Origin of the sequence: Streptomyces sp. NBC_01476 (assembly GCF_036227265.1) — a bacterium.
Lineage (GTDB): Bacteria > Actinomycetota > Actinomycetes > Streptomycetales > Streptomycetaceae > Actinacidiphila.
In genome coordinates this window covers 1,742,898-1,858,240 of record NZ_CP109446.1, presented here as the reverse complement: position 1 = coordinate 1,858,240, position 115,343 = coordinate 1,742,898, and the positions used below count along the sequence as shown (strand labels likewise).

Here is a 115,343-nt window from a genome sequence, read left to right as displayed (position 1 = left end):
CGGCGCGGCCGGCCTGATCTCCTCCGGCCTGACCCGGCAGTTCTCCGAACTGAGCGCCCGCCACCGGTCGTTCGCCTCGACGATGGGCTTCCTCGCCGCCATCGCCTACCCGTTCGTGCAGAACAACGAGCACTACGCCAACCTCGGCGTCAACATCCTGATCTTCGGCACCGTCGCCCTCGGCCTCAACATCGTCGTCGGCCTCACCGGCCTGCTCGACCTCGGTTACGTCGCCTTCCTCGGCGTCGGCGCCTACGCGGCCGCCCTCGTCTCCGGCTCCCAGTTCTCCGTCTGGTCCGGCGTCCAGTTCCCCTTCTGGGCCGCCGCCCTCACCGGCATGGCCGCCGCCCTGGTCTTCGGCGTCCTCATCGGCGCCCCCACCCTGCGGCTGCGCGGCGACTACCTCGCCATCGTCACCCTGGGCTTCGGAGAGATCTTCCGGATCGCCGTGAACAACCTCGACGGCGTCTCCGGACCCAAACTCACCGGCGGCCCGAACGGCATCTCCCAGATCCCGGACCTCTCCATCTTCGGCTACAACCTCGGCGCCCCCCACGAGTTCGGCTCCATCACCCTCGGCAGGTTCGCCAACTACTACCTGCTGATGCTGCTCATCACCGCGATCGTGGTCCTGGTCTTCACCCGCGCCGCCGACTCCCGCATCGGCCGCTCCTGGGTCGCCATCCGCGAGGACGAGACCGCCGCCACCGCGATGGGCATCAACGGCTTCCGGGTCAAGCTGATCGCCTTCGCCCTCGGCGCCTCGCTCGCCGGCCTCGCCGGCACGGTCAGCGCACACGTCACCTACAGCGTCGTGCCCAACCCGTACCAGTTCGCCGGCTCCGCACCGCCCAACTCGGCGTTCCTGCTCGCCGCCGTCGTCCTCGGCGGCATGGGCACCGTCAGCGGCCCGATCCTCGGCGCGGCCCTGCTCTACCTCATCCCGGAGAAGCTCGGCTTCGTCCAGCGCTACGAACTCTTCGCCTTCGGCGTCGCCCTCATCCTCATCATGCGGTTCCGCCCCGAAGGCATCATCCCCAACCGGCGCAGGCAACTGGAATTCCACGAGGACGAAGCACTCATCCCCGCCCAGCGGCCACTCGGCGCCGACACCGTCCCGGCCGGCAAGGCAGGGGCGTGAAAGACACCATGACCACCACCAGCACCCAGACGCCCACCCCCGGCCAGGCCCCCTACGACGGCCCGCTGCTCCAGGCCAGCGGCGTGATCATGCGCTTCGGCGGCCTCACCGCCGTCCGCGACGTCAGCCTCACCGTCAACAGCGGCGAGATCGTCGGCCTGATCGGCCCCAACGGCGCCGGCAAGACCACCTTCTTCAACTGCCTCACCGGGCTGTACGTCCCCACCGAGGGCACCGTCACCTACCGCGGCACCGTGCTCCCGCCCAAACCCCACCTGGTCACCAAGGCCGGCATCGCCCGGACCTTCCAGAACATCCGGCTCTTCGCCAACATGACCGTGCTGGAGAACGTCCTCGTCGGCCGGCACACCCGCACCCGCGAAGGTCTGCTGTCCGCCCTCATCCGCGGCCCCGGCTACCACCGGGCGGAAGCCAACTCCCGCAAACGCGCCATGGAACTCCTGGAGTTCACCGGCCTCGCCGACAAGGCCGACCACCTCGCCCGCAACCTCCCCTACGGCGAACAGCGCAAGCTGGAGATCGCCCGGGCACTGGCCAGCGAACCCGGACTCCTGCTCCTCGACGAACCCACCGCCGGCATGAACCCCCAGGAGACCCGGGCCACCGAAGACCTCGTCTTCGCCGTCCGCGACCAGGGCATCGCGGTCCTCGTCATCGAGCACGACATGCGGTTCATCTTCAACCTCTGCGACCGCGTCGCCGTACTCCTCCAGGGCGAGATGCTCGTCGAAGGCACCTCGGACGTCGTACAGCGCGACGAACGGGTCATCGCGGCCTACCTCGGCGAACCCGTCGAAGGGACCGGCACGAGCCCGGCGCCGCCCGCGGCGGAGACACCGGCGCCGGCCCCGACCCCCGCAGGCACTGACGCAGGCACTGACGCCGGCACCGACGTTGGCACTGACGCAGACGCGGGCACTGACTCCGGCACCGGCACCGACGCCGGCGACGACCAGCAGCAGGAGAACGACCGATGACCGCACTGCTCGAAGTCGAGAACCTCCGCGTCGCCTACGGCAAGATCGAAGCCGTCAAAGGCATCAGCTTCTCCGTCGAGGCCGGCCAGGTCGTCACCCTCATCGGCACCAACGGCGCCGGCAAGACCACCACCCTGCGCACCCTCAGCGGCCTGCTCAAGCCCATCGGCGGCACCATCGTCTTCGACGGCAAAGCCCTCACCCGGCTCCCCGCCCACAAGATCGTCGCTCTCGGACTCGCCCACTCACCCGAAGGCCGGCACATCTTCCCCCGGCTCACCATCGAACAGAACCTCCAGCTCGGCGCCTACCTCCGCAAGGACACCGCCGGCATCACCAAGGACATCGAGCGCGCCTACGAGCTCTTCCCCATCCTCGGTGAACGCCGCCGCCAGGCCGCCGGCACCCTCTCCGGCGGTGAGCAGCAGATGCTCGCCATGGGCCGCGCCCTGATGTCCCAGCCCAAACTGCTCATGCTCGACGAACCCTCCATGGGCCTCTCGCCGATCATGATGCAGAAGATCATGTCCACCATCGTGGAACTCAAGGCCCAGGGCACCACCATCCTGCTCGTCGAACAGAACGCCCAAGCCGCGCTCTCCCTCGCCGACCAGGCCCATGTGATGGAGATCGGCACCATCCGGCTCTCCGGCACCGGCCAGGAACTCCTCCACGACGAAGGCGTCCGCAAGACGTACCTCGGCGAGGACTAGCCGCCACCCACAGGTGGGGCCCGGAAGCAGTCGCTTCCGGGCCCCACCTGTGTCCTGCCCCTCCGAAGGCTACTTCTCGGCGACCTCGTCGATCACGGCCTGCGCCACCGCCTGCATCGACATCCGCCGGTCCATCGAGGTCTTCTGGATCCACCGGAACGCGGCCGGCTCGGTCAGCCCGTACTTCGTCTGCAGCACGCTCTTCGCCCGGTCCACCAGCTTGCGCGTCTCCAGCCGCAGCGACAGGTCCGCGATCTCCGCCTCCAGCGCGCGCAGCTCCTGGAACCGGCTGACCGCCATCTCGATCGCCGGCACCAGATCACTCTTGGTGAACGGCTTCACCAGATACGCCATCGCACCCGCGTCCCTGGCCCGCTCCACCAGCTCCCGCTGCGAGAACGCGGTCAGCATCAGCACCGGCGCCAACTTCTCCCCGGCGATCCGCTCGGCGGCCGAAATACCGTCGAGCACCGGCATCTTCACATCCAGGATCACCAGATCCGGGCGGTGCTCCCCGGCGAGTTTCACCGCGGTCTCGCCGTCCCCGGCCTCCCCGACGACCGAGTACCCCTCTTCCTCCAGCATCTCCTTGAGATCCAGCCGGATCAGCGCTTCGTCCTCCGCGATGACGACCCGGGTCGTCAGCGGGGGCACATGCGACTTCTCCTCTTCCGGCTTGGACTCCGCCGCCGCCTGCGGCGGCTGCTCGTCCTGGGGGACATCGGACTCATCGGGGGCGCTCACGGTGCTCCTCGGTTCATGACGGGACCTGCCCGCAAGCCTACCCAGCTGCGGTGTGCGGCGACCACACGGTACGCTGTCAGCGGCGACCTGGCCGGGTTGGCGGAACGGCATACGCGGATGTCTCAAACACATCTGTCCGAGAGGGCATGCGGGTTCGAATCCCGCACCCGGCACTTGTCATCCCCGTCACCCTGTCACTGGACAGAGTGAATACGCGTGCGATTCCTCGTCGCGTTGCCGCCCTCCGGGCGAAGCTGGCCGTATGCACGATCCCCTGCTCCGTCGCCAGGCCGTCACGCTCTGCCGCTCCGGCGTACCGAACGCCGAGGTCGGGCGCCGTCTCGGAATACCCTCCGGCACCATCGGCTACTGGCTCCATCAGGACCGCGCGGCGCGTGACGAGTGCCCCGGCCGGGAGCGGCCGTGCCACCGCTGCGACGGCGCCCCGCTGGACACCGCCGCTTACGGCTACCTGCTCGGCCTCTACCTCGGGGACGGCCACATCGTTCAGTACTCCAGGCACCGTGTGCCGAACCTCATGATCACCTGCGCCGACAGCTGGCCGGGGCTGATGGACAGCGCCGAGGCCGCCCTGCGCGCCGTCTTCCCCCACAACAAGACCTGCCGCGTCAGCAGGACCGGCTGCCACAACGTGAAGGTCTACTCCCGCCACCTGTGGTGCATGTTCCCCCAGCACGGCCCGGGCAAGAAGCACGAGCGGCGGATCGTCCTGGAGCCGTGGCAGCAGAAGATCGTGGACGCGCACCCGTGGGAGTTCATCCGCGGGCTGGTGCACTCCGACGGCTGCCGCGTCACCAACTGGACCGAGCGCACGGTGGGCGGCGTCCGGAAGCGCTACGAGTACCCGCGCTACTTCTTCACCAACACCTCCGCCGACATCCGGCAGCTCTACTGCGACACCCTCGACATGGTCGGCGTGCGGTGGCGGGTGACCAGGCGCGGTGACCGGCCGTACAACATCTCGGTCGCCCGCGCGGCCTCCGTCGCGTTGATGGACCGCCACGTCGGGCCCAAGTTCTGAGCCGCGGCGCGCCGGAGGCGGGGGGGTCGGGGGTCAGGCCGGGGTCGGGTTGCTCGCGCCCGTCGTGGTCGGGCGGAGCATGCAGGTCAGCCGGGCGGTACAGATCCGCTTGTCCGCCTCGTCGGTGATGACGATCTCGTACGTGGCGGAGGAGCGGCCGCGGTGCACGGGGGTCGCCGTACCGGTGACCGTGCCGGAGCGCAGGCTGCGGTGGTGCGTCGCGTTGAGGTCGACGCCGACCGCGATCTTCGCCGGGCCGCCGTGCAGCATCGCGCCGACGGACCCGAGGGTCTCGGCGAGGACCGCGGAGGCCCCGCCGTGCAGCAGTCCGTAGGGCTGGGTGTTGCCCTCGACGGGCATGATGCCGACCACCTTGTCCGGTGCCGCTTCGAGGATCTGGATGCCCATGCGGTCGCCGAGGTGTCCGCCGGAGAAGAGGGCGGGCAGGTCCAGGCCGAGGTCGGCGTACTGCTGCAGGATCTCCTGCGGGAACGTGGTGGTGGTCTGCTCGGCCATGCGAGGAAGGCTCCGTTTCTGCGGTGGGTGGTGCGCTGCGGGTCAGGCCCGTGTGGGGTCCGGCCGCTCCAGTCGTATCACCACGGACTTGGCGGCCGGGGTGTTGCTGGTGTCAGCGGTGTGATCGAGCGGGATGAGCACATTGGTCTCGGGGTAGTACGCGGCGGCGCACCCGCGGGGGGTGGGGTAGTGGACGACGCGGAAGCCGTCGGCGCGGCGCTCGGTGCCGTCGGTCCATTCGCTGACGAGATCGGCGTAGTCGCCGTCGGCGAGGCCGGCCGCGGTGGCGTCGTCGGGGTGGACCAGGACGACGCGGCGGCCGCCCTTGATACCGCGGTAGCGGTCGTCGAGGCCGTAGATGGTGGTGTTGTACTGGTCGTGCGAGCGCAGGGTCTGCAGCAGCAGCCGGCCTTCGGGCACCTTGGGGTATTCGACCGGCGCCGCGGTGAAGTTGGCCTTGCCGGTGGCGGTGGGGAAGGTGCGGGAGTCGCGTGGCGCGTGCGGGAGGGTGAAGCCGCCGGGGCGGCGGACCCGGGTGTTGAAGTCGGCGAAGCCGGGGACGACGCGGGCGATGCGGTCGCGGATGAGGTCGTAGTCCCGTTCGAACTGCGCCCAGGGGACGACGCTGCGGTCGCCGAAGACGGCGCGGGCCAGCCGGGAGACGATGGCGGGTTCGGAGAGCAGGTGCGGGGAGGCGGGGGTGAGGCCGCCGTGGGAGGCGTGCACCATGCCCATGGAGTCCTCGACGGTGACGAACTGGTCGCCGGCGGCCTGGTGGTCCTTCTCGGTACGGCCGAGGGTCGGCAGGATCAGCGCGCGGGCGCCGGTGACGGCGTGCGAGCGGTTGAGCTTGGTGGACACATGGACGGTGAGGCGGGCTTTGCGCATGGCCGCTTCGGTGACGTCGGTGTCGGGGGAGGCGGCGACGAAGTTGCCGCCCATGGCGAAGAAGACCTTCGCGTCGCCGTCGCGGAGCGCGCGGATGGCGCGGACCACGTCGAAGCCGTGGGCGCGTGGGGGTGCGAAGCCGAACTCCTTCTGGAGGGCGTCGAGGAAGGCGGCCGGGGGGCGTTCGAAGATGCCCATGGTGCGGTCGCCCTGGACGTTGGAGTGGCCGCGGACCGGGCAGACTCCGGCGCCGGGGCGGCCGACATTGCCGCCGAGCAGCAGGAAGTTGACGACTTCGCGGATGGTGGGGACGGCGTGCTTGTGCTGGGTGAGGCCCATCGCCCAGCAGACGACGGTGCTTCCGGCCGCCAGCACGAGGGTGAAGAGCTGGTCGATCTCGGTACGGGTGAGGCCGGTGGCGCGTTCGACGTCGGCCCAGTCGGTGGCCAGGGCGGCGGCCTTGTAGGTGGCGAAACCGTGGGTGTGGGCTGCGATGAAGTCCTCGTCGAGGGCGCCGGCTTCGATGAGGAGCCGGCCGAGGGCCCGGAAGAGGGCCTGGTCGCCGCCGAGCCTGATCGGCAGGTGGAGGTCGTTGAGGGTGGTGCCGGGGCCGGCCAGTCCTGCGGGGGTCTGGGGGTTGCGGAAGCGTTCCAGGCCGGCTTCGGGCAGCGGGTTGACGGTGACGATCTTCGCGCCGTTGTGCTTGGCCTTCTCCAGGGCGGAGAGCATCCGGGGGTGGTTGGTGCCGGGGTTCTGGCCGGCCACGATGATCAGGTCGGCCTGGTGGAGGTCGTCGAGCAGCACGCTGCCCTTGCCGACGCCGAGGGTTTCGGTGAGGGCAGAGCCGGACGACTCGTGGCACATGTTGGAGCAGTCGGGCAGGTTGTTGGTGCCGAACTCGCGGGCGAAGAGCTGGAAGAGGAAGGCGGCCTCGTTGCTGGTGCGGCCTGAGGTGTAGAAGACGGCCTGGTCGGGGGAGGCCAGCGCGGTGAGTTCGTCGGCGATGAGGGCGAAGGCGCGTTCCCAGGGGATGGCCTGGTAGTGGGTGGCGCCTTCGGCGAGGTACGCGGGCTGGGTGATCCGGCCCTGCTGGCCGAGCCAGTAGCCGCTGCGGCGGGCGAGGTCGGCGACGGGGTGGGCGGCGAAGAAGTCGGGGCCGACCCGGCGGAGGGTGGCTTCCTCGGCGACGGCTTTCGCGCCGTTCTCGCAGAACTCGAAGGTGTGCCGGTGATCGCCCTCGGGCCAGGCGCAGCCGGGACAGTCGAACCCGTTCTTCTGGTTGACCTTGAGCAGCGTGAGGGTGGCCCGCCGAGCCCCCATCTGGGCGCCCGCGATCCTCGCGGTGTGCGCGATCGCGGGAAGCCCCGCGGCAGCGTGCTTCGGCGCACCGACCTGAGGTGCGTCCTGTACGGGGTCGCCGACCGGCGGCTTCTTCGCCATACCACCGATCCTGCCACGTTGCTTTTTTTGCCGCCTTCTCGCCTCCGGGCGCTGCCTTTTTTGCCGCCTTCTCGCCTCCGGGCGCTTAGACCCGGTGTGGGGGCACCCCCGGACGGAGTCTGGGGGAAGTCGACCGTGCTCGCTCGCTCGTTCCTCGCTCCCTGCGCGCGGTTCTCCCTTTCGACACCGGCGCGCCCTTCGGCTCGCCGGCTACCGGCGTAACCCGGGGCGTCATGCGGAGGAAGCCGAGCACCCCAGGGGCGCGAGGAACTGCGCGACAAGCCACGACGGCGCATCGCCAAGTCACCGGCCGGAGGGGGCACCCCCTTAGGGGCGCTGGGGGTCCCCCCGGACGAAGTCTGGGGGCGGAACTGCGCGACAAGCCACGACGGCGCATCGCCAAGTCACCGGCCGGAAGGGGCACCCCCTCAGCGCGCGACAAGCCACGACGTAGCGGCACCGGGCCACCGGCGGGACGGGCCCCCGGTTGACGGCCCGGTACGGGCTGTCGTACCCCCGTGGGAGGATCGAACCGTGGCAGAGAAAGCATCCCCGAAGACCTCGACCGACCGCCCCCGTCTGCTCCTGCTCGACGGGCACTCGCTGGCGTACCGGGCGTTCTACGCGTTGCCCGTGGAGAACTTCAACACCGCCACGGGCCAGCCGACGAACGCGATCTACGGCTTCACGTCCATGCTGGCGAACACCCTGCGTGACGAGCAGCCCACGCATCTGGCGGTCGCCTTCGACGTCTCCCGGAAGACCTGGCGGTTCGACGAGTATCCGGAGTACAAAGCGACCCGGTCCAAGACGCCGGACGAGTTCCGCAGCCAGGTCGAGCTGATCGGGGAGCTGCTGGACGCGATGAGCGTGCGCCGCTTCGCGGTGGACGGCTTCGAGGCGGACGACATCATCGCCACGCTCGCCACCCAGGCGGAGGCGCTGGGGTACGAGGTGCTGATCGTCACCGGTGACCGGGATGCGTTCCAGCTGGTCAGCGACCATGTGACGGTGCTCTATCCGACCAAGGGCGTCTCGGAGCTGACCCGCTTCACCCCCGAGAAGGTGGTGGAGAAGTACGGACTGACCCCGCAGCAGTATCCGGACTTCGCCGCGCTGCGCGGCGACCCGTCGGACAACCTGCCGGGCATCCCGGGCGTGGGGGAGAAGACCGCCGCCAAGTGGATCATCCAGTTCGGCTCGTTCCAGGAGCTCTGCGAGCGGGCGGAGGAGGTGAAGGGCAAGGCGGGCGAGAATCTGCGGGCCCATCTCGACGCCGTGAAGCTGAACCGGCGGCTGACCGAGATGGTCCGGGATGTGGAGCTGCCGGCCACCGCGGAGCAGCTGGCCCGGGAGCCGTACGACCGCACCGCGCTGGGCGGGGTGCTGGACGTGCTGGAGTTCCGCAACCCCAACTTCCGGGAGCGGCTGTTCGCCGCGGACCCGGGCGCGCAGGCGGAGGAGGCCGCGATCGCCGAGGGTGTGGCGGTGGACGGCACCATGCTGGCGGCCGGTGACCTGCCGGACTGGCTGGCGGCGCACGCCGGCGAGCCGCTGGGGCTGGCCAGTGTGGACACCTGGGAGCTGGGCAGCGGCACGGTGACCGCGGTGGCGCTGGCGGCGGCCGAGGACGCGGCGTGGTTCGATCCGGCGCAGTTGGACGAGGCCGACGAGAAGGCGTTCGCGGCGTGGCTGGCCGATCCGGCGGCCCCCAAGGTGCTGCACAACGCGAAGAATGTGGCGCGGGTCTTCCTGGAGCACGGCTGGCGGATCGACGGCATTTCGATGTGCACGGCGCTGGCCGCGTATCTGATCAAGCCGGGCCGGCGGTCGTTCGCGCTGGATGTGCTGTCGGTGGAGTATCTGGGCCGTGAGCTGGCGCCGGCCGACACGGGCAGCGGGCAGCTGGCCTTCGGCGAGGAGGACGAGGGCGACACCGCGGCTGCCGACGCGCTGATGGTGCAGGCGCGCACGGTGCTTGACCTGGGTGTGGTCTTCGGTGAGCGGCTGCCTGAGGTGGGCGCGATGGAGCTGCTTCATGAGGTGGAGCTGCCCACCTCCGCGCTGCTGGCGCGGATGGAGCGGGCCGGTATCGCCGCCGACCGGGCCCATCTGGAGGGTCTGGAGCAGCAGTTCGCCGCCGCGGTGCAGCACGCGGTGCAGGAGGCGCACGCCTCGGTGGGGCACGAGTTCAATCTGGGCTCGCCCAAGCAGTTGCAGGAGGTGCTCTTCGGTGAGCTGGGCCTGCCCAAGACGAAGAAGACCAAGACCGGTTACACCACGGACGCCGACGCGCTGGCCTGGCTGGCCGCGCAGACCGACCACGAGCTGCCGGTGATCATGCTGCGCCACCGGGAGCAGGCCAAGCTGCGGGTCACCGTCGAGGGCCTGGTGAAGTCCATCGCGCCGGACGGGCGGATCCACACCACCTTCAGCCAGATCGTGGCCGCGACCGGCCGCCTGTCGTCCACGGACCCCAACTTGCAGAATGTGCCGGTCCGTACCGACGAGGGCCGGGCGATCCGCCGCGGCTTCGTCGTCGGCCCGGGGTACGAATCGCTGCTGACGGCGGACTACAGCCAGATCGAACTGCGGGTGATGGCGCACCTGTCGCAGGACGAGGGCCTGATCGCGGCGTTCACCTCGGGGGAGGACCTGCACACCACGGTCGGCTCGCACGTCTTCTCGGTGGAGCGGGACAGGGTCGACGCCGAGATGCGCCGCAAGATCAAGGCGATGTCGTACGGGCTGGCGTACGGCCTGTCGGCGTTCGGTCTCTCCCAGCAGCTGGGCATCGAGGCGGCCGAGGCGCGGGCGCTGATGGAGACGTACTTCGAGCGTTTCGGCGGGGTGCGGGACTATCTGCACCGGGCGGTGGAGGAGGCCCGCGTCACCGGTTACACCGAGACGCTGCTGGGCCGGCGCCGCTATCTGCCGGATCTCACCAGTGACAACCGGCAGCGGCGTGAGATGGCCGAGCGGATGGCGCTGAACGCCCCGATCCAGGGTTCCGCGGCGGACATCGTGAAGATCGCGATGCTGCGGGTGGACGATGCCCTGACGAAGGAGGGGCTGTCCTCGCGGATGCTGCTGCAGGTGCACGACGAAATCGTGCTCGAAGTCGCCCCGGGGGAGCGGGAGAAGGTCGAGGAGCTGGTGCGGCGCGAGATGTCGGGGGCGTATCCGCTGCGGGCGCCGCTGGATGTGTCGGTCGGCGCGGGCGAGGACTGGGAGTCGGCGGCGCACTGACGTTTCCGGCCAGGCGGAGGCGCCGGGTTGCCGCCGGGTGCCTCCGCTCCGCGGTACCTGTGTGAACGACCCGCGTCCGCCCGGTGAAGGCTCCGGCAACGGGTCCGCAAGCGTGGTGGATTGCGGTGATACGCACCCTGTGTATCTCCGTGAGGCTGTGGTCGGGTGGCTGAAGTTGCCGTAGGGTCAATCGGGTTGTGGCGCCTGGACGGGCGTCCATCTCGTACGTGGGAGGGACCGCGATATGTCGGCGCGGCGGTACGGCCGGAAGCTCCGCAGGACAGCGGCAGGGACGGCGGTGGCAGCGGCGGCGATGGCCGCCCTCAGCGCCTCGCAGGGACCCGGCTTCCTTCCGGTGGGGCAGGCGCACGCGGCCACTCAGGATCAGCGGCAGCTCTCCGAAGTGCCGCCGGACGGACCGGAGATCGACGGTGGCTCGCCGTACTTCACCGCGATGCCGCCGCTGAACACCCCCACCGGCCCGGTCACCCCCACCCCGCCCCCCGGCGCCCCGGGTGGCGACAGCCTGGTGACGGTCGGCAGCGGGGGCCTGCCGGCCACCGTGCTCGACGCCTACCAGCGCGCCGAGGCGGCGCTCGCCGAGAGCGACCCCGGCTGTCATCTGCCCTGGCAACTCCTGGCGGCGATAGGCCAGGTGGAGTCCGGGCAGGCCCGCGGCGGCGCGGTCGACGCGAACGGCACCACCTTTACCCCGATACTCGGCCCGGTCCTCGACGGCAATGGCTTCGCGGACATCACCGACACCGACGGCGGTGTCTACGACGGTGACGCCCAGCACGACCGGGCGGTCGGCCCGATGCAGTTCATCCCCTCCACCTGGGCGCACTGGGGCGTGGACGGGAACGGCGACGGCACCGCCAACCCCAACAACGTCTACGACGCGGCGCTGGCGGCCGGTCATTACCTGTGCGCCGACGGCCGGGACCTGGCCGTACCGGCCGACATGGACCGGGCGATCCTCGGCTACAACCACTCGCAGGCGTATCTGAACCTGGTGCGCGCCTGGTACGACCACTTCGTGGCGGGCGGCGCCGTCTCGGTGCCGGACCGCTCGGGCACGCCCGGCCCGTGGAGCCCCGCCCCGTCGGCGACGCCGACGCCGTCCACCAGCCCGACGCCCTCGCCGTCCGGGTCGCCGACGCCGACGAAGACCGGCAGCGGCACCACCTCTCCGTCGCCGAGCACGTCGCCCAGCGCGTCGCCGACCGGGAAGCCCACCGGCGGGCCGACCACCAGCCCCACCACGGGCGGTCCGACCGGCGAGCCGACCACCGGGACACCGACCCCCAGCGACTCGCCGACCGACACCCCGACGACGCCCGGCTGCCCCACGGACACCGCGACGCCCACGCCGAGCGACAGCACTTCGCCGACCGCCACGCCGTCGCCCACCGCGACGCCGACCGGCACCCCGACGCCGGACCCGTGCGCCACGGACACCCCGACCGAGACCCCGACGCCGTCGCCGTCCGGCGCGGCCACCGGCGCCGCCCTGACGGCGGCCCCGTAGCGCAAGGGCCGCGGTTCAGCGCCGGCGCGTGGTGGTGTGCCGCGTCGGCGCGGCCGTCGAAGGGTCCTCGGGCCAGGGGTGCTTGGGGTAGCGGCCGCGCAACTCGGCCCGCACCGCCCGGTAACCCTCGCGCCAGAAGGAGGCCAGGTCCGCGGTGACCGCCGCGGGCCGCCCGGCCGGTGACAGCAGGTGCACCAGCACCGGCACACCCGCCACCTTCGGGGTCTCCCGCAGTCCGAAGAGTTCCTGCAGCTTCACCGCCAGCACCGGCTGCTCCCCGCTGTAGTCGAGCCGGATCCGCGAACCGCTGGGCACCTCCAGCCGTTCCGGGGCGAGTTCGGCGAACCGTCCCGCCTCGCCGGTCGCCCACGGCAGCAGCCGGGTCAGTGCCCCGCCCGCGTGGATCCGCTCCAGGTCCGCCCGGCGGCGGGCCGTGCCGAGCTCCGGGCCCAGCCACTCCTCCGCCCTGGCCAGCAGCGCGGCCTCCGACACGTCGGGCCACGGTTCGCCGAGCACCCGGTGCAGGAACGCGATGCGCTGCCGTACGTCCTGGGCGTCGCGGGACCAGTGCAGCAGCCCGGTGCCCTCGGTGTTCAGCCCCTCCACGAGTGCGGCCCGGACAGCCGCCCGGCCGGGTGTGCGCAGCGGCGCCACGGCCAGTTCCACCGCGCCGAGCCGTTCGACCCGCCGGGCCACCACGTCGCCGTCCCGCCAGCGCACCTCTTCGTACGCCGCGAGCAGGCCGCCCGCGGCGTTGCGGGCGGTCTCCTCGTCCACCACGGCGGCCACCCGTACCCGGGCCGCGGCCCGGCCCACCCCGCGGTCCGCGACGGCCACCGCGATCCACGGCGCCTCGCCGACGCCCCCGGAGACCTCGGCCGCGGTGCCGCCCACCATCAGATACACGCCGGGACCGCGCCGCCTGGCCACCCGCTCGGGAAAGGCGTAGGCGACGACGAGGCCGGCCGCCGCGTCGTCGGTGAGCCGGCCGCCGCCGGCCCGGCCCGCGGGTTCCTCCGCGCGCACCGCGGCTTCCAGCCGCCGGACCTCGGCGCGCCAGCGCCCCGCGTACGGGTCGGCGCCGCGGCGCGCCCGCTGCCAGGCGGCCGTGAGGTCCGGGCCGTACGACGACGGCAGTTCCTCGGAGAGCAGGGCGGTGATCTCCGCGGCCCGGGCGGCGCCGGTCAGGGGCGCCGCGTCGAGCAGCGCGCGGGCCAGCCGCGGGTGCAGGCCGAGGTGGGTCAGGCGCCGGCCGCGCGGGGTGGCGCGGCCGGCCGGGTCGGTGGCGCCGAGGTCGTACAGGGTCGCCCGGGCGGCGGCCAGTGCGCCCGGTGCGGGGGCGTCGAGCAGCGCCAGGGTGGTGGCGTCGGGGTCGCCCCAGCAGGCGGTCTGCAGGGCGAAGGCGGTCAGGTCGGCGAGGGCGATCTCGGGCGCGGGCCTGGCGGGCAGCCGCGCGTGCTCCGCCTGGGTCCAGCAGCGGTACACCGTGCCGGGCGCCTCGCGGCCCGCCCGGCCGGCCCGCTGCTCGGCGGCGGCCCGTGAGGCACGGACCGTGGTGAGCGCGCCGAGCCCGCGCGCGTGGTCCATCCGGGGTTCGCGGGCGAGCCCGCTGTCCACCACGACCCGCACACCGGGCACGGTCAGGCTGGACTCGGCGACCGAGGTGGCCAGCAGTACCCGGCGCCGCTCGCCGGGCGCGAGGGCGGCGTCCTGGACGGCCGCGGGGGCCCGGCCGTGGAGCTGCAGGACCTCCACTCCGAGATCGCCGGGGAGATCGCCGAGCATCCCGGCGACCCGGGCGATCTCGCCGGTGCCCGGCAGGAAGCAGAGCACGTCGCCGGCCCGCTCCCGCAGCGCCCGCCGTACGGTGGCCGCCACGTGTTCCAGCAGCGCGGGGTCGACCCGCATGCCGTGCGGCGGGCGGACCGGCCGGGGCGGCGGCGCCCACTCGGTCCCGACCGGGTGCAGGACGCCCTCGGCGGCCACCACGGGCGCGTCCCCGAGCAGCGCCGCCCAGGCCGCGGTGTCGGTGGTGGCGGAGGCGGCGACCAGCCGCAACTCCGGCCGCAGCAGGGCCCGTACGTCCAGCAGGAACGCCATCGCGGTGTCGGCGTCCAGATGCCGTTCGTGGCACTCGTCGAGCATCACGGTGCCCACGCCGGGCAGCTCCTGGTCGCGCTGCAGGCGCTGCAGCAGCACCCCGGTGGTGACCACCTCGACGACGGTGCGGGCCGAGATCCGGCGTTCGCCTCGTACCGTGAAGCCGACGCTCTCGCCCACCGGCTCGCCGAGCAGCCACGCCATCCGCCGGGCGGCGGCCCGCGCCGCCATCCGGCGCGGCTCGGCCACCAGCACCCTGCCGCCGGTCGCGGCCGCGATCAGCAGCGGCACCAGGGTGGTCTTGCCGGTGCCGGGCGGTGCGGACAGCACCGCGCAGCCGGGGCCGTCGAGCGCGGCCAGCAGGGCGGGCACCGCGGCGGCGACCGGCAGCTCCCGGCCCTCGGCGCGGATCGCCGCCGCACCGAACCCGGCCGGTGTCACGCCCGTACCGCCGTGTCCTGGCCGGCCGCCGGCCGGGCCCTCATCCGGCGACGCAGACGAAGATCGCGGTGCCCGGCAGCAGTCCGCCGCGCAGCGGGGACCAGCCGCCCCACTCCTGGTCGTTCCACTCCGGCCACTCGGGTTCGACCAGGTCGACCAGGCGCAGCCCGGCCGCGGTGATCTCGCGGACCTGGTCGCCCAGGGTGCGGTGGTGCTCGACGTAGACGGCCAGGCCGCGGTCGTCCTGCTCGACGTAGGGCGTGCGGTCGAAGTAGGAGGAGACGACGCTCAGGCCCTCGGGGCCGGGTTCGTCGGGGAAGGCCCAGCGCACCGGGTGGGTGACTGAGAAGACCCACCGCCCGCCCGGCCGCAGCACCCGGCGCACCTCGCGCTGCACCCGGCCGGTGTCGGCGATGAAGGGGAGCGCGCCGTACGCGGAGCAGGCCAGGTCGAAGGAGCCGTCGGCGAAGGGCAGGGTGCCCGCGTCGGCCTGCACCAGCCGTACCGGGCCGCCGGCCGCGGGGTCGTCCTGGTCGATCCGGCGGGCGTGCTGCAGCTGCCGGTGGGACAGGTCAAGGGCCACCGGGCGGGCGCCCTGGGCGGCCAGCCAGCGGGAGCACTGGGCGGCGCCGGCGCCGATCTCCAGCACGTCCAGGTCCTTGAGGCCGGCCGCCGGGCCGAGCAGCCGGGCGTCGGTCTCGTCCAGGCCCTCGGGGCCCCAGACGAAGCGGGCGTCGCCCAGGAACTCGCCGTGCTCCAGCTGGTAGTCGTCGGCGTTGCGGTCCCACCAGTGGCGGTTCGCCCGGCTGCTCTCGGCCCCACCGGCAATCCGACGGGTAGCTTCCGGTTCGTGCGGGTCAGGTCCTTGGATCATCGCGGCTGTCGTCGTACTCTCTGATAAGACCTGTGGGTGGGCGAGTTGTGCCGATTCGGTCCATTACGCGCGCGGTGCGCTCTTCGTGCATTGACCGTGCCCGGCTGCCCCCGTATGCTACAAGTTGCGCTGCGAGCCTGCGCGCCTCAGACGGAGCAGGCCGCGCTCGGATCTGTTGCATACCTCTCGGCCCCCAACGGCTGTCCGGAATTCGGCAGGAGCGAAAAGGGTTCCCGGCGTAGCAGTACCTACGACTTACTGTCCGTACCGGAGTCCTTTCCCTAATGACGAGCAGCACCGAGGCCCCTCGTACCACCCCGCAGGTGGCGGTCAACGACATCGGCAACGAGGAAGCCTTCCTCGCCGCGATCGACGAGACGATCAAGTACTTCAACGACGGCGACATCGTCGACGGCGTCATCGTGAAGGTCGACCGGGACGAGGTCCTGCTCGACATCGGTTACAAGACCGAAGGTGTCATCCCCTCCCGCGAGCTCTCCATCAAGCACGACGTCGACCCCAACGAGGTCGTCGCCGTGGGCGATGAGATCGAGGCCCTCGTTCTCCAGAAGGAGGACAAGGAAGGCCGCCTGATCCTCTCGAAGAAGCGTGCGCAGTACGAGCGCGCGTGGGGCACGATCGAGAAGATCAAGGAAGAGGACGGCATCGTCACCGGTACCGTCATCGAGGTCGTCAAGGGTGGTCTCATCCTCGACATCGGCCTGCGCGGCTTCCTCCCCGCCTCCCTCGTGGAGATGCGCCGCGTACGCGACCTCCAGCCCTATGTGGGCAAGGAGCTCGAGGCGAAGATCATCGAGCTGGACAAGAACCGCAACAACGTGGTCCTGTCCCGCCGTGCCTGGCTGGAGCAGACCCAGAGCGAGGTCCGTCAGACCTTCCTCACCACCCTGCAGAAGGGCCAGGTGCGCTCCGGCGTCGTCTCCTCCATCGTCAACTTCGGTGCGTTCGTGGACCTCGGTGGGGTCGACGGCCTGGTGCACGTCTCCGAGCTGTCCTGGAAGCACATCGACCACCCCTCCGAGGTCGTCGAGGTCGGCCAGGAGGTCACGGTCGAGGTCCTGGACGTCGACATGGACCGCGAGCGCGTCTCCCTGTCGCTGAAGGCGACCCAGGAAGACCCGTGGCAGCAGTTCGCCCGGACCCACCAGATCGGGCAGGTCGTCCCCGGCAAGGTCACCAAGCTGGTTCCGTTCGGCGCGTTCGTCCGGGTGGACGAGGGCATCGAGGGCCTGGTCCACATCTCCGAGCTGGCCGAGCGCCACGTGGAGATCCCGGAGCAGGTCGTCCAGGTCAACGACGAGATCTTCGTCAAGGTCATCGACATCGACCTGGAGCGCCGCCGCATCTCGCTGAGCCTCAAGCAGGCCAACGAGTCCTTCGGCGCCGACCCGGCCTCGGTCGAGTTCGACCCGACCCTGTACGGCATGGCCGCGTCCTACGACGACCAGGGCAACTACATCTACCCCGAGGGCTTCGACCCCGAGACCAACGACTGGCTCGAGGGTTACGAGAAGCAGCGCGAGGAGTGGGAGGGCCAGTACGCCACGGCCCAGGCCCGCTTCGAGCAGCACCAGGCGCAGGTCATCAAGTCCCGCGAGGCCGACGAGCAGGCGGCCGCCGAGGCCGGCACCGCCGCTCCCGCGCCGGCCTCCGGTGGCGGCTCGTACTCCTCGGAGTCCGATGACACCTCCGGCGCCCTCGCCTCCGACGAGGCCCTCGCCGCGCTCCGCGAGAAGCTCGCGGGCGGCCAGTCCTGATCCAGGACACCCACCGGTAGACCGCGGGCCCGCGTCCCTCCTCGGAGGGGCGCGGGCCCGCGGCGGTGTCCGCCCCCGGTGTCCGCCCCCCGCGGCCGTCCCGGTGTCCGCGCCGGTGTGCGTGTCGGTGTGCGCGCCGGCGCCCGCCGCGGTGTTTGCCCCGGCCCCGAACGGCCGAGCCTTCATCCGCGAGGCGTCATCCGGCGGGGAATGGCGAGCCCGGTCCGTTCGTTGGACGTGACAGATAGCGAGGAGGACTCACCGTGCTGGATCCGCAAGGACTGTACGAGTACGTGCCGGGCGGGGCCGAAGCCGTCGACGAGGCGGTGGGCGACACCGGACCGGTGCTTTTGTACTACTTCGAGGGATACATGGACGCCGGCGAGACCGGCGAACAGATCACCCGGCACCTGCTGGACCGCCTCGACAATCAGCTCATCGCCAGCTTCGACGCGGACCGTCTGGTCGACTACCGCGCGCGCCGGCCGCTGATGACCTTCGAGCGCGACCACTGGTCCGCGTACGAGCCGCCGGAGATCGACCTCTATCTGGTCCGCGACGGCACCGGCACACCCTTCCTGCTGCTGGCCGGCTCCGAGCCCGACGTGGAATGGGAGCGGTTCAGCACCGCCGTCCTGCAGGTCGTCGAGCGCCTGGGAGTGCGGCTGTCCATCAACTTCCACGGCATCCCGATGGGCGTCCCGCACACCCGTCCGGTGGGGCTGACTCCGCACGGTAACCGGGTGGACCTCATGCCCGGCCACCGCGCCTGGTTCGACGAGGCCCAGGTGCCCGGCAGCGCCGCCTCCCTGATCGAGCTGCGCCTGGCCGAAGCCGGCCGCGATGTGCTCGGCGTGGCCGCCCATGTGCCGCACTACCTGGCCCGTTCGCCCTACCCGGACGCGGCGCTCGCCGTGCTGGAGACGATCACCGCGGCCACCGGCCTGGTGCTGCCCGAAGTCGCCCACGCGCTGCGCAACGAGGCCCACACCGTACGGGTCGAGATCGACCGCCAGGTGGCCGAGGGAGACGCCGAACTCGTCTCCGTGGTGCGCGGGCTGGAGAGCCAGTACGACGCCGTCGCCGGTTCGCAGAGCCGGGAGAACCTCATCGCCGAGCCCGTCGACCTGCCCTCGGCCGACGACCTCGCCGCGGAGTTCGAACGGTTCCTCGCCGACCGGGAGGACGACGGGCGCTGACCGCCGCGGGCGCCCGGCCCCGGGCGCCTGCCCGCGGCCCCGGCGTACGCCGGTGTCAGCGTCCGGCGGCGGCTCCCGGCATCCGTCAGTGGCCGGCGGCGCGCTCGGTGAGCCGCTGCCACAGCGCCCGCACCTGGGGCTCCAGCGCGTCCAGCGGGCCGTCGTTGTCGATGACGACGTCGGCGACCGCAAGCCGCTCCTCGCGGGTCGCCTGTGCGGCCATCCTGGCCCGGGCCTCGTCCTCGGTCATCCCGCGCAGGCGGGTCAGCCGGTCCAGCTGGGTCTGCGGCCGGGCGTCCACCACGACCACGAGGTCGTACAGCGGCGCCAGCCCGTTCTCGGTCAGCAGCGGGACATCGTTCACCACGATCGCGTCAGGGCCCGCCTCCTGCTGGAGCGTGGCCGAACGGCGGCCCACCAGCGGATGGACGATCGCGTTGAGCGCCCGGCGGCGGTCCTCGTCACCGAAGACGATCGCCCCGAGAGCGGGCCGGTCGAGGGTCCCGTCGGCGTGCAGCACCTGCGGCCCGAACGCGGCGACGACGGCCGCCAGCCCCTCCGTCCCCGGCTCGACCACCTCCCGGGCGATCCGGTCCGCGTCGATCAGCACCGCCCCGTAGGAGGCGAGCAGCTTCGCCACCTCGCTCTTGCCGGCCCCGATACCGCCGGTCAGACCCACGTTCAGCATGGGTGACAGCCTAGGCCCGCTCCGGCACCGCCCGCCTGTCCCGCGGCGCCCGGCACGGTCCTGTGGCCGGGGGAATGAGGTTGCGGCCGGGCACGTTGGGTATGTCTGACCGGACGATCTGTCGTCACCCGTGCCCCGATGTCAGGGAGGCGGCCATGGCCCAGCGAACCCCCGAGACGCACGTCATCGACTACCGCGCCGCGGAGCAGCTGCTCGCCGCGCGTGACCCGCGCGGCGCGGTGAAACTGCTCGACCCGGTGATCGCCGCCCACCCGGAGAACACCGCGGCCCGGCTGCTGCGCGCCCGCGCCTTCTTCGCCGCGGCCCAACTGCGCCCGGCGGAGCTGGAGTTCCAGATCGTCCTGGAGCGCGAGCCGGACAACGCCTTCGCGCACTTCGCGCTCGCCCGCACCCTGGAGCGCTCCAACCGCCCCACCGAGGCCCAGCGCCACTTCCGCCTCGCCGCGGCGCTCGACCCCCGCCCCGACTACCTGGCCGCCGCCCGCTTCGACCCGAGCTGACGACCCCACCACCCCGGCCCCCGCCCCGCGGCGAGCACCGCCCCGGCAAGCACCCCGGCCGCCGCCGTGAAGACCAGCACGTTGATCCAGAGCGGCACCAGCTCCACCGTCGTGCCGTCCGCCCAGCGGCAGGCGCGGGAGAGCGGCAGCCACCCCTCGACCAGCCGCAGGTCGCCTGCCGGGCCGGCGCCGGCCGCCCTGACACAGCCCGCCTGGGCGCGGTCGGGGTCCAGACCCACCAGGAACCCGCCCGCGTAGGCAGGCAGCCCCACGCTCGCGCTGACCGCCATCACCTCCACGCCCCGGTCGGGACCGTAGGCGTCCCGGGAGAAGAACGGCCGCCGGGCGACCAGCAGATGGCACACCTTGACGACGAGCAGGCCGGCGCAGAAGGGGAGCAGGACGAGCGCCGCGGTGAAAGCGGCGCCCGCGGAGTCGGTGGTCAACACATGGCTTCCTGGCCGGGCCGCCGGAGCGGCGGCGGGGGAACGGCGCGGGCACGGGCGGGCGGTGGAGGGATGCGGAGGGCGGCGGAGGGCGGCGAGGGATCGTCAAGGCTGTGTCAAGGCAAGGGCATTGCCCCCGCCTGGTCCGCGGGCCGAGACTACGGTCACACCCTCGTCGGTGAATGGGGAGCGGGACATGGACATCGTCGTGGCACTGGTGATCATCATCGCGGTGCTCGGGCTGATCGTACTGCCGAGCAGTCTGCGGATCATCAAGCAGTACGAGCGCGGGGTGATCTACCGCGCCGGCCGCGTCAACCGGCTCGCCAAGGAACCCGGCCCCCGGCTGCTGATCCCCTTCGTCGACCGGATGACCAAGGTCAACATGCAGGTCATCACCATGCCGGTGCCCGCCCAGGACGGGATCACCCGGGACAACGTGTCGGTCCGGGTGGACGCGGTGCTGTACTTCCGGGTGGTGGACCCGATCCGCGCCACGGTCGACGTGCAGAACTACCAGTTCGCGATGTTGCAGGTGGCGCAGACCTCACTGCGGTCGATCATCGGCAAGAGCGACCTGGACGACCTGCTCTCCGGACGCGAGCGGCTGCACGAGGGCCTTGAGCTGATGCTGTCCACCCCGGCCACCGGCTGGGGCGTGCACATCGACCGGGTCGAGATCAAGGACGTGACGCTGCCGGAGTCGATGAAACGGTCGATGGCCCGGCAGGCCGAGGCGGACCGGGAGCGGCGGGCCCGCATCATCACCGCCGACGGTGAGCTCCAGGCGTCCCAGAAGCTCTCCGAAGCCGCCCGGACGATGGACGCGAACCCCTCGGCGCTCCAGCTGCGGCTGCTCCAGACCGTGGTCGAGGTGGCCGCCGAGAAGAACTCCACCCTGGTCATGCCCTTCCCGGTGGAGATGCTCCGCTTCTTCGACCGCGCCGCGGGCGGCCCCGCCCCGGACCCGCAGGCCGGCGCCGCGGGGGAGCGGAAGCCGGACCCCGTCGAGCCCTCCCTGGACCCGGCCGTGAACCCGCCCGTGGACCCTGCCGTGGGACCCGCAGGCGGCCCCGCCGCCGTCGCGTCCGCCGACGGCCCCGCGGAGCTTCCCGCGTCCGCCGCACCGCTCCCGATCCCGGATCCGCGCACCCCGGAGGAGTAGCGGCCGCCCGGCCCCGCCGCGGCCGGGGCCGATTGTCAGTGGCGGGTCGTACCGTTGATGTCATGCGGCCCGTATCAGACATCGAACGCAGTGTGGCGCCCTTCGAGGTTGTCAGTCCCTACCAGCCAAGCGGCGACCAGCCGACCGCGATCAACGAACTCGAAAGGCGCATCCGCGCAGGTGAGCAAGGTGTCGTGCTCCTCGGCGCGACCGGTACGGGCAAGTCCGCTACGACCGCCTGGATGATCGAGAAGCTCCAGCGGCCGACCCTGGTGATGGCACCGAACAAGACCCTGGCCGCGCAGCTCGCCAACGAGTTCCGCGAGCTGCTGCCGAACAACGCCGTCGAGTACTTCGTCTCGTACTACGACTACTACCAGCCGGAGGCGTACGTCCCGCAGACGGACACCTACATTGAGAAGGACTCCTCCATCAACGAGGAGGTCGAGCGGCTGCGGCACTCCGCGACGAACTCGCTGCTGACCCGGCGCGACACCGTCGTGGTCGCCTCCGTCTCCTGCATCTACGGCCTGGGCACCCCGCAGGAGTACATCGACCGCATGGTCCGGCTCAATGTCGGGGACGTCATCGACCGCGACCAGCTGCTGCGCAAGTTCGTCGACATCCAGTACACGCGCAATGACGTGGCGTTCAGCCGCGGCAGCTTCCGGGTCCGCGGCGACACCATCGAGATCTTCCCGGTCTACGAGGAGCTCGCGGTCCGGATCGAGATGTTCGGCGACGAGATCGAGGCGCTCTACACCCTCCACCCGCTGACCGGCGAGGTGATCACCGAGGACCGCCAGATCTACGTCTTCCCCGCCACCCACTACGTCGCGGGGCCCGAGCGGATGGAGCGGGCCATCGCCGGCATCGAGCAGGAGCTGGCCGAGCAGCTGCCCCGGCTGGAGCAGGCGGGCAAGCTGCTGGAGGCCCAGCGGCTGCGGATGCGCACCACGTACGACATCGAGATGATGCGGCAGATCGGCACCTGCTCGGGCATCGAGAACTACTCCCGGCACATCGACGGCCGCTCGCAGGGCAGCGCCCCCGACACCCTGATCGACTACTTCCCCGAGGACTTCCTGCTGGTCATCGACGAGTCGCACGTCACCGTGCCGCAGATCGGCGCGATGTACGAGGGCGACGCGTCCCGGAAGCGGACCCTGGTCGACCACGGCTTCCGGCTGCCGTCCGCGCTGGACAACCGGCCGCTGAAGTGGGAGGAGTTCCTGGGCCGGGTGGGCCAGACCGTCTACCTGTCCGCGACCCCGGGCCCGTACGAGCTCTCCCGCGGCAAGGGCGTGGTCGAGCAGATCATCCGGCCGACCGGCCTGGTCGACCCGCAGGTGATCGTCAAGCCGACCGAGGGCCAGATCGACGACCTGGTGCACGAGATCCGGCTGCGCACCGAGAGGGACGAGCGGGTCCTGGTCACCACCCTCACCAAGAAGATGTCCGAGGACCTCACCGACTACCTGCTGGAGCTCGGTGTCCAGGTCCGCTATCTGCACAGCGACATCGACACCCTGCGCCGGGTCGAGCTGCTGCACGAACTGCGGGCCGGCGAGTACGACGTGCTGGTCGGCATCAACCTGCTGCGGGAGGGCCTGGACCTGCCCGAGGTGTCGCTGGTGGCCATCCTCGACGCCGACAAGGAGGGCTTCCTGCGCTCCGGCACCTCGCTGATCCAGACCATCGGCCGCGCCGCGCGCAACGTCTCCGGTGAGGTGCACATGTACGCCGACCGGATCACCCCGGCGATGGAGAAGGCCATCGACGAGACCAACCGGCGCCGCGAGAAGCAGATCGCGTACAACACCGAGCGCGGCCTGGACCCGCAGCCGCTGCGGAAGAAGATCGCCGGCATCCTCGACTCCTTCGCCCGCGAGGACGCCGACACCGAGGAGCTGCTGGGCTCCGGCCGGCAGCGCTCGCGCGGCAAGGCCCCCGTGCCGGGGCTATCGGCCAAGGCCAAGGGCAAGCGCTCCGGTGCCCCGCTGCCCGCCGAGGAACTCGCCGACCTCATCGCGCAGCTCACCGAGCAGATGCACGCCGCCGCCGCCGAGCTGCAGTTCGAGGTGGCCGCCCGGCTCCGCGACGAACTCGGCGAGCTGAAGAAGGAACTCCGCCAGATGCGTGAGGCGGGCATGGTGTAGCGGGACCCGTGAGACCGGACCGCGCGCGGGCGCGGTCCGGTGCCCGGTCATCAGCCATGAAACGGCGGAAATCTCCTTCCGCCGAACCGGGATACCCCTGGGCGGCGTCTTGTTAGTGTCGGGGCACGAACGCCACACGATGTGACGGGTGAGAGGGGACAGCGCGTGACGGTCAATATGACCAAGGGTCAGAAGATCAGCCTGAGCAAGGCCGACGGGGGATCGCTGACCGCGGTCAGGATGGGACTGGGCTGGCAGGCCGCGCCGCGCCGCGGGCTCTTCGGCAGCCGCACCCGGGAGATCGACCTCGACGCCTCCGCGGTGCTCTTCGCCGACAAGCAGCCGGTCGACGTGGTCTTCTTCCGCCACCTGACGAGCGACGACGGCTCCGTCCGCCACACCGGGGACAACGTGGTCGGCGGCGCCGGGCAGGGCGGCGACGACGAGTCGATCCTGGTGGACCTGTCGCGGGTCCCGGTCCACGTCGACCAGATCGTCTTCACGGTGAACTCCTTCACCGGACAGACCTTCGCCGAGGTGCAGAACGCGTTCTGCCGGCTGGTGGACGAGACCAACGGCCAGGAGCTGGCCCGCTACACACTCACCGGCGGCGGTGCCTACACCGCGCAGATCATGGCCAAGGTGCAGCGGGGTCAGGGCGGCTGGACGATGACGGCGATCGGCACGCCCGCCAACGGACGCACCTTCCAGGACCTCATCCCGGCCATACTGCCCGCGCTGTAAGGGCACGGGCGGTCAGGGCGCGGGTGACACCACGACCGACCGGCACAAGAGAACACGTAGACGGGAACGGGGGCGGCCGAGATGAGCGCCGAACTGGTCCGCGGGCAGAACCACCGGCTGCCCGGCAACCGGCTGGAGATCCGGGTGTCGGCGGGCACCCCGGTGGTGGCCGCGGTCACCCTCGGGGACGAGCAGGGCCGGGTCGTCGGCGAGCAGGGGTGGCTCGCCCACCCCGGCACGCCCCACCTTCCCGGCATCGAGGTCCCCCGGCAGGCCGCCGCCGACCACCGGCTGGCGCTGGATCTCGGGGCCATGCCGGAGCCGGTGCGGAGGGTGCATGTCCTGCTGGCGCTGCCCACCGGGCGCCCCGGCGGACCGCAGGACTTCGGCGCCGCCCCCGCCCCGCACCTCGCCGTCACCACCCTGGACGGCATCCCCGCGGCCGGCTTCACCATCACCGGGCTCGGCACGGAGACGGCGCTGCTGGCGCTGGAGCTGTACCGCAGGCAGGGCGCCTGGAAGGTCCGCGCGGTCGGCCAGGGGTACGCCGGCGGCCTGCCCGCGCTCCTGCTCGACCAGGGCGTGCCGGAGGCGGTCACGGTGGCCGGGGAGATCCACGCGGCGGTGGAGCGGGAGCAGTCCCGTTCGGTGGCGCTCCCCAGCCAGACGGGTCAGACGGGTCAGGCGGGTCAGGGGGCCCAGGCGAGCCAGACCGGTCACGCGGGTCAGAGCGGCCAGGCAGCGCCGTCGGGCCGGCCGGTCCCACCGACAGCCGGCGCCGGTGGCGGCATCCCCGCCCCGCCCGGCGGGGATGCCGCCACCACCGCCGGCATCGACTACCGCCACCCCCGCCGCCGTACCGCCGCCGCGGTCCCGCCGCGCCCGGGCGGCGCCGCTCAGCCCGCCCCGGCGCAGCCGGTACCGCCGCAGGCACCGCCCATACCCGCCTTCCCCGGCCAGGTCCCCCCGGCGCCGGAGTACGAGCCGCCGGCCCCGCCCGACCGCGGCGCCCCGCCCGTCCCGGTGGCCGGCGACGCCTCCGGCTGGACGATGGAGGAGCGGCTGCACAACCAGATCTGGGGCATGTTCGAGGACCTGGCCCGTTCCGTCGCCGCGTACCGCAGCGCCGCCGACTTCGCCCAGTCCCGCTACGAGCAGGAGCTCGACCGGCTGCTCGCCGACCCCCGCACCCGCGGCGGCCCCGCCGCCGACGCCGCCCGGGACGAAGCCCAGCTCAAGCAGGTGGCGCTGGTCGACCAGGCGAGAGCGGTGCTGGACCGGGACCTCGCCCAGCTGACCGCCGAGGCCGAGGTGGTCGAGCCGGCACTGCCGGCGCCCTTCGCCGGCTGGGAGAACCCGGTCTGGCACGCCTACCGGGTGCCTTCCGAGCCGCCGATGGCGGTCCGTCTCGGCGGCCTCACGCTGCCGGAGGCGCCCGAGCTGTGCATCCCGCTGCTGGCCCGGCTGCCGCTGGAGCGCGGCCTGTGGATCGACAGCTTCGAGGACCGCCGGCTGGCGGTGGAGACCGCGGTCGCCATCGCCGCCCGGCTGCTCGCCTCGTACCCGGCCGGCGGCTTCGTCGTGCACACCCTGGACCCGGCCGGCTCGGGAGCGGCCCCGCTGGCCCCGCTCTCCTCCGGCGGCGCCCTGGTCCGGCCGCCTGCCGCCGCCGGGGCCGCCGGGGTGAGCGAGGTGCTGACCCGGCTGACCGAGCGGGTGGACCTGCTGCAGATGGCGTTGCGCGGGGGCGCGCCCGACGCGCTGCCGCCCGGCTTCGACACCGCCGAGCAGCTGCTGATCGTCAACGAGTTCCCGTACGGCTTCGACGACCGGGCCGTCACCCAGCTGCGGTACCTCGCCGACGAGGGGCCTCCGGTCGGGGTGCATCTGCTGCTGGTCGCCGACCGGGAGGACGCCGAGCAGTACGGGCCGGTGCTCGACCCGCTGTGGCGTGCGCTGCTGCGGCTGACCCCGCTGCCCAGCGACCATCTCGCCGATCCCTGGGTCGGGCACGCGTGGAGTTACGAACCGGCGCTGGTGCCGCCCGGCAGTCAGGTGCTGACCCAGGTGCTGCACCAATTGTCCTTTACCGTAAAGGAGTTCTGACCAGCGGTTTTGGGACTGGCTTTACTCTTCCTTGGTGATTCGTGTACCTTTTGAGGACCGACCCATCACCGGAGGATCAGTGGACGTTTCCCTTACCCTCTGGGCGCTCACGATCGCAGGACTGTGTGCCCTGATCGCCGCCGATTTCCTGATCGGCCGCACCCCGCACGACGTGTCCATGCGCGAGGCCGGAATATGGACCGTGGTCTGGGTGGCACTCGCCGGTCTCTTCGGCCTCGGCCTGCTGTTCTTCAGCGGCGGCCAGCCGGCCGGTGAGTTCTTCGCCGGATACATCACCGAGAAATCGCTCAGCGTCGACAACCTCTTCGTCTTCGTGCTGATCATGGCGAAGTTCGCGGTGCCCACGAAGTACCAGCAGCGGGTGCTGCTGGTCGGTGTGCTGATCGCACTGGTGCTGCGTGCTGTCTTCATCGCGGCCGGTGCCACCATCATCGCCAGCTTCTCCTGGGTCTTCTTCATCTTCGGCGCGTTCTTGATCTGGACCGCGTGGAAGCTGATCAAGGAAGCCCGCGCCGAGTCCGACGAGGAGGAGGAGTTCGAGGAGAACCGGCTGCTCAAGGCGGTCGAGAAGCGGATCCCGTCGACCGACCGCTACCACGGCACGCGGCTGTTCATCACCGAGAACGGCAAGCGGCTGATGACCCCGATGCTCGTGGTGATGCTCGCGATCGGCACCACCGATGTGCTCTTCGCGCTGGACTCGATCCCGGCGATCTTCGGTCTCACCCAGGACCCGTACATCGTCTTCACCGCCAACGCCTTCGCCCTGATGGGCCTGCGGCAGCTGTACTTCCTGATCGGCGGGCTGCTCAAGAAGCTGGTGCACCTGTCCTACGGGCTGTCGGTGATCCTCGGCTTCATCGGCGTCAAGCTGGTGCTGCACGCGCTGCACGAGACCGGGGTGCACGTGCCGGAGATCTCCATTCCGGTCTCCCTCGGGGTGATTGTCGCGGTGCTCGCGGTGACCACCGTGACCAGCCTGCGGGCGTCCCGCAAGCAGGCCGCAGAAGAGGCCGAGCCGGAGAAGCCGCGCGTCAACGTGTGACACCGGCGGCGACCCTGCGCGCCGAACCGTCCTTGTCGAGGGCTACCGTGGCCCCGATAAGGACGGTTCCGGTTCACGTGGAAAGGCGCCGATGTGGCGGGCACTGTGGCTCTCCCCGAGCTGACCGGCTCCCGGTTCTTCGCCTCCTGGCAGGTCGACGGATTCGCGCTCGCCGCCGTGCTGCTCCTCGGGGCGGCCTACGCCTACGGGGTGCGCCGCCGGCTGCGCGCGGGGGAGCGGTGGCCGCTGTGGCGGGTGCTGGCCTTCTACGTCCTCGGCCTCGGCACCCTGGTGATCGCCACGATGTCCGCGCTTGCGGTCTACGACCAGGTGCTCTTCTGGCCGGCCGCCGTGCAGAACATCCTGCTCGACCTGTTCGCGCCGCTCGGCCTGGCGCTCGGCGACCCGCTGGCGCTCGCCTCGCCGGCCGGCCGGCTGCGCCGCGCCTTCGCCTCCACACCGGCCCGCGTGCTCACCTATCCGCTGGTCAGCTCGGTGCTGGTGCTGATCTCCGAGCTGACCATCTACTTCACCCCGTACTTCTCCCACGCGCTGGGCAACCCCGGGATCCGGCAGCTGATGCACCTTCAACTGCTGCTCACCGGCTGCCTGTTCGTCCTGCCGATGCTCAGCCGCCAGGAATTGCTGCCCCGCTGGTGCAGCCACCCGGTACGAGCCGCGCTGGTCTTCTTCGACGGCCTCTTCGACTCCGTGCCCGGCATCGTGGTGATGACCAGCGGCACCCTGGTGGCCGGGCACTGGTACACCACCCACCCGCGTACCTGGGGTCCGTCCGTCCAGCACGACCAGATGCTCGGCGGCGGCCTCATGATCACCCTCGCCGAACTGGTCTCGCTCCCGTTCGTGCTGGCCGTCTTCTTCGAGTGGTGGCGGGCCGAACGCGAGAAGACCGCGGCGCTGGACGCCCGTCTCGACCGCGAGGCGGCGGCTCAGGCGCCGCCCGCCCCCGCCGGCGTGGCCGCGCCCGCCTCTTCGGCGTCTTCGGCCCCGTCATCCACATCCGCCGCCGCGACGGCCGCCGCCGCTGCCGTTCCCGAGATGACCCGCCCCTGGTGGGAGACCGACCAGGGCGAGGTCGGCATGCGCATGCGCGGGGAGAGCTGACCGGTCACCGATAGCGCTCCGCCAGCGCGCGGGTGGTGGCGGCCAGGCGGGCGCGCAGCTCGGGCGGGCCGAGGACCTCGACGGAGGTGCCCAGGGCGAGGATGTCGGACTCGGCCTGCTCCAGTGACTCGACCGGGAGCGTCAGGCGCAGCAGGCCGTCGGTGTCCGGGACCGCGGTGGCGGCAAGCGCCCGCCCGGCCGGGCCGCCCAGCCTGGCGGCGGCCTGCGGGGTGAGGCGCACCTCGGCCTCGAAGCGGCCCAGCTGGGCGAGGAAGTCGGCCTGCCGGCGGTGCCAGTGCGCCGCCAGGTCGAAGCCGGCGGGCGGCTCGAACGTCTCGTCGCGGACGGTGAGTGCGAGGATCCGGTCCACCCGGTACGTCCGCAGCCCGGTCTCACCGGCGGCGACGGTGTACCACCGGCCCGCCTTGAGCACCAGGCCGTACGGCTCCAGCCGGCGCTCCACGTCGGTGGGTTCCTTCCAGCGGCGGTAGCGGACGTCGAGCACCCTGTTGTGCCAGACCGCGTCCGCGACCTGCCCGAGGTAGGGCACCTCCTCGTCCACGGCGAACCAGCCGGGGGCGTCCAGGTGGAAGCGGGAGCGGATCCGGTCCGCCTGTTCGCGCAGCTCGGGCGGCAGCGCGGCCCGCACCTTCAGCTGGGCGGCGGCCAGCGCGCGGCCCAGGCCCAGCTCCGCGGCAGGGCCTGGCACCCCGGACAGGAACAGCGCCTCGGCCTCGTCGGGGGTCAGTCCGGTCAGCCGGGTGCGGTAGCCGGCGAGCAGCTGGTAGCCGCCGCGGTGGCCGGCGTCACCGTAGAGGGGCACACCGGAGACGTGCAGCGCCTCCACGTCCCGGTAGACCGTCCGCTCGGAGACTTCGAGCTCCGCCGCGAGCTGGGCGGCGGTCATCCGGCCCCGGGTCTGGAGCAGCAGCAGGATCGAGAGCAGCCGACTGGACTTCACTGACACAGGCTGTCAGTGGATGCGGCGTAGGGTCCAGCCATGCACCTCTCGTACGACGCCCGGCCCGGCGCGGGCGGCCGGCTACCAGCCGCGCTCGCGCCACTGCGCGAGGTGCGGGCGCTCGTCGCCGAGGGTGGTGTCGTTGCCGTGGCCGGGGTAGACCCAGCTCTCGTCCGGCAGGACGTCGAAGAGCTTCGCGGTGACATCGCCGAGGAGCGAGGCGAAGGCGGCGGGGTCGTCGTGGGTGTTGCCGACGCCGCCGGGGAAGAGGCAGTCGCCGGTGAAGACGTGCGGGTGGCCGTGCGGGTCGTCGTAGATCAGCGCGATGCTGCCCGGGGTGTGGCCGACCAGGTGGCGGGCGGTGAGCCGGACCTCGCCGAAGGAGATGGTGTCGCCGTCGTCCACCGGGTCGGTGGTGGGCACGGGGATGCCGGGGGCGTCGTCGCGGCCGGCGTAGGTGCGGGCACCGGTGGCGTCCACCACCGCGCGCAGGGCCTGCCAGTGGTCGCCGTGCTGGTGGGTGGTGACGACGGCGCCGATGCCGTCCGGGCCGATGACCTCCAGCAGGGTCTCCGGCTCGTTCGCCGCGTCGATCAGCAGCTGCTCTCCGGTGGCCCGGCAGCGCAGTACATACGCGTTGTTGCTCATCGGACCGACCGCCACCTTGCTGATGATCAGGTCCTTCAGTTCGTGCACGTCGGGCGCGCCGCCCACCGTGACCTGTCCCGTGTACACCATGGCGTCAGCGTAGCGGCGCAGCACACTATCGGGTGAACGTGGCGGCGTGCGTCCGTAAATCGAAAGCACGTGCTATACGCTCGATGTGTTGCCGAGCAGCCCCGACCGCTTGTCCCACAGGCGAAGCTGTCCGGGAGGCAAAGCTGTCCGACAGGGCAAGTGGAAGAAATGCCGGGCGCACCCCGTTGAGGCTCAGTGGGGGGTGCCGAAGTCTTGATCCCCCTCTATGAAAGGTGCGCACTGGCGTGGCCGATCGACTCACCATCCGCGGCGCTCGCGAGCACAATCTGCGGAATGTCTCGCTTGACCTGCCGCGGGACTCGCTCATCGTGTTCACCGGCCTGTCCGGTTCCGGCAAGTCCTCGCTTGCCTTCGACACGATCTTCGCCGAGGGTCAGCGTCGCTACGTAGAGTCGCTCTCCTCCTACGCGCGGCAGTTCCTCGGCCAGATGGACAAGCCCGACGTCGACTTCATCGAGGGCCTGTCACCGGCCGTCTCGATCGACCAGAAGTCCACCTCGCGCAACCCGCGCTCGACGGTCGGCACCATCACCGAGGTCTACGACTATCTGCGGCTGCTCTTCGCCCGGATCGGGAAGCCGCACTGCCCCGAGTGCGGGCGCCCCATCGCCCGGCAGTCGCCGCAGGCGATCGTGGACAAGGTGCTGGAGCTGGAGGAGGGCAGCCGCTTCCAGGTGCTCTCGCCGCTGGTGCGCGAGCGCAAGGGAGAGTTCGTCGACCTCTTCGGCGACCTGCAGACCAAGGGGTACAGCCGGGCCCGGGTGGACGGCGTCACCGTCCAGCTCACCGACCCGCCCAAGCTCAAGAAGCAGGAGAAGCACACCATCGAGGTGGTCATCGACCGCCTCACCGTGAAGAGCTCCGCCAAGCGCCGCCTCACCGACTCGGTGGAGACCGCGCTCGGCCTGTCCGGCGGCATGGTGATCCTGGACTTCGTCGACCTGCCCGAGGACGACCCGCAGCGCGAGCGGATGTTCTCCGAGCACCTGTACTGCCCGTACGACGACCTGTCCTTCGAGGAACTGGAGCCGCGCTCCTTCTCCTTCAACTCGCCCTTCGGCGCCTGCCCGGACTGCACCGGCATCGGCTCCCGGATGGAGGTCGACCCGGAGCTGATCGTCCCGGACGACCAGAAGTCGCTGGACGAGGGGGCCATCGCGCCCTGGACCGGCGGCATGACCAAGAGCTACTTCGACCGGCTGGTCAAGGGCCTCGCCCAGGAGCTGGGTTTCCGCACCGACATCCCGTTCGCCGGGCTGCCCGCACGGGCCCGCAAGGCACTGCTCCACGGCCACAAGTCCGAGGTCCGCATCGCCTACAAGACCCGGTACGGCCGGGAGCGGGCGTACAACGCCCAGTTCGAGGGCGCCATCCCGTTCGTCAAGCGCCGCCACCAGGACTCCGAGAGCGACTCCAGCCGGGAGCGCTTCGAGGGGTACATGCGGGAGGTGCCCTGCCCGACCTGCAAGGGCGCCCGGCTGAAGCCGCTGGTGCTCGCCGTCACCGTGCAGGACCGGTCGATCGCCGACATCTCGGCGATGTCGATCACCGACTGCGCCGAGTTCCTGGGCGCGATGAAGCTCAACGCCCGGGACAAGAAGATCGCCGAGCGGGTCCTCAAGGAGGTCAACGAGCGGCTGAGGTTCCTGGTCGACGTCGGCCTGGACTACCTCTCGCTGAACCGCGCCGCGGGCACCCTGTCCGGCGGTGAGGCCCAGCGGATCCGGCTCGCCACCCAGATCGGCTCCGGCCTGGTCGGTGTGCTCTACGTCCTGGACGAGCCGTCCATCGGCCTCCACCAGCGGGACAACCACCGGCTGATCGAGACCCTGGTCCGGCTCCGCGACCTCGGCAACACCCTGATCGTGGTCGAGCACGACGAGGACACCATCAAGACCGCCGACTGGGTGGTCGACATCGGCCCCGGTGCCGGTGAGCACGGCGGCAAGGTGGTGCACTCCGGCTCGCTCAAGGAGCTGCTGGAGAACGACGAGTCGCTCACCGGGCAGTATCTGTCCGGCAAGCGGTCCATCCCCACCCCCGAGGCGCGGCGGCCGCTGGACCGCAGCCGGCAGCTGACCGTGCACGGCGCCCGCGAGCACAACCTGCAGGACATCGACGTGTCCTTCCCGCTGGGGGTGCTCACCGCGGTCACCGGCGTCTCCGGTTCCGGCAAGTCCACGCTGGTCAACGACATCCTCTACACCCACCTGGCCCGGGAGCTGAACGGCGCCAGGAGCGTGCCCGGCCGGCACACCCGGGTGGACGGCGACGACCTGGTGGACAAGGTGGTGCACGTCGACCAGTCGCCGATCGGCCGCACCCCGCGCTCCAACCCGGCCACGTACACCGGCGTCTTCGACAACGTCCGCAAGCTCTTCGCCGAGACCATGGAGGCGAAGGTCCGCGGCTATCTGCCGGGGCGCTTCTCCTTCAACGTCAAGGGCGGCCGCTGCGAGAACTGCGCGGGCGACGGCACCATCAAGATCGAGATGAACTTCCTGCCGGACGTCTACGTCCCGTGCGAGGTGTGCCACGGCGCCCGGTACAACCGGGAGACCCTGGAGGTGCACTACAAGGGCAAGTCCATCGCCGAGGTGCTGGACATGCCGATCGAGGAGGCGCTGGACTTCTTCGAGGCGGTGCCCAACATCTCGCGGCACCTGCGCACGCTCAACGAGGTCGGTCTGGGGTACGTCCGGCTCGGCCAGTCCGCGCCGACCCTCTCCGGCGGCGAGGCGCAGCGCGTCAAGCTCGCCTCCGAGCTGCAGAAGCGCTCCACCGGCCGGACCGTCTACGTCCTGGACGAGCCCACCACCGGACTGCACTTCGAGGACATCAGCAAGCTGATCAAGGTGCTCTCCGGACTGGTCGACAAGGGCAACACGGTGATCGTCATCGAGCACAACCTGGACGTCATCAAGACCGCGGACTGGGTGATCGACATGGGCCCCGAGGGTGGCAACGGCGGCGGTCTGCTGGTCGCCGAGGGCACTCCGGAGCAGATCGCCGGCGTCCCGGCCAGCCACACCGGGAAGTTCCTGCGGGACATCCTCAGCCCGGAGGCGGTCAGCGACGCCACCGTGCCGGCGCCCCGGAAACGGGCGGCGGCCAAGCGGGCCGCACCGGCCCGCAAGCGCGCGGCCAGTAAGGCGTAGCGGGCCTGTCGCCTGTGGGCCGCCCATCCCCGGGTGGGCGGCCTCTCAGGGGACGGACAGGGGCGGCGATTAAGGTCAAAGGCGCCACAGGACGGCCAGCCGCGCCGGCCCCACGTACCGCACCACTGGAGCACACCATGTCCGCCGAACCGCCCGCCGAGACCGCCGCACCGCCGCCCCTGGGGCGCCGTACCGTCCTGCGGGGCGCCGCCGGGGCGGGCGCCGCCGGCGCCGCGGGGCTGGGGCTGGCCGCGTGCGGCAAGACCAGCTCCGACCTGCCGACCAAGCCGGTGGACCTCGGCGCCTCCAGCGACGTTCCGGTGGGCGGAGCCAAGCTCTACCGGGACGACAAGGTCGTGGTCGCCCAGCCGCAGCAGGGCACCTTCAAGGCGTTCAGCGCGGTCTGCACCCACCAGGGCTGCGTGGTCGACTCGGTCGACGGCACGACCATTTCCTGCCCCTGCCACGGCAGCCAGTTCAACGCACTGACCGGCGCCGTCCTGCAGGGCCCGGCGACCCGCGCGCTGCCCGCGGTCACCGTCAAGGAGACCGGCGGCAGACTCACCGCGGGCTGACCCCCGCGGGCGGACGCAACCCCGGTGGGCAGCGCCGAGTTGTCACCGTCCGCAAGTAGGGTGGAGAGCATGGCAGACCCCAGCAGCTACCGACCGAAGCCGGGCCAGATCCCCGACTCTCCCGGGGTCTACAAATTCCGGGACGAGCACCGCCGGGTGATCTATGTCGGCAAGGCGAAGAGCCTGCGGCAGCGGCTGTCCTCGTACTTCCAGGACATCACCAACCTGCACCAGCGCACCGCCACCATGGTCACCACCGCGGCCTCGGTGGAGTGGACGGTCGTCTCCACCGAGGTCGAGGCGCTGCAGCTCGAATACTCCTGGATCAAGGAGTTCGACCCCCGGTTCAACGTCAAGTACCGCGACGACAAGAGCTACCCGTCGCTCGCCGTCACCATGAACGAGGACTTCCCCCGGGTCCAGGTCATGCGCGGCCCCAAGCGCAAGGGCGTGCGCTACTTCGGCCCGTACGCGCACGCCTGGGCGATCCGCGAGACCGTCGACCTGCTGCTGCGGGTCTTCCCGGTCCGCACCTGCTCCCCCGGGGTCTTCAAGCGCTCCGCCCAGATCGGCCGCCCCTGCCTGCTCGGCTACATCGGCAAGTGCTCGGCGCCGTGCGTCGGCCGGATCAGCCCCGAGGACCACCGCGAACTCGCCGAGGAGTTCTGCGACTTCATGGCCGGCCACACCGGCACCTACCTGCGGCGCCTCGAACAGCGGATGAAGGACGCGGCCGGCGCCATGGAGTACGAGCAGGCGGCCCGGCTGCGCGACGACATCGAGGCGCTGCGCCGCGCCATGGAGAAGAACGCGGTGGTGCTCGCCGACGCCACCGACGCCGACCTGATCGCGGTCGCCGAGGACGAGCTCGAAGCGGCCGTGCAGATCTTCCACGTCCGCGGCGGCCGGGTGCGCGGCCAGCGGGGCTGGGTCACCGACAAGGTCGAGGCCGTCGACACCGCCGGCCTCGTCGAGCACGCCCTGCAGCAGCTCTACGGGGACGAGACCGGAGACGCCGAGCAGTCCGGCGGCAGCGGCGGCGTGCCCAAGGAGGTGCTGGTCCCGGCGCTGCCGGAGCCGGCCGGACCGGTCACCGAGTGGCTGTGCGAGCGGCGCGGCTCCCACGTCAGCCTGCGGGTGCCGCAGCGTGGCGACAAGAAGGACCTGATGGCCACCGTGCAGCGCAACGCCCAGCAGGCGCTGGCGCTGCACAAGACCAAGCGCGCCTCCGACCTCACCACCCGCTCCCGCGCGCTGGAGGAGATCGCCGCCGCTCTCGACCTGGACGACGCTCCGCTGCGCATCGAGTGCTACGACATCAGCCACCTCCAAGGTGACGACGTGGTGGCGTCGATGGTGGTCTTCGAGGACGGCCTGTCCCGCAAGAGCGAGTACCGCCGCTTCCAGATCAAGTCGTTCGCCGGGCAGGACGACGTCCGCTCCATGCACGAGGTGATCTCCCGCCGCTTCCGTCGCTACCTCCAGGAGAAGCAGCGCACCGGGGAGTGGGCGGAAGACCAGGAGGACCAGCAGGTCGGCGGTGAGGTCGAGGCGCACAGCGGCCCGATCGACCCCGACACCGGCCGCCCCCGCAAGTTCGCCTACCCGCCGCAGCTCGTGGTGGTCGACGGCGGTCAGCCGCAGGTCGCCGCGGCCCGCCGGGCGCTGGACGAACTCGGCATAGACGACGTGGCGGTCTGCGGCCTTGCCAAGCGGCTGGAAGAGGTGTGGCTGCCGGGTGAGAACGACCCGGTCATCCTGCCCCGTACGAGTGAAGGTCTCTATCTGCTGCAGCGGGTACGGGACGAGGCACACCGGTTCGCGATCAACTACCAGCGGTCCAAGCGCTCCAGGACGATGAAGGCCGGCGCGCTGGACACCGTGCCGGGTCTCGGCGAGACCCGCAGGCAGGCCCTGCTCAAGCACTTCGGTTCGCTGAAGCGGCTGCGCTCGGCGACCGTCGAGGAGATCTGCGAGGTACCGGGGATCGGCCGCCGCACGGCGGAGACGGTCGCCGCCGCCCTGGCGTCCGCGGCCCCGGCCGCCCCCGCGGTGAACACCGCGACCGGAGAGATCATCGAAGAAGGCGACGCGACCCCGGCCCCGCCGGAACCGGTCCCGTCAGACCATCGGGGGAAGAGCGAATGAGCGAGTTGGAAGAGCATCAGCAAGGCGAACAGGACCGTACCGACGTGACCGGTGACGAAGCGGACGAGGCCGTGGAGGCCATCCCCGAACTGGTGATCATCTCCGGCATGTCCGGAGCCGGCCGCAGCACCGCGGCCAAGTGCCTCGAAGACCTCGGCTGGTTCGTCGTCGACAACCTGCCGCCGGCGCTGATCCCGACCATGGTCGACCTCGGCGCCCGCTCGCAGGGGAACGTGGCGCGGATCGCGGTGGTGGTCGACGTCCGTGGCCGCCAGTTCTTCGACAACCTCCGCGAGTCGCTGGCCGACCTGGCGGGCCGCGGCGTCAAGCGCCGGGTGATCTTCCTGGAGGCGTCCGACGACGCGCTGGTGCGCCGCTTCGAGTCCGTACGCCGCCCGCACCCGCTGCAGGGCTCCGGCCGGATCGTGGACGGCATCGCCGCCGAACGCGACCTGCTGCGCGAACTGCGCGGCGACGCCGACCTGGTGATCGACACCTCCAGCCTCAACGTGCACGAGCTGCGGGCCAAGCTGGACGCCCAGTTCGCCGGTGAGGAGGAGCCGGAACTGCGGGCCACCGTGATGTCGTTCGGATACAAGTACGGACTTCCGGTCGACGCCGACCTGGTGGTGGACTGCCGCTTCCTGCCCAACCCGCACTGGGTGCCAGAACTGCGGCCCTTCACCGGGCTCAACGAGGAGGTGGCGCAGTACGTGTTCGGCCAGCCCGGCGCCAAGGAGTTCCTCGACCGGTACACCGAACTGCTGCACATCATCGCGGCCGGCTACCGGCGTGAGGGCAAGCGGTACGTGACCATCGCGGTCGGCTGTACCGGCGGCAAGCACCGCAGCGTGGCGATGTCGGAGCGGCTCGCGGCGCGACTGGCGGCGGACGGAGTGGAGACGGTGACCGTGCACAGGGACATGGGGCGCGAGTGATCATGACGGGCCGGCGGCGGCGCCGGGACTCGGGCCGCCGCGCCGGGGTCCCGCCGAAGGTGGTCGCCCTCGGCGGCGGCCATGGGCTGTCCGCCTCGCTCGCGGCGCTGCGCCGGATCACCGGCGATCTGACCGCGGTGGTCACGGTCGCCGACGACGGCGGCTCCAGCGGACGGCTGCGGACCGAGATGGGCGTGCTGCCGCCCGGCGACCTGCGCAAGGCGCTCGCGGCGCTCTGCGGCGACGACGAGTGGGGCCAGACCTGGTCCAAGGTGCTCCAGCACCGCTTCGTCAGCGGCGGCGACCTGCACGGCCACGCGGTCGGCAATCTGCTGATCGTCGCCCTGTGGGAGCAGCTCAACGACGAGGTGGCCGCGCTGGAGTGGGTGGGCCGGCTGCTCGGCGCGCACGGCCGGGTGCTGCCGATGTCCGCCGTCCCGCTCGACCTGCACGCCATCGTCCGCGGGCACGACCCGGCGCTCCCCGACGCGATCTCCACGGTCCGCGGCCAGGCCACCGTGGCGCTGACCCCCGGCGAGGTGCAGGAGGTGATGGTCGTACCCAACGACCCGCCGGCCGTGCCGGAGGCCGTACAGGCGGTGCTTGACGCCGACTGGGTGATCCTCGGACCCGGTTCCTGGTTCTCCTCGGTCATCCCGCACCTGCTGGTACCGGAGTTGGCCGATGCGCTGATGAACACCAGGGCCCGGCGGGTGCTCACCCTCAACCTCGCGCCGCAGCCCGGAGAGACCGAAGGATTTTCTCCGCAGCGTCACTTGGAGGTTTTGGGGCGACACGCCCCTAAACTCACCATCGACGTGGTTCTCGCCGACGAGGCCGCCGTACCCGATCGCGACAGCCTCTCCGAGGCGGCCGAGCGGTTGGGAGGTACGGTCGAGCTTGCCCCGGTCGCCGCCCCCGACGGGCCGCGGCACGACCCGGAGTTGTTGGCCGCCGCGTATGACCGGATTTTTCGTATGCGTGGAAGGATCGGCCCATGGCGATGACGGCAGCGGTGAAGGACGAGATCTCCCGGCTTCCCGTCACCCGGACCTGCTGCCGCAAGGCAGAGGTCTCGTCGATCCTGCGGTTCGCGGGCGGCCTGCACCTGGTGAGCGGGCGGATCGTGATCGAGGCGGAGCTGGACACCGGGATCGCGGCCAGGAGGCTCCGCAAGGACATCCTGGAGATCTTCGGGCACTCCTCGGACCTGGTGGTGATGGCGCCCGGCGGGCTGCGGCGCGGCAGCCGTTACGTCGTACGGGTGGTGGCCGGCGGTGATCAGCTGGCCCGGCAGACCGGCCTGGTCGACGGCCGCGGCCGGCCGATCCGCGGGCTGCCGCCCCAGGTGGTCTCCGGCGCCACCTGTGACGCCGAGGCGGCGTGGCGGGGTGCCTTCCTGGCCCACGGCTCGCTCACCGAACCCGGCCGCTCCTCCTCCCTGGAGGTGACCTGCCCGGGTCCTGAGGCCGCCCTGGCGCTGGTCGGCGCGGCCCGCAGGCTGCAGATCCCGGCCAAGGCCCGTGAGGTCCGCAATGTGGACCGGGTGGTGGTACGCGACGGTGACGCGATCGGCGCGCTGCTCACCCGGTTGGGCGCGCACGATTCGGTGCTGGCCTGGGAGGAGCGCCGGATGCGGCGCGAGGTGCGGGCCACCGCCAACCGGCTGGCCAATTTCGACGACGCCAACCTGCGGCGGTCGGCTCGTGCGGCGGTGGCGGCCGGTGCGCGGGTGCAGCGTGCGCTGGAGATCCTGGGCGAGGAGGTCCCGGAGCACCTGGCCGCGGCGGGGCGGCTCCGGATGGACCACAAGCAGGCGTCCCTGGAGGAGCTGGGGTCCCTCGCGGAGCCGCCGCTCACCAAGGACGCGGTGGCCGGGCGCATCCGGCGGCTGCTGGCGATGGCCGACAAGCGGGCGTCGGATCTCGGCATGCCGGGCACGGAGGCGAACCTCACGGACGAAATGGTCAGCTGACCCCCCCCTGCGGGGCGCCTTTCCCGGACGACGGTGCCCTACCCGGCGGGTGCCCTTACGGGAGGCGGTTGCTTTTAGGGGCGCGGGGAACTGCGCGACCGGCCACGACGGGGCCGCACTCCGTCACCGGCCCAAAGGGGCTGTTGCTGTCGTTCCCGGACCACCGGCCGGTGGCCGGTTGCTCGCGCAGTTCCCCGCGCCCCTTCGGGGCACAGGCACTCCGGTGCACCCCGCGCCCCTGGTGGATGCCGTCCGCCCGCGAGGGCACCCCGCGCCCCTGGGGGAGCCGTCCGCCCGCGAGGGCACCCGCGGCGAAAGGCGCCCGCCTGGTAGGGCCCCCTCCCGGGAAGGGACCCGTCCGGCGGGGCGCGCGACGGGTAGGGCGCCGCAGGCGGGGGAGGGGAGGTAGTTGGGGGTGGCGGCCCGCAGGGGATGGCTGGGCGGTGTCACCGGGAACACCCCGGCGAGGTAGGGTCATCAGTGGTCGGGGACATCCCATATTTCGCAGCCGGAGAGGGACTCCGGCGACTGAGCGAGGAGATCGGTTCGTGACGATCCGGGTAGGCATCAACGGCTTTGGCCGCATCGGGCGTAACTTCTTCCGCGCCGCCCTGGAGCAGGGCGCGGACATCGAGATCGTGGCTGTCAACGACCTGGGTGACACCGCGACCACGGCGCACCTGCTGAAGTACGACACCATCCTGGGCCGCCTCAAGGCCGAGGTGACCAGCACCGCCGACACCATCACCGTGAACGGCCACACCATCAAGGTGCTCGCCGAGCGCGACCCCGCCGCCATCGCATGGGGCGAGCTGGGCGTCGACGTGGTGATCGAGTCGACCGGCATCTTCACCAAGGCCGCCGACGCGGGCAAGCACATCGCGGGCGGTGCCAAGAAGGTCATCATCTCGGCGCCCGCCACCAACGAGGACATCACCATCGTGATGGGCGTCAACCAGGACGCGTACGACCCCGCCAACCACCACATCATCTCCAACGCGTCGTGCACCACGAACTGTGTGGCGCCGATGGCGAAGGTGCTGCTGGAGAACTTCGGCATCGTCAAGGGCCTGATGACGACGGTGCACGCGTACACCAACGACCAGCGCATCCTGGACTTCCCGCACAAGGACCTGCGCCGCGCCCGCGCCGCCGCGGAGAACATCATCCCGACCACCACGGGCGCCGCCAAGGCCACCGCGCTGGTCATCCCGGAGCTCAAGGGCAAGCTGGACGGCATCGCGATGCGCGTCCCGGTCCCCACCGGCTCGGTCACCGACCTGGTCGTCGACCTGGAGCGCGAGGTCACCAAGGACGAGGTCAACGCCGCGTTCCTGAAGGCGTCGCAGGGCCAGCTCAAGGGCCTGCTGGAGTACACCGAGGACCCGATCGTCTCCTCGGACATCGTCAACTGGCCGGCGTCGTGCACCTTCGACTCCTCGCTGACGATGGTCCAGGGCAAGACCGCCAAGGTCATCGGCTGGTACGACAACGAGTGGGGCTACTCCAACCGTCTGGTGGACCTCACGGTCTTCGTCGGCGGCCAGCTCTGAGCGCGTAACCACCACATCAGCCACCGCACAGCGATGTGAGCGGCAGGGTCCGGACGGGCGCGGCGACGCGCCCGCCGGGCCCTGTTCGCGTGGCCGCCTTCCCGACTCGTACCCACAGGAGACCCCACAGATGAAGACGATCGACGACCTGATCGCCGAGGGGCAGGTCGCGGGCAAGCGTGTGTTCGTCCGCGCCGACCTCAATGTGCCGCTCGCCGGCGAGACCATCACCGACGACGGCCGTATCCGCGCCGCCGTCCCGACCATCACCCGTCTGGCCGAAGCCGGCGCCAAGGTGATCGTCGCCTCGCACCTGGGCCGCCCCAAGGGCGAGCCCGACCCGAAGTTCTCCCTCGCCCCGGTGGCCGCCCGGCTCGGCGAGCTGCTCGGCAAGGACGTCGCTTTCGCCGCCGACACGGTGGGCGACAGCGCCCGCGCCACGGTCGGCGCACTCGCCGACGGCCAGGTCGCCCTGCTGGAGAACCTGCGCTTCAACGCCGGTGAGACCGCCAAGGACGACGCCGAGCGCGGCGCCTTCGCCGACCGGCTGGCGGCGCTCGCCGACACCTACGTCGGGGACGGCTTCGGCGCGGTGCACCGCAAGCACGCCTCGGTCTACGACCTCCCGGCCCGGCTGCCGCACGCGGCCGGCGGCCTGATCGCCACCGAGGTCGGCGTGCTCAAGAAGCTCACCGAGGACGTGGCGCGGCCGTACGCGGTGGTGCTCGGCGGCTCGAAGGTCTCCGACAAGCTGGGCGTCATCGACCACCTGCTGGAGAAGGCCGACCGCATCCTGGTCGGCGGCGGCATGGTCTTCACCTTCCTCAAGGCCCAGGGCTACGAGGTCGGCAAGAGCCTGCTGCAGGAGGACCAGATCCCGGTCGTCACCGAGTACCTGGAGCGGGCCAAGGCCAAGGGCGTGGAGTTCGTGCTGCCGGTGGACGTCATCGGCGCCACCGAGTTCCCCGACCTGAAGACCAAGGCGCCGGCCTCTCCGGTCACCGCCGCCGTGGACGCGATCCCCGCGGACGTGCTGGGCCTGGACATCGGCCCGGAGTCCCGCAAGCAGTTCGCCGCCAAGCTCGCCGACGCGGCCACCATCTTCTGGAACGGCCCGATGGGTGTCTTCGAGCACCCCGACTTCGCCGACGGCACCCGCGCGGTCGCCCAGGCGCTGGTCGACTCGGACGCCTTCAGCGTGGTCGGCGGCGGCGACTCGGCCGCGGCGGTCCGCATCCTCGGCTTCGACGAGAACGCTTTCGGCCATATTTCCACCGGAGGCGGTGCCAGCCTGGAGTACCTGGAGGGCAAGACGCTGCCCGGCCTGGCCGCACTGGAGGACTGATCTCACATGACTGAGCAGCAGACCGAGAAGGTCGCCCGCACCCCGCTGATGGCGGGCAACTGGAAGATGAACCTCAACCACCTTGAGGCCATCGCGCACGTCCAGAAGCTCGCCTTCGCCCTGTCCGACAAGGACTACGACGCGGTCGAGGTCGCCGTCCTGCCGCCCTACACCGACCTGCGCTCGGTGCAGACCCTGGTGGACGGCGACAAGCTGAAGATCAAGTACGGTGCCCAGGACCTGTCCCAGCACGACGCGGGCGCCTACACCGGCGAGATCTCCGGCGCCATGCTGGCCAAGCTGAAGTGCACCTTCGTCGCCGTCGGGCACTCCGAGCGCCGCCAGTACCACGGCGAGGACGAGCCGGTCGTCAACGCCAAGATCAAGGCGGCCTACCGGCACGGCCTCACCCCGATCCTGTGTGTCGGCGAGGGCCTGGACGTCCGCAGGGCCGGCCGGCAGGTCGAGCACACCCTGGCCCAGCTCGACGGCGCCCTGAAGGACATTCCCGCAGATCAGGCGGCCACCATCGTGATCGCCTACGAGCCGGTCTGGGCGATCGGCACCGGCGAGGTGGCCACCCCGGGGGACGCCCAGGAGGTCTGCGGGGCGATCCGCGGCCGGCTGGCCGAGCTGTACGGCCAGGAGCTCGCCGACGGCGTACGGATCCAGTACGGCGGCTCGGTCAAGGCCGGCAATGTGGCCGCGATCATGGCCCAGCCGGACGTGGACGGCGCCCTGGTGGGCGGTGCGGCGCTGGACGCCGAGGAGTTCGTCAAGATCGTCCGCTTCCGGGACCAGTGAACTCCGCGGGACTGTGAAGTACCCTGGCGGGGCCAAACCGTGGAGGTACGCGGTTTGGCCCCGTGCCGTAATCATGTAGTGCCGTCATGTAGTCGAGAGAGTTGGTCCAGCCGTGGTCATCGGGTTCTCCATCGCCCTCATCATCTTCAGCCTGCTGCTTCTGCTGCTCGTGCTGATGCACAAGGGGAAGGGCGGCGGCCTGTCGGACATGTTCGGCGGCGGCATGCAGTCCTCGGTCGGCGGTTCCTCGGTGGCCGAGCGCAACCTCGACCGCATCACCGTGGTGATCGCCCTGCTCTGGTTCGCCTGTGTGGTCGTTCTCGGTCTGGTGATGAAGTTCCAGAAGTGAGCGGGCCGCGTGGGCCGTTCGCCGTCACCGGCGGATGAACGAAGCACGCAGGGCGTTCGATTCCGGCCCATCCAGGGATAACTGACGCTCCGTCGCGGACGCGACTTATCATGGAACCGCATCTTGGGATACCGTGCCCTTTCCCGCCAGGCGCGGGTGAATCGGTCTTTCGCATGCAGGGCGACCTCGCAGCACCATCACGCAGGGAGTTACGACCGTGGCAAGTGGCAACGCGATCCGTGGCAGTCGGGTCGGAGCGGGGCCGATGGGAGAGGCCGAGCGCGGCGAGTCCGCGCCCCGGCTGCGCATCTCCTTCTGGTGCTCCAACGGGCACGAGACCCAGCCGAGCTTCGCCAGCGACGCGCAGATCCCGGACACCTGGGACTGCCCCCGCTGCGGCTTCCCGGCCGGGCAGGACGAGGAGAACCCGCCGGCCCCCCCGCGTACCGAGCCGTACAAGACGCACCTCGCCTATGTGCGGGAACGGCGCTCGGCGGCCGACGGCGAGGCGATTCTCGCGGAGGCGCTGGCCAAGCTCCGCGGCGAGATCTGACCGGTCCGAGCGGCTTCCGCTCTCCGGGGTGCTGCCGGGGCTCCGCCGGGGCCTTCGGGTGCTTGCCGGGGTGCGGTCCGGGTCAGCCCCGGCGCCGCGGGCGAACGGCGTGGCCGTCGCCGATGTGGGACGTCAGCGCGATCGAGGCCGTCGCCCGTTCGTAGGTCAGCTGGGCGACACGGGCGTACAGGCAGTCCACGATCAGCAGCACCGAGTGGCGGGTGCCGAAGTTGCCCCGCCGGAAGCTGGTCTCACCGGAGAAGGACGTCAGGGTGATGTCCGCGGCCTGGGCGATCGGTGAGCGCGGGTCGCCGGTGAGGGCGACGGTGGTGGCGCCGCGCTCGGCGGCCAGCCGCAGCGGCTCCAGCACTTCCCGGGTGGTGCCCGAGTGGGAGACCACCACCACCGCGTCGGAGGGCGTCAGCAGGGCCGCGGAGGTCTCCGCGGCGTGCACCTCGGTCCAGGCGTGGGCGGCGCAGCCGATGCCGTAGAGCCGGGCCTGCGTCTCATGGGCGACGATTCCGGAGCCGCCCACTCCGTACACATCGATCCTGCGGGCCCTGGCGAGGGCCTGGGCGGCCCGTTCGAGTGCCGGCCGGTCCAGCTGGTCGGCGGTGTGCCGCAAGGCCCGCAGATCGGCTTCCGCGACCACCCCGATGACATGCTCCAGGTCGTCCTCCGGGCCGATCTGCGGGCCCAGCGCGGCGCTCGGCGGGCCGCCGGCCTCGGCGCGGCCCTGCTCCTGGGCGAGCTCGATCAGCAGCTGCTGGTACGAGTCCAGGCCGAGCGCCCGGCAGAAGCGGGTGACGGTGGCCTGGGAGGTGCCGGTACGGCGGCCCAGCTCGGCGGCCGAGCCGTGGGTGGCGGCGGCCGGGTCGGCCAGCACCAGTTCGCCGACCTTGCGCAGCGAGCCGGACATCCGGGGGAGTTCGGCGCGGATCAGAGCGGTGATCATGACGACTCGTCTCCTCTGGGGCCGGGCGGTGCGGGGCGGCGGGGTTGTGCCGGGGTGAATCTATCAACCACGATGCGTGTCGATGAATGAAATCTACAGCCGGCCTCTTGTGGTCGGGGTCGACGCGGGCGGCACCCGCAGCCGGGCGTGCCTGGCGGTGGCGGGTCCTGGCGGGCCGGTGCTGGGGCGGGGGACCGGTGGGCCGGGCAACGCGCTCAGTGTGGCGCGGCCGGATCTCACCCGGCACCTGACCGAGGCGATTGCCGGGGCGGTGCCGGTGGCGGCGCGCGGGCGGGTGGTGGCCGCGTACGGCGGCTTCGCCGGGGCCGCGGACGGGGTCGGGCCGGAGCGGGGGCGTGAGCTGGCGCTGTCCTGCCTGGTGGACGCGCTGGCCGCGAACGGGATCACCGGGGTGCCGGCGGATGTCGGCGGCGACACGGAGGTGGCGCTCGCGGCGGGTCCTGGCGCTCCCGCGGACGGGCTGGTCCTCATCGCCGGCACCGGGGCGATCGCCGCGCGGATCAGCGGGCGGCGGCGTTCGGCTGTCACCGACGGGCACGGGTGGCTGCTCGGGGACGAGGGCAGCGGGTTCTGGCTGGGCAGCCACGCGGTGCGGGCGGCGCTGGAGGCGCTGGACGCCCGTGGGCCGTGGACGTCGCTGGTGGGGAGGGTCACCGCGCACTACTTCCCGTCGGCGGCGGGTGGCCTGCCGCGGCAGGACTGGTCGCCGCTCGCCCGGCACGGGCTGGCCGAGGCGATCGTGGTGGCCGCGTACGGGCAGCCGCCGCCGCAGCTGGCCCTGCTCAGCCCGGCCGCGGTGGCGGCGGCGGAGGAGGGGGACGCGGTGGCGCGGGCGCTGCTGGACCGGGCGGCGGAGCTGCTTTCCGCGACGGTGCGGTCGCTTGGGCCGCGGGTGGGGGAGCCGTTGGTGATGACCGGGGGGTTGCTTGGGCCCGAGGGGCCGTTGCGGGGGCGTGTTACCGCGCTGCTGGGTGACCTGGGGCTTTCGGTCCACCCCGTTCCCGACGGGGCCGCGGGCGCGGCGGCGCTGGCGCTGGCCTAGCGGGGCGCGTGCCCGCGGGGCACGTTCTGCCCCTGCGGCGCCCTTCCCGGGTGCGGTCCGGTGGGGGCTGGTCGCGCAGTTCCCCGCGCCCCTTCAGGGCACGTTCTGCGTCGTGCGGTGTCGTTGCCGGGTGCGGCCCGGTGGTGGGCTGGTCGCGCAGTTCCCCGCGCCCCTTTGGGGCTCGTTCCGTTGCTCGCGCCCGCGCGGCGGCAGCCGCTTATTGGACACGGTCCCGCGCCCCTTTGGGGTGCGTCCTGGTAGCCGCCTGTTGGACACAGTCCCGCGCCCCTTTGGGGTGCGTTCTGCGTCGGGTGGGGGGTGGGGGTGGGTTGACGGGGGTTCGTGGTTGGCTGTTTCATCGATGGGGAGAAGGTCTGGCTCGGTCAACCGAAGATCCACTTCCGTAAAAGGGGCCCCGCATGGGTGAGGGACAGGTCAACGCGGCGACGTTCGCGGATGAGGGACGGTCGGCCGTGGAGCGGGCCATCGCGGCCAACAAGGACGGCGTGGCCGCCGCCGGCCGCCTGGTGGCGGAGTGCGTCGCCGCCGACGGAGTGATCCACGGCTTCGGTACCGGCCACTCGCAGGCCACGGTGCTGGAACTCGTCGGCCGGGCCGGCGGCCTGATCCCCACCAACCGGATCGGCCTCACCGACCTGGTGCTGCGCGGCGGCGCCGACCGGGCGATCCTCGACGACCCGCTGCTGGAACGCTCCCCCGGCCTGGCCCGCAAGCTCTACGAGCTCGCCGGCCCGCACCCGCAGGACCTCTTCGTGATCGTCTCCAACTCCGGCGTCAACAACTCCATCGTGGACATGGCCCTGCACGTCAAGGAGGCCGGCCACAAACTGATCGCACTCACCTCGCTCATCCACACCCGCGCCGTCCCCGCGCTTCACCCCAGCGGGCAGCACCTCGCCGACATCGCCGACGCCGTACTCGACAACTGCGCCCCGGCCGGCGACGCCCTGCTCCCGCTGCCCGACGGCGGCGCCCTGTGCGGGGTCTCCACCATCACCTCCGCGCTGCTGGTGCAGATGGTCGTCGCCGAGGCGGTCGGCCTGCTCACCGCCGAGGGGAAGACCGCCCCGGTCTACATCTCCGCGAACCTGCCCGGCGGCCACGAGCGCAACGCCGTACTCGAAGCGCACTACGCGGGCCGCCTGCACCGCAACGGTTTCTGACCCGCGGCCACCTTCCCGGCCGGCCCCCGCCGGGCCCGCGCACACGGACGCGTACCCGGGCGGGGGCCCACCGGATCTCGTTCCGCCGCCGCATCAATTAGTTTGGTCCTGCAGCGAGGACGAGGAGAAGTGGACTGATGTCCGAAACCAATGCGCAGGCCGCCACCAGGCCCGACCAGCGCCCCGAATGGCACGCGCTCGCCAAGCACCGCGACGATCTGGCGGACGCTCACTTGCGTGACCTGTTCGACAGCGACCCGGACCGGGGCAGCCGTTACACCCTTCAGGTCGGCGACCTCCACCTGGACTACTCCAAGCACCTGGTCACCGATGAGACACTGCGGCTGCTGCACGAGCTGGCCGCCGCGACCGGCGTCTTCGAGCTCCGGGACGCGATGTTCAACGGTGAGCGGATCAACGTCACCGAGAACCGCGCGGTGCTGCACACCGCGCTGCGCGCCCCGCAGTCCGCGACGATCGAGGTCGACGGGCAGAACGTGGTGCCGGCCGTGCACTCGGTGCTCTACAAGATGACCGTCTTCACCGACCGCATCCGCTCCGGCGAGTGGACCGGCCACACCGGCAAGCGGATCAAGAACATCGTCAACATCGGCATCGGCGGCTCCGACCTGGGCCCCGCGATGGCCTACGAGGCGCTGCGCGCCTACGCCGACCGCGGCCTGACGGTCCGCTTCGTCTCCAACGTGGACGGCGCCGACCTGCACGAGGCGGTCCGCGACCTGGACGCGGCCGAGACGCTGTTCATCATCGCCTCCAAGACGTTCACCACCATCGAGACCATCACCAACGCCACCGCGGCCCGCAACTGGCTGCTGACCGAGCTGCGCGCCGACGACTCGGCGGTGGCCAAGCACTTCGTGGCACTCTCCACCAACGCGGAGAAGGTCGCCGAGTTCGGCATCGACACCCAGAACATGTTCGAGTTCTGGGACTGGGTCGGCGGCCGTTACTCCTACGACTCCGCGATCGGCCTGTCGCTGATGGTGGCGATCGGCGCGGAGGCGTTCCGCGAGATGCTGGCCGGATTCCACCTGGTGGACGAGCACTTCAGGACCGCTCCGCCGGAGCGGAACGTGCCGCTGCTGCTCGGGCTGCTCGGCGTCTGGTACGGAAACTTCCACGACGCCCAGTCGCACGCGGTGCTGCCGTACAGCCACTACCTGAGCAGGTTCACCGCGTATCTGCAGCAGCTGGACATGGAGTCCAACGGCAAGTCGGTCGACCGCCAGGGGAACCCGGTCAACTGGCAGACCGGACCGGTGGTGTGGGGCACGCCCGGCACCAACGGGCAACACGCGTACTACCAGTTGCTGCACCAGGGGACCAAGCTCATCCCGGCGGACTTCATCGGCTTCGCCCGTCCGATCGCCGAACTCGGCCCGCTCACCGGGCAGCACGACCTGCTGATGGCCAACTTCTTCGCCCAGACCCAGGCGCTGGCCTTCGGCAAGACCCCGGACGAGGTCCGGGCGGAGGGCGTCCCCGAGGAGCTGGTCCCGCACAAGACCTTCCGCGGCAACCACCCCACCACGACGATCCTCGCCACCGAACTGACCCCGTCCGTCCTGGGCCAGCTCATCGCGCTCTACGAGCACAAGGTCTTCGTCCAGGGCGCGATCTGGAACATCGACAGCTTCGACCAGTGGGGCGTCGAACTCGGCAAGGTCCTCGCCAAGCGCGTCGAGCCCGCCCTCACCGAGGGCGCCGACGTCCCGGGCCTCGACCCGTCGACCACCGCCCTCGTCGCCAAGTACCGCGAGCTGCGCGGACGGTGACGGAGAAGAACGCGAAGGGGGGCCGGGGGATCACATCCCCCGGCCCCCTTCGCGTTCGCGGTGCGCTACGAGGACGCCGCCGGATAGAGCTGGGCGGGCAGCTTGGCCGCTGCCGCCCGGTCCAGCAGCCACAGGGTGCGGGAGCGTCCGTAGGCGCCGGAGGCCGGCGCCTGGACCTCGCCGGGCGCGGACAGGGCCAGGGCGACCGCCCCCGCCTTGTCCTCGCCGGCCGCCAGCAGCCACACCTCGCGGGCCGCCCGGATGGCCGGGAAGGTCAGCGAGATCCGGGTCGGCGGCGGCTTGGGAGAGCCGTGGACACCCACCACCGTACGGACCGACTCATGGGTCGCCGGGTGCTCCGGGAAGAGCGAGGCCACATGGGTGTCGGGTCCGACACCCAGCATCAGGACGTCGAACGACGGCACCTGCGCGTGGTCCTCCGGCCCGGCCGCGGCGGCGAGTTCGGCCGCGTATGCCGCTGCCGCCGCCTCCACGTCGGAGCCGAAGGGACCGTCCGAGGGAGCCATCGCATGCACCCGGGCCGGATCGAGCGGCACCGCGTCCAGCAGCGCCTCCCGGGCCTGGGTGACATTGCGCTCCGGGTCGCCCTCGGGCAGGAACCGCTCGTCACCCCACCACAGATCCAGATGCGCCCAGTCGATCGCGTCCCGGGCCGGTGAGCCGGCGAGCGCGGCCAGCAGGCCGTTGCCGTTGCGCCCCCCGGTGAGCACCACCGAGGCGCTGCCGCGGGCGGCCTGGGCGTCCACGATCTTCGTGATCAGCCGGGCCGCCGCGGCGCACGCCATCAGTTCCTTGTCCCGGTGCACGACCACCTGTGGCGTACTCACTTGGTGGACGCCGCCTTCTTCGCGGCCGGCGGGGTGGCCTTCTTCGCCGCGGTCGCGGACGACTCCCCGCCCTTGCCGTTGCTGGTCACCAGGTGCTTGACCCCGAAGGCGATGGTGTTGCGGTATATCTCGTCGGGGTCGAGCCGGCGCAGCTCCTCCGAGATCAGCTCGGAGGTCTCCCGCCGCTTGAGCGCCACATGCCGGTCCGGCTGGCCGGGCACCGCCAGCTCGGCGAGCCGCCCGTCCGCCCGGTCCAGGCAGATGTCGCCGTCCGCGGTGAAGAGCCGTACCGCGGTGAGCCCGGGTCCGTCGGTGACCTTCCGCTCCACCGGCACGCCCAGCCGGTCCGCCAGCCACAGGGCCAGCAGCTCGGAGCTGGGGTTGTACGCCTCACCCTCGACCGCGGCCGCGGTGATCCTGGAGTGCTTCTGGTCCAGGGCCGCCGCCAGCATCGAGCGCCAGCCGGTGATCCGGGTCCAGGCCAGGTCGGTGTCGCCCGGCGCGTAGGTGGCGGCGCGCTGCGAGAGCGCGCCCACCGGGTCCTCCTCGGAGGCCGCGTCGGTGATCCGGCGCTGCCCGAGCCGGCCCAGCGGGTCGAGCGCGGGGTTCTCCGGGCTGCCCTCCGGCCACCAGACCACCACCGGGGCGTCCGGCAGCAGCAGCGGCAGCACCACCGACTCGGCGTGCGCGGCCAGCTCGCCGTGCATCCGCAGCACCACCGTCTCGCCGGTGCCCGCCTCCGCGCCGACCAGCACCTCGGCGTCGAGCCGGGCCGAGGCCCGGTCCCGCGGGGACCGGCCGGGCCGCTTGATGACGACGATGATCCGGGAGGGGTGCTCACGGGACGCGTCACCCGCCGCCTTGAGGGCGTCGTACGCGCTGCCCTCGTCGGTGACGATGACCAGGGTCAGCACCATGCCGACCGCCGGTGTCCCGCTGGCCCGGCGGGCCTGGATGAGCGCGGAGTTGATACGTGAGGACGTGGTGTCCGTCAGATCGATCTTCATGGGCGGCGCCAGCTCCTGCCGTCTCGTGCGAGCATCTCGTCCGCCTCGGTGGGTCCCCAGGTGCCGGACGCGTACTGCGCGGGCCGGCCGTGCTTCTCCCAGTACTTCTCGATCGGGTCGAGAATCGTCCAGGACAGTTCGACTTCCTGGTGGCGCGGGAAAAGGTTGGCGTCGCCGAGCAGCACGTCCAGGATGAGCCGCTCGTACGCCTCCGGGCTGGATTCGGTGAAGGACTCGCCGTAGGCGAAGTCCATCGTGACGTCCCGGACCTCGGTGGAGGTGCCGGGCACCTTCGAGCCGAACCGCACCGTCACGCCCTCGTCCGGCTGCACCCGGATGACCAGCGCGTTCTCGCCCAGCTCCTCGGTGGCACCGGACTCGAACGGCAGATACGGGGCCCGCTTGAAGACCACCGCGATCTCCGTCACCCGGCGGCCGAGCCGCTTGCCGGTGCGCAGGTAGAACGGCACCCCGGCCCAGCGCCGGTTGTTGATCTCCAGCTTCACGGCCGCGTAGGTGTCGGTCTTGGACTTGGGGTCGATGCCCTCCTCCTCCAGGTACCCGAGCACCTCCTCGCCGCCCTGCCAGGCGTGCGCGTACTGACCGCGCACGGTGAACTTGCCCAGGTCCTCGGGGAGCACCACGGCGCCCAGCACCTTCAGCTTCTCCGCGGTCAGCGCCTTGGGGTGGAAGGACCCCGGCTCCTCCATCGCGGTCAGCGCCAGCAGCTGCAGCAGGTGGTTCTGGATCACGTCGCGGGCGGCGCCGATGCCGTCGTAGTACCCGGCACGGCCGCCGATGCCGATGTCCTCGGCCATGGTGATCTGCACATGGTCGACGTAGGACCGGTTCCAGATCGGCTCGTACATCGTGTTGGCGAACCGCAGCGCCAGGATGTTCTGGACGGTCTCCTTGCCCAGGTAGTGGTCGATCCGGAAGACCTCGTTGGGCGGGAAGACCTCGTGCACGATCCGGTTGAGCTGCTGGGCGCTCTCCAGGTCGTGGCCGAACGGCTTCTCGATGACGGCACGCCGCCAGGAGTCGCCGGTGGGCTTGGACAGGCCGTGCTTCTGCAGCTGCTGGGCCACGTTCGGGAAGAACTTCGGCGGCACCGACAGGTAGAAGGCGAAGTTGCCGCCGGTCCCGCGGGCCTTGTCCAGCTCCTCGATGGTCGCCTTCAGCGTCTCGAAGGCGGCGTCGTCGTCGAAGTCGCCCTGCACGAAGCGGACGCCCTCGGCGAGCTGCTGCCACACCTCCTCACGGAAAGGGGTGCGGGCGTGCTCCTTCACCGAGTCGTGGACCTCCTGGGCGAAGTCCTCGTTCTCCCAGCTGCGGCGGGCGAAACCGACCAGGGCGAAGCCCGGGGGCAGCAGCCCCCGGTTGGCCAGGTCGTACACCGCGGGCATCAGCTTCTTGCGGGACAGGTCGCCGGTGACCCCGAAGATCACCAGGCCCGACGGGCCCGCGATCCGCGGCAGCCGCCGGTCCAGCGGGTCCCGCAGCGGGTTGCGCTGCCCGGGCTTGGCCGGCGTGTCACCGGTACTCGCGCCGGCGTCGTCGATCTCGGTCGTCACCTCAGGCCTCCGAAGGGGCAAGCCGCTCGAGCTCGGCCTTGGTGGACTCGAGCAGCTCGTTCCATGCCTGCTCGAACTTCTGCACGCCCTCGTCCTCCAGCACCTGCACCACGTCGTCGTACGAGATGCCGAGCGCGGCCAGCGCGTCCAGCTCGGCGCGTGCCTGCTCGTAGGTGCCGCGGATGGTGTCGCCGGTGATCTCGCCGTGGTCGGCGGTGGCCTCCAAGGTGGCCTCCGGCATGGTGTTCACGGTGTTCGGGGCGACCAGCTCGGTCACATAGAGGGTGTCCGGGTAGGCCGGGTCCTTCACGCCGGTCGACGCCCACAGCGGGCGCTGCTTGTTGGCACCGGCCCGCTCCAGGGCCGCCCAGCGGTCGGAGGAGAAGACCGCTTCGTACGCCTGGTACGCCAGCCGGGCGTTGGCGAGCGCCGCCTTGCCCTTGAGCGCCTTGGCCTCGTCGGTGCCGATCTTCTCCAGCCGCTTGTCGATCTCGGTGTCCACCCGGGAGACGAAGAACGACGCCACCGAGTGGATCTCCGACAGGTCCAGGCCGGCCTTCTTGGCCGTCTCCAGACCCGTCAGGTAGGCGTCCATCACCTTGCGGTACCGCTCCAGCGAGAAGATCAGCGTGACATTGACGCTGATGCCGCGGCCGGTCACATCGGCGATGGCCGGCAGGCCCGCCTCGGTCGCCGGGATCTTGATCAGGGTGTTGGGGCGGTCCACCAGCCAGGCGAGCTGCTTGGCCTCGGCGATGGTCGCCCGGGTGTCCTTCGCCAGCCGCGGGTCGACCTCGATCGAGACCCGGCCGTCCTGGCCGCCGGTCGCGTCGAAGACCGGCCGGAAGATGTCGGCAGCATCCCGTACGTCGGCGGTGGTGATCATCCGGACCGCCTCGTCGGGGGTGAGCCGGCGGGCGGCCAGGTCACCGACCTGGACGTCGTAGCCGTCGCCCTGCGAGATGGCCTTCTGGAAGATCGACGGATTGGTCGTCGCGCCCACCACGTGCTGCTGGTCGATGAGTTCGGCCAGATTGCCGGACGTGATGCGCGTGCGCGACATGTCGTCCAGCCAGATCGCGACGCCTTCGTCGGAGAGGCGCTTGAGTGCGTCTGTCATGGGATCTGCATCTCCTACTAGTCGTGTACTTGCGTCAGCGATCTACGGCGTCGAGAGATTCCCGCGCCGCTGCGGCCACCGCTTCAGGGGTGAACCCGAACTCGCGGAAGAGCACCTTGGCGTCCGCGGAGGCGCCGAAGTGCTCCAGGCTGACGATGCGCCCGGCGTCACCCACGAAGCGGTACCAGCTCAGCGCGATGCCGGCCTCCACCGCGACCCTGGCCTTCACCGAAGGCGGCAGAACGCTGTCCTTGTAGGCCTGGTCCTGCTCGTCGAACCACTCCACGCAGGGCATCGAGACCACCCGGGTCGGCACCCCCGCGGCCTGCAGCTGGTCCCGTGCGGCGACCGCGAGCTGCACCTCGGAACCGGTGCCGATCAAGATCACCTGCGCCGGGCCGCCCTCGGCCTCGAAGAGCACGTAACCGCCACGGGCGGCGTCCTCGTTGCGCTCGTACGTCGGCACGCCCTGCCGGGTCAGCGCCAGACCGTGCGGGTGGCCCTTGCCGTACTCCTTCGTCCACCGGCGCATGACCTCGCGCCACGCGATGGAGGTCTCGTTGGCGTCGGCCGGGCGGACCACGTTCAGTCCGGGGATGGCCCGCAGCGACGTCAGGTGCTCCACCGGCTGGTGGGTCGGACCGTCCTCGCCCAGGCCGATCGAGTCGTGCGTCCAGACGTACGTCACCGGCAGGTGCATCAGCGCCGAGAGCCGCACGGAGTTGCGCATGTAGTCGGAGAAGACCAGGAACGTACCGCCGTAGACCCGGGTGTTCCCGTGCAGGGTGATGCCGTTCATCTCGGCAGCCATCGAGTGCTCACGGATGCCGAAGTGCACGGTGCGGCCGTAGCGGTGCGCGCTGGGCAGCGGGTTGTCGTCCGGCAGGAACGAGGAGTTCTTGTCGATGGTGGTGTTGTTGGAGCCGGCCAAGTCGGCGGAACCGCCCCACAGTTCGGGGACGATCGCGCCCAGCGCCTCCAGGACCTTGCCGGAAGCGGCCCGGGTGGCGAGGGACTTGCCCACCTCGAAGACCGGCAGGTGGTCCTCCCAGCCCTTGGGCAGCTCGCTCGCGGCGACCCGGTCGTACGTCGCGGCGTGCTCCGGGTTGGCCTCGCGCCAGGCGCTGAAGGACTTCTCCCAGTCGGCCCGCGCCGCGCTGCCGCGCTCGCCCACCGCGCGGGTGTGCGCGATCACCTCGTCGGCGACGTCGAAGTGCTTGTCGGGGTCGAAGCCGAGCACCCGCTTGGTGGCGGCGACCTCTTCCTCGCCCAGCGCCGAGCCGTGCGCCGCACCGGTGTTCTGCGCGTGCGGGGCGGGCCAGGCGATGATGGAGCGGGCCGCGATGAACGACGGCCGGCCGGTCTCGGCCTGCGCCGCCTTCATGGCCGCGTACAGCGCCTGCGGGTCCAGGTCGCCGTTCTCCTTGGGCTGCACCCGCTGCACGTGCCAGCCGTACGCCTCGTACCGCTTGACGGTGTCCTCGGAGACCGCGGTCTCGGTGTCGCCCTCGATCGAAATGTGGTTGTCGTCCCAGAGCAGGACGAGGTTGCCGAGTTTCTGGTGCCCGGCCATCGAGGACGCCTCTGCGGAGATGCCCTCCTCCAGGCAGCCGTCGCCGGCGATCGCCCAGATGGTGTGGTCGAAGGGGGACTCGCCGGTGGGCGCGTCCGGGTCGAAGAGGCCACGCTCGTAACGGGCGGCCATCGCCATGCCGACCGCGTTGGCGACACCCTGGCCCAGCGGGCCGGTGGTGGTCTCCACGCCGGGGGTGAGGCCGTACTCCGGGTGGCCGGGGGTCCGCGAACCCCAGGTGCGGAACGCCTCCAGGTCCTCCAGCTCCAGGCCGTAGCCGGCCAGGTAGAGCTGTGTGTAGAGGGTCAGACTGGAGTGGCCCGCGGAAAGGACGAAGCGGTCCCGGCCGACCCAGTCCGGGTCGGACGGGTCATGGCGCATGATCTTCTGGAACAGCAGATAGGCGGCGGGAGCCAGGCTCATGGCCGTGCCCGGATGGCCGTTGCCGACCTTCTGCACGGAATCCATGGCCAGGACTCGGGCCGTGTCAACTGCCCGCTGGTCCAGTTCGGTCCACTCAAGGTCTGTGGTGGTCGGCTGCTTGCTCACCCTGGGTCAGGGCTCCTCTCCACATGTTGATAAGCGCGGGTAACTGGTACGTACCCGGCGCTGCCGAGCCTACCGCCGCGGGGTTGCACCCTTTCGATCCTGCCCCGGTGCTGCGCTCTTCGCCTCCCGAACGCCGTGAACGGCGGGTTAACCCGGTCATGCCGCGAGCCGTGGACACGCGGCACCCCCGGAGAAAGCTGGGTATTCCCTGCGTCTAGAGTGGCGTGGTACGTGCAAGCCTTCCCTGGCCCCGCTGTTCCGTGCCGCTGTGTGCTGCTCGGCGGGCGGCCGGAGCTTGCTGGTCTCAGCTCTCTTTTGGGGTGTTCGTGACGGCCGTCGAATCCCGACCCGCAGGGGTCCTCGGGACGGGCCCGGGTCATCGGCCGCTGCGGGCCCGTGTCATGGGGTTCGTGGCGCTGACCAAGCCGCGCATCATCGAGCTGCTGCTCATCACGACGGTCCCGGTGATGTTCCTGGCGGCGGGCGGCGTGCCCGATCTGTGGCTGGTGCTCACGACCGTGGTCGGCGGTTACCTGTCGGCGGGCGGCGCCAACGCGCTCAACATGTACATCGACCGCGACATCGACGCGCTGATGCACCGCACCGAGCAGCGGCCGCTGGTCACCGGGCTGGTCTCACCGCGCGAGGGGCTGGTCTTCGGCATCGCCCTTTCGGTGGTCTCCACCGTGTGGTTCTGGACGCTGGTCAACCCGCTGTCGGCGGTGCTGTCGCTGACCGCCATCCTCTACTACGTCTTCGTCTACACGCTCGGGCTCAAGCGCCGTACCGCGCAGAACATCGTGTGGGGCGGCGTCGCGGGCTGTCTGCAGGTCTTCATCGGCTGGTCGGCGGTCCGCGACGAGCTGGGCTGGGCGCCCTTCGTGCTCTTCCTGGTCCTCTTCTTCTGGACGCCGCCGCACTACTGGCCGCTGTCGATGAAGGTGAAGGACGACTACGAGCGGGTCGGCGTACCGATGCTGCCGGTGGTGGCGGGCAACCAGGTGGTGGCCCGGCAGATCGTGATCTACAGCTGGGTGATGGTGCTCACCTCGCTGGCGCTGTGGTGGCCGCTGGGGGAGACCTCCTGGTTCTACCCGCTGGTGGCCGCGGGGCTCGGGGCCTTCTGGCTGAAGGAGGCGCACGGGCTGCACTCCCGTGCCAAGGCCGGTGTGGTGGGCGCCGCGCTCAAGGAGATGCGCCTCTTCCACTGGTCGATCACCTACGCCACGCTGCTCTTCGTCGCCGTGGCGATCGACCCCTTCCTCCATTAGCCTTCGCGTTTCGTTTGCGGTTGCGTCCGGATCTTGAGCGGGAACGCGAAAGTGCCTTCTGAGCTGGGATGATGAGGCTTGTCTAGGGCTTCTGTCACCACAGCAGGAAGGCACTTTCTGCGTGCACACTACCGGGTCACGTCCCAAGCTGGTCGTGTCGGCCGACGGTCACGGGGTGGTCAGCCACGCGGGTTCCCGGCTTTTGGCCGACCTCGCTGATGCCACCGGCCTGACAGCGGCCTTCACCGACACACTGCGCCGGCTTCGTCCGCGTGGCACCGGGCACGATCCGGGCAGGATCGCGGTCGATGTGGCGGTGATGCTCGCCGACGGCGGCGAGGCCATCAGCGACCTGGCCCTACTGCGTGACCAGGCCCCCGTGTTCGGCCCGGTCGCCTCCACCGCGACTGCCTGGCGTCTGCTGGCCGGCCTTGATCCGGCCGCACTCGCCGGACTGCGCCGGTCCAGGGCCGCGGCCCGGGACCTCGCCTGGCTGCAGGCCGCCGAGACCCGAGAAGGCATACCGTCGGCCCGTGCCGGCGGCCGGGACCTGCCCGGCCTGGTCCTGGACATCGACGCCACCCTGGTGACCTGCCACTCCGACAAGGAGGAGGCGGCGCCCACCTACAAACGCGGGTTCGGCTACCACCCTCTGCTGTGCTTCCTGGACAACACCGGCGAGGCCCTGGCCGGCGTGCTGCGGCCGGGCAACGCGGGCGCGAACACCGCAACCGACCACATCACCGTCCTGGACGGGGCACTGGCCCAGATCCCCGACGCCCACCGCCACGGCACCCCGATCCTGGTCCGCACCGACAGCGCCGGCGGCGCGAAAACCTTCCTCGCCCACCTGCGTTCCCTGCGGGACCGGGGCATCCGCACGTCGTTCTCCGTCGGATACGCAGTCACCGAACCGGTCCGCCGGGCGGTCCGTGCCCTGCCCGACCGGTTCTGGCATCCGGCTCTGGAGCAGGACGGCACCTTGCGGGCCGGCGCCGAGGTCGCCGAGCTGACCGGCATGCTCGACCTGGCCGGACACCCCGACGGCACCCGGATCATCGTCCGACGCGAACGCCCCCACCCGGGCGCGCAGTTGTCGCTGTTCGACCTCGACGAGGGCATGCGCCACCAGGCGTTCATCACCGACACTCCCGTCGGTGAAGGCTCGCTGCAGTTCCTGGAGGTCCGCCACCGCGGGCATGCCCGCGTCGAGGACCGCATCCGATGCGGCAAGACCACCGGCTTCGGCCGCTTCCCCTCCCGCCACTTCGCCATCAACCAAGCGTGGCTGGAGCTGGCACTGACCGCCATCGACCTGCTCGCATGGACCCAGACCCTCCTGCTGGACGGCGAACTGGCCACCGCCGAGCCGAAGAAACTCCGCTACCGCCTGCTGCACGCAGCCGCCCGCCTCACCCGTGGCGGGCGACGCCTCCACCTGCGGATCGCCGCCACCTGGCCCTGGCGCCACGAGCTGACCACAGCATTCACCCGTCTCGCGGCCCTACCCAGACCAGCCACCTGAGCCAACGACCAGTCGCTGTCCGCCCACGACCCGAGGACCCCTGGAGCACCCGACCCGAGCGTCGGGCCAAAGCCATACCCACCCCACACAAACCGCGACGACCACCGAAAAGAGACGTCAGCCCAGCTCAGCCAAGCCCAACCGAAACAGCGAGGTTAGTCCTTCATTAGTCCTCCGCTGGTCCTCAGCTGGTCGCCTCCACCGGTCGCCCTCACCGTTCTACCGGCGGGTAGCATCTTCCGCATGGCTGAGAGCAGTGCGGAAGACAATCCCAAGGCGCAGGCCCGTGCCGAGCGCCGGGCGGCGCGGCTGGCGAAGCAGATCGGCGCGTTCGCGGGCGCCCATGGCGGGGCCGAGGCGAACCTGGCGTACATCGGCGAGCGCGGCACCCGGATCGTACTGGTGGCCGCCGACGGCGCGTGGGGAGACCTCGTGGCCCCCACGCACGCCATCGCCGTGGCGGCGGCAGAGCGCTCCGGCGTCACGGTGCGCGAGGCCCTCGACGGGGAGCTCGCGGCGACCATGCGCACCGGGCCGTACGAGTGGCGGCGGATGGCCGGCATCCAGATCGGCGGACACGCCAACACCTGACGGCCGTCCGCGCCGTTAGGACCATGGCAAGGTCTTGACGACGAAGAGCGCGGCGGCAAGGGGCGGCGGATGACGCAGGCACACCACCTGGTGGACGCGTACTGCCACGGGGTGCTCCCGGGCGACCTCGGTCTGGGTGCCTTCGAGGCGCACCTGCCGGGCTCCGCGGCCCCGCGCACCACGCTCTTCGACAGCCCCACCGGCTTCGCGGTACGCCGCTGGTGCCCCCCGCTGCTCGGCCTGGAGCCGCACTGCCCGCCGGCCCGCTATCTGGCCCGCCGCCGGGAGCTGGGCGCGTACGAGGCGGCCCGGCTGCTGCTGCGCGGCACCGGCATCACCGACTACCTGGTGGACACCGGCGAACCCGGCGACCTGACCCCGCCCAAGGAACTGGGCGCGGCCGGCGCGGCTGCCGCGTACGAGATCGTCCGGCTGGAGCCGCTGGCCCAGCAGGTCGCCGACACCTCCGGCACCGTCGACTCCTTCCTGGCCAATCTCGCCGAGGCGATCCACGCCGCCGCCTTCAGCGTGGCCGGCTTCTCCTGCGGTGACGGGGCGGGCGCCGGCAGCGGCCGGCACGCCCGGCCGGCGCCGGACTCGTTCGCGGCGCTGCCCCTCCCGCTGCCCGGCGGCTACGGCGTCGGCCCCAGCGGGGACGGCGGCAGCTTCGGCGGCGGCGTCGGCATCACCGAGTACGTCGGCAGCGGCTACGGCTCCCGCCCGCCCGGTGCGGCCGAGGTGCGGTACGCCGCCGGGCAGTGGCTCGGCGACCGGCCGGTGGGCGGGCGGCCGACCAGTCCGGTACTGCTGCGGCACCTGCTCTGGCACGCGGTGGCCACCGGCCTGCCGCTGGTGCTGCGGCATCACGCCGCCGGCCCCGGGCCGCTGGCCGGCGAGGACTTCCTGCGGGCCACCGCCGGATTCGGTACGGATGTGGTGCTGCTGCCCGGGCTGCCGCACGAAGCCGCCGCCGCCGATCTGGCGGCGGCGCTCCCGCACGTCTACGTGGGCCTGGGCACCGACCCGGCCGCGGTGCTCGCCCGCGCCCCCTTCGGCAAGGTGCTCTACGCCAGCGGCTCGGTGGGGCTGCCGGAGCTGTACGTCACCGGCACCCGCGGCTTCCGGGCCGCGCTGGACCGGCTGGTCGCCGAGCAGGTCGGCGCGGGGGAGTGGTCAGCGGCGGACGGACAGCGGGTCGCCGCTCTCGTCGGCGAGGGGAACGCGCGCCGTGTCTTCCGGCTCGCGCCGGTCCCCGAGGCCCGGCTCCCGCAGCCCCGTTCCGGCCGCACCGGCGGAGGGCACTGAGGCGCCGGGCTCGGCGAAGGGACGCTCCCGGAAGGAGAGCAGCACCCGCAGCACCGCGATCCACACCAGGCAGGCGCCGAACATGTGCAGGTCGACCAGCGCGGCCGGCAGATGGGTGAAGTACTGCACATAGCCGATGACGCCCTGGCCCATCAGCACCAGGAAGAGGTCCCGGGTGCGGTGCTGCGGTCCGGCCGGCGCGTCCACCGCGCGCAGCACGAACCACAGGGCGACGGTCAGCCCGACCACCACCCAGGCGAAGTCGGCGTGCAGTTGCGCGATCGTCCGCCAGTCCACCGCGATCCGCTGCACCGTGAACCGGCCGCTGGAGTCGCCCGGATGGGGTCCTGCGCCGGTGACCAGGGTGCCCACCACGATGAGCACCGCCGAGACCGCCGCCAGCAGTTGGCCCAGCTGCCGTACCGGCTTGCCCACCAGCGGCCGGGGCGAGGCGTCGCCCTCACCCACCCGGTGCCAGGTCAGCACCGCGACCGTGACCAGCGCCGCGGACAGCAGGAAGTGGAAGGAGACGACATAGGGGTTGAGCTTGGTGAGGACGGTGATGCCGCCCCACACCGCGTTCGCCACCACGACCCAGAACTGCGCCCACGCCAGCCGCGACAGGGCGGTGCGGCGCGGCTGCGTCGCGCGCAGCGCCACGATGGCCCAGCCGACGGCCGCGCACAGCACATAGGTCAGCATCCGGTTGCTGATCTCGATGGTGTGGTGGATGCCCATCTCACGGGTGCCGAGCAGGCTGTCGCCGCTGCAGGTGGGCCAGGTGGGGCAGCCGAGGCCGGAGGCGGTGAGCCGGACCGCGCCGCCGGTCACCACGATGAGCACCGACATGATCAGCGCGGACAAGGTGGCCCGACGCACCGTCACCTCGGCGGGGGTCCACCGGGCGGCGATGAAGGCGAGCGGGTTCCGCACGAGCTCGGTCGGCGTCTGGGGCAGCTTCGGCACGGAGCCATCGTAAGCGCCGCCTTGTGCACGGTTTCACGAGGGGGTGCGGCCGGGGCAATCCGGGCGTCCGCCGCAGGCGGTGGCCCCCGGGGTCACTCCCAGCGGAAGAAGCGTGCCGCCGCGGCGAGCGCCACCACCGCCCAGACGGCGAGGATGCCCAGGTCGCCCCAGGGCATGCCGGCCCCGTGCTGGAGTACGTCCCGCAGCCCGTCGGACAGCGCCGAGATCGGCAGCAGCTTCAGCACCGACTGGACGCCGCCGGAGAACTTGTCCATCGGCACGATCACGCCGCCGGCCACCAGCAGCAGCAGGAAGACCAGGTTGGCGGCGGCGAGCGTCGCCTCGGCCCGCAGGGTGCCGGCCATCAGCAGGCCGAGCCCGGAGAACGCGGCCGTGCCGAGGAGGAGGAGCAGCAGGACGGCGAAGGGGTTGCCGTGCGGGGACCAGCCCAGGGCGAGGGCGATCACCGTCAGCAGCACGATCTGCAGGACCTCGGTGACCAGCACCGAGCAGGTCTTCGCGGTCATCAGTCCCCAGCGCGGCAGCGGCGAGGCGCCAAGCCGCTTCAGCACGCCGTAGCGCCGCTCGAAGCCGGTGGCGATGGCCTGACCGGTGAACGCGGTGGAGAGCACGGCGAGCGCCAGGATGCCCGGGGTGAGGAAGTCCACCGACTTGCCCGCGCCGGTGTCCACGATGTCCACCGCGCTGAAGAGCACCAGCAGCAGCGCCGGGATCACCACGGTGAGCAGCAGCTGTTCACCGTTGCGGAGCAGCAGTCTGGTCTCCAGCGCCGCCTGCGCCCGGATCATCCGCCCGAGCGGCGCGGCTCCCGGCCGTGGGGCGAACGAGCCGTCGGCGTACCCGATCTCGGTGGTCATACCCGCAGCTCCCTGCCGGTCAGTTCCAAGAAGACGTCCTCCAGGGTGCGGCGCTCCACCGCGAGGTGGTCCGGCATGACGCCGTGCTGGGCGCACCAGGAGGTGACGGTGGCCAGCAGCTGGGGGTCGACCTTGCCCTCGATGCGGTAGCTGCCGGGGGACGGTTCGACCGCGATCGTGTCGGCGGGCAGTGCCTTGAGCAGGGAGGGCAGGTCGAGGCCGGGGCGGCCGGAGAAGCGCAGGGTGTTCTCGGCGCCGCCGCGGCACAGCGCCTCGGGGGTGCCGGCCGCTATCGCGCGACCGCTGTCGATGATCACCACCTGGTCGGAGAGCTGCTCCGCCTCGTCCATGAAGTGGGTGGTGAGCACGACTGTGACGCCGTCCGAGCGCAGCTCCCGTACCAGGTCCCAGGTGGCGTGCCGGGCCTGCGGGTCGAGGCCCGCGGTGGGCTCGTCCAGGAAGACCAGCTCGGGGCGGCCGACCACCGCCATGGCGAGCGCGAGCCGCTGCTGCTGACCGCCGGAGAGCCGGCGGTAGGTGGTCCGTCCGCAGGATTCCAGGCCGAGCCGTTCGATCAGCACGTCCGGGTCGACCGGATCGGCGTAGAGCGTGGCGGCGTGCCGCAGCATTTCGACGGCGCGCGCTCCCGGGTACACGCCCCCCGACTGGAGCATCACCCCGATCCGCGGCCGCAGCTTCGCGCTCTGCGCCACCGGATCGAGGCCCAGCACCCGCACCGCGCCGCCGTCGGGCCGCCGGTACCCCTCGCAGATCTCCACCGTGGTGGTCTTGCCCGCGCCGTTGGGGCCGAGCACCGCGGTGACGCCGCCACGGGCGACGGTGAGGTCGAGGCCGGCCACCGCGGTCCTGGATCCGTACCGCTTGACCAGACCGGTCACCTCGACCGCGGGCTCGTTTCGCATGGCGTCGAGTCTAGGGAGCGGGCCGGGCCCCGGTGGCGGCAGGGCGGAATACGCGCGCGGCCGCCGTGGCCGCGCGGTCCGCGCGCCCCGGCCGTGGGCCCGGCGCACATCCCAGCTGCTTAGGTGACCCTAAGTGATGCAGACCACCGTGCCCGCGATCGTGGCCGCTTGCCGGTCCCAGAGGAATTACGCAACAATGGGCTTGTGAAATACGTGGACGGGGCTGCCCAGGGGGCGGCGGAAGAGCAGACGACCGGGGAGCGGCGCACCCGCAACCGGGTCGCCCGCTCCATCCTGGACCACGGACCGTCCACCGCCGCCGATCTCGCCGAGCGCCTCGGACTGACCCAGGCGGCGGTACGCCGTCACCTTGACGCGCTCGTCGCCGACAATGTGGTGGAACCCCGCGATCAGCGGGTGTACGGCAACCGCGGCCGCGGCCGCCCCGCCAAGGTCTTCGCGCTCACCGACTGCGGCCGGGACGCGTTCGACCAGGGGTACGACCAGCTGGCCGCCGACGCACTGCGGTGGATCGCCCAGGCGGCGGGCGGCGGTGAGGACGGGCAGGCCGCGGTCTCCGCGTTCGCCCGCGCCCGCGTCGCCGCGCAGGCCGAGCGGTACCGCGCACTGGTCGAGGCGGCGCCCCCCGCCGAGCGGGCCAAGGCACTCGCCTTGGCCCTGTCGGCGGACGGGTACGCTGCTACGGCTCGCAGTGCTCCCGGCCCTGCCGGAGAGCAGCTCTGCCAGCACCACTGCCCGGTGGCCCACACCGCCGAGCAGTTCCCGCAGCTGTGCGAGGCGGAGGCCGAGGTCTTCTCCACGCTGCTCGGGACCCACGTCCAGCGGCTGGCCACCATCGCCCACGGCGACGGGGTGTGCACCACCTTCATCCCGCAGGCGCACCAGACCGCACCTGATCCACCCCCAGCGGAACCCGCGGCACAGGCCGCGGTACGAACCCCTGCACCAGACCGAGCATCAGCCAGCACGTCCGGGAGGAACCCCGCATGACTGCTCCCACGGAGACCACTCACCCGGAGCTCGAAGGCATCGGCACATACGAGTACGGCTGGGCCGACTCCGACGTCGCCGGCGCCGCCGCCAAGCGCGGCCTCTCCGAGGACGTCGTCCGCGACATCTCCGGCAAGAAATCCGAGCCGGAGTGGATGCTGAAGCTGCGGCTGAAGGGCCTGAAGCTCTTCGGTAAGAAGCCCATGCCGACCTGGGGCTCCGACCTCTCGGGCATCGACTTCGACAACATCAAGTACTTCGTGCGGTCCACCGAGAAGCAGGCCGAGTCCTGGGAGGACCTGCCCGAGGACATCCGCAACACCTACGACAGGCTGGGCATCCCGGAGGCCGAGAAGCAGCGCCTGGTCGCCGGTGTCGCCGCGCAGTACGAGTCCGAGGTCGTCTACCACCAGATCCGCGAGGACCTGGAGGAGCAGGGCGTCATCTTCCAGGACACCGACACCGCGCTGCGCGAGCACCCGGAGCTCTTCCAGGAGTACTTCGGCACCGTCATCCCGGCCGGCGACAACAAGTTCGCCTCGCTGAACACCGCGGTGTGGTCCGGCGGCTCCTTCATCTACGTGCCGAAGGGCGTGCACGTGGAGATCCCGCTCCAGGCCTACTTCCGGATCAACACCGAGAACATGGGCCAGTTCGAACGGACGCTGATCATCGTCGACGAGGACGCCTACGTCCACTACGTCGAGGGCTGCACCGCGCCGATCTACAAGTCGGACTCCCTGCACTCCGCGGTGGTCGAGATCATCGTGAAGAAGGGCGGCCGCTGCCGCTACACGACCATCCAGAACTGGTCGAACAACGTCTACAACCTGGTCACCAAGCGTGCCGTGGCCTACGAGGGCGCGACCATGGAGTGGGTCGACGGCAACATCGGCTCCAAGGTCACCATGAAGTACCCGGCGGTCTACCTGATGGGCGAGCACGCCAAGGGCGAGACGCTCTCCATCGCCTTCGCCGGCGAGGGCCAGCACCAGGACGCCGGCGCCAAGATGGTGCACATGGCGCCGAACACGTCGTCGAACATCGTCTCCAAGTCGGTGGCGCGCGGCGGCGGCCGTACCTCCTACCGCGGTCTGATCGAGATCGGCGAGGGGTCCACCGGCGCGAAGTCCAATGTGCTCTGCGACGCGCTGCTGGTGGACACCATCTCCCGCTCCGACACGTACCCGTACGTGGACGTCCGTGAGGACGACGTGTCGATGGGTCACGAGGCCACCGTCTCCAAGGTCTCCGACGACCAGCTCTTCTACCTGATGAGCCGCGGCATGACCGAGTTCGAGGCGATGGCGATGATCGTGCGCGGATTCGTCGAGCCGATCGCCAAGGAACTGCCGATGGAGTACGCGCTGGAACTCAACCGGCTGATCGAGCTCCAGATGGAGGGCTCGGTGGGCTGACCGCCCGCAGCCCGCCCGCCCGACGGCCCACACGTCCCGACCAGAAAGCAGTAAGCAGAAGCGATGGCTGAGAACACCCCTGCGGGCAGCACCACCGACGGTGCGATCACGGTGGGGCAGCCGGTGGCCCAGCCCACCGACGCCCGGGTCAGTGCGGCCGCGTCCTTCGACGTGGCCGACTTCCCGGTGCCGAACGGGCGCGAGGAGGAGTGGCGCTTCACTCCGCTGGAGCGGCTGCGCGGCCTGCACGACGGCACCGCGGAGGCCACCGGCGCGCTGCGCGTCGAGGTGACCGCGCCGGAGGCCGTCACCGTGGAGACGGTGGACCGCACCGACCCCCGGCTCGGCAAGGCGGGCAAGCCCGTCGACCGGGTGGCCGCCCAGGCGTACTCCTCCTTCGAGAAGGCCTCGGTCATCTCGATCCCCAAGGAGACCGTGCTCACCGAGCCGGTCCGGATCTCCGTGCACGGCGAGGGCGGCACCTCCTACGGTCACCAGGTGATCGAGGTCGGCGCCTTCGCCGAGGCGGTCGTGGTCCTGGACCACACCGGTGACGCGGTGGTCGCCGCCAATGTCGAGTACCAGATCGGCGACGGCGCCAAGCTCACCGTGGTCTCCGTGCAGGACTGGGACGACACCGCGGTGCACGCCGCCCAGCACACCGCCCTGGTCGGCCGCGACGCCAGCTTCAAGTCGGTGGTCGTCACCTTCGGCGGCGACCTGGTCCGGCTGCACCCCCGGGTGGTCTACGGCGCGCCCGGCGGTGAGGCCGAGCTGTTCGGCCTGTACTTCACCGACAAGGGCCAGCACCAGGAGCACCGGCTCTTCATCGACCACGACACCCCGCACTGCCGCTCCAACGTCGCCTACAAGGGCGCGCTGCAGGGGCAGGACGCGCACGCGGTGTGGATCGGCGACGTGCTCATCCGGGCCACCGCCGAGGGCACCGACACCTACGAGCTCAACCGGAACCTGGTGCTCACCGACGGCGCCCGCGTCGACTCGGTGCCGAACCTGGAGATCGAGACCGGTGAGATCGTCGGCGCCGGCCACGCCTCGGCGACCGGGCGCTTCGAGGACGAGCAGCTGTTCTACCTGATGTCCCGCGGGATCCCCGCCGACGAGGCCCGCCGCCTGGTGGTCCGCGGCTTCTTCGGCGAACTCGTCCAGCAGATCGGGCTGCCCGACCTGGAGGAGCGCCTGATGGCGAAGATCGACGCCGAGCTGAAGGCGTCGGTCTGATGAGCCTTCCCGAACAGGCCGAAGCCTCCTACGTCCGCGCCTGCGCGCTGAGCGATCTGGACGAGGACACGCCCCGTAGGGTCGAACTCGGCGGTGTGCCCGTCTCGGTCGTCCGCACCTGCGGCGAGGTGTTCGCGATCAACGACATCTGCTCGCACGCCAATGTCTCGCTCTCCGAGGGCGAGGTCGAGGACTGCCAGATCGAGTGCTGGCTGCACGGCTCCAGCTTCGACCTGCGGACCGGCAAGCCGTCCGGGCTGCCCGCGACGCGGCCGGTCCCCGTATACCCCGTAAAGATCGTTGGGGACGACGTGCTCGTCTCCGTCACCCAGGAGTCCTGAGTCACCCATGGCAACGCTTGAAATCCACGACCTGCACGTCACCGTCGAAGCCGACAACTCCACCAAGGAGATCCTGAAAGGCGTCGACCTGACCGTGAAGCAGGGGGAGACCCACGCCATCATGGGCCCCAACGGCTCCGGCAAGTCCACCCTCGCGTACTCGCTGGCCGGCCACCCGAAGTACACCGTCACCGGCGGCACCGTCACCCTCGACGGTGAGGACGTGCTGGCGATGACGGTGGACGAGCGCGCCCGCGCGGGCGTCTTCCTCGCCATGCAGTACCCCGTCGAGATCCCCGGGGTGTCGGTCTCCAACTTCCTGCGCACCTCCGCCACCGCGATCCGCGGCGAGGCCCCGAAGCTGCGCACCTGGGTGAAGGAGGTCCGGGAGACGATGGAACACCTCCACATGGACCCCGCCTTCGCCGAGCGCAATGTCAACGAGGGCTTCTCCGGCGGTGAGAAGAAGCGCCACGAGATCCTTCAGCTCGAACTGCTCAAGCCGAAGGTCGCCATCCTGGACGAGACCGACTCCGGCCTCGATGTGGACGCGCTGCGCATCGTCTCCGAGGGCGTCAACCGGGTCCGTGAGAGCGGCGAGGTCGGCACCCTGCTGATCACCCACTACACGCGCATCCTGCGCTACATCAAGCCTGACTTCGTGCATGTCTTCTCGGCCGGCCGGATCGTGGAGTCCGGCGGCGCCGAGCTCGCCGACAAGCTGGAGGAAGAGGGCTACGAGTCCTATGTGAAGGGCGGCGCTTCCGCGTGACAGACCCCACCTCGGCCCGCCGGGTCCTGCCCGGCCTCCTCGACACCGAGGCGATCCGCAAGGACTTCCCCATCCTGGACCGCCTGGTCCACGACGACCGGAAGCTCGTCTACCTGGACAACGCGGCCACCTCGCAGAAGCCGCAAGCGGTGCTCGACGCGGTCAACGCGTACTACATGAACTCCAACGCCAATGTGCACCGCGGGGTGCACGTGCTGGCAGAAGAGGCCACCGCGCTGTACGAGGGGGCCCGTGACAAGGTCGCCGCCTTCATCAACGCGCCCAGCCGCGACGAGGTGATCTTCACCAAGAACGCCTCCGAGTCGCTGAACCTGGTGGCGAACATGCTCGGCTGGGCCGACGAGCCGTACCGGGTGGACCGCGACACCGAGATCGTCATCACCGAGATGGAGCACCACTCCAACATCGTGCCGTGGCAGCTGCTCTCGCAGCGCACCGGCGCCAAGCTGAAGTGGTTCGGGCTCACCGACGACGGCCGGCTGGACCTGTCCGACATCGAGCAGGTCATCACCGAGAAGACGAAGATCGTCTCCTTCGTGCTGGTCTCCAACATCCTCGGCACCGTCAACCCGGTCGAGGCGATCGTCCGCCGCGCCCAGGACGTCGGCGCGCTGGTGCTGATCGACGCCTCGCAGGCCGTACCGCACATGCCGATAGACGTGCAGGCGCTCGGCGCGGACTTCGTCGCCTTCACCGGCCACAAGATGCTCGGCCCGACCGGCATCGGCGCGCTGTGGGGCCGCCAGGAGCTGCTGGAGGATCTGCCGCCGTTCCTCGGCGGCGGCGAGATGATCGAGACCGTCTCGATGCACTCCTCCACCTACGCGCCCGCCCCGCACAAGTTCGAGGCCGGCACCCCGCCGATCGCCCAGGCCATCGGCCTCGGGGTGGCGGTGGACTATCTGACCGCGCTCGGCATGGACAAGGTCGCCGCCCACGAGCACGCGATCACCGACTACGCCATCGGCCGGCTGCTGGAGGTCCCGGACCTGCGGATCATCGGCCCGGCCACCGGCGAGGACCGCGGCGCGGCGATCTCCTTCACCCTCGGTGACATTCACCCGCACGATGTGGGGCAGGTGCTGGACGAGCAGGGGATCGCGGTCCGGGTCGGCCACCACTGCGCGCGGCCGGTCTGCCTGCGGTACGGAATTCCTGCGACCACGCGGGCGTCGTTCTATCTGTACTCCTCTCCGGCCGAGGTCGACGCCCTGGTCGACGGGTTGGAGCAGGTATGGAATTTCTTCGGCTGATGGTGGTGCTGCTGTGAAGCTGGACTCGATGTACCAGGACGTGATCCTGGACCATTACAAGCATCCGCACGGGCGCGGTCTGCGGGACGGCCAAGCAGAGGTGCACCACGTCAATCCCACCTGCGGTGACGAGATCACCCTGCGGGTACGGATGGACGGCGCCGTGATCAGCGACGTGTCGTACGAGGGTCAGGGCTGTTCGATCAGCCAGGCCAGCGCGTCGGTGCTCAATGAACTGCTCGTCGGCAAGGAGGTGGCCGAGGCGCAGCGGATCCAGGAGACCTTCCTGGAGCTGATGCAGTCCCGCGGCCGTATCGAGCCGGACGACGCCATGGAGGAGACCCTGGAGGACGCCGTGGCGTTCGCCGGCGTCTCCAAGTACCCGGCGCGCGTCAAGTGCGCGCTGCTGAGCTGGATGGCCTGGAAGGACGCGACCGCCCAGGCGCTGTCCGGCACGGCCGGCAACGCTGGTAAGGAGACCGCATGACCGACAACACCGAGGTCGCCGTCAAGCCGGCCTCCGAAGAGGAACTCCGCGAGGCGCTCTACGACGTGGTCGACCCCGAACTGGGCATCGACGTCGTCAACCTGGGCCTCATCTACGGCATCCACATCGACGACACCAACATCGCCACGCTCGACATGACCCTCACCTCGGCGGCCTGTCCGCTCACCGATGTGATCGAGGAGCAGGCGAGGACCGCGACCGAGGGCATCGTCAACGACCTCAAGATCAACTGGGTCTGGATGCCGCCGTGGGGCCCCGACAAGATCACCGACGACGGCCGTGAGCAGCTGCGGGCGCTGGGCTTCAACGTCTGAGCCGCACGTGCGCACGTCCGTCCACACACCAGGCCGCGGAGCGGGCGGCCACCGCGAGTGAAGCGGTGGCCGCCCGCCGCTGTTTGTACGTCCGTCCGGGTGACTCGCCGGGGACCGGCCGGTCCGTCCGGGTGACCCGCCGGGACCGGCCACCCGGCCGTCCCCCGTCCCTCCCGGCCGGTCTTGATCCGTTGACGCTGGACGGCCGGGGTGGCGAGAGTGGTCCGCGACACCGGTCGGACGGCGGAAGGCGGCCAGCCATGGCCAGCGGTACGGAGCACCCGGGCGGCGCGCGGGCGGACCTGCAGGGGTACGTGACGGAGTTGGCCGGACCGCTGGTGCGGTACGCGAGCCCGGCCGGTGCGCGGATCCGGCTCGGCGTCAACACCGCCCACCACGACGACACCGCCGCCGACCTGGAGGGGTACGCCCGCCCGCTGTGGGGGCTGGCCCCGCTGGCGGCCGGCGGCGGTCACTTCGCGCACTGGGACCTGTGGGCCCGCGGGTTCGCGGCCGGCACAGACCCGGGGCACCCCGAGTTCTGGGGCACCCCGGACGGCATCGACCAGCGGACCGTCGAGACCGCCGCCCTCGGCTTCGCGCTGGCTCTCGTCCCCGAACGGCTCTGGGACCCGCTCACCGGCAAGGAACGCGACCGGGCCGCCGACTGGCTGGCGCGCTTCATCGACGCCCGCACCCCCGAGAACAACTGGAACTTCTTCCCCGTGATGATCAGCCTCGGCCTGGACCGGATCGGTTACGCCCACGACCGCGAGGCCCGCCACGCGCGTCTCGACCGGCTGGAGACGTATCTGCTCGGCGACGGCTGGTACGGCGACGGCGCCACCGAGCAGCGCGACTACTACATCCCCTGGGCGATGCACTTCTACGGCCTCATCTACGCGGCGCTGGCCGGCGCGCAGGACCCGGCCCGCGCGGAACGCTTCCGGCAGCGCGCCGCCGCGTTCGCGACCGGCTTCCGGCACTGGTTCGCCGACGACGGCTCCGCGGTGCCCTTCGGCCGCAGCCTCACCTACCGCTTCGCCCAGGGCGCCTTCTGGGGCGCGCTGCCGTACGCGGGCGTGGACGCGGTGCCGTACGGCGAGGTCAAGGGGCTGCTGCTGCGGCACCTCCGGTGGTGGCGGGCGCGCACCGCGCAGACCTCGCCGGACGGGCTGCTGACCATCGGATACGGCTATCCGCAGCCGGCGGTGGCCGAGCAGTACAACGGGCCGGCGTCGCCCTACTGGGCGCTCAAGGCGTTCCTGCCGCTGGCGCTGCCGGCGGAGCACGCCTTCTGGACCGCGCAGGAGGAGGGGCCGGCCGTGCGGTCGCCCGCCGTGCTGGAGCAGCCCGCGGCCGGTGCGGTGGTGATGCGCTCCGGCGGGGACGTGACGCTGCTCAGCGGGCGGCAGCGGAACATGTGGGCGCGGGGCGGGGCGGCCAAGTACGCGAAGTTCGCGTACTCCACCCGCTTCGGGTTCAGCCTTCCGGCGGGTGACGCGGGGCTCGCGCAGGGTGCGTACGACTCGATGCTGGCGGTCAGTGAGGACGGGACGCACTACCGGGTCCGTGAGGAGCCCGCCGACCCCGAGGTGCTGACCGGGGACGGCACGGTGCGCAGCGTCTGGCGCCCCTTCCCCGACGTCGAGATCATCACGTGGCTCACGGCGGCGCCTCCGTGGCACCTGCGCACCCACCACATCCGCACGGGCCGCGCCCTGCACGCCGCGGAGGCCGCGTTCGCCGTCCCCCGCGAGGGGGCCCGCCGTGCGGCGGAACCGGGCGCCGCGCACGCGGTCTCCGCCGCGGGCGACCTCTCCGGTCTCCGCGACCTCTCCGGCCTCCGCGAGTCCGATGTCATCGACCTCCTCCCCGGCACGAACGTCCTCTCCCCCCGCACCTGCCTCCCCCTCCTCTCAACAGACCTCCCCCCGGGCTCCCACTGGCTCCGCTGCGCAGTCCTCGGCGCGGCCCCCTCCCAGGCCCCCGCCTGGACCGAGGATCCCCCACCGTGGAGCTACTGAGGCCCCTGGCCGCCGACCCTCCACCACGACCCGCACACAGCCGGCAGTGACACCGGGCTTGGGTAGCGGTGGGTTTGGGTGGTGGTGGTTTCTGGTGGCAGTGGATTCCGGTGAGAGCCGATTCCGGCGGCGCCGGGTTCCGGCACCGGGTTTCGGTGGCAGCGGGCTTGGGCAGCGGCGAGCTTCTGGTGGCAGCCGATCGCGGTGGCAGGGACGCTTCCGTGGAGCGGCGGGGGCTGATGCCTCGCAGTCATCCGCAGTCATCCGCAGTCCTCCGCAGTCGGCGCACCGCGGTGGCCGCAACCGCTGTTCGGCGCAGCCGACGCCGAGGACTCGGCGGGGCTGGCCCCGCGGGGCCAGTTGGCGCGGGCCGGGGGCCCGGCGCCAGCCGGACGCCCCCGGCGGGGGCGGCCGGCGCGGGCCGGGGGCCGGCGGGGGCCGGGGGCCGGCGGGGGCCGGGGGCCGGCGGGGGCCGGGGGCCGGCGGGGGCCGGGGGCCGGCGGGGGCCGGGGGCCGGCGGGGGCCGGGGGGGGTGCGGCGGGTGAGCCGGTGACGCGCCCCCGCGGGGCAAACGCTAGCGTCGGGGTATGACTCAGACCCGCCCCGGCGCCATCGCCTCCGGCCTGGCAACCGTCGCAGACGACGGCACCGTACTCGACACCTGGTACCCCGCCCCGGAGCTCACCGACGAGCCCGGTCCCGCAGGGACCGAGCGGCTGTCCGCCGAGGAGGCCGCCAAGGCCCTCGGCGACGCCGCCCCGAAGGCCCTGGGTCCCGACCCGCGCCGCGGCGTCGAGATCATCGCGGTCCACACCGTCATCGGCTCGACCGACGACAAGCCGCTCGACGCGCACGACGCGTACCTGCGGCTGCACCTGCTCAGCCACCGCCTGGTCCGTCCCAACGAGCTGAACCTCGACGGCATCTTCGGCCTGCTGGCCAATGTCGCCTGGACCTCGCTGGGCCCCGTGCCGGTCCCCCGGCTGGAAGCGACCCGGCTGGCGGCCCGTGCGGAGGGCCTGCACCTCGGGGTGTACGGCATCGACAAGTTCCCCCGGATGACCGACTACGTCTCGCCGGCCGGCGTCCGTATCGCCGACGCCGGCCGGGTCCGCCTCGGCGCCCACCTCTCGGCCGGCACCACCGTGATGCACGAGGGCTTCTGCAACTTCAACGCCGGCACCCTGGGCACCTCCATGGTCGAGGGCCGCATCTCGCAGGGCGTGGTCATCGGTGACGGCTCCGACATCGGCGGCGGCGCCTCCATCATGGGCACCCTCTCCGGCGGCGGCACCCAGCGCGTCTCGGTCGGCGAACGCTGCCTGCTGGGCGCCGAGTCCGGCCTGGGCATCGCGCTGGGCGACGACTGCGTCGTCGAGGCGGGCCTCTACGTGACCGCCGGCACCCGCGTCACCCTCCCGGACGGCCAGATCGTCAAGGCCGTCGAACTCTCCGGCGCCGACAACCTCCTCTTCCGGCGGAACTCCACCACCGGCAAGGTCGAGGTGCTGCAGCGCACCGGTTCCTGGGGCGGCCTCAACTCCGTGCTGCACAGCCACAACTGACGCGGCCCCGGACACCGCCCCGTCCGACGCGGGGTGGACACCGCGCCCGGCCCCCTGCCACCGCCCGGTACGGCGGGGCGGGCCGGGCGCAGCCGCGTCCTCAGCGCCGAGCGGCCCCGCCGCGCAGCGACGCCAGTGCGGTGGGCCGGGGCGGGCCGGGGCGGGCCGCCCGCCGCGGGGCGATGCCGCGCTCGTTTCCGGTCCGCCGCTCCCGCGGAATGCCATCCTGGTCACAGGAACCGCGCCGCCGGGGGGAGAGCCGATCCATGACCGTGTTCGCCGCACTGCGCTCCGCCGAGTACGGATACGGATATCTGGACGAGGGCGGCCACGTCTACCTCGACCACACCGGCGCCGGCCTCGCCGCCCGCGCCCAGGTGCGGGCGCACGCCGACCGGATCGCGGCCGGCTGCTTCGGCAACCCGCACTCGGTCAGCCCCGCCTCCGCGGCCTCCGGCGCGCTGGTGGACAGCGCCCGGCGCCGCGTCCTGGACCACTTCCACGCCGATCCGGACGAGTACGCGGTGGTGTTCACCGCCAACGCCACCGGGGCGTGCCGGCTGGTCGGCGAGGCGTACCCGTTCCGCCCCGGCAGCCGGCTCGCCCTCACCCTCGACAACCACAACTCCGTCAACGGCCTGCGGGAGTACGCCAGAAGCCGCGGCGCCGGCACCGTCCTGGTGCCGCTGGAGGCGCCCCGCCTCGGTCTGGACGCCACCGCCATGCGGGCGGTGCTGGAAGGCGGCGGCACCGGCCTGCTGGCCTATCCCGCGCAGAGCAACTTCAGCGGGGTGCAGCACTCCCTGGAGTGGGTGGCGCTCGCCCGGGCGGCCGGCTGGGACGTGCTGCTCGACGCGGCCGCCTACGCCCCCGCCAACACCCTCGATCTGACCGCGGTGCGGCCGGACTTCGTCGCGGTGAGCTGGTACAAGGTCTTCGGCTACCCGACCGGCCTCGGCGCGCTGATCGCCCGCAGGGAATCCCTTGCCCGGCTGCGCCGCCCGTGGTTCTCCGGCGGCACCATCCATGTGGTCAGCGCCCAGGGCCAGTGGCACCACATGGCGGACGGCGAGGCCGCCTTCGAGGACGGCACCGTCAACTACCTCAGCATCCCGGACGTCGAGTGGGGTCTGGACTGGATACGGTCCGCGGCCGGCGGAGTCGACGCCATACACCGTCATGTGACCGCGCTGACGGCCGAGTTGCTGGCCGGCCTGGCCGCGCTGCGGCACACCGGCGGCAGCCCGCTGGTCCGGGTCTACGGCCCGCAGGACCCGGTGGGCCGCGGCGGCACCGTGGCGCTCAACCTCCTCGACCCTGCGGGCGGCGTCATCGACGAACGGATCGTCGCCCGGGACAGCGCGGCCCGCCGGATCTCGCTGCGCACCGGCTGTTTCTGCAACCCGGGGACCGGCGAGGCCGCGTTCGCCATCGACCGGGACGTGCTCGGCGGCGCGGTCCGCACCGCCACCGGCACCATCGACGACTACCTGGGCCGGCTCGGGCTGCCCTCCGGCGGCGCCGTCCGGGTCTCGCTCGGCATCTCCTCCAACCGGGCGGACATCGACGCCTTCCTCGCCTTCGTCGCCGAGACCTACGGCGACCGGGTCCCCGACCCGACGGGCCTCACCCCTCGGCTGGTGTGCTGACCGCCACGGCGGCGGCCGGGGCGCCGGACCGCACCTGCCGCGAAGGGCCGCCGACCGTACGGCACTTGGCGGCCAGCACCGCCCACGCCCCGGCCAGGAAGAGCAGGGTGAAGCCGGCCAGCAGCAGCCAGTTCACCCACGTCGCCCGCCCGAACGAGTCGCCGTAGGACGCCAGGAGCGGCGGCCCCAGCGGCGACGCCCCGTGCGCCCACAGCGCCGGCAGCCCGATGCCGGCGCCCAGCGCCTCGAACGCCCACCTGTTCGTCATCGCCGCGCTCAGCACCCGCCCGGCCCATGCCATCTGCGGCACGGGTACGAACGCACCGGAGAAGAGCACCTGCGGGAAGCAGAGCAGCGGCAGCATCAGCGTCGCCTGCCCCGGCTCGCGCACCGCCGCCGACGCCAGCAGACCGAGCGCCAGCGCCGCGGCGGACGCCAGCAGCACCGTGGTGAAGAGCGAACCGTAGGTGCCCCAGCCGGCCGCCGGCAGCCGGTCCAGGGCGCGCAGCACCACGAGCAGCAGGGCGTCGGCCGCCGCCAGCACCGGCATCAGCAGGGCCGCCTTCGACAGCAGATACGGGCCGAGCCGCAGCACGGTCAGCCGCTCGCGCCGTACGACCGGCAGTTCGGCGCAGATCTGCAGCAGTCCGTAGGTGAGGCCGAAGAAGAAGCCGCCGAAGGCGATCCAGAACAGGATCATCGCCGCGGAACCCGGGCTGGGCGCGGCCGGATCGAAGGCACCTGGCCGGAAGAGCAGCGCGAACATCGCCACGATGACCAGCGGCGAGCCGGCGACGACCGCTGCCGCCGGCCGGTTGCGCAGCAGCAGTTCGGCGCTGCGCCGGGTCAGCAGCCACCACTGGCCGAAGGGTCCGAGCGGCGAACCCGCCTCCGGGGCGGTCGTGCTGCGGGTCTCCTCGACCTGGTGGCCGGGCCCCGGCAGCGGGTCGGCCCGCCGGACTGCCGTCTCCTCGCCGGTCCGCTCGGCGCCGCGGGCCACCGCGCCGTACACCTCCTCCGGCGTCCCGACCCCGAAGGCCGCCGTCAGGCCGCCGGGTCCGCCGAGGTAGGCCGGGCGGCCGGCCGGGGAGAGGAAGAGCACCCGGTCGCAGCGGGCCAGATCGGCCGGGGCGTGGGTGGTGAGCACCACCGTCACCCCTTCGCGTGCCAAGTCCCGCAGGGTGCCCATGAGTTCGGCGCCGGTCGCCGGGTCGAGCCCGGTCGTCGGCTCGTCCAGGAAGAGCACCCGTGGCCGGGTCAGCAGCTCCACCGCGATGCAGGCACGGCGCCGCTCGCCCTCGCTGAGGGTCCGCAGCCGCTGCACTGCCCGCGCGGAGAGCCCCACCGCCGCGAGTGCGTCGTCCACCGCCGCGGCCAGCCGCACCGCGCCGGTCCTGGCCGGCATTCGCAGCCGGGCCGCGTAACCGAGCGCCCGGACCAGCGGCAGGTCCTCGTGCATGACGTTGCCGTGCGGGAGATAGCCCAGCGCGGGCCGCAGCAGGGCGGGTTCGGTGCCGTCGTGCCGGACCTCGCCGGCGCCGGGGGAGCGGAGCCCGGCCATCAGCTCCAGCAGGGTGGTCTTCCCCGAGCCGCTGGCGCCGGCCACCGCGAGCAGTTCGCCCGGCGCGACACTCAGCGTCACCCCCGCCAGCGTCTCCCGGGACCTGCCGCGGCTTCGCCGGCCCCCGCCCACCCGCTGCCCGACGCCGTCCACGTCGATCCGCAGCCCGTCCGCGCCCATGGCTCTCCCTCCCGAGCCCCTGGCTCGCCCGTTCCTGTGGGCCGTGTCCCGCCGTCCCCCGGCGGGACGGGCACCGGCCGCAGGCAGCGTACGCGGATCAGCCGAACAGCTCCGCCAGCCGCGCCATCTGCGCCGCGGTCTGGAACGCCCCGCCGCCCTCATGGCCGTTGTACTTCCAGACCCGGATGTCCTTGTCCGCCCCGGCCCAGTGGTTGTACGCGGCGAAGACCGTCGAGGGCGGGCAGGTCGCGTCCATCAGGGCCACCGAGAAGAGCGCGGGAGCGGTGGCGCGGGCCGCGAGGTTGACGCCGTCGAAGTAGTCCAGCACGTCGAACACCGCCTCCGCGCGGTGGCGTTGGGTGCGGCAGTAGGTGACAAGCTCCAGGTACGGGTGGTTGTCGGTGATCTCCACCGCGTGCCGGAAGTCGCACAGGAACGGCACGTCCACCATCGCCCCGGCCAGGCCCCGGGAGAGCGCGGCGGCGGCGATGGCGATACCGCCGCCCTGGCTGGCGCCGGCGACCGCGACCCGGTCGGGGTCGACCGCCGGGTGCGCACGGGCGGTGTCCACGGCGCGGGCGGCGTCGGTGAAGAGCCGCCGGTAGTAGTACGTCTCCGGCGAGCCGATGCCGCGGGTGAGGAAGCCGGGCGTACTGGGGTCACCGGCCGGCGCCGGGTCGGGGGTGACCGCGTGGGTGTACCCGCCGCTGCCCTGGCCGCGGCTGTCCATCACCAGGTGGGCGTAACCCGCCGCCGACCAGGTCAGATACTCGTGCGGCAGGCCGCGCCCGCCGTTGTACCCGATGTACTCCACCACGCACGGCAGCGGGCCCGCGGCGCCGCGCGGCAGGATCAGCCAGGCCCGGACCGGGTGGGCGTCGTAACCGGAGAAGGTGACGTCGAAGACCTCGACGGTCCGCAGCCCGGCGTCGTAAGGGGCGAAGACCGGGGGTACGGCCGCGGCACGTGCCTCGGCCAGGGTGCGGTCCCAGAAGGCGTCGAAGCCGGCGGGCTCGGAGCGGTCGGGGCGGTAGGAACGCAGTTGCGGCAGGGGGACGTCGACGAGCATGGCGGAACGGCCTCTTCTTCCTCGGTGTGCGCACGGGCCCCGCGGGATCCGGTCAGGTGCCGTACGGACCGCCGGGGCCGGCGGACGGGCCGACCACCGCGACGGTCTGCGGTGACCCCGGGTCCTGCGGTGGCCACGGGTGACGATAATGCGCCTTCGTGCGGCCGACAACGACGGGGTGACCGTCGGCCCGGGCCGCACGCGGGGTGAGCGGCGGGCGGGCGGGAGGGCGCGCAGGCAATACGCTGATGCCGTGCGTCCGGTCGGTGTGACGCCGGGCGCCGTCGCCGGGTCCGCCGACCCGTGCTCCGCCTTGCCGATGCGTCCGAATGGGAGTCCGTCCAATGTCCGCAAGTCCTCTCGTTCTGCCGCCGGTGCGGCTCCTGCCCGCGGACGAACTGGCCCGGCTGGCGCCGGCCGTACCGCTGCTGGACCGCGCCCTGCGGCTGGTGCGCTGGGCCGGCGAGGAGCGGCAGGTCGACGCGATGGGCGAACTCCTGGAGGCGGACCTGGTGGCCGCCGCCACCGAACTGGGTCTGGACGGCACCGAGGGCGAAGAAGGGCTCGGCGAGGTCGCGCAGGCGTGGGGCGCGGCCGTCGAGACCGGCCTGCTGCGGCTGGAGATCGAGGAAGGCGCCGAGGAGAGCACGCTGGTCGGTGAGGCGGCCGGCCGTGCGGTACGCGGTGAGGCGTACGAGGCGGTGGCCGCCGGCGACCCGCACGAGGTGCTGGACGCCTGGCTGGGCGCGGCGGAGTACGCGCTGGCCGACGCCGCCGCGCTCGACTACGAGGGCCTGCGCGAGGCCCTGGACGACGGCGACCGGTCGGCGCTTGACGAGGCGGACTGGGACCCGGAGCAGGAGGCGGAGTTCCTCGACACCGCCCTCGCCAACCTCTACGTGCTGATGGCGATGGACGGCGCCACCCCGGACAGTGACCAGGGCGGCGCCGTGCCGCTGCCGGTACTCGCCGCCTCGCTGGTGGTGCCGGACGAGATGGAACAGCCGAGCGACGCGGTCCTCCAGGAGGTGACCGAGGTGATGCTGCGGCTGGACGAGCACTTCCGGCTGCTGCTGCCGACCGGTCTGCTGGAGTACCAGCCGGTGGACGAGGCGCTGATCGAGGAGGAGAGCGAGCCGGAGTTCTCCCAGGCGGCGGCGGACGACCTCGACCCGGAGGAGATCTCGCGGTACGGGCTGGTCAAGCTCAGCCCGCTCGGTGTGTACGGCATGCGCGAGCGGCTCGCCGACGCCGGCGCCCACGCGCCCGCGGTCGGAGACCTGGCCGACGGCCCGGCGGTGGACCTGCTGGACGCGCTCACCGAGTACCCGGACCATGTGGCCCGCGCCGAGGCCGAGTTGTGGCTGGAAGGCCGTAAGCCCGCCGAGGCGGCGGCCGAACTGCTGGCGGCCGCGCGCGGTGACGACCCGGGCGCACCCGGCCGGCGGCTGATCTGCCAGCAGACCCTCGCCCTGCTCGGCGCCGAGGCGGAACCCGCGCTGCGTGACGTGCTCGACGACCCCGAACTCGGCGGCCTGGCGAGGGTCTGGCTCACCGAACGCGGCGCCGCCGACGTCCCGCCGCCCAGCGCCGCCATGGTCTTCTGGCTCACCATCGACACGCTGGCCGCCCAGCTCTCCGCGGACGACGACGCCGAACTCCTCGGCGAGCTGATCCGCGACCTGGTGGCCCGGCACGACGGTTTCTTCGACGCCGCCTGGCGCGTCGACCACCCCGCCACCGCCGATGTCCTGGAGGCCATGGGCCGGCTGCACCCGGACCGCAAGATCGCCAAGGACGCCCGCAAGGCGGCGTTCAAGGCGCGGTCCAGGGAAGGCGCGGCGGGCTGAGCGAGGCCCGGCACGTGGCGCCGGCCGGTCCGGGGAGCACCGGCCCGGGGATGACGACGGCCGCCCCGGTGGGCACCGGGGCAGCCGGATCGTTTCTGCGGACCCCGGGTCAGCAGCCGCTGAGTATCGAGGAGAGCGCCGACTTCTCCGCGCTGTCCACGCTCAGCCCGTAGTAGTGCTTCACCTGCACCCAGGCCCGCGCGTAGGTGCACTGGTACGACGCCCGGGGGAGCCACTCCGCCGGGTCGTCGTCGCCCTTGGAGCGGTTGGAGGAGGCCGACACCGCGACCAGCTGCGGCCGGGTGGTGTCATTGGCGAACGACTGCCGCTGCGCGGTGGTCCAGGCCCAGGCGCCCGACGCCCACGCCTCGGCGAGCGGTACCAGGTGGTCGATGTCGAACGTCGACGGGTCGGTGGTGGTGGCGCCGTCGTAGACGCTGCTCCAGTGGCCCGAAGTGGCCTTGCACGCGCTGTCGGTGACCACGCTCGTGCCGTCGCGCTTGATCACGTACTCGCGGGTGTCGCAGGTGCCGGAGATGGTGATCCAGGTCGGGAAGAGGTCACGGTCGTAGGTGGAGGAGTGCGTCTCGGTGGTCGCCGTCATGCCGGAGAGGTAACTGCGGGCGGTGGAGGCGGCGATGGGGGTGGGCAGCGCCGCCTGGGCGGTGCCGCCGGAGACGAACAGGGCGGTCGCGGCGAGGAGTACGGATCCGGCGGCGGCGCAGATACCGTGCAGGAGACGGGTTTTGGGCATGACGGAGCGCTCCCGTGGCTGGGGGACGATGGCGTGCGGACGGTGCCATCACAGGGTCCCGGGCCCGGGTCTATGCGGGTAGACGGTCAGCGGTAAATTTTAGGTGACCATGACATGTGCGAGACGCACGCAGTGCATGGGGAAAGGCCCCCGCCCGGAACGGACGGGAGCCTTTCAGCGGGCCGGCCGGCCGGCGTGAGGTCAGAGCGCGGCGGCTCCCGGCTTCTCCAGCGCCCGCGCGGTCCGCGCGTCCAGGAACTCGCCGAGCGCCGTCATCTCCCACTCGCCGGAGAACTGCTTGACCATCTTCGCCATCAGAACTCCGGTGCGGGCCTCGCCCTTGGAGAGTTCGAAGCGGACCAACTCCTCGCCGGTGGTCTCGTCCAGCAGCCGGCAGTACGCGCTCTTGACCTTGTTGAACTTCTGCCCGGAGAAGGAGTTGACGGTGAAGACCAGGCCGGTGACCTCGGCAGGCAGCCCGCTCAGATGGACGGTGATCGCCTCGTCGTCGCCCGAGCCCTTGCCGGTGAGGTTGTCGCCGTGGTGCTGGATCGCCCCGTTCAGCACCATCAGCTTGCCGAAGTAGCACGTCGCGATGGGGTTGCGCTGCGGGCCGTAAGCGATCACGGACGCGTCCAGGTCGATGTTCCGGCCGCCGAAGGCGGGCTCCCAGCCGAGGCCCATCCGGACCGAGGAGAGCAGCGGCTTGCCCGCCTTGACCAGCGAGACCGTCTCGTTCTTGCGGAGGCTGACCCGGCCCTTGTCCAGATTGATCCGGCCGGGCGCGGCAGCGGGCGCCGGCGGTACGGGCGGAGCGGGCGGCGCGGCCGGGGGTGCGGCGGGCGGCGGCGGCAGGTGGGTGGCGGCCGGGCCGGTCGGCGGCTTGGCGTAGGCCGGCGGTACGGGGGCCGCGGCCGGTGCGGCGGCCACCTGCGGAGCCGGGGCCGCGGGCTCGTCCACATGCACCCCGAAGTCGGTGGCGATACCGGCGAGTCCGTCGGCGTAACCCTGGCCGACCGCCCGCACTTTCCACGCGCCGCCCCGCCGGTAGACCTCCATGATCACCAGCGCGGTCTCGGGGCCGAGACCGGTCGGGGCGAAGGTGGCGATCTCGGTGCCGTCGTCCGCGCCGCGCACGGTGGCGGTCGGGGTGACACCGGCGAACGGGCCGCCGCCGTCCAGGCTCGCGGTCACCACGATCTTCTCCACGTCGGCGGGAACGGCACCGGTGTCCACGGTGATCCCGTCCGGCCCCGAGCCATTGCCCGAGCGGTACGTCACGCCCGCGCCCTGCGGCTGGTTGTAGAAGACGAAGTCGTCGTCCGAGCGGACCTTGCCGCCCGCGCCCAGCAGCAGCCCGGACACATCCAGCCGGACGGCGGCTGCGACCTCCACGGTCACCCGGGAGGCGGCGAGCGGCACATTCGAGCCAGGCGTCATAGCGTTCATGCCCCGGTAACGACCGACTCAGCTTTGCGGTTCCATTACCCGCGCACCCGGGGGACCGCTGTTTCCGCCGGCAGCGCGAGGCCGTCGGCGGAGCCCGGCGGCAGCGCGAAAGCCGAGGCCACCTCCGGTGCGGTGACGGCCAGTCCGAGCAGCGCGCACACCGTCCGGGTGGTCAGCGCGTGCCACAGTGCCGCGTGCCGCAGCATCCCGTGGTCCCCGCCGGCCAGTTCGTAGCGGCAGACCTGGGCGCCCGCCGCCCGCGCCTGTACGGCCGCCTGCATCGACTCGTCCGGGGCCGTCACCCGGTCGGCGAGCGCGTGCACGAACACCAGCCGGACGCCGGCCAGTCCGCCCACTGGCTCCCCGGTGGGCCACCACGTCCCGAGCGCGACCACCCCGGCCACGGTGCCCGCGCCGGCCGGGCCGCGCGGCTCTCCGCCCGCCGGGCCGCCGCCCGCGCCGTCCTGCGGCCCGGCGGGCTCACCGACCGCGACGGCCGGCCCGCCGGTACGGCCCGCCGCCCCGGCCGCACCGCCGGCCGCCTCGTTCACCCCCCACGCGCCCGCCGCCCGCAGCGCCGCCCGCGCGCCCATCGAGTGGCCGACCAGGACGACGGGGCCGCCCCCGGTGAGCCGGGAGAGTTCTCCGACCGCCGCCACCGCGTCACGGGCGGCGTCCGCGCGCTCGCCGTTCCAGCCGCGGTGCCGGTAACGCGCCTCGGCCAGGGCGATCGGGAGATCGCGGGTCGCGGCGGCGAGCGCCGTCACGAACGGGCGCATCCGCAGGGCCGCGAGATCGAGCAGCGCCGGGCGCCGCAGGCCGTGTTCGCGGCCACCGGGCAGCACCAGCACCCCCGCGGTCGCCCGCGGCGGCAGCCGCCGTACCACCAGCCGTCCACCGTCACCCATCCCGGCGTCTCCTTCCCCGGCCCGCCCGGCCGGCTGCCCCACGGGGCCAGTGGAACGTCGCAGCACGAGCCCAGTAGAACAGAGCCGCCCGTGCCCCCGCGCGCCCCGCGTGCGGGTGGCGTAAGGGGATTGCCGCATATGCCGGGACAGGCACTTCCCGTACGCTCGGCGCGACATCATCTGTGGGTGGGCGGCCGCAAGCTGGAGGATGAGGGAGTTGGCACAGAACGGCCCGGCGGGGACCGGGCTCGACGGCCCGGCCCAGGCCGGCCTTCCGGCAGGGGAGCCGCAGGCCCGGGTGCCGCACGCGCGCGACCCCAGGGGGGTACCGGACATCAGGGCCGCGCGCGGTCAGGACGGCTCGCAGACGGTCCTGCTGGTCGAGGACGACGAGGGTGACGCGCTGCTCGTCGAGGAGTACCTCGGCGACGCGCCGAACGCACCGCGGCTGACGCGGGCCCGCAACCTCGCGGAGGCGGTGAAGCTGCTCACCGGGGGGCCCGCCCCCGACTGCGTGCTGCTCGATCTGCACCTGCCCGACGCCTTCGGGGTGGACGCGGTCACCCGGCTGCTGCGCGACGCCCCCGGCGCACCCGTGGTGGTGCTGACCGGACTCTCCGAGGAGGACGCCGGCCTGGCCGCGGTCGCGGCCGGCGCCCACGAGTACCTCTCCAAGAGCTCGCTCGACCCGCAGTCCCTGGACCGTGCCATCCGCTACGCCGTCCAGCGCAAGCAGATCGAGCGGGCCACCGTCGCCCTGCGGGAGAGCCGGCTGCGGGCCGAGGAGAACGCCCGGCTGGAACGCGGTCTGCTGCCGGTGCCGCTGCTGCGGACCGACGACCTCCAGGTGACCACCCGCTACCTGCCCGGCCGCGACCTCGCGCTGCTCGGCGGGGACTTCTACGACGTGGTGCAGACCGAGGACGGCACCGTGCACGTCGTCATAGGCGACGTCTCGGGACACGGCGCCGCCGAAGCCGCGCTGGGGGTGTGCCTGCGGGTCGCCTGGCGCTCCTTCGTACTGGCCGGTACCGGCACCGCCGAGCGGACCGGGCTGCTGGAACAGATGCTGGTCGCCGAGCGCGCCGCCACCGACGTCTTCGCCACCGTCACCGAGCTGGAGTTCCCGCCGGACCGCCGCTCGGTGCGGGTGGTGCGGGCCGGACACCCGGGGCTGCTGCTGCGCCGCGGCGGCACCGTGGAGTGGTACGAGCCCGAGGGCGGCCCGGCGCTCGGCCTGCTGCCGGGCGGCGCGGTCTGGCCGGTGACCTCGCTGCCGCTGGACGGCGCGGCGCTGGTGCTCTTCACCGACGGTCTGTTCGAGTGGCGGTTCGGCGGCGGCCCGGAGCGGCTGGGCGAGGAGGGTCTGCTGGCGCTCGCCCGCCGGCATGCCGCGCTGTCGCCGGACGACTTCGTCGATGCCCTGATCAGCGCCGCCGAGACGGCCACCGCCGACCACGGCGGCCTCGCCGACGACGCGGCCGTCGTGCATGTCGGATGGAATACCGGACAAGACAGTGGATGGAAGCCGGAAACGTGACCCGGAGCAACACCTTGACCCAGGACCTGACGGCCCCCGCGAAAGCCCGGGCCAGACTGCGCGGCCGGGCGACCGTCCAGGTCTGGTTCAACCTGGTGCTCGCCCTGATGGTGCTGCTGGTGGTGGTCTTCGCGGTGATCGGGGCCCGGCTGCTGGCCCGCAACTCCCAGATATCCGACGACCTCTCCGGCCGGGTGCAGCCCGCCCGGGTCGAGGGGGTGCGGCTGCAGTCCGCACTGCTCGACCAGGAGACCGGCGTCCGCGGCTACGTCCTCACCCACGACGAGCAGTTCCTCGCGCCGTACACCCAAGGTCTCGCCGACGAGCAGCGCACCGCCGCCCGGCTGCGCCCGCTGATCAGCGACAACAAGCGTGCCACCGCCGACCTCAAGGCACTCCAGGACGCCGCCGCGCAGTGGCGCACCGACTACGCGAGGCCGCTGGTCCAGCACGCCCGGCAGGGCCTGCCGACCGCCACCGACAGCGATCTGCTCGACGGCAGCCGGCACGCCTTCGACCGGATCCGGGCGCTGTACGCGGCCGAGGACGCGCATCTGCTGGCCGACCGGCAGCACAGCCAGCGGCAGTTGCGGCACATCGAGGGCCAGCGCGACGCGGTGTTCCTGGCGATGCTCGCCTGCTTCCTGCTGGCCGCGCTGGTACTGGCGCTGCTGCTCCGGCAGAGCGTCGGCCGGCCGCTGAACCGGCTGCGGGAGGGCGCGCTGCGGGTGGCGGACGGCGACTTCGAGGGCCGGATCACCCCGGCGGGACCGGCCGATCTGCGGATACTCGCCGAGACCGTGGAGGCGATGCGCGACCGGCTGGCCGGGGCGCTCGGCGAGGCGCACGAGCAGCGCGGGCGGCTGTCGGTGCAGGCCGCGGAGCTGACCTCGCAGGCCGAGGAGCTGCGCCGGTCCAACGCCGAGCTGGAGCAGTTCGCCTACGTGGCCTCGCACGATCTGCAGGAGCCGCTGCGCAAGGTCGCCTCCTTCTGCCAGCTGCTGGAGAAGCGCTACCGCGACAAGCTGGACGAACGCGGCGTGCAGTACATCGACTTCGCGGTGGACGGCGCCAAGCGGATGCAGGTGCTCATCACCGACCTGCTGGCCTTCTCCCGGGTCGGCCGCACCTTCGACGGCCGGCTGCCGGTACGGCTGGACACGGCGCTGGACGCCGCACTGGCCAATCTGGCCGGCGCCCTGGAGGAGTCCGGCGCGCAGGTGCGCCGCCCGGACGCGCTGCCGGAGGTGACCGGTGACGTGACGCTGCTCACCATGGTGTGGCAGAACCTGATCGGGAACGCGCTGAAGTTCCACTCCCCGGACCGCCCGCCGGTGATCACCGTGACGAGCGGCACCGGTCCTGACGGGATGTACACCTTCGGCGTCGCCGACAACGGCATCGGCATCCCGGCGGAGTTCGCCGAGAAGGTCTTCGTGATCTTCCAGCGGCTGCACAGCCGCGACGTGTACGAGGGCACCGGGATCGGCCTGGCCATGTGCCGGAAGATCGTCGAACACCACGGTGGCAGAATTTCGGTCGACACCGGCTTCACCGAAGGCACCCGGATCCGCTTCACCCTGCCGGCCCCGGCGGCATCCGGGGACGCCGGGGACGCCGGGGAAGGCGCGGTCAAGACCCTGCCCGGCGACGTACCGACACCCACCGAGGGAGCGCAGCCCGCATGACCGACTCCGTACAGCCGATCTCCGTCCTGCTGGTCGAGGACGACGCGGGCGACGAGCTGATGACCCGGGAGGCGTTCGAGGACAACAAGATCCGCAACGACCTCTTCGTGGTGCGCGACGGCGAGGAGGCGCTGGACTACCTCTACCGCCGCGGCGCGCACATCGACGCGGTACGGCCCGACCTGATCCTGCTCGACCTCAACCTGCCCAAGTACGACGGCCGGCAGGTGCTGGAGCGGATCAAGGGCGACCCGGAGCTCGCGGCCATACCGGTGGTGATCCTCACCACCTCCTCCGCCGAGGAGGACATCGTGCGCAGCTACAAGCTGCACGCCAACGCGTACGTCACCAAGCCGGTGGACCTGACGCAGTTCATCCGGGCGGTCCGGCAGATCGACGACTTCTTCGTCTCGGTGGTCCGGCTGCCCGGCCGCTGAGCCGGCTCAGATCTCCCACTGCGGCGGGTCGGTGCAGAAGGCGCCGCCCAGGTTGGCGTGGGCCGGGTTCGCCGGGTCCAGCTCGCCCTGCTCGGCGATCAGCGCGGCGGCGAAGGGCTCGGAGTCGTCCTGCGGCTCGTAGCCCAGCGCCCGCGCGGGCGCCAGGTCCCACCAGAGCCGGGTGTTGGCGGAACTGCCGTACACCACGGTGTGCCCGGACACACCGGCGCTGAGCGCGGCGTGGAAGAGCCGGGCGCCGTCGGCCGGGCTCATCCACACCGACAGCATCCGCACGGTGCTCGGCGCGGGGAAGCAGGAGCCGATCCGGACCGAGACGGTGTCGATGCCGTGCAGGTCGGCGTAGAGCTGGGCCAGGTCCTCGCCGAAGCACTTGGACAGGCCGTAGTAGGTGTCCGGGCGGCGCGGGGTGGTGACCGGGATCAGCGGGTCGTCGCCCTGCGGGCGGGGGGTGAAGCCGACCGCGTGGTTGCTGGAGGCGAAGACGACCCGGCGCACGCCCTCGGCGCGGACCGCCTCGTAGAGGTTGTAGGTGCCTTCGATGTTGGCGCGCAGGATGCGGTCGAAGGAGGACTCCTTCGAGATGCCGGCCAGGTGCAGCACCGCGTCCACGCCCCGGACCGCCTCGCGCAGCGCGTCCTGGTCGGCGAGGTCGGCGGTGATCACCCGCTCGACGCCGGGCCCGTCCGCGACCGGCCGCATGTCGAGCAGCCGCAGCCGGTAGCCGTGGGCGGGGAGCAGATCACGCATCAGGGTGCCGAGGCCGCCGGCGGCTCCGGTGAGCAGGATGGTTCGGGGAGCGGACATGCGGGCGGGTCTCCTCGGTCTCACCGGCCGCGGGCCGCCCGTGCGGGACGGGCCGCCGCGGCCGTGCGCGGGCGAACGACAGCGTCGAGTATATCCATGGACGTAGTTCATGTACGTAGACGACTCGGCGCTCGTGGCGTCTCTTCGGAGCGGGCCCTGCGAGGCTCTACCGGCCTGCTCGTCGGCTTGACCGCCGCTGGGGGCCTCGCTTAGCGTGGCAGCGTTCACGAATATAGACATAAGTCAGATGAGCGCACACCCTCTGGGGGGACCCGATGACCTCACCCTCACCCTCACCCGCACTCGCCGACCGCCTCGACGGCCTGCTCTTCTTCCCGGTGACCGCCTACGGCCCGGACGGCGGCCTCGACCTCGACGCCTTCCGTGCCCATGTGCGGGCCGGGGTGGACGCCGGAGCCGCCGCGGTCTTCGCCTGCTGCGGCACGGGTGAGTTCCACGCGCTGACACCCGAGGAGTTCGCCGCCTGCGTCGCCGCCGCCGTCGAGGAGACGGCCGGCCGGGTGCCGGTGGTGGCAGGCGCCGGCTACGGCACCGCGCTCGCCCTGCGGTACGCGGAACTCGCCGAGCAGGCAGGCGCCGACGGCCTGCTCGCCATGCCGCCCTACCTCGTCGTCGCCGACCAGGAGGGCCTGCTGCGGCACTACACGGCGCTGGCCGCGGGCACCTCCCTCGACGTCATCGTCTACCAGCGGGACAACGCCGTCTTCACCCCGCAGACGGTCGTCCGGCTCGCCCAGGTGCCCAACATCATCGGCCTCAAGGACGGTTACGGCGACCTCGACCTGATGCAGCGGATCATCAGCGCGGTCCGCACCGACCTGCCGGGCCAGGACTTCCGCTACTTCAACGGCCTGCCCACCGCGGAACTCACCGGCCTGGCCTACCGCGGCATCGGCGTGACGCTCTACTCCTCCGCGGTCTTCGCCTTCTCGCCCGAGATCGCGCTCGCCTTCCACCGGGCCCTCACCACCGGCGACGACCCCCTGGTCAACAAGCTGCTCGACGGCTTCTACCGGCCGCTGGTCGACCTCCGCAACCAGGGACGCGGTTACGCGGTGTCGCTGGTGAAGGCGGGCGTACGGCTGCGCGGGCTGGACGTCGGCGAGGTCCGCCCGCCCCTGTCGGAACCGTCACCCGCGCACATCAAGGAGCTCGGCGACCTCATCGAGCGGGGCCTGGCCCTGCTCACCCCCGCCCCCGGCGCCAACTGACCCGCGACAGAAGGCCGACCGCCCCGTGAAGACCTCCGCCTTCCTCTACCCGTGGGACGTCGTGGGCGACCCGGAAGCCGCCGCCCGCGTGGCTGGCCTCGGCGTCCAGCAGGTGACCCTCGCCTCGGCGTACCACTCCACCCGGGCGCTCACCCCGCGCCATCCCCGGCACCGCGTCGTCACCGCGGAGCACGCCGCCGTCCTCTACCCGCCGGACGAACACCGCTGGCAGGGGCGGGAGTTGCGGCCGTATCCGGCGGGCCGGTGGGCCGCCGCCGAGGACGCGTACCAGGTCGCCGCCGACGCGCTGGCCGCCGCGGGCCTTGAGGTGCACACCTGGGTGGTGCTCGCCCACAACTCCCGTCTCGGCGCCGAGCATCCGCACACCTCGGTGGTCAACGCCTATGGCGACCAGTACCCGTGGGCGCCGTGCATCGCCCGGCCCGACGTCCGCCGCTACCTGGTCGACCTCGCCGCCGAAGCGGCGGTACGGCCCGGCGCGGCCGGTACCGAACTGGAGTCCCTCGGCTGGTACGGCCTGGCCCATCTGCACGCCCACGACAAGACCGCCGGGGTGCCGCTCGGCGACGCGGCCCAGTACCTGATGTCGCTCTGCTTCTGCGGCCACTGCCGCGACGGCTACGCGGAGTTCGGCGCCGACCCCGGCGAACTGGCCGCCGCGGTGCGCCGCGCGCTGGTCCCGGTCTGGGCCGGCGACGCCACCGGACCGGCCGGACTGCCCGGTATCGCCCGGCTCCTCGGCGAGGAACTCACCGTCCTCAGCCTCGACTGGCGGCTGCACACCGCCCGTCTGCTCCAGGAACAGGCCGTCGCGGCGGTCCGGGCCGCCGCCCCGGCCGGCTTCCAGGTGCTGATGCACGCCGACCCGGCCGCGTACCGCTGCGGCGCCAACGCCGGTGTGGACCCCCGGCACATCCTCGGCCACACCGACGGCCTGGTGCTGCCCTGCACCGGCGGCCCCCAGGCGCGCGAGGCGATGCTCGGCCCGACCGCCCCGCACCGCGGCCCGCACACCGTGCTCGCCGCCAACTTCACCGTGGTCGGCGGCATGGGCGGCAGCCCGGGCACCCTCGCCGCGGACGCGGCACACGCCGCCTCGCTGGGCGCCAACGAACTGCGGCTCTACCACGCCGGGTTGGCGTCCGACGCGGATCTGGCCGCGGTACGCGGAGCGCTGCGCCGGAACTGATCCGGCCAGGACGGTGCCGGGGCGCGGCGATCATGGGGGTATCGCCGCGCCCCGGAGCTGCGCCGGCCGTACGGCCGGGAGAGCCGTGCGCACCCCCGCGCACCCACGCCGTCGCCGGGACGCGAGAGGTCGCCGTGGTGACGCGAATATTTCCGGGAAGCGGCCGGGAAGGTCCAGCCCTGTGACGCAACCGGCCGGACAGCGCCCCGCGAACGGCTCAGAACCCACTGGTGGCGGGCGCCCGGAGCGGCCTTCCCGGTGCCCGCCACCGCGCACCCGGTCCTGGTGCCGCCACTTCGGCGCAGCCGCGTCCGCCGCGTCCGCCGCGGGATCGTCCGCCGTGTCCGCCCCGCCGGTCGGCGGCTCGGCGCGGCGGGCGGGCCCGGCGTAAGGGCGTGCGGAGAACGCGTGGCACGCGACGCCGTCGTCGCCGTCGGTGGCGGCTGTCCCCACGGTCACCTCTTCCTGCCCGGACGTCCCCGCCACGGCGCGGCGAGAGCGTAGCAGTGGCGAAAGCCGCTGGGCAGAGGTCGGAAGCGGCTGATCCACGCCGCCCGCGGGATGCCCGTGCCACCGGCAAGAGCACCCGGCGGAATCAGCCCGGCAGGCAGAATCAGTCCGGCAGCCGGACGCAGCGCTGTGCCCGGGTGATGATCTCCAGGTCGAACTCACCGGTCGACGTCTCCGGGCGGGACTCCAGCAACTGCCGGATCCGGCCGAGGACTTCCTCCCGCTCGGCGGGTTCCAGCACCAGGATGTGGGAGTGGGTCGCCACCGTCGCGATCAGGGAGTCGACGGTACGGCGCTGGCGGTGCGGGAAGTCGGCACGCTCAAGGGGGGAACAGGCGGGGTGCGGTTCGATCCGGCGGGTCGGCGACCAGTCGATGAAGGAGATCCGGCTGCCGGCGATCCGCCCGAACTCGGCGATCCAGTCGATCCGGTCGTCATCGGTGTTCCACAGCGCCGCCAGCGCACCACCGGGCCGCAGCACCCGGGCGATCTCCGGCAGCGCCCGCTCCTGGTCGAACCAGTGGAACGCCTGCCCGGCCAGTACCGCGTCCACCGAGGCGTCCGGCAGCGGGATCCGCTCGGCGCCGCCGGCCAGGGCGGTGGCCTGCGGCACCTGGGTCCGCAGCACGGCCCGCATGGCGTCGTCGGGTTCCACCGCGGTCACCCGGTGACCGAGGGCCACCAGGGAGGCGGAGAGCTTTCCGGTGCCGGCGCCGAGGTCGAGCACGTCGAGCGCCGCGCCGGGGGCGGCCTGCGCGGGAGCCAGCGCCCATGCCACGGCCGCGTCCGGGTAGTCCGGCCGGTGTTCGGCGTACGCGGCGGCCACCGGCCCGAAGGACGCGGCGCGGCGGGCGAAGAGCTCCGGGTCGTAGGGCTGGTCGCGGTCTGCCGGGGAAGCTCCATGAGTGGTCATACCTATGACCATATGCCGGGGTGGCCGGGGGCGGCACGGGCCGGCGACCCCGTGTGCGGCCCTGCCCGCGGGCCCCGCCGCCCGGCGGACGGACGGCGCTGTGGGCCGGACGCGCCCTCAGAGGCGCCGGGTCGCCATCAGCAGCCGGTCCCGGGCGTCGAAGAGGGTGTCCTTGATCATCTGCTCGTGCCCCTCGGTGAGCCGGGCCACCGGTACCGAGCAGCTCACCGCGTCCCGCGCCGGGGTGCGGTACGGGATCGCGATGCCGAAGCAGCGCAGGCCCAGGGTGTTCTCCTCGCGGTCCACCGCGTACCCCTGCTCGCGGATCTGTGCCAGCTCCTCGATCAGCTTCTCGCGGTCGGTGTGGGTGTGTTCGGTGAGCGGCTCCAGCGTCGCCGGCAGCAGCTTGCGCACCTGCTCGTCGGTGTACGTCGCCAGCAGTGCCTTGCCGAGCGAGGTCGAGTGCGCGGGCAGCCGGCGGCCGACCCGGGTGAACGGCCGCAGGTAGTGCTGCGACTGCCGGGTGGCCAGGTACACCACGCTGGTGCCGTCGAGCCGGGCCAGGTGGATGGTCTCGCTGGTGTCGTCCGACAGCCGGTCCAGCGTGGGCCGGGCGGCGGCCACCACCTCGTCACCGTCGATGTAGGAGGTGCCGACCAGCAGCGCGCGCACCCCGATGCCGTAGCGGGTGCCGGTGGCGTCGGTCTCGATCCAGCCGAGTTCGACCAGGGTGCGCAGCAGCATGTAGAGGCTGGACTTGGGGTAGCCGACCGACTCCTGCACCGCGGCCAGGCTGTGCATACCGGGGCTGCCCGCGAAGAACTCCAGCAGTTCGACCGTGCGGACAGCGGACTTGACCTGGGAACCCGCTTGCTCGGCAGCAGCCATTCGCGACAGACCCCTCTTGTTCGGCCGGAAGCCGCAGACGTAGGCTCCGGCGTAGATTCACATGCGAAGACGCCGTTCAGTATAGAGAACGACGATCGTGGACAGTACGGAAAATCTGGAGGTTCTTCCGGTGGCAGTACCAGTCTGGAGCGTCGACCCCCGAACCGGAAAGCAGCGCGAGCAGGCCGGCGCCGAGGCCACGGCCGCGGACGTCGATGCCGCGGTACGCGCCGCGGCCGCCGCTCTCCCCGCGCTCGCCGACCGCAGCGTACGCTCCCGGCTACTGCGCGAAGCCGCCGGGCTGCTGGAGGAGTCGGCCGCCGAGGTGATCGCGACCGCCGACGCCGAGACCGCCCTCGGGGTGCCCCGGATCACCGGCGAACTGGCCCGCACCGCCTTCCAGCTGCGGGCCTTCGCCGGCATCGTGGACGAAGGCACCTTCCTTGATGTCATCATCGACCACCCCGACCCGGCCGCCCACCCCATCCCGCGGCCCGATCTGCGCCGCTACAAGATCCCGCTGGGCGTGGTCGCCGTCTACGCGGCCAGCAACTTCCCGCTGGCCTTCTCGGTCCCCGGCGGCGACACCGCCAGTGCGCTGGCCGCGGGCTGCCCGGTCGTCGTCAAGGCGCACCCCGACCACCCGGCGACCTCGGTGCTCTGCGCGGACATCCTGCGCCGGGCGGCCGTCGCGGCCGGACTGCCCGCCGACACCGTGGTGCTGCTGCACGGCTTCGAGGCCGGCGTCGAGCTCGTCAAGCACCCGCTGATCGCCGCGGCCGGCTTCACCGGTTCCGTCCCCGGCGGCCGGGCCCTCTTCGACGCGGCCGCCGCCCGCCCGCGCCCGATCCCCTTCTACGGCGAACTGGGCAGCCTCAACCCGGTGGTGGTCACGGCGGCCGCCGCGGCCGAACGCGCCGAGCAGATCGGCACCGGTCTGGCCGGCTCCTTCACCCTGGGCAACGGCCAGTTCTGCACCAAGCCGGGTCTGGTGCTGGCGCCCGCGGGCCCGGACGGCGACCGTCTGGTGGGCGCGCTCACCGGCGCCGCGCAGGGAGCGCTGCCGGGCGTCCTGCTCGACTCCCGCATGCGGGACACCTTCCTCAAGGGCGCCGCCGCCCGGGCCGCGCTGCCCGGTGTCACGGTTCCCGTCGAGCCCGGCGAGGTCCCCGGCGACCCGCTGGCGGTACGGCCCGGCTACGTCGAGGTCGCCGCGCGGGACCTCGCCGGGCAGGATGCGTACGAGGTGCTGCTGGAGGAGTGCTTCGGGCCGCTGACGGTGGTCGTACGGTACGGCGACGACGCGGAGCTGGGCGCGGTCCTCGACCGCCTCCCCGGCAACCTCACCGCCACCGCCCACCTCGGCGCGGACGAGGCCGCGGAGCCGGACGGTTCCGCGGTGGCGCTCCTTGCCCGCCTCACCGCGCTGGCCGGGCGGGTGCTGGTCAACGGCTGGCCCACCGGCGTCGCGGTGGCGGCGGCCCAGCACCACGGCGGGCCGTACCCGGCCACGACCTCCACGTCCACCTCCGTGGGCGGCACCGCGATCGAACGCTGGCTGCGCCCCGTCGCCTACCAGGACACCCCACCGGCCCTCCTCCCCCCGGAACTCCGCGACTCCAACCCCACCCGCGTCCCGCGCCGCGTGGACGGGATCAGGGAGTAACCCGACCACCGTCCGAGGTGGGGGCGGTGCCGGTCAGCCGCGGAGGTGGTCGAGCAGTACCGGGACGTGGCTGTGGTCCGGCTCCTTCACGGCGGTGAGCAGGGTGACGGGACCCCGCGCCGCCGCCGCGCGAAGCCGCTCCGCCGTCGCCTCGGCGTCAGGGCCCGCGGCGGCCAGCTCGCCCCGGTACCGCTCCGCGAACGCGTCGTACCGCTCCGGGTGGGTGTGCAGCCACGTCCGCAGCTCGTTCGACGGGGTCAGCTCCTTGACCCACTCGTCCACCTCCGCCCGGGCCTTCGCCAGCCCCCGCGGCCACAGCCGGTCCACCAGCACCCGCAGTCCATCCGCCTCCTCCGGCGGATCGTAGACACGCCGCACCCGGAAGGCAGTCGCGGACAAGGACATCACGGACCTCCTGAAGCTACGGAAACACGTACCGCCTCAGCCTCCCGCCTCCCGCCCCTCCCCGCTGGGCATGGCGGCCCGGGCACCGCCTGCCGCACCGGCACCGGCGCCGCCATCAGCACCACCGACGTGACGACCCCGGCCCCAACCCACTCACCCACTCAGGTGGCCGCAGGCCGGAGCCTGGACCCCGGAGCCGGCGCCGCAGGCGGGTCAGCGGCGGAGGGCGGCGCTCAAAGTGGCGAGGGTGCGGTCCACCACCGCGGGGTCGGCCGCCGTGCCGTAGTGGTTGACCCGCAGCATGTCGGCCGCGAGGGCGCCGCCGCCCGGGGAGAGGGGGAGCCCGGGGTCGACGGCGAGCGCCGCCGCCGCCAGTTCCCCCGCGTGCATCCCCGCAGGGGTCCGTACCGTCGTGGCGACCGGCGCCGCGTCGGCTGCCTCCACCACGTAAGGCGTCAGCCCCAGGTCCAGCGCCCCCTCGCGGGTCTGCGCCGCCGCCGCCCGGTGCCGCCCGATCACCGCGTCGAGCCCCTCCGCCTCGATCCGGTCCAGGCACGCGTCGAGCGCCAGCATCTCCAGCTGCGCCGGGGCGTGGGGCAGCACCCGCCGCCCCGCGTCGATCCACCGCTCCTTCCAGTCAAGCAGCGACAGGTACGACCGCCGCGGCGCCGCCGGATTCTCCGCGAACCGCCGCCACGCGCGCTCGCTGACCGCCACCGCCGACACCCCGGCAGGACCGGCCATCGCCTTCTGCCCGCCGATCACGCACAGGTCCACCCCCCACTCGTCGGTGAGCAGCGGCTCCGCGGCCACCGAGGCGACCGCGTCGAGCATCAGCAGCGCCCCCTGCGCCCGTACCACCGCCGCGATCCCGGCCACCGGATTCGTCGTACCGGTGGCCGCCTCCGCGTGGACCAGCGACACCAGGCCGATCTCCGGGTCGCGCTCCAGCGCCTCGCCCACCTGCTCCGCGGTCACCGCCCGGTCGAACGGCACCTCCAGCTCCACCACCTTCGCGCCCGCGTCCCGCAGCCAGCCGCCGAAGGTCTCCCCGTACGGGCCGGTGACGACGTTGAGCGCGGTGGAACCCGGCCGGGCCGCCCCCCTGATCGCGCCCTCCAGCGGCAGCAGCGCCTCGCCCTGGGTGATCACCACGTCGTTGGCGGTGCGCAGCAGCGCCGCCACCCGGCGTTCGGTGGCCGCGAAGGCACCGGCGGTCAGCGGCGGCAGGTCCAGCAGGTGGCCGGGGTTCGGGGACACGTGGTGCGCTCCTCGGGGTGACAGGGACCGTACGGATCCGACCCTACCCAGCGCCTCGTACAGTGCCGTGCATGGCTGACAGCGAGGTGTTGCACATCAGGGGCCGGATCCTGGCCGGTCCCGCGGACGTACGGGACGAGCTGTGGGTGGTCGGCGGCCGGATCACGTACGACCGCCCCGCCGCCGCACCGGCCGGCACGGTCACCGGCTGGGCGCTGCCGGGCCTGGTGGACGCGCACTGCCATGTCGGCCTCGACGCGCACGGCGCGGTGGACCCGGAGACCGCGGAGCGGCAGGCGCTGACCGACCGCGGGATCGGCGCGCTGCTGCTGCGGGACGCCGGTTCGCCGAGCGACACCCGGTGGACCGACGAGCGCGACGACCTGCCGAAGATCATCAGGGCCGGCCGGCACATCGCCCGCACCCGCCGCTACATCCGCAACTACGCGTACGAGATCGAGCCGGGCGACCTGGCCGCCTGCGTCCGCCGCGAGGCGCGCCGCGGCGACGGCTGGGTCAAGCTGGTCGGCGACTGGATCGACCGGGAGACCGGCGACCTCTCCGCCTGCTGGCCCAAGGACGCGCTCGCCGAGGCGATGGCCGCGGCGCACGAGGAAGGCGCCCGGGTCACCGCGCACTGCTTCGCCGAGGAGTCGCTGGCCGACCTCGTCGAGGCCGGCATCGACTGCGTCGAACACGCCACCGGGCTGACCGCCGGCACCATCCCGCTCTTCGCCGCGCACGGCGTCGCGATCGTCCCGACGCTCGTCAACATCGCCACCTTCCCGCGCCTGGCGGAGGGCGGCCGGGCGAAGTTCCCGCGCTGGTCGGAGCACATGCTGCGGCTCCACGAGCGCCGCTACGACACCGTGCGGGACGCCTACGACGCGGGCATCGCCGTCTATGCCGGTACGGACGCGGGCGGCGGCCTGCCGCACGGCCTGATCGCCGCGGAGGTGGCCGAACTGGTGCGGGCCGGGCTGCCCGTGGAAGCCGCGCTGTCGGCGGCCACCTGGGGAGCGCGCGACTGGCTCGGGCGCGCCGGTCTGACCGAGGGCGCCCCCGCCGACCTGGTGGTGTACGACGAGGACCCGCGGGCCGACGTACGGACGCTGGCCGCGCCGCGCGCGATCGTGCTGCGGGGCGCACGCGTGGCCTGACCTGCGGAGGCACGTCGTTGACCGGCCGTGTCGTCCACGGGACGTACGGAGTTGAACACTTCCGCGCCCGGCGCGGTCGCGTCAACCGGGCCGCGCGTGTCCTCCCGTGGCGCGGACGACCGTCTGGAACGGCCGTGCGCATCCGGGGCACCGGGATTCGAAGAAACGCACGGAAACCACCCGTTTGGATGAACTAGCCCCGTGTAGCCGCCAGTTCACCCTCAGTGCGTAAACATAACCGGGTCAAGGTCCCCGGCTGCTGTCCCCATCAGCGCGCGCCGGGGATGCCATGTCACTCGTAGGGATCTTTCGCGTGTACCGCACTCTCTCTTTCCGCATGCCCGCAGGTCGTTCCGCCGCAGCCATCGGCGCCGCCGTCGCCCTGGCCGCGGGCAGCGCACTGGCCGTCGCCCCGGCGGCCCACGCCAACCCGCAGCAGTACACCGGCGGCACGTCCACCGCGACCGTGCTGCGGGTCGGGCTGGACGTCTCGCTGCTGAACAAGACGGTCGACGTGCCCGTGAACGTGTCCCTGAACGACGTGAAGGCGCCCGCCGACGCCAACCGGACCGCGCTCGCCGTCACCGTCGGCCACGGCGTGGAGGCCGGCCGGAGCGTCAGCCTGCTGCGGGCCGCGGTCGCCACCGCGAACGCCACCGCCGACGGCGACAAGGCCGAGGGGTACGCGAACATCGCCAACGCCCAGGTGCACGTGCCCGGTCTGCCGCTGCTGTCCCTGGTCAAGCTGGACGCGGTCACCTCCAAGGCCACCTGCCAGGCCGGCCACCGGCCCACCGCCTCCTCCAAGCTGGCCGGCGTGACCGTGCTCGGCCGGAACATCTCGCTGCAGGCGGTCGGCACCACCCAGCTGAACGTGCCGGGGGTCGGCCAGGTCGATCTGGACCTCACCAACACGGTCACCACCTCCAGCACCGCCGCCGCCACCGCGCTGCGACTGAAGGTGCGCATCAACCCGCTGAACCTCGGCGTGGCGGAGGTCACCGGTGAGGTGACGCTGGCGCAGGCCACCTGCCGCACCCCGCACAAGAGCGGCGGCTCGGGCACCGGCGGGTCCACGAACGGCGGGTCCACCTCCGGCGGGTCCACGAACGGCGGCTCGACCACCGGGGGTTCGACTACCGGGGGGACGACCACCGGCGGTTCGACCGACGGGGGAGCCTCGGACGGCGGTTCCACCACGGGCTCCACCACCGGTTCCACCACCGGTTCCACCACCGGCTCCTCCAACGGAGGCGCGACCGGCGGCGGTTCCACCACCGGTTCCACCTCGGGCTCGACCTCCGGCTCGACGGGCGGCCACGCGACCTCCGGCGCCACCGGCTCCGGCGGCTCCTCCTCCGGCACCGCCACGGGCGGCGGTTCCGACACCCACGCCCAGACCGTCACCGACACCAGCGGCAACCTCGCCGAGACCGGCAGCAGTTCGGCCACCCCGTACATCGCCATCGGTGCCGCCGCCCTCGTCGCGGCCGGCGCGGGCACCTTCCTGGCGACCAACCGGCGCCGGCGGAACGCCGCCTCGGGAGCCGACGACCTCGACGCGTGATCGCCACAAGCAGGTAACAAGGTCAAGGGGGCGGTTCGACGGCGGGGCCGCCCCCTTAGGCTGTTACCGCATGCGCTGGGGCGAGAGCGGGCGGGGTAGATGGCTGACGGGCTGTTCGCGGGGCGTTACCGACTGGCGGAGCTGCTCGGCTCCGGCGGGATGGCCCGGGTGCACCGGGCGTACGACACCCGGATGGGCCGTACCGTGGCCGTCAAGACACTGCTCGCCGAACTGGCCGGCGACCCCGCCGCCCGGGGCCGGTTCGCCCGTGAGGCACAGGCGGCCGGCGCGCTGAACCACCCGGGCATCGTCACCGTCCACGACCAGGACGAGACGGCCGACGGCGACACGGTGATCCCGTTCCTGGTGATGGAGTACGTCCCCGGCAGCACCCTGGCCCAACTCCTGCACGATCAGGGGAGCCTGGCGCCGGACCAGGCGGTACGGATCGCCTGCGACATGCTCGACGCGCTGGCCCACGCGCACAGCCACGGCACCGTGCACCGCGACGTCAAACCGGCCAATGTGATGATCACCGAGGAAGGCACCGTCAAGGTCGCCGACTTCGGCATCGCCCGGGTCCTGCACAGCGGTGCCCGGCTCACCGCCACCGGCTCCGCCATCGGCACCCCCAGCTACATGTCGCCCGAGCAGATCAACGGCGCCGACGTGGACGCCCGCAGCGACGTGTACGCCGTCGGCTGCGTGCTCTTCGAACTGCTCGCCGGGAAGCCGCCGTTCACCGAGGGCAACCCGCTCAGCCTGATGTACCGCCACGTCCACACCCCGCCGCCCGCCCCGTCGGCCCGCGACCCGCGGCTGCCGGCGGAACTGGACGACCTGGTGCTGGCCGCCCTCGCCAAGGAACCCGCCGACCGGCCGGCGACGGCCGCCGCGTACCGGGACCGGCTGCGCGCCTGGCTGGGGGCGAACAGCGCGGTCTCCCTCACCGGGCCGGCGGTCGCATCCGACGCCGTCCCCGAGGCCCGGGGCGCCGGGCCGGCCCCCGGCCGGGGGACCCCGTCCCGTCCCGCCGACCCCCGGGCCACCTTCGGGGTCGGCGCCAAGCTGCCCGTACTGCCGCCCCCGCCGGACCAGGACGCCGGGGGCGCCGTCCCGGAACCGGCCGTGGGCCCGGCGCTGCGGGAGGCCGCGCCCCGGTCCGCCCAGGCGGCACCGGCCGCCCCCGCCGCGCAGCCGCCCGCCCCGCGTACCCAGCCGCCCGCCCCGCGTGCCCAGCCCGAGCATCCGGCCTACTCGCGATCCCCGCAGGTCCCGCTGCCGCCGCCGTATCTGCCCCGTACCCCACCGCCGTTCAACGTCCAGAACCCGGCGGCCGCTCCTCCCGCGCCGCCGCCGGGCCGTACCCCCGACCGCAGACGCCGCAACTGGATCGTGGCCGGTGTCGCGGTCGCGGTGGTGGCTCTCGGTGTGAGCGCGACCCTGGTCTTCGCCCCCCTCGGCGGCCGGGACGACGAGAGCGGGCACAAGGACGGCGGCGACACGGCCAGCACCACCCCCACGTCCACCGCGGACCTGAAGAGTGCCGCGCTCCGGCTGCACGGCGGCAAGGAGACCTCGGGCTACAACGGCGGTCTCGGCGGGGTCGTCCGCCCCTCCGGCACGAAGGGCGGCACGCTGCACCTGGTCGCGACCTACCCGGCGACCGGCATGCTCGACCCGGCGGAGAGCTACGACACCACCTCCTGGAATGTGCAGCGCCTCTACCTGCGCAAACTCGTCGACTACGCGCCCGCACCGGGTGCCGCCGGCCGCAAGCTGGTGCCCGACCTCGCCACCGACACCGGCAGCGTCAGCGCCGACGGCCGCACCTGGACCTTCCACCTCAGGACCGGGCTGACCTTCGACAACGGCACCCCGATCACCTCCAAGGACATCAAGTACGGCGTCGAGCGGACCTTCGACCGCACCACCTTCGACGGCCCCTCCTACTTCGTCGACCTGCTCGACCAGGGCCAGCACTACCCGGGCCCCTACGAGGACACCGACCCCGACAAGCTCGGCCTGCGCTCGGTCGCCACGCCCGACGACCACACGGTGGTCTTCACCCTCGACAAGCCGTTCGCCGACTTCCGGTACGTGCTCGCGCTGTCCATGGGCGCCGCGATCCCGCGGGCCGCGGACACCGGCGACGGCAAGGACTACGCCAACCACCCGGTGGGCAGCGGCCCTTACAAGGTGCAGAGCTTCGTCCCCGGCAGCCGCCTCGACCTGGTCCGCAACCCGTTCTGGAAGCAGTCCACCGACGCGGTCCACTCCGCGCTGCCCGACCGGATCGAGCTGAAGTTCCTCACCGACCAGAACGCGGTGGAGAGCGCGCTGCTGTCCGGCGATGCGGACCTGGACGTCGACAGCGTGACCCTCAGCGGCGCCACCGAGGCCAAGATCACCGACGATCCCGCGCTCAAGGCCAATACCGACCTCGCGTACAGCGGTGCCACGCGCTTCCTGAGCCTGCAGACGTCGGTCGCGCCCTTCGGCGACTACCGCTGCCGCCGGGCGGTGCAGTACGCCGTCAACCGCTCCGCCGTCCAGGCCACCTTCGGCGGCGAGATCAACGGCGGTGATGTCGCCACCACGATGCTGCCGCCCACCACCGACGGCCACGACCCGAAGGCCGAGACCTACAACACCACCCAGGGCGCGGCCTATCCGAAGGAGGCGAAGCAGCAGCTGGCCGACTGCGGCCGGCCGGGCGGCTTCTCCGTGACCCTCGCCGGGGTGGACAACTCCCAGTCCACCGCCGCCATGGAGGCGATCAGCGGCGCACTCGGCCAGGTCGGCATCACGGTCGAGGTGGAGACGGTGGACGCGGCCACCTACTACGCGACCCTGACCTCGGCGACGAAGCTCAAGGCGAAGAAGTGGGGCATGGTGCTGACCAGTTGGGCCGCCGACTGGCCGACCGGCGGCGGCTTCCTGCGTGCCCTCGTCCAGCCGCAGAGCCCCACCAACTACTCCGGGCTGAACGACGACGGCATCAACAGCGCGGTGGCGAAGGCCGACGCCGAGACCGACCCGGTGAAGGCGGCGGCCGACTGGAAGGACATCGACAAGAAGGTGATGATCGAGTCCACCATGGTGCCCCTGCTCTACGACCGCCACCTCCTCTACCGCGGCCCGCGCCTCACCAACGTCTACGAACAGCAGGTGCTCGGCGGCGTCGACCTCACCGCGCTGGGAGTGGAGCCCTGGCCGCGGCCAGCGCGTCGATGAAGCCGTCGGTGGTACGGGGGTCGCGGACGGCCAGGCGGAGCCAGTGCGGGCCGAGACCCGGGAAGGTGTCCGCGCGGCGCACGGCGTAGCCCAGGTCGCGCAGCCGCAGCCGTACGCGGGCCGCGTCGGGGAGACGGATCAGCACGAAGGGAGCCTCGGGCGTTCCGGTCGCGAGTTCCAGGCCGGCGAACTCCCGCAGCCGCGCGACGAGATGGGCCCGGTCCGCGGCGACCGTCCGGGCCGCCCTCGCCGCCTCGGCCAGGGCGGACGGCTCCATACAGGCCCGGGCCGCGGCCAGCGCGGGCGTCGACACCGCCCACAGCGGCTGCGCGTTCGCCAGCGAGGCGATCAACTCCGGTGCGCCCAGCGCGTATCCGATCCGCAGACCGGCCAGCCCCCAGGTCTTGGTGAGGCTGCGCAGCACCAGCAGGCCGGGGACGTCCCGCCGCGCCGCCAGTGACGCGCGCTCGCCCGGTACCGCGTCCATGAACGCCTCGTCCACCACCAGCGTCCGTCCCGGACGCGCCAACCGCCGTACCAGCGCGGCCGGATGCAGGACCGAGGTGGGGTTGGTCGGATTGCCCAGCACCACCAGGTCGGCGGCCTCGGGCACCGCGGCCGGGTCGAGCCGGAAGCCGTCGGCCGCGGTGAGCAGCACCCGGTGCACCTGGTGCCCGGCGGCCCGCAGCGCCGCCTCAGGCTCGGTGAACTGCGGGTGCACCACCGTCGCCCATCGCGGCGCCAGCGCCCGGGCGAGCAGTACGAACGCCTCGGCCGCGCCGGCGGTGAGCAGCACCTCCGCATCCGGTCTGCCGTGCCGCAGCGCGACCGCGTGCCGGGCGGCCCGGCCGTCGGGGTAGGCGGCGAGCCCGGTCAGCGAGGCCGCGATCCGGTCCGCCAGCCAGGCCGGCGGCGTACCGTCGCGGACGTTCACCGCCAGGTCGGTCAGCCCGTCCCCGGTCTCGGCGTCCCCGTGGTGCCCCAGGTCGTAGTCGTCCGGCACCGCCGGGTCAGTGGGTGTGCGCATGGTGGTGGCCGTGGGTGTGGGCCGGGTCGTCCGGGTGGTGGTGCGGCTTCTGGGCCGCGCCCACCCGGTCCTCGAAGCCCGGCAGCCCGACCCGGTAGACGCAACTGTCGCAGTTCATCCGCAGATCGCCCCGCAGCGTCTCCCGGTACCGCTCCATGACCAGTTCGGCCAGCTCCGGCTCGGGGCCGATCACCTCCGCGCACCGCACGTCGGTGCCGTCGTGCGCCGCCGCCCAGGTCCCGGCCTGCTCCCGTACCCGGTCCGGCAGCACCCCGGTGAACAGGAAGTACGGCAGGACGACGACGCGGCGCGCGCCCAGCAGGCGGCAGCGGTCGAGCCCGGCGGTCACCGACGGCTCGGCCAGCGACACGAACGCGGTCTCCACACCGGCGTAGCCACGGCCCTCCCACAGCAGCCTGGCCACCTTGAACACCTCGGCGTTCGCGTCCGGGTCGGTGGAGCCCCGGCCCACCAGCAGCACGGTGGTCCCGGCCCGGCCGGCCCCGGCGAGCGCCTCGTCCACCCGCCGCTCCAGCACGGTCAGCAGCTTCGGGTGCGGGCCCAGCGGCCGGCCGTACGCGTACGACGTGCCCTCGTGCCGCTCCCGCTCCCGCGCCAGCGCCGCGGGTATGTCGCCCTTGGCGTGCCCGGCGGACACCAGCACCAGCGGCACCGCGGCGAAGTCCCGTACCCCCGCGGTCACCATCTCCCGCACCGAGTCGGCGAGCGGTGGCGGCGACAGCTCGATGAATCCGCCGCCCACCGGCAGACCCGGATGGGCGGCGCCGAGCGCGGCGACGAAGGACCGGAAGGCCTCGGCTCCGGCGGCGTCACGGGTGCCGTGGCCGACAAGGAGGAGGGCAGGGGGATTCACTGGGGGTTCTCCTTGGTGTGGGCGGGTCCCGCGACGGGTTCTTCCGGCGGCTGCGGGGCGTAGAGCAGCGCGTTGAGCGCGGCGGCGGCGACCGCGGAGCCGCCCTTCTCCGAGACGTTGCTGACCGCGGGCAGCCCGCAGGCCCGCAAGTGCGCCTTGCTCTCGGCAGCTCCCACGAAGCCGACCGGCAGCCCGATCACCAGCGCGGGCGCCGCGTCCAGCGCGAGCAGCTCCTCCAGCGCGGTGGGCGCGTTGCCGATCACCCAGACGGCACCGGGTCCGACCTCGGCGAACGCCAGCCGGATCGCGTGCGCGCTGCGGGTCAGTCCGGGCGCGGCCCGCGCGTCACCGAGCCGGCAGACCGCCCGGCGCGCGGTGATGCCGGCCGCGACCATCTCCACGTCCGCGACGACCGGTGCGCCGGCCCGCAGCGCGGTCCACGCCCGCCGTAGTTCCTCCTCGTCGGCGACCAGATCGGTGGCGTACGCCAGGTCGGCGCTGGCGTGCACGACCCGCTCGACGACCGCGCGGCGCAGCGGCGGCAGCGCGGAGGTGTCCAGACGGGAGCGGAGGATGCGGTACGACTCCTGCTCGATGGGGTGGACGGTGCGGGTCACTGCGCGGCTCCTGATGACTGCTGCTGCCAGCGGTAGCCGCGCGGGGTGACCATGCGGCCGGCGACGTTACGGGTGGCGGTGTTGCCCACGGTGACGACGGTGACCATGTCGACGGTCGTCACGTCCAGGGCGGCCAGGGTGGTGACCTCGGCGCGCTCGTCGGGCCGGGAGGCGGCGTGCACGACGCCCACCGGGGTGGCGGGGGAGCGGTGCCCGGCCAGGACCGACAGCGCCTTCGGGAGCTGCCAGACCCGGCCGCGGCTGCGCGGGTTGTAGAAGGTGACCACCAGGTCGGACTCGGCGGCGGCCCGCACCCGCCGTTCGATCACCTCCCACGGTGTGTGCAGGTCGGAGAGGCTGATCGACACGTGGTCGTGGCCCAGGGGCGCGCCCAAAAGGGCGGCGGCGGCCAGCGCGGCGGTCACGCCGGGGACGCCGACCACGTCGATGTCGGCGGTTGCCTCGGCGAGGGCGGGTGAGGCCATCGCGTAGACCCCGGCGTCCCCGCTGCCGATCAGGGCGACCGCGTGTCCCTTGCGGGCTTCGGCGACGGCGGTGCGGGCCCGCTCCTCCTCGGCGCCCAGACCGGACTCCAGTACGCGGGTGCCCGGCGGCAGCAGGTCCCTGACCTGGTCCACGTACTGGTCGAGACCGACCACGACGGAGGCGCGCCGCAGCTCGTCGGCGGCCCGCGGGGTCAGCAGGTCCCTCGCGCCCGGGCCGAGTCCGACCACGGCCAGCCGGCCGCGCGGCCTGCGGCGGGCGACGGCCACGGTGGCCATCGCTGACTTCCGCTTCTCCACGGCGAGTCCGGCGCCGGGGCCGGCTTCGAGCAGCGCGGCGGCCTCCGCCACGGACGGTGTTCCGACCGCGGTGAGCGGCGCGTGCGAGGGATTCGGCACGTCCACGCGGGCGAGTTCGGCGGCCTCGTACGTCACCAGGGGAACGCCGAGGCCGGCCGCGGCCCGTACGATCCCGGGCTCGTCCGCCTTCGCGGTCACCGTCGCGAGCGCGGTCACGCTCTTCACGGCGAGGCCGGCGTCCGCCAGGCTCCCGGCGATCAGCGCGCCCACCTCCTCCGCGGTGACCCCCTTGCTGGCGCCGACCCCCACCACCAGCGACGGCGGCCGGACCACCACGGTCCTGGACCCCGTCTCCACGATCCGGTCGGTCACCCACACGAGGCATCCCTCCGGCGCGGGTCCGGGCGCCCCGCTGCCGGGGTGTGCTTCACCATGGGCGGGGGCCGGTCCGGCGCCTCCGGGCCGCGCCGTCCCGCCGCGGGTCCTGGCGGGCCCGGGGGCCGCGGGGGCTTCGGGGGAGGGCGGTTCCCCCGGGACGGCCGCGTCCGGAGCGGCCGGGCCGGGCTCCGGGGTGAGGGGGAGCGGGGGCAGAGGCCAGGTCGTGTCCGCGCGGAGGGTGACCGTGGCGCCGTCGAGGAGCGCGCGGGTCACCGCGGGGAGGGCACCCTCGGTGGGGTAGGGGAGGAGGTCGAGGGCCGGAAGGCCCACCGCGTCCGTGGCCGTGGTGATCACCGGGGCCGTCCCGAGGACCGGGCTCAGGGCCGCCGCCAACGCGTTCGCCCCACCCGCGTGACCGCCCAGAAGCGCGACCGCGTGACGGTGGGCCTCGTCCACCGTCACCACGCCCGGGTCCACCGCCTTCCCGGCGAGCAGCGGCGCGAGCAGCCGCACCGCCGCACCGGTCGCCAGGAAGACCACCAGCTGGTCGCACTCGGCGAAGGCCGCCGGCAGTGCCTCCCGCAGCGGTCCGCCGTACACCCGGGTCCTTCCGGGCCACGCGGCGGCCACCCGCTCGCAGCCCCGCAGCCCGGCCACCGTCGCCGAGATGAGCCCGATCATGCCGAAACCCCTTCCACCGCGGGACGCACGCCCCACAGAACGAACACCGGATTGCCCGCCGCGAGCCGGACCACATCGCCGGGCAGCGGCGCCAGCCGCGACGACTGCAGCAGCACTCCGTCCACCACCAGCCCCGCGGCCCCGAGCGCCGCCCGCACCTCGCCCACCCGGTCCACCGCGGCCAGCGTCACCACGACGCACCGGCGGGCCCTGCGCCCGCACTCCGCCACGATCGCGGCCAGCTCGCGCCCGCCCCCGCCCACGAACACCGCGTCGGGGTCCGGCAGTTGTCCCAGTACCGAGGGCGCCGCGCCCGCCACCACCTGGAGGTCCACGCCGTGCGCCGCAGCGTTCGCCCGCACCCGGGCCACGCCCTCCGGGTCCCGTTCGACCGCCACCACCGCGGCGCCGAACCGGGCGCACTCCACGCCCACGGAGCCGGACCCGGCGCCGACGTCCCACACCAGCTCCCCGGTGCGCGGGCCGAGCCGGGCCAGCGCCAGTGCCCGCACCTCCGCCTTGGTGACCATCGAGTCGCGGTGCGCGAACTCCTCCTCGGGCAGCGCCCATCCGGCGGGCGCCGGCGCCGGACCCGCGACCGTACGAGGCCGCCCGGCCGCCGCCGCACCGCCCGGCCCGAGACACAGGACCACGGACACCGCCGTACCCCAGGGGCGTACCGCCGCCTGCGCCGGGGAGACCCGTACCACCGCCTCCGCGGCCGTGCCGACCCCCGACGCCACCACCAACTCCCGGACGACACCGCCGTGTTCGAGGGCGGCGCCCAGCTCCGCGGGACCGGCGCCCGGCCCGGCGAGCACCGCCACCTTGCGGTGCGCCCGGCACACGTTCACCGCGGTCCGCAGCTCGCGGCCGTGCGCGCTCACCACCACCGCGTCGTCCCAGCTCAGACCGAGCCGGGCGAAGGCCACCGCGACCGACGGCGACGACGGCCGTACGTCCAGCGAGGCCGCGCCGAACCGCTCGCCCAGCGCCCGTACGATCCCGAAGAACCCGGGGTCGCCGGAGGCCAGCACCACCACCGGGCCGGCGTCCTCCTTCAGGTGCCGTTCGACGGCGTCCAGCGCGGGCGCCAGCGGCCCGAGCACCACCTGCCGCGCCCCGGCGGGGAGTTCCACCGCGGCCAGGTGCCGGGCGGCCCCCACCACCAGGCCGACGGCGCCGACCGCCGCCTGCGGCGGGGCCGCGCCCGTACCGGTCCCCAGCACCGTGATCACCGGCTCAGCCACGGGACGTGCGCAACTCTCGCCGGGCGGCCGGATCGGCCCGCCGGAAGCCGTGGAAGTGCCCCGGGTGGTACAGATGCGACCGGGTGCCGGAGGCCGCCAGCGCGGGACCCACCAGGAAGAGCGTGTGCTTCCACAGCCTGTGGGCCTTGACGGTCTCTTCGAGCGTCCCGACCGTGCAGTGCAGCAGCAGCTCCTCCGGCCAGGTCACCTGATGGGCGATCAGCGCCGGTGTGTCCGACGGGTAGCCGCCCTCCAGCAGCTCCGCGGCCAGCTGCCCGGACCTGGCAGCCGAGAGGAACAGCGCCATCGTCGTCCCGTGCCGGGCGAACTCCCGCACCTCCTCACCCGGCGGCATCGGCGTCTTGCCACCGCCCAGCCGGGTCAGGATCACCGACTGCGCCACCTCGGGAATCGTCAACTCCCGTCCGGCCAGCGCCGCGACCGCGGAGAACGACGACACCCCCGGCACGATCTCCACCGCGATGCCGAGCTCCGCGCACCGGTCGACCTGCTCCTGCGTACCGCCCCACAGCGCCGGATCCCCGGAGTGGATCCTCGCCACCCGCAGGTCCTCCCGGCCGGCCCGCTCGTAGACGGCCACCACGTCCTCCAGCGACATCGTCGCCGAGTCCAGGATCTCCGCGCCCTCGCGGGCGTGCTCCAGCACCTCGGCCTGCACCAGACTGGCCGCCCAGATCACCACGTCCGCCACGGCGATGGCCCGCGCGGCCCGGAAGGTCAGCAGATCGGCCGCCCCCGGACCCGCGCCCACGATCGTCACCTTGCCGCTCACAGTTTTCCTCCCCGGCCGCCGTCGCGCCGCGCGGGCGCGATCAGCGTCGACAGATACGGCAGCGGCCCGTCGGGCAGTTCGGCCGCCGCCCGGATCGACTCCTCCGGCAGCCCCAGCGAACTGCCCCACACCGCGCCCTCGATCCGCCCGGTGGCCCGCAGCGCCGCCGCCACCTCGGCCGCGTGCCGGCCGAACTTGTAGGCCACGACCGTGCCGGGCCCCCGCAGCGCGTCCTTGAGCACCGCGGCTCCGGCCGTCACCGGCACCAGCGTCAACGGCTCGGTGCCCTCGGTCAGTACGGCGCCGCTGCGGGCGGCCAGATCCTGCATCGCGGTGATGCCCGGCACCGTCGCGACCGCCAACGGCTCGCCGGCGCCCAGCAGTCCGCCGACCGTGCCGACGAGATAGGTGAAGGTCGAGTACACATTGGGGTCCCCGATGGTCGCGAAGGCCACCGTGCGGTGCGTGCGCAGCAGTTCGGCCACCCGGGCACCCGCCGCGTCCCACGCGGCCTCGCGCCGGGCCCGGTCCGTGCGCTCGTTCAGCGCGAAGACGACCCGGACGACGCGGGAGGCGTCGACGTAGTGGCGTACGGTCGCCTCCGCCCGGCCCGGTTCGCCGCTGTCCATCACCGGCACGACCACCGCGCCCGCCGCACGCAGGGCGTTGACGCCCTTCACCGTCACCAGTTCCGGGTCGCCGGGGCCGACCCCGACCCCGGTCAGTCGCATGTCCATGCGGCACACCTCTCGACGAAGCGCCGGGCCAGGGAGGGCTCGGCGGCCCAGTGCACATGCAGGTAGGAGGCATGCACGTTCTTCTCCGCGAAGCCCTCGGTACGGCGTTCGGGACGGGTGAAACCCCAGGCCGGGCTGGGGCCTTCGGCCGGGGTCACCCGGGTACGGTGGAATTCGTGGCCGCGCAGGCGGGTGCCGGCCGGCGCCAGGAGGTTGTCGCTCAGCGCGACGGCTTCGCGGTAGCCGAGGGTGAGGCGGCCGGTCATGGCGGCGGTGGCGTCGAGCACGCCGCACATCGGGGTGCCGTCCAGGGACCGGCTCAGGTAGAGCAGGCCGGCGCACTCGGCGGCGATCGGGCCCGCGAAGGCGGCGATCTCCTCGCGGAGCGCGGTGTTGGCGCTGAGCTCTCCCGCGTGGACCTCGGGGAAGCCGCCGCCGAGGACGAGACCGGCGGTGCCTTCCGGGAGGGCGTCGTCCGACAGCGGGTCGAACGGCACGACGTCCGCTCCCGCGGCGGTGAGCAGCTCCGTCTGCTCGGGGTAGGCGAAGGTGAACGCCGCGCCGGTCGCGACAGCGACCACCGGCGCCCGGTGCGCCCGGCGGCCTCCGGCCGGGTGCGGCGCCGGGGTCGCGCTGTCCTCGGCCTCGTCGCCCGGGTGCGGCGGCGTCGCCGTGCTGTGCCCGGTCCCCGCGGCCGGTCCCGGCGCGCCGGCCACCGTATACGCGACCCCTCCGCCCCGCCGGGAGGCCGGCAGGGACGGGCCGGAAGCGGCCTGGGCGTGCGCCCGGGACAAGGCGGCGCCCGGGTCCCAGGCTTCTTCCGGCAGCGGGGGAGCCGACCGTGCCAGGGTCAGGAGGGCGTCGAGGTCGCAGGCCGCGCGGACCCGGTCGGCCGCCGCGCCGACGAACGCGCGCGCCTGCGCGGCGCGTTCCGCCGCCGGGACGAGGCCGAGGTGGCGGGAGGGGACGTGCAGGGCGTCCGTACGGTGGAGCGCCCCCAGGACGGGGACCCCTCCTTCGTCCAGCGCGCCCCGCAGGACCGCCTCGTGCCGCGCGGAGCCGATCTTGTTGAGGATGACGCCGGCCAGCCGCACCCCGGGGTCCCAGGAGGCGAAGCCGTGCACGAGCGCCGCCACCGAGCGCGCCTGGGAGGAGGCGTCCACCACCAGCACCACGGGCGCGCGCAGGAGTTTGGCCACCTGGGCGGTTGAGGCGAGTTCGCCCTGGCCCGACGCACCGTCGTAGAGCCCCATCACGCCTTCCACGACCGCCAGTTCGCAGCCGGCGGCGCCGTGCAGGAAGAGCGGCGCGATCGCCTCCGGGCCGCAGAGGCAGGCGTCGAGACTGCGGCCGGGGCGGCCGGTCGCCAGGGCGTGGTAGCCGGGGTCGATGTAGTCGGGGCCCACCTTGTGCGGGGAGACGGCGAGGCCGCGTCCGGCGAAGGCCGCCATCAGCCCGGTGGCGACGGTGGTCTTGCCGCTGCCGGACGAGGGCGCGGCGATGACCAGGCGGGGGATCGGCGTCACCACTCGATGCCCCGCTGGCCCTTCTGGCCCACGTCCATGGGGTGCTTGACCTTCGACATCTCGGTGACGAGGTCGGCCGCGCCGAGCAGTTCCGGCGGCGCGTTGCGGCCGGTGATCACGACATGCTGGGTGCCCGGGCGGTCCCGCAGCACCGCCACGACCTCGGCGGTGTCGACCCACCCCCAGTGCATCGGGTACGCGAACTCGTCCAGTACGTACAGCCGGTAGGTCTCGGCGGCCAGATCGCGCCTGACCTGTGCCCAGCCCTCGCGCGCCGCCTCCTGGCTGTCCTCGATCGAGCGCTGGACCCACGACCAGCCCTCGCCCATCTTGTGCCAGGCGACCGTGCCGCCCTCGCCGGAGGCGCCGAGGACCCGCAGCGCCCGTTCCTCACCGACCTTCCACTTGGCCGACTTGACGAACTGGAACACCCCGACCGGCCAGCCCTGGTTCCAGGCCCGCAGGGCGAGCCCGAAGGCAGCCGTCGACTTGCCCTTGCCGATGCCGGTGTGCACGATCGTCAGCGGCCGGTTGCGGCGCTGCCGGGTCGTCAGTCCGTCGTCGGGCACCGCGGCAGGCTGTCCCTGCGGCATCAGGCTGCCCTCCGTACGTCCTTGACCAGTGCGGACACCGCGTCCGCCCGCAACTCCCCCAGCGTGACGGCGAGTCCGCCCAGCTCCCCGGCCAGCGCGCCCGCCAGCCCGAGCCGCACCGGGCCCGACTCACAGTCCACCACCACCGCCGCGGTCCCGGCGGCGGCCAGCAGCCGCGCCGCACGCGCCGCGTGAGCCACCGGCTCCGGGCCGCCGGTGGCCCGGCCGTCGGTCACCACGACCAGCAGCGGCCGGCGCGAGGCGTCCCGCAGCCGCTCGACCCGCAGCACCTCGTGTGCCTTCAGCAGCCCCGCGGCCAGCGGGGTGCGGCCCCCCGTGGGCAGCTTCTCCAGCCGGGCGGCGCCGGTGTCCACCGACGAGGTCGGCGGCAGCGCCAGGTCGGCCCGGCTGCCCCGGAAGGTGATCAGCCCGACCTTGTCCCGCCGCTGGTACGCGTCGAGCAGCAGCGACAGCACCGCGCCTTTCACGGCGCCCATGCGCTGCCGCGCCGCCATCGAGCCGGACGCGTCCACGACGAAGAGGACGAGATTGCCCTCACGGCCCTCCCGGACGGCCTGCCGCAGGTCGTCGCGGCGCACCACCAGACCGGGCCCGCTGCGGCCACGGGCCCGCTGGTACGGCGCCGCGGCCTGGATCGTCGCCGCCAGGTGCAGCCTGCCGAGCGCTCCGCCGGGGCGCCTGGCCCCGGTCGTACGGCCGTGCGCGGTACGGGCCCGCGACCGCCGGCCGGCCGCGCCCTCACCGAGGCCGGGCACGGTGAGGGGACGGGTCCTGTACGGGTCGGCCGCGGCGGCGGGCGGCTGTCCTTCCGGGGCGGCGCCGGGGCCGCCGGGTCCGGCCTGGCCTCCGGCGGGGTCCTCGCCGGCGGTGCCGGGGCCGGGGCGGGGGCCGTCCTGGGGCGGCGCGTCACCGTCGCGCGGGCCGCCGCCCGGACCCTCGGGCCCGCCGCCGGGACCGGGGTCCGGATCGTCGTCGCCTTCGCCGTCGCCCTCGCCGCGTTCCCGCTCCAGCGTCTCGTCCAGCTTCTCCTCGTCCAGGCCGGGCGCGTCGAACGGGTTGCGGCGGCGCCGGTGCGGCAGCGCCAGCAGCGCCGCCCGGCGTACGTCCTCGGCGAGTACGACGGTACGGCCCGCCCAGGCGGCCAGCGCGGTGGCGGTACGCGCCATCACGATGTCGGCGCGCATGCCGTCCACCTCGAAGGCGGCGCAGGTGGCGGCGATCTGCCGCAGCGCGCTGTCGCCGAGCCGCACATCGGGCAGCAGCCGCCGGGCGGCGGCGATCCGGTCCCTTACCGCTTCCTCCTCGGCGGCCCACCGCGCCGCGAAGCCCGCCGGATCGGCGTCGTACGCGAGCCGGCGGCGGACGACCTCCACCCGTTCGTCGGTCTCCCGGGAGGCCGCGACCTCCACGGTCAGGCCGAAGCGGTCCAGCAACTGCGGGCGCAGTTCGCCCTCTTCGGGGTTCATCGTGCCGACCAGCAGGAAGCGTGCGGCGTGCCGTACGGAGACGCCTTCCCGCTCGACGTAACTCGCCCCCATCGCGGCGGCGTCCAGCAGCAGGTCGACCAAGTGGTCGTGGAGCAGGTTCACTTCGTCGACGTAGAGGATGCCGCGGTGTGCCGCCGCGAGCAGGCCGGGTTCGAAGGCCTTCACGCCTTCTGACAGGGCGCGTTCGATGTCCAGGGCGCCGACGAGCCGGTCCTCGGAGGCGCCGACCGGCAGCTCCACCATCCGCGCGGGCCGCTCCGATCCCCGGGTGGCGGGGTCGTGCGGGCCGTCCGGGCAGTGCGGGTCCGCGGCCGCGGGGTCGCAGCTGAACCTGCACCCCGCGACGACCGTGACCGCCGGCAGCAGCGAGGTCAGGGCCCTGACCGCGGTGCTCTTCGCGGTGCCCTTCTCGCCGCGGACCAGCACGCCGCCGACCGCGGGGCTCACGGCGTTGAGCACCAGCGCGAGCCGCAGCTCCTCCTGGCCCACCAGGGCACTGAACGGGTACGGGCTGCTCACGATCGGTCCTCGCCTTCCGTAGTACGGCACGTGTCCGCGGTCCTGCCCGCGGCGTACGCGGCGCCTGGGGCGGCGGTGGTGGAACGTCGGTTCGTGGCACGGCGGTTCACGCGTCGCCCTCCAGATCGCCTTCGAGGGCGAGATACATCTCGCGGAGGCGGTCGAGCGTGGCCGGGTCGGGGTTCTCCCAGAGGCCGCGGTCCGCCGCCTCCAGCAGCCGCTCGGAAATCCCCCGCAGCGCCCATGGATTCGACCGCTTCATGAACTCCTGGTTCTCCGGGTCGAAGACGTACTCGGCGGCGAGCTTCTCGTACATCCAGTCGTCCACCACGCCGGCCGTCGCGTCGTACCCGAAGAGGTAGTCGACGGTCGCCGCCATCTCGAAGGCGCCCTTGTAGCCGTGCCGGCGCATCGCCGCCATCCAGCGCGGGTTGACCACCCGCGCCCGGAACACCCGGTGCGTCTCCTCCCCGAGGGTCCGCGTGCGCACCTGGTCGGTCAGCGCGCTGTCACCGACGTACGCCTCCGGTGAGGTCCCGGTCAGGTGCCGGACCATCGCCACCATGCCGCCGTGGTACTGGAAGTAGTCGTCCGCGTCGGCGATGTCGTGCTCGCGTGTGTCGACGTTCTTCGCCGCGATCTGGATCCGCCGGAACGCCGCCTCCATGTCGCCCCGCGCGGCCCGCCCGTCCAGGCCGCGGCCGTAGGCGTAACCGCCCCAGACCGCGTAGACCTCGGCGAGGTCCGCGTCGGAGCGCCAGTTGCGCGCGTCGATCAGCGGCAGCAGACCGGCCCCGTACGCGCCCGGCTTGGAGCCGAACACGCGCGCGGTGGCCCGGCGGCGGTCGCCGTGCGCGAGGGTGTCCTCGTCGGCGTGCGCGCGGACGTAGTTCACCTCGGCGGGTTCGTCGAGTTCGGCGACCGCGCGGACCGCGTCGTCCACCAGGGCGACCACATGCGGGAAGGCGTCACGGAAGAAGCCGGAGATGCGGACGGTGACGTCGATCCGGGGGCGGCCCAGCTCCGCGGCCCCGATCACCTCGAAGCCGGTGACCCGCCGGGACGCGTCGTCCCACACCGGGCGGCAGCCCAGCAGTGCCAGGATCTCCGCGATGTCGTCGCCCTGGGTGCGCATGCAGGACGTGCCCCAGACGGTCAGCCCGACCGACTTCGGATAGGCGCCGGTGTCGGCGAGGTGCCGGGCCAGCAGCGAGTCCGCCAGCGCGGTGCCGACGTCCCAGGCGAGGCGGGAGGGGATCGCCTTGGGGTCGACGGAGTAGAAGTTGCGGCCGGTGGGCAGCACGTTGACCAGCCCGCGGGTGGGCGAGCCGGACGGGCCGGCCGGGACGTAACCGCCGCGCAGCGCCCGCAGGATGTGGTCGATCTCGTCGGTGGTACGCGCCAGCCGCGGTACGACCTCGGTGCCCGCGAACTCCAGCACCCGCACCGCGTCCGGCACGTCGAGTCCGCCCAGCGCGTCCGAGACCACCCCGGGGGCGGCGCCCGGCGCCCAGCCGGCCGCCTCCATCGCCTCGGCGAGCCGCCGGGCCACCTGCTCCAGCAGGTCGACGGTGTCCGAGGCGGTCCGCGCGGGTCCTTCCGCGACGGCGGTCAGTGCCTCCGGAACCGCGACCCGGGCGCCGGGTTCGGCCAGCAACTCCTTCTCCACCAGCCCGAACCGTTCGGCGAGCGCCGCCCGCAGCCCGGGCAGCGCGGCCCCGACGCCGCCCCACACCTGGGCCGAACGGAGCACCGCCAGCACCAGGTTGACCCGCGCCTCGGCCACCGGGCCGCCGCCCAGGATGTGCAGGCCGTCCCTGATCTGGACGTCCTTGATCTCGCAGAGCCAGCCGTCCACATGGAGCACGAAGTCGCTGAAGTCGTCCTCGCCCGGCTGCTCGTCCACGTGCAGGTCGTGGTGGAGTTCGGCGGCCCGCACCAGGGTCCAGATCCGGCTGCGGATCGCCGGCGCCTTCGCCGGGTCGAGATCGTTCACCATGGCGTACTCGTCGAGCAGTTGCTCCAGCTTCGCCAGGTCGCCGTAGGAGTCGGCGCGGGCCATCGGCGGTACCAGGTGGTCCACCACGGTGGCGTGGCCGCGCCGCTTGGCCTGGGTGCCCTCGCCCGGGTCGTTGACGATGAACGGGTAGACCAGGGGGAGTTCACCCAGTACGGCGTCCGGCGCGCAGCCCGCGGACAGGCCGAGTCCCTTGCCGGGCAGCCACTCCATGGTGCCGTGCTTGCCGAGGTGGACGATGGCGTCGGCGCCGAAGGTGTGGTCGAGCCAGCGGTACGAGGCCAGGTAGTGGTGCGAGGGCGGCATGTCGGGGTCGTGGTAGATCGCGATCGGGTTCTCCCCGAAGCCGCGCGGCGGCTGGATCATGATCACCACATTGCCGAACCGCAGGGACGCCAGCACGATGTCCTCGCCGTCCACGTAGAGCGAACCGGGCGGCTCGCCCCAGTGGGTGAGCATGCCGGCCCGCAACTCCTCGTCCAGCGTGCCGAACCAGCGCCGGTAGTCGGCCACCGGCACCCGGGCGGGCGCGGCGGCCAGCTGCTCCTCGGTCAGCCACTCCACGTCGTGGCCGCCGGCCGCGATCAGCCGGTGGATCAGCTCGTCGCCGTCGTCGGGGAAATCACCGGTGGTGTACCCCGCCGCGCGCAGGGCGTGCAGCAGCCGGACG

At 72.6% G+C, this 115,343-nt stretch carries 92 protein-coding genes, 1 tRNA gene and 1 pseudogene (2 of these 94 cut by a window edge); 55 read left to right on the top strand and 39 right to left on the bottom strand.

The annotated features are described in order from the left end of the window. The 3 genes in view from OG552_RS08120 to OG552_RS08110 are tightly spaced (at most 8 nt apart) and all read left to right on the top strand, a layout consistent with a single transcriptional unit that may run on beyond the window. On the top strand, positions 1 to 1,141 hold the 3' portion of the coding sequence (locus OG552_RS08120) for a branched-chain amino acid ABC transporter permease (RefSeq protein ID WP_443071147.1). It extends 740 nt beyond the left edge of the window; only the last 1,141 of its 1,881 coding nucleotides appear in the window; the start codon falls outside the window, past its left edge; its stop codon occupies positions 1,139 to 1,141. A gap of 8 nt (positions 1,142 to 1,149) precedes the next feature. Further along, a complete protein-coding gene (locus OG552_RS08115) occupies positions 1,150 to 2,139 on the top strand; it encodes an ABC transporter ATP-binding protein (protein ID WP_329140646.1) in 990 nt (329 codons plus the stop codon). Then, complete coding sequence (locus OG552_RS08110) at positions 2,136 to 2,852, top strand: ABC transporter ATP-binding protein (RefSeq protein WP_329130727.1); 717 nt, start codon at positions 2,136 to 2,138, stop codon at positions 2,850 to 2,852. Before OG552_RS08115 ends, OG552_RS08110 begins: the two co-directional genes overlap by 4 nt. Before the next feature lie 69 nt (positions 2,853 to 2,921). On the opposite strand, the gene OG552_RS08105 is transcribed toward OG552_RS08110, so the two are convergent. Continuing rightward, complete coding sequence (locus tag OG552_RS08105; protein WP_329140644.1) at positions 2,922 to 3,506, bottom strand: ANTAR domain-containing response regulator; 585 nt, start codon at positions 3,504 to 3,506, stop codon at positions 2,922 to 2,924. 180 nt (positions 3,507 to 3,686) lie between these two features. On the opposite strand from OG552_RS08105, the gene OG552_RS08100 reads away from it, so the two are divergent. Beyond that, a tRNA-Leu gene (locus OG552_RS08100) sits at positions 3,687 to 3,769 on the top strand. 89 nt (positions 3,770 to 3,858) lie between these two features. Beyond that, complete coding sequence (locus OG552_RS08095) at positions 3,859 to 4,638, top strand: helix-turn-helix domain-containing protein (RefSeq protein ID WP_329130725.1); 780 nt, start codon at positions 3,859 to 3,861, stop codon at positions 4,636 to 4,638. A gap of 33 nt (positions 4,639 to 4,671) precedes the next feature. Here OG552_RS08095 and OG552_RS08090 read toward each other — a convergent pair whose 3' ends face one another. Further along, positions 4,672 to 5,154: a PaaI family thioesterase gene (locus OG552_RS08090; protein ID WP_329130723.1), complete on the bottom strand. Its 483-nt coding sequence runs from the start codon at positions 5,152 to 5,154 to the stop codon at positions 4,672 to 4,674. Between the two features lie 42 nt (positions 5,155 to 5,196). Further along, positions 5,197 to 7,482 carry an FdhF/YdeP family oxidoreductase gene (locus OG552_RS08085; protein ID WP_329130721.1) on the bottom strand — a complete coding sequence of 762 codons (2,286 nt, stop codon included), beginning with the start codon at positions 7,480 to 7,482 and terminating at the stop codon, positions 5,197 to 5,199. A gap of 534 nt (positions 7,483 to 8,016) precedes the next feature. Here OG552_RS08085 and polA point away from each other — a divergent pair. Beyond that, on the top strand, positions 8,017 to 10,731 hold the full coding sequence (gene polA / locus OG552_RS08080; RefSeq protein WP_329130719.1) for a DNA polymerase I: 2,715 nt from the start codon (positions 8,017 to 8,019) through the stop codon (positions 10,729 to 10,731). 244 nt (positions 10,732 to 10,975) lie between these two features. Further along, positions 10,976 to 12,262 (top strand): lytic transglycosylase domain-containing protein, encoded by a 1,287-nt coding sequence (locus tag OG552_RS08075; protein ID WP_329130717.1) that lies wholly within the window; start codon positions 10,976 to 10,978, stop codon positions 12,260 to 12,262. A 15-nt stretch (positions 12,263 to 12,277) separates the two neighbouring features. On the opposite strand, the gene hrpB is transcribed toward OG552_RS08075, so the two are convergent. Further along, on the bottom strand, positions 12,278 to 14,803 hold the full coding sequence (gene hrpB, locus OG552_RS08070) for an ATP-dependent helicase HrpB (protein ID WP_329130715.1): 2,526 nt from the start codon (positions 14,801 to 14,803) through the stop codon (positions 12,278 to 12,280). A 40-nt stretch (positions 14,804 to 14,843) separates the two neighbouring features. Continuing rightward, positions 14,844 to 15,677: a class I SAM-dependent methyltransferase gene (locus OG552_RS08065; RefSeq protein ID WP_329130712.1), complete on the bottom strand. Its 834-nt coding sequence runs from the start codon at positions 15,675 to 15,677 to the stop codon at positions 14,844 to 14,846. 284 nt (positions 15,678 to 15,961) lie between these two features. Between OG552_RS08065 and rpsA the strand changes: the two genes are divergently transcribed. Together rpsA and OG552_RS08055 are read left to right on the top strand one after the other, a co-directional pair. Next, positions 15,962 to 17,455, top strand: coding sequence for a 30S ribosomal protein S1 (gene rpsA / locus OG552_RS08060; protein WP_329130710.1), 1,494 nt, complete (start codon positions 15,962 to 15,964; stop codon positions 17,453 to 17,455). Positions 17,456 to 17,718: 263 nt separating this feature from the next. Further along, entirely contained in the window at positions 17,719 to 18,654 is a 936-nt protein-coding gene (locus OG552_RS08055; protein ID WP_329130708.1) for a PAC2 family protein, read from the top strand. Between the two features lie 85 nt (positions 18,655 to 18,739). Here the strand turns inward: OG552_RS08055 and coaE are convergent, their stop codons facing one another. Beyond that, positions 18,740 to 19,342 carry a dephospho-CoA kinase gene (coaE, locus tag OG552_RS08050; protein ID WP_329130705.1) on the bottom strand — a complete coding sequence of 201 codons (603 nt, stop codon included), beginning with the start codon at positions 19,340 to 19,342 and terminating at the stop codon, positions 18,740 to 18,742. A gap of 155 nt (positions 19,343 to 19,497) precedes the next feature. On the opposite strand from coaE, the gene OG552_RS08045 reads away from it, so the two are divergent. Further along, positions 19,498 to 19,863: a tetratricopeptide repeat protein gene (locus OG552_RS08045; RefSeq protein ID WP_329130703.1), complete on the top strand. Its 366-nt coding sequence runs from the start codon at positions 19,498 to 19,500 to the stop codon at positions 19,861 to 19,863. Here the strand turns inward: OG552_RS08045 and OG552_RS08040 are convergent. Beyond that, complete coding sequence (locus OG552_RS08040) at positions 19,830 to 20,309, bottom strand: hypothetical protein (protein ID WP_329130701.1); 480 nt, start codon at positions 20,307 to 20,309, stop codon at positions 19,830 to 19,832. The two genes, OG552_RS08045 and OG552_RS08040, sit on opposite strands and share 34 nt — an antisense overlap. Before the next feature lie 196 nt (positions 20,310 to 20,505). Between OG552_RS08040 and OG552_RS08035 the strand changes: the two genes are divergently transcribed. The 6 genes from OG552_RS08035 (at position 20,506) to OG552_RS08010 (ending at position 28,674) form a co-directional block, all read left to right on the top strand. Then, on the top strand, positions 20,506 to 21,474 hold the full coding sequence (locus OG552_RS08035) for a slipin family protein (RefSeq protein ID WP_329130699.1): 969 nt from the start codon (positions 20,506 to 20,508) through the stop codon (positions 21,472 to 21,474). A 62-nt stretch (positions 21,475 to 21,536) separates the two neighbouring features. Next, positions 21,537 to 23,633 carry an excinuclease ABC subunit UvrB gene (gene uvrB, locus OG552_RS08030; RefSeq protein WP_329130697.1) on the top strand — a complete coding sequence of 699 codons (2,097 nt, stop codon included), beginning with the start codon at positions 21,537 to 21,539 and terminating at the stop codon, positions 23,631 to 23,633. 165 nt (positions 23,634 to 23,798) lie between these two features. After that, positions 23,799 to 24,377 carry a TerD family protein gene (locus OG552_RS08025; RefSeq protein ID WP_329130695.1) on the top strand — a complete coding sequence of 193 codons (579 nt, stop codon included), beginning with the start codon at positions 23,799 to 23,801 and terminating at the stop codon, positions 24,375 to 24,377. 81 nt (positions 24,378 to 24,458) lie between these two features. Continuing rightward, positions 24,459 to 26,483 carry a TerD family protein gene (locus OG552_RS08020; protein WP_329130693.1) on the top strand — a complete coding sequence of 675 codons (2,025 nt, stop codon included), beginning with the start codon at positions 24,459 to 24,461 and terminating at the stop codon, positions 26,481 to 26,483. A gap of 79 nt (positions 26,484 to 26,562) precedes the next feature. Beyond that, positions 26,563 to 27,549 (top strand): TerC family protein, encoded by a 987-nt coding sequence (locus OG552_RS08015; RefSeq protein WP_329130691.1) that lies wholly within the window; start codon positions 26,563 to 26,565, stop codon positions 27,547 to 27,549. A 93-nt stretch (positions 27,550 to 27,642) separates the two neighbouring features. Next, complete coding sequence (locus tag OG552_RS08010; protein WP_329130690.1) at positions 27,643 to 28,674, top strand: cytochrome c oxidase assembly protein; 1,032 nt, start codon at positions 27,643 to 27,645, stop codon at positions 28,672 to 28,674. Between the two features lie 4 nt (positions 28,675 to 28,678). Here the strand turns inward: OG552_RS08010 and OG552_RS08005 are convergent, their stop codons facing one another. Continuing rightward, positions 28,679 to 29,635 carry a helix-turn-helix transcriptional regulator gene (locus tag OG552_RS08005; protein WP_329130687.1) on the bottom strand — a complete coding sequence of 319 codons (957 nt, stop codon included), beginning with the start codon at positions 29,633 to 29,635 and terminating at the stop codon, positions 28,679 to 28,681. Positions 29,636 to 29,716: 81 nt separating this feature from the next. Beyond that, positions 29,717 to 30,373 (bottom strand): MBL fold metallo-hydrolase, encoded by a 657-nt coding sequence (locus OG552_RS08000; protein ID WP_329130685.1) that lies wholly within the window; start codon positions 30,371 to 30,373, stop codon positions 29,717 to 29,719. A 233-nt stretch (positions 30,374 to 30,606) separates the two neighbouring features. On the opposite strand from OG552_RS08000, the gene uvrA reads away from it, so the two are divergent. The 11 genes from uvrA (at position 30,607) to OG552_RS07945 (ending at position 43,792) form a co-directional block, all read left to right on the top strand. Further along, positions 30,607 to 33,552, top strand: coding sequence for an excinuclease ABC subunit UvrA (gene uvrA, locus OG552_RS07995; RefSeq protein ID WP_329130683.1), 2,946 nt, complete (start codon positions 30,607 to 30,609; stop codon positions 33,550 to 33,552). A 137-nt stretch (positions 33,553 to 33,689) separates the two neighbouring features. Continuing rightward, positions 33,690 to 34,127 (top strand): Rieske (2Fe-2S) protein, encoded by a 438-nt coding sequence (locus tag OG552_RS07990; RefSeq protein ID WP_329130681.1) that lies wholly within the window; start codon positions 33,690 to 33,692, stop codon positions 34,125 to 34,127. Positions 34,128 to 34,196: 69 nt separating this feature from the next. Continuing rightward, on the top strand, positions 34,197 to 36,275 hold the full coding sequence (uvrC, locus tag OG552_RS07985) for an excinuclease ABC subunit UvrC (protein ID WP_329130678.1): 2,079 nt from the start codon (positions 34,197 to 34,199) through the stop codon (positions 36,273 to 36,275). Then, positions 36,272 to 37,213 (top strand): RNase adapter RapZ, encoded by a 942-nt coding sequence (rapZ, locus tag OG552_RS07980; protein ID WP_329130677.1) that lies wholly within the window; start codon positions 36,272 to 36,274, stop codon positions 37,211 to 37,213. Before uvrC ends, rapZ begins: the two co-directional genes overlap by 4 nt. A 2-nt stretch (positions 37,214 to 37,215) precedes the next feature. Then, positions 37,216 to 38,220, top strand: a complete 1,005-nt coding sequence (locus OG552_RS07975) for a gluconeogenesis factor YvcK family protein (RefSeq protein WP_329130675.1) — start codon at positions 37,216 to 37,218, stop codon at positions 38,218 to 38,220. After that, positions 38,211 to 39,188: a DNA-binding protein WhiA gene (gene whiA, locus OG552_RS07970; RefSeq protein WP_329130673.1), complete on the top strand. Its 978-nt coding sequence runs from the start codon at positions 38,211 to 38,213 to the stop codon at positions 39,186 to 39,188. The genes OG552_RS07975 and whiA overlap by 10 nt, the downstream gene beginning before the upstream one ends. Positions 39,189 to 39,736: 548 nt before the next feature. Next, positions 39,737 to 40,741, top strand: a complete 1,005-nt coding sequence (gap, locus tag OG552_RS07965; RefSeq protein WP_329130671.1) for a type I glyceraldehyde-3-phosphate dehydrogenase — start codon at positions 39,737 to 39,739, stop codon at positions 40,739 to 40,741. A 130-nt stretch (positions 40,742 to 40,871) separates the two neighbouring features. Next, positions 40,872 to 42,086 (top strand): phosphoglycerate kinase, encoded by a 1,215-nt coding sequence (locus tag OG552_RS07960; RefSeq protein WP_329130669.1) that lies wholly within the window; start codon positions 40,872 to 40,874, stop codon positions 42,084 to 42,086. A 6-nt stretch (positions 42,087 to 42,092) separates the two neighbouring features. Then, complete coding sequence (gene tpiA / locus OG552_RS07955) at positions 42,093 to 42,890, top strand: triose-phosphate isomerase (RefSeq protein WP_329130667.1); 798 nt, start codon at positions 42,093 to 42,095, stop codon at positions 42,888 to 42,890. Positions 42,891 to 43,002: 112 nt separating this feature from the next. Continuing rightward, entirely contained in the window at positions 43,003 to 43,239 is a 237-nt protein-coding gene (gene secG / locus OG552_RS07950; protein WP_329130665.1) for a preprotein translocase subunit SecG, read from the top strand. A gap of 217 nt (positions 43,240 to 43,456) precedes the next feature. Continuing rightward, the gene (locus OG552_RS07945) at positions 43,457 to 43,792 is read left to right on the top strand and encodes an RNA polymerase-binding protein RbpA (protein ID WP_078862516.1); all 336 of its coding nucleotides are present in this window, start codon (positions 43,457 to 43,459) and stop codon (positions 43,790 to 43,792) included. A gap of 82 nt (positions 43,793 to 43,874) precedes the next feature. Here the strand turns inward: OG552_RS07945 and OG552_RS07940 are convergent, their stop codons facing one another. Continuing rightward, positions 43,875 to 44,747, bottom strand: a complete 873-nt coding sequence (locus tag OG552_RS07940; protein ID WP_329130661.1) for a MurR/RpiR family transcriptional regulator — start codon at positions 44,745 to 44,747, stop codon at positions 43,875 to 43,877. A gap of 82 nt (positions 44,748 to 44,829) precedes the next feature. Here OG552_RS07940 and OG552_RS07935 point away from each other — a divergent pair, with 82 nt between their 5' ends. From OG552_RS07935 to pgi, 3 genes are all read left to right on the top strand, one after another. Next, on the top strand, positions 44,830 to 45,810 hold the full coding sequence (locus tag OG552_RS07935; RefSeq protein ID WP_329130659.1) for an N-acetylglucosamine kinase: 981 nt from the start codon (positions 44,830 to 44,832) through the stop codon (positions 45,808 to 45,810). A gap of 419 nt (positions 45,811 to 46,229) precedes the next feature. Continuing rightward, entirely contained in the window at positions 46,230 to 46,994 is a 765-nt protein-coding gene (locus OG552_RS07930) for an SIS domain-containing protein (RefSeq protein WP_329130657.1), read from the top strand. A 137-nt stretch (positions 46,995 to 47,131) separates the two neighbouring features. After that, positions 47,132 to 48,790, top strand: coding sequence for a glucose-6-phosphate isomerase (gene pgi / locus OG552_RS07925; protein WP_329130655.1), 1,659 nt, complete (start codon positions 47,132 to 47,134; stop codon positions 48,788 to 48,790). Between the two features lie 65 nt (positions 48,791 to 48,855). Here pgi and pgl read toward each other — a convergent pair whose 3' ends face one another. From pgl to tkt, 5 genes are read right to left on the bottom strand one after another with little or no spacing between them, the layout of a single operon-like run. Next, positions 48,856 to 49,596, bottom strand: coding sequence for a 6-phosphogluconolactonase (gene pgl / locus OG552_RS07920; protein ID WP_329140642.1), 741 nt, complete (start codon positions 49,594 to 49,596; stop codon positions 48,856 to 48,858). Positions 49,597 to 49,634: 38 nt separating this feature from the next. Beyond that, positions 49,635 to 50,645, bottom strand: coding sequence for a glucose-6-phosphate dehydrogenase assembly protein OpcA (gene opcA / locus OG552_RS07915; RefSeq protein WP_329130653.1), 1,011 nt, complete (start codon positions 50,643 to 50,645; stop codon positions 49,635 to 49,637). Further along, positions 50,642 to 52,207: a glucose-6-phosphate dehydrogenase gene (gene zwf, locus OG552_RS07910; protein ID WP_329140640.1), complete on the bottom strand. Its 1,566-nt coding sequence runs from the start codon at positions 52,205 to 52,207 to the stop codon at positions 50,642 to 50,644. The genes opcA and zwf overlap by 4 nt, the downstream gene beginning before the upstream one ends. 13 nt (positions 52,208 to 52,220) lie before the next feature. Next, positions 52,221 to 53,339: a transaldolase gene (gene tal / locus OG552_RS07905; RefSeq protein WP_329130651.1), complete on the bottom strand. Its 1,119-nt coding sequence runs from the start codon at positions 53,337 to 53,339 to the stop codon at positions 52,221 to 52,223. Between the two features lie 34 nt (positions 53,340 to 53,373). Then, positions 53,374 to 55,461, bottom strand: coding sequence for a transketolase (tkt, locus tag OG552_RS07900; RefSeq protein WP_329130649.1), 2,088 nt, complete (start codon positions 55,459 to 55,461; stop codon positions 53,374 to 53,376). A gap of 326 nt (positions 55,462 to 55,787) precedes the next feature. Here tkt and OG552_RS07895 point away from each other — a divergent pair, with 326 nt between their 5' ends. The 4 genes from OG552_RS07895 (at position 55,788) to OG552_RS07880 (ending at position 60,153) form a co-directional block, all read left to right on the top strand. Further along, a complete protein-coding gene (locus OG552_RS07895; protein WP_329130647.1) occupies positions 55,788 to 56,732 on the top strand; it encodes a heme o synthase in 945 nt (314 codons plus the stop codon). 121 nt (positions 56,733 to 56,853) lie between these two features. Next, entirely contained in the window at positions 56,854 to 58,257 is a 1,404-nt protein-coding gene (locus tag OG552_RS07890) for an IS1380 family transposase (RefSeq protein WP_443070888.1), read from the top strand. A gap of 243 nt (positions 58,258 to 58,500) precedes the next feature. Further along, on the top strand, positions 58,501 to 58,848 hold the full coding sequence (locus tag OG552_RS07885) for a hypothetical protein (RefSeq protein WP_329130645.1): 348 nt from the start codon (positions 58,501 to 58,503) through the stop codon (positions 58,846 to 58,848). A gap of 69 nt (positions 58,849 to 58,917) precedes the next feature. Beyond that, a complete protein-coding gene (locus OG552_RS07880) occupies positions 58,918 to 60,153 on the top strand; it encodes an amidohydrolase (protein WP_329130643.1) in 1,236 nt (411 codons plus the stop codon). On the opposite strand, the pseudogene OG552_RS07875 reads toward OG552_RS07880, so the two are convergent. From OG552_RS07875 to OG552_RS07865, 3 genes and pseudogenes are all read right to left on the bottom strand, one after another. Further along, positions 60,130 to 61,119 (bottom strand): annotated as a pseudogene (locus tag OG552_RS07875) (COX15/CtaA family protein); the annotation flags it as partial. The gene OG552_RS07880 and the pseudogene OG552_RS07875 overlap by 24 nt on opposite strands. Before the next feature lie 92 nt (positions 61,120 to 61,211). After that, positions 61,212 to 61,997 (bottom strand): ABC transporter permease, encoded by a 786-nt coding sequence (locus tag OG552_RS07870; protein WP_329130641.1) that lies wholly within the window; start codon positions 61,995 to 61,997, stop codon positions 61,212 to 61,214. Beyond that, positions 61,994 to 62,920 (bottom strand): ABC transporter ATP-binding protein, encoded by a 927-nt coding sequence (locus OG552_RS07865; RefSeq protein ID WP_329130639.1) that lies wholly within the window; start codon positions 62,918 to 62,920, stop codon positions 61,994 to 61,996. Before OG552_RS07865 ends, OG552_RS07870 begins: the two co-directional genes overlap by 4 nt. Positions 62,921 to 63,124: 204 nt before the next feature. On the opposite strand from OG552_RS07865, the gene OG552_RS07860 reads away from it, so the two are divergent. The 11 genes from OG552_RS07860 to OG552_RS07810 all read left to right on the top strand — a co-directional run bounded on the left by OG552_RS07860 (position 63,125) and on the right by OG552_RS07810 (position 75,041). Further along, on the top strand, positions 63,125 to 63,931 hold the full coding sequence (locus OG552_RS07860; protein ID WP_443070887.1) for a helix-turn-helix transcriptional regulator: 807 nt from the start codon (positions 63,125 to 63,127) through the stop codon (positions 63,929 to 63,931). Further along, a complete protein-coding gene (sufB, locus tag OG552_RS07855) occupies positions 63,928 to 65,349 on the top strand; it encodes a Fe-S cluster assembly protein SufB (protein WP_329130637.1) in 1,422 nt (473 codons plus the stop codon). Before OG552_RS07860 ends, sufB begins: the two co-directional genes overlap by 4 nt. A 63-nt stretch (positions 65,350 to 65,412) precedes the next feature. Further along, positions 65,413 to 66,591: a Fe-S cluster assembly protein SufD gene (gene sufD, locus OG552_RS07850; RefSeq protein WP_329130635.1), complete on the top strand. Its 1,179-nt coding sequence runs from the start codon at positions 65,413 to 65,415 to the stop codon at positions 66,589 to 66,591. Next, complete coding sequence (locus OG552_RS07845; RefSeq protein ID WP_329130633.1) at positions 66,591 to 66,932, top strand: non-heme iron oxygenase ferredoxin subunit; 342 nt, start codon at positions 66,591 to 66,593, stop codon at positions 66,930 to 66,932. The genes sufD and OG552_RS07845 overlap by 1 nt, the downstream gene beginning before the upstream one ends. Positions 66,933 to 66,939: 7 nt before the next feature. Further along, the gene (gene sufC / locus OG552_RS07840; protein ID WP_329130631.1) at positions 66,940 to 67,704 is read left to right on the top strand and encodes a Fe-S cluster assembly ATPase SufC; all 765 of its coding nucleotides are present in this window, start codon (positions 66,940 to 66,942) and stop codon (positions 67,702 to 67,704) included. A 26-nt stretch (positions 67,705 to 67,730) separates the two neighbouring features. Beyond that, on the top strand, positions 67,731 to 68,978 hold the full coding sequence (locus OG552_RS07835; protein ID WP_329140634.1) for a cysteine desulfurase: 1,248 nt from the start codon (positions 67,731 to 67,733) through the stop codon (positions 68,976 to 68,978). Between the two features lie 13 nt (positions 68,979 to 68,991). Further along, entirely contained in the window at positions 68,992 to 69,465 is a 474-nt protein-coding gene (gene sufU, locus OG552_RS07830) for a Fe-S cluster assembly sulfur transfer protein SufU (RefSeq protein WP_329130629.1), read from the top strand. Beyond that, entirely contained in the window at positions 69,462 to 69,800 is a 339-nt protein-coding gene (locus OG552_RS07825; RefSeq protein ID WP_329130627.1) for a metal-sulfur cluster assembly factor, read from the top strand. Before sufU ends, OG552_RS07825 begins: the two co-directional genes overlap by 4 nt. 260 nt (positions 69,801 to 70,060) lie before the next feature. Continuing rightward, positions 70,061 to 71,827 carry a DUF2264 domain-containing protein gene (locus OG552_RS07820; RefSeq protein ID WP_329130626.1) on the top strand — a complete coding sequence of 589 codons (1,767 nt, stop codon included), beginning with the start codon at positions 70,061 to 70,063 and terminating at the stop codon, positions 71,825 to 71,827. 587 nt (positions 71,828 to 72,414) lie between these two features. Then, positions 72,415 to 73,392 (top strand): 2,3,4,5-tetrahydropyridine-2,6-dicarboxylate N-succinyltransferase, encoded by a 978-nt coding sequence (gene dapD, locus OG552_RS07815; RefSeq protein WP_329130624.1) that lies wholly within the window; start codon positions 72,415 to 72,417, stop codon positions 73,390 to 73,392. Positions 73,393 to 73,658: 266 nt separating this feature from the next. Next, a complete protein-coding gene (locus tag OG552_RS07810) occupies positions 73,659 to 75,041 on the top strand; it encodes an aminotransferase class V-fold PLP-dependent enzyme (protein ID WP_329130622.1) in 1,383 nt (460 codons plus the stop codon). On the opposite strand, the gene OG552_RS07805 is transcribed toward OG552_RS07810, so the two are convergent. Both OG552_RS07805 and OG552_RS07800 read right to left on the bottom strand, forming a co-directional pair. Continuing rightward, positions 75,019 to 76,782 carry an ATP-binding cassette domain-containing protein gene (locus OG552_RS07805; RefSeq protein WP_329130620.1) on the bottom strand — a complete coding sequence of 588 codons (1,764 nt, stop codon included), beginning with the start codon at positions 76,780 to 76,782 and terminating at the stop codon, positions 75,019 to 75,021. The two genes, OG552_RS07810 and OG552_RS07805, sit on opposite strands and share 23 nt — an antisense overlap. A gap of 97 nt (positions 76,783 to 76,879) precedes the next feature. After that, complete coding sequence (locus tag OG552_RS07800) at positions 76,880 to 77,851, bottom strand: acetylxylan esterase (RefSeq protein WP_329130618.1); 972 nt, start codon at positions 77,849 to 77,851, stop codon at positions 76,880 to 76,882. 344 nt (positions 77,852 to 78,195) lie between these two features. Between OG552_RS07800 and OG552_RS07795 the strand changes: the two genes are divergently transcribed. After that, on the top strand, positions 78,196 to 79,701 hold the full coding sequence (locus OG552_RS07795; protein ID WP_329130615.1) for a hypothetical protein: 1,506 nt from the start codon (positions 78,196 to 78,198) through the stop codon (positions 79,699 to 79,701). Between the two features lie 109 nt (positions 79,702 to 79,810). Here the strand turns inward: OG552_RS07795 and OG552_RS07790 are convergent, their stop codons facing one another. The 3 genes from OG552_RS07790 to OG552_RS07780 all read right to left on the bottom strand — a co-directional run bounded on the left by OG552_RS07790 (position 79,811) and on the right by OG552_RS07780 (position 82,812). Continuing rightward, complete coding sequence (locus tag OG552_RS07790) at positions 79,811 to 80,455, bottom strand: HNH endonuclease family protein (protein ID WP_329130613.1); 645 nt, start codon at positions 80,453 to 80,455, stop codon at positions 79,811 to 79,813. Between the two features lie 201 nt (positions 80,456 to 80,656). Next, on the bottom strand, positions 80,657 to 81,895 hold the full coding sequence (locus OG552_RS07785) for a TerD family protein (RefSeq protein WP_329130611.1): 1,239 nt from the start codon (positions 81,893 to 81,895) through the stop codon (positions 80,657 to 80,659). Between the two features lie 44 nt (positions 81,896 to 81,939). After that, positions 81,940 to 82,812 (bottom strand): alpha/beta hydrolase, encoded by an 873-nt coding sequence (locus tag OG552_RS07780; protein WP_329130609.1) that lies wholly within the window; start codon positions 82,810 to 82,812, stop codon positions 81,940 to 81,942. 334 nt (positions 82,813 to 83,146) lie between these two features. On the opposite strand from OG552_RS07780, the gene OG552_RS07775 reads away from it, so the two are divergent. The 3 genes from OG552_RS07775 to OG552_RS07765 are packed head-to-tail and all read left to right on the top strand — an operon-like array spanning position 83,147 to position 86,477. Further along, the gene (locus OG552_RS07775) at positions 83,147 to 84,352 is read left to right on the top strand and encodes a PP2C family protein-serine/threonine phosphatase (protein WP_329140632.1); all 1,206 of its coding nucleotides are present in this window, start codon (positions 83,147 to 83,149) and stop codon (positions 84,350 to 84,352) included. Beyond that, positions 84,334 to 86,040 (top strand): sensor histidine kinase, encoded by a 1,707-nt coding sequence (locus OG552_RS07770; protein ID WP_329130607.1) that lies wholly within the window; start codon positions 84,334 to 84,336, stop codon positions 86,038 to 86,040. Before OG552_RS07775 ends, OG552_RS07770 begins: the two co-directional genes overlap by 19 nt. Further along, positions 86,037 to 86,477 carry a response regulator gene (locus tag OG552_RS07765; protein WP_329130605.1) on the top strand — a complete coding sequence of 147 codons (441 nt, stop codon included), beginning with the start codon at positions 86,037 to 86,039 and terminating at the stop codon, positions 86,475 to 86,477. The genes OG552_RS07770 and OG552_RS07765 overlap by 4 nt, the downstream gene beginning before the upstream one ends. A gap of 6 nt (positions 86,478 to 86,483) precedes the next feature. Here the strand turns inward: OG552_RS07765 and OG552_RS07760 are convergent, their stop codons facing one another. Then, a complete protein-coding gene (locus OG552_RS07760; RefSeq protein ID WP_329130603.1) occupies positions 86,484 to 87,302 on the bottom strand; it encodes an NAD-dependent epimerase/dehydratase family protein in 819 nt (272 codons plus the stop codon). Between the two features lie 275 nt (positions 87,303 to 87,577). On the opposite strand from OG552_RS07760, the gene OG552_RS07755 reads away from it, so the two are divergent. Together OG552_RS07755 and OG552_RS07750 are read left to right on the top strand one after the other, a co-directional pair. Then, positions 87,578 to 88,534, top strand: coding sequence for a 5-dehydro-4-deoxyglucarate dehydratase (locus OG552_RS07755; RefSeq protein WP_329130601.1), 957 nt, complete (start codon positions 87,578 to 87,580; stop codon positions 88,532 to 88,534). Positions 88,535 to 88,559: 25 nt separating this feature from the next. After that, a complete protein-coding gene (locus OG552_RS07750; RefSeq protein ID WP_329130599.1) occupies positions 88,560 to 89,744 on the top strand; it encodes a hypothetical protein in 1,185 nt (394 codons plus the stop codon). Positions 89,745 to 90,357: 613 nt separating this feature from the next. Here the strand turns inward: OG552_RS07750 and OG552_RS07745 are convergent. Together OG552_RS07745 and OG552_RS07740 are read right to left on the bottom strand one after the other, a co-directional pair. Next, a complete protein-coding gene (locus OG552_RS07745; RefSeq protein ID WP_329130597.1) occupies positions 90,358 to 91,167 on the bottom strand; it encodes a class I SAM-dependent methyltransferase in 810 nt (269 codons plus the stop codon). Between the two features lie 117 nt (positions 91,168 to 91,284). Then, the gene (locus OG552_RS07740; RefSeq protein ID WP_329130595.1) at positions 91,285 to 92,055 is read right to left on the bottom strand and encodes an IclR family transcriptional regulator; all 771 of its coding nucleotides are present in this window, start codon (positions 92,053 to 92,055) and stop codon (positions 91,285 to 91,287) included. 130 nt (positions 92,056 to 92,185) lie between these two features. Here OG552_RS07740 and OG552_RS07735 point away from each other — a divergent pair, with 130 nt between their 5' ends. Then, a complete protein-coding gene (locus OG552_RS07735; RefSeq protein WP_329130593.1) occupies positions 92,186 to 93,721 on the top strand; it encodes an aldehyde dehydrogenase (NADP(+)) in 1,536 nt (511 codons plus the stop codon). 33 nt (positions 93,722 to 93,754) lie between these two features. On the opposite strand, the gene OG552_RS07730 is transcribed toward OG552_RS07735, so the two are convergent. Together OG552_RS07730 and OG552_RS07725 are read right to left on the bottom strand one after the other, a co-directional pair. Next, positions 93,755 to 94,126, bottom strand: coding sequence for a DUF488 domain-containing protein (locus OG552_RS07730; protein WP_329130591.1), 372 nt, complete (start codon positions 94,124 to 94,126; stop codon positions 93,755 to 93,757). Positions 94,127 to 94,339: 213 nt separating this feature from the next. After that, positions 94,340 to 95,386: a pyridoxal-phosphate-dependent aminotransferase family protein gene (locus OG552_RS07725; RefSeq protein ID WP_329130589.1), complete on the bottom strand. Its 1,047-nt coding sequence runs from the start codon at positions 95,384 to 95,386 to the stop codon at positions 94,340 to 94,342. Between the two features lie 71 nt (positions 95,387 to 95,457). Here OG552_RS07725 and OG552_RS07720 point away from each other — a divergent pair, with 71 nt between their 5' ends. The 3 genes from OG552_RS07720 to OG552_RS07710 all read left to right on the top strand — a co-directional run bounded on the left by OG552_RS07720 (position 95,458) and on the right by OG552_RS07710 (position 101,350). Continuing rightward, on the top strand, positions 95,458 to 96,546 hold the full coding sequence (locus tag OG552_RS07720) for an amidohydrolase family protein (protein WP_329130587.1): 1,089 nt from the start codon (positions 95,458 to 95,460) through the stop codon (positions 96,544 to 96,546). A gap of 337 nt (positions 96,547 to 96,883) precedes the next feature. Then, positions 96,884 to 98,113, top strand: a complete 1,230-nt coding sequence (locus OG552_RS07715; protein WP_329130585.1) for an SCO1860 family LAETG-anchored protein — start codon at positions 96,884 to 96,886, stop codon at positions 98,111 to 98,113. 99 nt (positions 98,114 to 98,212) lie between these two features. Continuing rightward, entirely contained in the window at positions 98,213 to 101,350 is a 3,138-nt protein-coding gene (locus OG552_RS07710) for an ABC transporter substrate-binding protein (RefSeq protein ID WP_329130583.1), read from the top strand. Here the strand turns inward: OG552_RS07710 and cobC are convergent. The 11 genes from cobC to cobN form a co-directional block, all read right to left on the bottom strand. Continuing rightward, positions 101,304 to 102,377, bottom strand: coding sequence for an Rv2231c family pyridoxal phosphate-dependent protein CobC (gene cobC, locus OG552_RS07705; RefSeq protein ID WP_329130581.1), 1,074 nt, complete (start codon positions 102,375 to 102,377; stop codon positions 101,304 to 101,306). The genes OG552_RS07710 and cobC overlap by 47 nt on opposite strands. Next, positions 102,361 to 103,251, bottom strand: coding sequence for a sirohydrochlorin chelatase (locus tag OG552_RS07700; RefSeq protein WP_329130579.1), 891 nt, complete (start codon positions 103,249 to 103,251; stop codon positions 102,361 to 102,363). The genes cobC and OG552_RS07700 overlap by 17 nt, the downstream gene beginning before the upstream one ends. After that, on the bottom strand, positions 103,248 to 103,868 hold the full coding sequence (locus OG552_RS07695; RefSeq protein WP_329130577.1) for a precorrin-8X methylmutase: 621 nt from the start codon (positions 103,866 to 103,868) through the stop codon (positions 103,248 to 103,250). The genes OG552_RS07700 and OG552_RS07695 overlap by 4 nt, the downstream gene beginning before the upstream one ends. Continuing rightward, positions 103,865 to 105,730 carry a precorrin-3B C(17)-methyltransferase gene (gene cobJ / locus OG552_RS07690; protein ID WP_329130575.1) on the bottom strand — a complete coding sequence of 622 codons (1,866 nt, stop codon included), beginning with the start codon at positions 105,728 to 105,730 and terminating at the stop codon, positions 103,865 to 103,867. Before cobJ ends, OG552_RS07695 begins: the two co-directional genes overlap by 4 nt. Further along, positions 105,727 to 106,968, bottom strand: coding sequence for a precorrin-6y C5,15-methyltransferase (decarboxylating) subunit CbiE (gene cbiE / locus OG552_RS07685; protein WP_329140630.1), 1,242 nt, complete (start codon positions 106,966 to 106,968; stop codon positions 105,727 to 105,729). Before cbiE ends, cobJ begins: the two co-directional genes overlap by 4 nt. A gap of 4 nt (positions 106,969 to 106,972) precedes the next feature. Next, a complete protein-coding gene (gene cobM / locus OG552_RS07680; protein ID WP_329130573.1) occupies positions 106,973 to 107,773 on the bottom strand; it encodes a precorrin-4 C(11)-methyltransferase in 801 nt (266 codons plus the stop codon). Next, positions 107,770 to 108,510, bottom strand: a complete 741-nt coding sequence (gene cobI / locus OG552_RS07675) for a precorrin-2 C(20)-methyltransferase (RefSeq protein ID WP_329130571.1) — start codon at positions 108,508 to 108,510, stop codon at positions 107,770 to 107,772. The genes cobM and cobI overlap by 4 nt, the downstream gene beginning before the upstream one ends. Further along, a complete protein-coding gene (locus OG552_RS07670) occupies positions 108,495 to 110,036 on the bottom strand; it encodes a cobyrinate a,c-diamide synthase (protein ID WP_329130569.1) in 1,542 nt (513 codons plus the stop codon). Before OG552_RS07670 ends, cobI begins: the two co-directional genes overlap by 16 nt. Then, positions 110,033 to 110,629 carry a cob(I)yrinic acid a,c-diamide adenosyltransferase gene (cobO, locus tag OG552_RS07665; RefSeq protein WP_329130567.1) on the bottom strand — a complete coding sequence of 199 codons (597 nt, stop codon included), beginning with the start codon at positions 110,627 to 110,629 and terminating at the stop codon, positions 110,033 to 110,035. The genes OG552_RS07670 and cobO overlap by 4 nt, the downstream gene beginning before the upstream one ends. Beyond that, complete coding sequence (locus OG552_RS07660; RefSeq protein ID WP_329130565.1) at positions 110,629 to 112,656, bottom strand: putative cobaltochelatase; 2,028 nt, start codon at positions 112,654 to 112,656, stop codon at positions 110,629 to 110,631. The genes cobO and OG552_RS07660 overlap by 1 nt, the downstream gene beginning before the upstream one ends. Before the next feature lie 106 nt (positions 112,657 to 112,762). Next, positions 112,763 to 115,343 carry the 3' portion of a cobaltochelatase subunit CobN gene (gene cobN / locus OG552_RS07655; protein ID WP_329130563.1) on the bottom strand. The gene runs 1,124 nt beyond the window's last position, so 2,581 of the gene's 3,705 nt are visible here — the last part of the coding sequence; its start codon lies beyond the right edge, outside the window — the gene reads right to left on this strand; it ends in the stop codon at positions 112,763 to 112,765.

Excerpts from the sequence above, each read along its gene's own strand:
- OG552_RS07870 (WP_329130641.1), bottom strand. The coding sequence starts at position 61,997 with ATGACCACCGAGATCGGGTACGCCGACGGCTCGTTCGCCCCACGGCCG.
- OG552_RS08020 (WP_329130693.1), top strand. The coding sequence starts at position 24,459 with ATGAGCGCCGAACTGGTCCGCGGGCAGAACCACCGGCTGCCCGGCAAC.
- dapD (WP_329130624.1), top strand. The coding sequence starts at position 72,415 with ATGACTCAGACCCGCCCCGGCGCCATCGCCTCCGGCCTGGCAACCGTC.
- OG552_RS07805 (WP_329130620.1), bottom strand. The coding sequence starts at position 76,782 with ATGGGCGCGGACGGGCTGCGGATCGACGTGGACGGCGTCGGGCAGCGG.
- tal (WP_329130651.1), bottom strand. The coding sequence starts at position 53,339 with ATGACAGACGCACTCAAGCGCCTCTCCGACGAAGGCGTCGCGATCTGG.
- cobO (WP_329130567.1), bottom strand. The coding sequence starts at position 110,629 with ATGCCGCAGGGACAGCCTGCCGCGGTGCCCGACGACGGACTGACGACC.
- OG552_RS07990 (WP_329130681.1), top strand. The coding sequence starts at position 33,690 with ATGTCCGCCGAACCGCCCGCCGAGACCGCCGCACCGCCGCCCCTGGGG.
- sufB (WP_329130637.1), top strand. The coding sequence starts at position 63,928 with ATGACTGCTCCCACGGAGACCACTCACCCGGAGCTCGAAGGCATCGGC.
- OG552_RS07755 (WP_329130601.1), top strand. The coding sequence starts at position 87,578 with ATGACCTCACCCTCACCCTCACCCGCACTCGCCGACCGCCTCGACGGC.
- OG552_RS07810 (WP_329130622.1), top strand. The coding sequence starts at position 73,659 with ATGACCGTGTTCGCCGCACTGCGCTCCGCCGAGTACGGATACGGATAT.
- OG552_RS07820 (WP_329130626.1), top strand. The coding sequence starts at position 70,061 with ATGGCCAGCGGTACGGAGCACCCGGGCGGCGCGCGGGCGGACCTGCAG.
- OG552_RS07765 (WP_329130605.1), top strand. The coding sequence starts at position 86,037 with ATGACCGACTCCGTACAGCCGATCTCCGTCCTGCTGGTCGAGGACGAC.
- OG552_RS07715 (WP_329130585.1), top strand. The coding sequence starts at position 96,884 with ATGCCCGCAGGTCGTTCCGCCGCAGCCATCGGCGCCGCCGTCGCCCTG.
- rapZ (WP_329130677.1), top strand. The coding sequence starts at position 36,272 with ATGAGCGAGTTGGAAGAGCATCAGCAAGGCGAACAGGACCGTACCGAC.
- OG552_RS07960 (WP_329130669.1), top strand. The coding sequence starts at position 40,872 with ATGAAGACGATCGACGACCTGATCGCCGAGGGGCAGGTCGCGGGCAAG.
- cobI (WP_329130571.1), bottom strand. The coding sequence starts at position 108,510 with ATGGACATGCGACTGACCGGGGTCGGGGTCGGCCCCGGCGACCCGGAA.
- cobC (WP_329130581.1), bottom strand. The coding sequence starts at position 102,377 with ATGCGCACACCCACTGACCCGGCGGTGCCGGACGACTACGACCTGGGG.
- OG552_RS07785 (WP_329130611.1), bottom strand. The coding sequence starts at position 81,895 with ATGACGCCTGGCTCGAATGTGCCGCTCGCCGCCTCCCGGGTGACCGTG.
- OG552_RS07930 (WP_329130657.1), top strand. The coding sequence starts at position 46,230 with ATGGGTGAGGGACAGGTCAACGCGGCGACGTTCGCGGATGAGGGACGG.
- cobJ (WP_329130575.1), bottom strand. The coding sequence starts at position 105,730 with ATGATCGGGCTCATCTCGGCGACGGTGGCCGGGCTGCGGGGCTGCGAG.
- sufD (WP_329130635.1), top strand. The coding sequence starts at position 65,413 with ATGGCTGAGAACACCCCTGCGGGCAGCACCACCGACGGTGCGATCACG.
- OG552_RS08035 (WP_329130699.1), top strand. The coding sequence starts at position 20,506 with ATGGACATCGTCGTGGCACTGGTGATCATCATCGCGGTGCTCGGGCTG.
- coaE (WP_329130705.1), bottom strand. The coding sequence starts at position 19,342 with ATGCTGAACGTGGGTCTGACCGGCGGTATCGGGGCCGGCAAGAGCGAG.
- whiA (WP_329130673.1), top strand. The coding sequence starts at position 38,211 with ATGGCGATGACGGCAGCGGTGAAGGACGAGATCTCCCGGCTTCCCGTC.
- OG552_RS07825 (WP_329130627.1), top strand. The coding sequence starts at position 69,462 with ATGACCGACAACACCGAGGTCGCCGTCAAGCCGGCCTCCGAAGAGGAA.
- pgl (WP_329140642.1), bottom strand. The coding sequence starts at position 49,596 with ATGGCGTGCGCCGCGGCGGCCCGGCTGATCACGAAGATCGTGGACGCC.
- OG552_RS07760 (WP_329130603.1), bottom strand. The coding sequence starts at position 87,302 with ATGTCCGCTCCCCGAACCATCCTGCTCACCGGAGCCGCCGGCGGCCTC.
- OG552_RS07940 (WP_329130661.1), bottom strand. The coding sequence starts at position 44,747 with ATGATCACCGCTCTGATCCGCGCCGAACTCCCCCGGATGTCCGGCTCG.
- OG552_RS07845 (WP_329130633.1), top strand. The coding sequence starts at position 66,591 with ATGAGCCTTCCCGAACAGGCCGAAGCCTCCTACGTCCGCGCCTGCGCG.
- tpiA (WP_329130667.1), top strand. The coding sequence starts at position 42,093 with ATGACTGAGCAGCAGACCGAGAAGGTCGCCCGCACCCCGCTGATGGCG.
- opcA (WP_329130653.1), bottom strand. The coding sequence starts at position 50,645 with ATGAAGATCGATCTGACGGACACCACGTCCTCACGTATCAACTCCGCG.
- OG552_RS08065 (WP_329130712.1), bottom strand. The coding sequence starts at position 15,677 with ATGATCCAAGGACCTGACCCGCACGAACCGGAAGCTACCCGTCGGATT.
- pgi (WP_329130655.1), top strand. The coding sequence starts at position 47,132 with ATGTCCGAAACCAATGCGCAGGCCGCCACCAGGCCCGACCAGCGCCCC.
- OG552_RS08095 (WP_329130725.1), top strand. The coding sequence starts at position 3,859 with ATGCACGATCCCCTGCTCCGTCGCCAGGCCGTCACGCTCTGCCGCTCC.
- OG552_RS08045 (WP_329130703.1), top strand. The coding sequence starts at position 19,498 with ATGGCCCAGCGAACCCCCGAGACGCACGTCATCGACTACCGCGCCGCG.
- OG552_RS07800 (WP_329130618.1), bottom strand. The coding sequence starts at position 77,851 with ATGCTCGTCGACGTCCCCCTGCCGCAACTGCGTTCCTACCGCCCCGAC.
- OG552_RS08090 (WP_329130723.1), bottom strand. The coding sequence starts at position 5,154 with ATGGCCGAGCAGACCACCACCACGTTCCCGCAGGAGATCCTGCAGCAG.
- OG552_RS07935 (WP_329130659.1), top strand. The coding sequence starts at position 44,830 with ATGAATGAAATCTACAGCCGGCCTCTTGTGGTCGGGGTCGACGCGGGC.
- OG552_RS07790 (WP_329130613.1), bottom strand. The coding sequence starts at position 80,455 with ATGCCCAAAACCCGTCTCCTGCACGGTATCTGCGCCGCCGCCGGATCC.
- OG552_RS08115 (WP_329140646.1), top strand. The coding sequence starts at position 1,150 with ATGACCACCACCAGCACCCAGACGCCCACCCCCGGCCAGGCCCCCTAC.
- sufC (WP_329130631.1), top strand. The coding sequence starts at position 66,940 with ATGGCAACGCTTGAAATCCACGACCTGCACGTCACCGTCGAAGCCGAC.
- OG552_RS08110 (WP_329130727.1), top strand. The coding sequence starts at position 2,136 with ATGACCGCACTGCTCGAAGTCGAGAACCTCCGCGTCGCCTACGGCAAG.
- OG552_RS08075 (WP_329130717.1), top strand. The coding sequence starts at position 10,976 with ATGTCGGCGCGGCGGTACGGCCGGAAGCTCCGCAGGACAGCGGCAGGG.
- uvrB (WP_329130697.1), top strand. The coding sequence starts at position 21,537 with ATGCGGCCCGTATCAGACATCGAACGCAGTGTGGCGCCCTTCGAGGTT.
- OG552_RS07880 (WP_329130643.1), top strand. The coding sequence starts at position 58,918 with ATGACGCAGGCACACCACCTGGTGGACGCGTACTGCCACGGGGTGCTC.
- OG552_RS07795 (WP_329130615.1), top strand. The coding sequence starts at position 78,196 with ATGTCCGCAAGTCCTCTCGTTCTGCCGCCGGTGCGGCTCCTGCCCGCG.
- OG552_RS07885 (WP_329130645.1), top strand. The coding sequence starts at position 58,501 with ATGGCTGAGAGCAGTGCGGAAGACAATCCCAAGGCGCAGGCCCGTGCC.
- OG552_RS08000 (WP_329130685.1), bottom strand. The coding sequence starts at position 30,373 with ATGGTGTACACGGGACAGGTCACGGTGGGCGGCGCGCCCGACGTGCAC.
- OG552_RS07975 (WP_329130675.1), top strand. The coding sequence starts at position 37,216 with ATGACGGGCCGGCGGCGGCGCCGGGACTCGGGCCGCCGCGCCGGGGTC.
- OG552_RS07710 (WP_329130583.1), top strand. The coding sequence starts at position 98,213 with ATGGCTGACGGGCTGTTCGCGGGGCGTTACCGACTGGCGGAGCTGCTC.
- OG552_RS07745 (WP_329130597.1), bottom strand. The coding sequence starts at position 91,167 with ATGACCACTCATGGAGCTTCCCCGGCAGACCGCGACCAGCCCTACGAC.
- rpsA (WP_329130710.1), top strand. The coding sequence starts at position 15,962 with ATGACGAGCAGCACCGAGGCCCCTCGTACCACCCCGCAGGTGGCGGTC.
- OG552_RS08085 (WP_329130721.1), bottom strand. The coding sequence starts at position 7,482 with ATGGCGAAGAAGCCGCCGGTCGGCGACCCCGTACAGGACGCACCTCAG.
- OG552_RS07720 (WP_329130587.1), top strand. The coding sequence starts at position 95,458 with ATGGCTGACAGCGAGGTGTTGCACATCAGGGGCCGGATCCTGGCCGGT.
- OG552_RS07740 (WP_329130595.1), bottom strand. The coding sequence starts at position 92,055 with ATGGCTGCTGCCGAGCAAGCGGGTTCCCAGGTCAAGTCCGCTGTCCGC.
- OG552_RS07865 (WP_329130639.1), bottom strand. The coding sequence starts at position 62,920 with ATGCGAAACGAGCCCGCGGTCGAGGTGACCGGTCTGGTCAAGCGGTAC.
- uvrC (WP_329130678.1), top strand. The coding sequence starts at position 34,197 with ATGGCAGACCCCAGCAGCTACCGACCGAAGCCGGGCCAGATCCCCGAC.
- OG552_RS07730 (WP_329130591.1), bottom strand. The coding sequence starts at position 94,126 with ATGTCCTTGTCCGCGACTGCCTTCCGGGTGCGGCGTGTCTACGATCCG.
- OG552_RS07770 (WP_329130607.1), top strand. The coding sequence starts at position 84,334 with ATGGAAGCCGGAAACGTGACCCGGAGCAACACCTTGACCCAGGACCTG.
- OG552_RS07780 (WP_329130609.1), bottom strand. The coding sequence starts at position 82,812 with ATGGGTGACGGTGGACGGCTGGTGGTACGGCGGCTGCCGCCGCGGGCG.